The sequence below is a fragment of the Paenibacillus mellifer genome, from assembly GCF_023195895.1.
In the GTDB taxonomy this organism is placed as follows: Bacteria; Bacillota; Bacilli; order Paenibacillales; family Paenibacillaceae; genus Fontibacillus; species Fontibacillus mellifer.
The window spans coordinates 1-82,704 of sequence record NZ_JALPRK010000023.1 but is presented as its reverse complement, the minus strand read 5'-3'; the positions used below and the strand labels follow the sequence as shown (position 1 = coordinate 82,704).

78 protein-coding genes are annotated in these 82,704 nt (G+C 51.7%); 61 read left to right on the top strand and 17 right to left on the bottom strand.

Annotation, left to right across the window (positions count from 1 at the left end):
* Positions 1 to 329: 329 nt before the first annotated feature.
* Complete coding sequence (locus M0651_RS19770) at positions 330 to 500, top strand: hypothetical protein (protein ID WP_248553452.1); 171 nt, start codon at positions 330 to 332, stop codon at positions 498 to 500.
* A 50-nt stretch (positions 501 to 550) separates the two neighbouring features.
* Here the strand turns inward: M0651_RS19770 and M0651_RS19765 are convergent, their stop codons facing one another.
* Positions 551 to 991, bottom strand: a complete 441-nt coding sequence (locus tag M0651_RS19765; protein ID WP_372491021.1) for a spore coat protein — start codon at positions 989 to 991, stop codon at positions 551 to 553.
* A 242-nt stretch (positions 992 to 1,233) separates the two neighbouring features.
* Between M0651_RS19765 and M0651_RS19760 the strand changes: the two genes are divergently transcribed.
* Positions 1,234 to 1,797 (top strand): spore coat protein, encoded by a 564-nt coding sequence (locus M0651_RS19760; protein WP_248553450.1) that lies wholly within the window; start codon positions 1,234 to 1,236, stop codon positions 1,795 to 1,797.
* A gap of 90 nt (positions 1,798 to 1,887) precedes the next feature.
* On the opposite strand, the gene M0651_RS19755 is transcribed toward M0651_RS19760, so the two are convergent.
* Positions 1,888 to 2,709, bottom strand: coding sequence for an arsenite methyltransferase (locus M0651_RS19755; protein ID WP_248553449.1), 822 nt, complete (start codon positions 2,707 to 2,709; stop codon positions 1,888 to 1,890).
* 495 nt (positions 2,710 to 3,204) lie between these two features.
* Between M0651_RS19755 and M0651_RS19750 the strand changes: the two genes are divergently transcribed.
* The 6 genes from M0651_RS19750 to M0651_RS19725 all read left to right on the top strand — a co-directional run bounded on the left by M0651_RS19750 (position 3,205) and on the right by M0651_RS19725 (position 8,734).
* A complete protein-coding gene (locus M0651_RS19750; protein WP_248553448.1) occupies positions 3,205 to 3,543 on the top strand; it encodes an ArsR/SmtB family transcription factor in 339 nt (112 codons plus the stop codon).
* A gap of 22 nt (positions 3,544 to 3,565) precedes the next feature.
* On the top strand, positions 3,566 to 4,630 hold the full coding sequence (gene arsB / locus M0651_RS19745) for an ACR3 family arsenite efflux transporter (protein WP_282578013.1): 1,065 nt from the start codon (positions 3,566 to 3,568) through the stop codon (positions 4,628 to 4,630).
* Between the two features lie 26 nt (positions 4,631 to 4,656).
* Positions 4,657 to 5,082, top strand: coding sequence for an arsenate reductase (thioredoxin) (gene arsC, locus M0651_RS19740; protein WP_248553446.1), 426 nt, complete (start codon positions 4,657 to 4,659; stop codon positions 5,080 to 5,082).
* Positions 5,075 to 5,929, top strand: a complete 855-nt coding sequence (locus M0651_RS19735; protein WP_248553445.1) for an AraC family transcriptional regulator — start codon at positions 5,075 to 5,077, stop codon at positions 5,927 to 5,929. The genes arsC and M0651_RS19735 overlap by 8 nt, the downstream gene beginning before the upstream one ends.
* Positions 5,930 to 6,010: 81 nt before the next feature.
* Entirely contained in the window at positions 6,011 to 7,000 is a 990-nt protein-coding gene (locus M0651_RS19730; RefSeq protein WP_248553444.1) for an aldo/keto reductase, read from the top strand.
* A 177-nt stretch (positions 7,001 to 7,177) separates the two neighbouring features.
* Positions 7,178 to 8,734, top strand: coding sequence for an ABC-F family ATP-binding cassette domain-containing protein (locus M0651_RS19725; protein WP_248553443.1), 1,557 nt, complete (start codon positions 7,178 to 7,180; stop codon positions 8,732 to 8,734).
* Positions 8,735 to 9,270: 536 nt separating this feature from the next.
* Here M0651_RS19725 and M0651_RS19720 read toward each other — a convergent pair.
* Complete coding sequence (locus M0651_RS19720; protein ID WP_248553442.1) at positions 9,271 to 10,176, bottom strand: transposase; 906 nt, start codon at positions 10,174 to 10,176, stop codon at positions 9,271 to 9,273.
* Between the two features lie 306 nt (positions 10,177 to 10,482).
* Between M0651_RS19720 and M0651_RS19715 the strand changes: the two genes are divergently transcribed.
* A complete protein-coding gene (locus M0651_RS19715; RefSeq protein WP_248553456.1) occupies positions 10,483 to 11,202 on the top strand; it encodes a YebC/PmpR family DNA-binding transcriptional regulator in 720 nt (239 codons plus the stop codon).
* Between the two features lie 120 nt (positions 11,203 to 11,322).
* Positions 11,323 to 12,375 carry a UDP-N-acetylmuramate dehydrogenase gene (locus M0651_RS19710; RefSeq protein WP_248553441.1) on the top strand — a complete coding sequence of 351 codons (1,053 nt, stop codon included), beginning with the start codon at positions 11,323 to 11,325 and terminating at the stop codon, positions 12,373 to 12,375.
* A 43-nt stretch (positions 12,376 to 12,418) separates the two neighbouring features.
* On the opposite strand, the gene M0651_RS19705 is transcribed toward M0651_RS19710, so the two are convergent.
* A complete protein-coding gene (locus M0651_RS19705; RefSeq protein WP_248553440.1) occupies positions 12,419 to 13,210 on the bottom strand; it encodes an IclR family transcriptional regulator in 792 nt (263 codons plus the stop codon).
* Between the two features lie 306 nt (positions 13,211 to 13,516).
* On the opposite strand from M0651_RS19705, the gene pxpB reads away from it, so the two are divergent.
* The 16 genes from pxpB to M0651_RS19625 all read left to right on the top strand — a co-directional run bounded on the left by pxpB (position 13,517) and on the right by M0651_RS19625 (position 29,721).
* A complete protein-coding gene (pxpB, locus tag M0651_RS19700) occupies positions 13,517 to 14,275 on the top strand; it encodes a 5-oxoprolinase subunit PxpB (protein ID WP_248553439.1) in 759 nt (252 codons plus the stop codon).
* Complete coding sequence (locus tag M0651_RS19695) at positions 14,272 to 15,285, top strand: 5-oxoprolinase subunit C family protein (protein WP_248553438.1); 1,014 nt, start codon at positions 14,272 to 14,274, stop codon at positions 15,283 to 15,285. The genes pxpB and M0651_RS19695 overlap by 4 nt, the downstream gene beginning before the upstream one ends.
* Positions 15,286 to 15,372: 87 nt before the next feature.
* Positions 15,373 to 16,149 carry an ABC transporter ATP-binding protein gene (locus M0651_RS19690; protein ID WP_248553437.1) on the top strand — a complete coding sequence of 259 codons (777 nt, stop codon included), beginning with the start codon at positions 15,373 to 15,375 and terminating at the stop codon, positions 16,147 to 16,149.
* 15 nt (positions 16,150 to 16,164) lie between these two features.
* Complete coding sequence (locus tag M0651_RS19685; protein WP_248553436.1) at positions 16,165 to 16,971, top strand: ABC transporter permease; 807 nt, start codon at positions 16,165 to 16,167, stop codon at positions 16,969 to 16,971.
* Between the two features lie 52 nt (positions 16,972 to 17,023).
* Positions 17,024 to 18,064, top strand: a complete 1,041-nt coding sequence (locus M0651_RS19680; RefSeq protein WP_248553435.1) for an ABC transporter substrate-binding protein — start codon at positions 17,024 to 17,026, stop codon at positions 18,062 to 18,064.
* 99 nt (positions 18,065 to 18,163) lie between these two features.
* Positions 18,164 to 19,591 (top strand): UbiD family decarboxylase, encoded by a 1,428-nt coding sequence (locus tag M0651_RS19675; RefSeq protein WP_248553434.1) that lies wholly within the window; start codon positions 18,164 to 18,166, stop codon positions 19,589 to 19,591.
* Positions 19,592 to 19,722: 131 nt separating this feature from the next.
* A complete protein-coding gene (locus tag M0651_RS19670) occupies positions 19,723 to 20,505 on the top strand; it encodes a LamB/YcsF family protein (RefSeq protein WP_248553433.1) in 783 nt (260 codons plus the stop codon).
* A gap of 23 nt (positions 20,506 to 20,528) precedes the next feature.
* Complete coding sequence (locus M0651_RS19665; protein WP_248553432.1) at positions 20,529 to 22,229, top strand: FAD-binding protein; 1,701 nt, start codon at positions 20,529 to 20,531, stop codon at positions 22,227 to 22,229.
* Positions 22,230 to 22,317: 88 nt separating this feature from the next.
* Positions 22,318 to 22,629 carry a 2Fe-2S iron-sulfur cluster-binding protein gene (locus tag M0651_RS19660; RefSeq protein ID WP_248553431.1) on the top strand — a complete coding sequence of 104 codons (312 nt, stop codon included), beginning with the start codon at positions 22,318 to 22,320 and terminating at the stop codon, positions 22,627 to 22,629.
* Between the two features lie 34 nt (positions 22,630 to 22,663).
* Positions 22,664 to 23,512 carry an FAD binding domain-containing protein gene (locus tag M0651_RS19655; protein ID WP_248553430.1) on the top strand — a complete coding sequence of 283 codons (849 nt, stop codon included), beginning with the start codon at positions 22,664 to 22,666 and terminating at the stop codon, positions 23,510 to 23,512.
* A gap of 20 nt (positions 23,513 to 23,532) precedes the next feature.
* Positions 23,533 to 24,498 (top strand): substrate-binding domain-containing protein, encoded by a 966-nt coding sequence (locus tag M0651_RS19650; protein WP_248553429.1) that lies wholly within the window; start codon positions 23,533 to 23,535, stop codon positions 24,496 to 24,498.
* 28 nt (positions 24,499 to 24,526) lie between these two features.
* Complete coding sequence (locus tag M0651_RS19645) at positions 24,527 to 25,018, top strand: (2Fe-2S)-binding protein (protein ID WP_248553428.1); 492 nt, start codon at positions 24,527 to 24,529, stop codon at positions 25,016 to 25,018.
* On the top strand, positions 25,015 to 27,330 hold the full coding sequence (locus M0651_RS19640; RefSeq protein WP_248553427.1) for a xanthine dehydrogenase family protein molybdopterin-binding subunit: 2,316 nt from the start codon (positions 25,015 to 25,017) through the stop codon (positions 27,328 to 27,330). The genes M0651_RS19645 and M0651_RS19640 overlap by 4 nt, the downstream gene beginning before the upstream one ends.
* Positions 27,331 to 27,601: 271 nt before the next feature.
* Positions 27,602 to 28,756, top strand: a complete 1,155-nt coding sequence (locus M0651_RS19635; RefSeq protein WP_248553426.1) for an XdhC family protein — start codon at positions 27,602 to 27,604, stop codon at positions 28,754 to 28,756.
* On the top strand, positions 28,749 to 29,375 hold the full coding sequence (locus M0651_RS19630) for a nucleotidyltransferase family protein (RefSeq protein ID WP_248553425.1): 627 nt from the start codon (positions 28,749 to 28,751) through the stop codon (positions 29,373 to 29,375). Before M0651_RS19635 ends, M0651_RS19630 begins: the two co-directional genes overlap by 8 nt.
* Before the next feature lie 55 nt (positions 29,376 to 29,430).
* On the top strand, positions 29,431 to 29,721 hold the full coding sequence (locus tag M0651_RS19625; protein ID WP_248553424.1) for a hypothetical protein: 291 nt from the start codon (positions 29,431 to 29,433) through the stop codon (positions 29,719 to 29,721).
* A gap of 52 nt (positions 29,722 to 29,773) precedes the next feature.
* Here the strand turns inward: M0651_RS19625 and M0651_RS19620 are convergent, their stop codons facing one another.
* Positions 29,774 to 31,255, bottom strand: a complete 1,482-nt coding sequence (locus M0651_RS19620; protein WP_248553423.1) for an MFS transporter — start codon at positions 31,253 to 31,255, stop codon at positions 29,774 to 29,776.
* Between the two features lie 151 nt (positions 31,256 to 31,406).
* On the opposite strand from M0651_RS19620, the gene M0651_RS19615 reads away from it, so the two are divergent.
* A complete protein-coding gene (locus M0651_RS19615; protein WP_248553422.1) occupies positions 31,407 to 31,844 on the top strand; it encodes a MarR family winged helix-turn-helix transcriptional regulator in 438 nt (145 codons plus the stop codon).
* Between the two features lie 21 nt (positions 31,845 to 31,865).
* On the opposite strand, the gene M0651_RS19610 is transcribed toward M0651_RS19615, so the two are convergent.
* Positions 31,866 to 32,426: a GNAT family N-acetyltransferase gene (locus tag M0651_RS19610; RefSeq protein WP_248553421.1), complete on the bottom strand. Its 561-nt coding sequence runs from the start codon at positions 32,424 to 32,426 to the stop codon at positions 31,866 to 31,868.
* 154 nt (positions 32,427 to 32,580) lie between these two features.
* Between M0651_RS19610 and M0651_RS19605 the strand changes: the two genes are divergently transcribed.
* The 15 genes from M0651_RS19605 to M0651_RS19535 all read left to right on the top strand — a co-directional run bounded on the left by M0651_RS19605 (position 32,581) and on the right by M0651_RS19535 (position 46,740).
* Positions 32,581 to 33,006 (top strand): DMT family transporter, encoded by a 426-nt coding sequence (locus M0651_RS19605; protein WP_248553420.1) that lies wholly within the window; start codon positions 32,581 to 32,583, stop codon positions 33,004 to 33,006.
* A 30-nt stretch (positions 33,007 to 33,036) separates the two neighbouring features.
* Positions 33,037 to 33,735, top strand: a complete 699-nt coding sequence (locus tag M0651_RS19600; protein WP_248553419.1) for a Crp/Fnr family transcriptional regulator — start codon at positions 33,037 to 33,039, stop codon at positions 33,733 to 33,735.
* Positions 33,736 to 33,747: 12 nt separating this feature from the next.
* Positions 33,748 to 34,236, top strand: coding sequence for a DMT family transporter (locus M0651_RS19595; RefSeq protein ID WP_248553418.1), 489 nt, complete (start codon positions 33,748 to 33,750; stop codon positions 34,234 to 34,236).
* Positions 34,237 to 34,263: 27 nt separating this feature from the next.
* Positions 34,264 to 34,662, top strand: coding sequence for an NUDIX hydrolase (locus tag M0651_RS19590; protein ID WP_248553455.1), 399 nt, complete (start codon positions 34,264 to 34,266; stop codon positions 34,660 to 34,662).
* A 17-nt stretch (positions 34,663 to 34,679) separates the two neighbouring features.
* On the top strand, positions 34,680 to 35,156 hold the full coding sequence (locus M0651_RS19585; RefSeq protein WP_248553417.1) for a GNAT family N-acetyltransferase: 477 nt from the start codon (positions 34,680 to 34,682) through the stop codon (positions 35,154 to 35,156).
* 189 nt (positions 35,157 to 35,345) lie between these two features.
* The gene (locus tag M0651_RS19580) at positions 35,346 to 39,023 is read left to right on the top strand and encodes a nitrate reductase subunit alpha (protein WP_248553416.1); all 3,678 of its coding nucleotides are present in this window, start codon (positions 35,346 to 35,348) and stop codon (positions 39,021 to 39,023) included.
* The gene (gene narH / locus M0651_RS19575; RefSeq protein ID WP_248553415.1) at positions 39,013 to 40,560 is read left to right on the top strand and encodes a nitrate reductase subunit beta; all 1,548 of its coding nucleotides are present in this window, start codon (positions 39,013 to 39,015) and stop codon (positions 40,558 to 40,560) included. The genes M0651_RS19580 and narH overlap by 11 nt, the downstream gene beginning before the upstream one ends.
* Entirely contained in the window at positions 40,553 to 41,128 is a 576-nt protein-coding gene (gene narJ / locus M0651_RS19570; RefSeq protein WP_248553414.1) for a nitrate reductase molybdenum cofactor assembly chaperone, read from the top strand. Before narH ends, narJ begins: the two co-directional genes overlap by 8 nt.
* Positions 41,115 to 41,813, top strand: coding sequence for a respiratory nitrate reductase subunit gamma (narI, locus tag M0651_RS19565; protein WP_248553413.1), 699 nt, complete (start codon positions 41,115 to 41,117; stop codon positions 41,811 to 41,813). The genes narJ and narI overlap by 14 nt, the downstream gene beginning before the upstream one ends.
* A 28-nt stretch (positions 41,814 to 41,841) precedes the next feature.
* Positions 41,842 to 42,300 carry a GAF domain-containing protein gene (locus tag M0651_RS19560; protein ID WP_248553412.1) on the top strand — a complete coding sequence of 153 codons (459 nt, stop codon included), beginning with the start codon at positions 41,842 to 41,844 and terminating at the stop codon, positions 42,298 to 42,300.
* Positions 42,297 to 43,358, top strand: coding sequence for a sensor histidine kinase (locus M0651_RS19555; RefSeq protein WP_248553411.1), 1,062 nt, complete (start codon positions 42,297 to 42,299; stop codon positions 43,356 to 43,358). Before M0651_RS19560 ends, M0651_RS19555 begins: the two co-directional genes overlap by 4 nt.
* A gap of 55 nt (positions 43,359 to 43,413) precedes the next feature.
* A complete protein-coding gene (locus tag M0651_RS19550) occupies positions 43,414 to 44,061 on the top strand; it encodes a response regulator (RefSeq protein WP_248553410.1) in 648 nt (215 codons plus the stop codon).
* 14 nt (positions 44,062 to 44,075) lie between these two features.
* On the top strand, positions 44,076 to 44,594 hold the full coding sequence (locus M0651_RS19545; protein ID WP_248553409.1) for a hemerythrin domain-containing protein: 519 nt from the start codon (positions 44,076 to 44,078) through the stop codon (positions 44,592 to 44,594).
* Positions 44,595 to 44,786: 192 nt separating this feature from the next.
* Positions 44,787 to 46,289: a nitrate/nitrite transporter gene (locus M0651_RS19540; RefSeq protein WP_248553408.1), complete on the top strand. Its 1,503-nt coding sequence runs from the start codon at positions 44,787 to 44,789 to the stop codon at positions 46,287 to 46,289.
* 37 nt (positions 46,290 to 46,326) lie between these two features.
* Entirely contained in the window at positions 46,327 to 46,740 is a 414-nt protein-coding gene (locus M0651_RS19535; RefSeq protein WP_248553407.1) for a hemerythrin domain-containing protein, read from the top strand.
* 299 nt (positions 46,741 to 47,039) lie between these two features.
* On the opposite strand, the gene comA is transcribed toward M0651_RS19535, so the two are convergent.
* Both comA and M0651_RS19525 read right to left on the bottom strand, forming a co-directional pair.
* Positions 47,040 to 47,903 (bottom strand): phosphosulfolactate synthase, encoded by an 864-nt coding sequence (comA, locus tag M0651_RS19530; RefSeq protein ID WP_248553406.1) that lies wholly within the window; start codon positions 47,901 to 47,903, stop codon positions 47,040 to 47,042.
* A 111-nt stretch (positions 47,904 to 48,014) separates the two neighbouring features.
* Positions 48,015 to 49,325 carry an MFS transporter gene (locus tag M0651_RS19525; RefSeq protein WP_248553405.1) on the bottom strand — a complete coding sequence of 437 codons (1,311 nt, stop codon included), beginning with the start codon at positions 49,323 to 49,325 and terminating at the stop codon, positions 48,015 to 48,017.
* A 151-nt stretch (positions 49,326 to 49,476) separates the two neighbouring features.
* Between M0651_RS19525 and M0651_RS19520 the strand changes: the two genes are divergently transcribed.
* The gene (locus tag M0651_RS19520; protein WP_248553404.1) at positions 49,477 to 50,172 is read left to right on the top strand and encodes a 2-phosphosulfolactate phosphatase; all 696 of its coding nucleotides are present in this window, start codon (positions 49,477 to 49,479) and stop codon (positions 50,170 to 50,172) included.
* Between the two features lie 40 nt (positions 50,173 to 50,212).
* Here the strand turns inward: M0651_RS19520 and M0651_RS19515 are convergent, their stop codons facing one another.
* Positions 50,213 to 50,719 (bottom strand): DUF3231 family protein, encoded by a 507-nt coding sequence (locus M0651_RS19515; RefSeq protein ID WP_248553403.1) that lies wholly within the window; start codon positions 50,717 to 50,719, stop codon positions 50,213 to 50,215.
* Positions 50,720 to 50,864: 145 nt separating this feature from the next.
* Between M0651_RS19515 and M0651_RS19510 the strand changes: the two genes are divergently transcribed.
* The 3 genes from M0651_RS19510 to M0651_RS19500 all read left to right on the top strand — a co-directional run bounded on the left by M0651_RS19510 (position 50,865) and on the right by M0651_RS19500 (position 53,643).
* Entirely contained in the window at positions 50,865 to 51,485 is a 621-nt protein-coding gene (locus M0651_RS19510; protein ID WP_248553402.1) for an RNA polymerase sigma factor, read from the top strand.
* Positions 51,446 to 52,420 (top strand): hypothetical protein, encoded by a 975-nt coding sequence (locus tag M0651_RS19505; protein ID WP_248553401.1) that lies wholly within the window; start codon positions 51,446 to 51,448, stop codon positions 52,418 to 52,420. Before M0651_RS19510 ends, M0651_RS19505 begins: the two co-directional genes overlap by 40 nt.
* A 68-nt stretch (positions 52,421 to 52,488) precedes the next feature.
* Positions 52,489 to 53,643 carry a hypothetical protein gene (locus M0651_RS19500; RefSeq protein WP_248553400.1) on the top strand — a complete coding sequence of 385 codons (1,155 nt, stop codon included), beginning with the start codon at positions 52,489 to 52,491 and terminating at the stop codon, positions 53,641 to 53,643.
* Between the two features lie 106 nt (positions 53,644 to 53,749).
* Here M0651_RS19500 and M0651_RS19495 read toward each other — a convergent pair whose 3' ends face one another.
* Both M0651_RS19495 and M0651_RS19490 read right to left on the bottom strand, forming a co-directional pair.
* Positions 53,750 to 54,652 (bottom strand): aldo/keto reductase, encoded by a 903-nt coding sequence (locus M0651_RS19495; RefSeq protein ID WP_248553399.1) that lies wholly within the window; start codon positions 54,650 to 54,652, stop codon positions 53,750 to 53,752.
* A gap of 123 nt (positions 54,653 to 54,775) precedes the next feature.
* On the bottom strand, positions 54,776 to 55,966 hold the full coding sequence (locus tag M0651_RS19490) for a M14 family metallopeptidase (protein ID WP_248553398.1): 1,191 nt from the start codon (positions 55,964 to 55,966) through the stop codon (positions 54,776 to 54,778).
* A 220-nt stretch (positions 55,967 to 56,186) separates the two neighbouring features.
* Here M0651_RS19490 and bioB point away from each other — a divergent pair, with 220 nt between their 5' ends.
* From bioB to M0651_RS19465, 5 genes are all read left to right on the top strand, one after another.
* Entirely contained in the window at positions 56,187 to 57,173 is a 987-nt protein-coding gene (gene bioB, locus M0651_RS19485) for a biotin synthase BioB (RefSeq protein ID WP_248553454.1), read from the top strand.
* A 74-nt stretch (positions 57,174 to 57,247) separates the two neighbouring features.
* Entirely contained in the window at positions 57,248 to 57,940 is a 693-nt protein-coding gene (locus M0651_RS19480) for a response regulator transcription factor (protein ID WP_248553397.1), read from the top strand.
* The gene (locus M0651_RS19475) at positions 57,937 to 58,944 is read left to right on the top strand and encodes a sensor histidine kinase (RefSeq protein WP_248553396.1); all 1,008 of its coding nucleotides are present in this window, start codon (positions 57,937 to 57,939) and stop codon (positions 58,942 to 58,944) included. The genes M0651_RS19480 and M0651_RS19475 overlap by 4 nt, the downstream gene beginning before the upstream one ends.
* 97 nt (positions 58,945 to 59,041) lie before the next feature.
* A complete protein-coding gene (locus M0651_RS19470) occupies positions 59,042 to 59,797 on the top strand; it encodes an ABC transporter ATP-binding protein (RefSeq protein ID WP_248553395.1) in 756 nt (251 codons plus the stop codon).
* A complete protein-coding gene (locus M0651_RS19465; protein ID WP_248553394.1) occupies positions 59,794 to 61,731 on the top strand; it encodes an FtsX-like permease family protein in 1,938 nt (645 codons plus the stop codon). The genes M0651_RS19470 and M0651_RS19465 overlap by 4 nt, the downstream gene beginning before the upstream one ends.
* Before the next feature lie 77 nt (positions 61,732 to 61,808).
* Here M0651_RS19465 and M0651_RS19460 read toward each other — a convergent pair whose 3' ends face one another.
* On the bottom strand, positions 61,809 to 63,860 hold the full coding sequence (locus M0651_RS19460) for a GxGYxYP domain-containing protein (protein WP_248553393.1): 2,052 nt from the start codon (positions 63,858 to 63,860) through the stop codon (positions 61,809 to 61,811).
* 332 nt (positions 63,861 to 64,192) lie between these two features.
* Between M0651_RS19460 and M0651_RS19455 the strand changes: the two genes are divergently transcribed.
* The 8 genes from M0651_RS19455 to M0651_RS19420 all read left to right on the top strand — a co-directional run bounded on the left by M0651_RS19455 (position 64,193) and on the right by M0651_RS19420 (position 76,426).
* On the top strand, positions 64,193 to 64,357 hold the full coding sequence (locus M0651_RS19455) for a hypothetical protein (protein ID WP_248553392.1): 165 nt from the start codon (positions 64,193 to 64,195) through the stop codon (positions 64,355 to 64,357).
* An 80-nt stretch (positions 64,358 to 64,437) separates the two neighbouring features.
* Positions 64,438 to 65,862, top strand: a complete 1,425-nt coding sequence (locus M0651_RS19450) for a glycoside hydrolase family 1 protein (RefSeq protein ID WP_248553391.1) — start codon at positions 64,438 to 64,440, stop codon at positions 65,860 to 65,862.
* Between the two features lie 102 nt (positions 65,863 to 65,964).
* Complete coding sequence (locus tag M0651_RS19445) at positions 65,965 to 67,011, top strand: LacI family DNA-binding transcriptional regulator (RefSeq protein WP_248553390.1); 1,047 nt, start codon at positions 65,965 to 65,967, stop codon at positions 67,009 to 67,011.
* Between the two features lie 328 nt (positions 67,012 to 67,339).
* The gene (locus M0651_RS19440) at positions 67,340 to 70,141 is read left to right on the top strand and encodes a beta-galactosidase (protein WP_248553389.1); all 2,802 of its coding nucleotides are present in this window, start codon (positions 67,340 to 67,342) and stop codon (positions 70,139 to 70,141) included.
* Between the two features lie 14 nt (positions 70,142 to 70,155).
* Positions 70,156 to 71,127 carry an ABC transporter permease gene (locus M0651_RS19435; RefSeq protein WP_248553388.1) on the top strand — a complete coding sequence of 324 codons (972 nt, stop codon included), beginning with the start codon at positions 70,156 to 70,158 and terminating at the stop codon, positions 71,125 to 71,127.
* A 12-nt stretch (positions 71,128 to 71,139) separates the two neighbouring features.
* On the top strand, positions 71,140 to 72,051 hold the full coding sequence (locus M0651_RS19430) for a carbohydrate ABC transporter permease (protein WP_248553387.1): 912 nt from the start codon (positions 71,140 to 71,142) through the stop codon (positions 72,049 to 72,051).
* Positions 72,052 to 72,090: 39 nt separating this feature from the next.
* Positions 72,091 to 73,698: a DUF3502 domain-containing protein gene (locus tag M0651_RS19425; RefSeq protein ID WP_248553386.1), complete on the top strand. Its 1,608-nt coding sequence runs from the start codon at positions 72,091 to 72,093 to the stop codon at positions 73,696 to 73,698.
* A 136-nt stretch (positions 73,699 to 73,834) separates the two neighbouring features.
* Positions 73,835 to 76,426, top strand: coding sequence for a winged helix-turn-helix domain-containing protein (locus M0651_RS19420; protein ID WP_248553385.1), 2,592 nt, complete (start codon positions 73,835 to 73,837; stop codon positions 76,424 to 76,426).
* 55 nt (positions 76,427 to 76,481) lie between these two features.
* On the opposite strand, the gene M0651_RS19415 is transcribed toward M0651_RS19420, so the two are convergent.
* Positions 76,482 to 77,075 (bottom strand): YjgB family protein, encoded by a 594-nt coding sequence (locus M0651_RS19415; protein ID WP_248553384.1) that lies wholly within the window; start codon positions 77,073 to 77,075, stop codon positions 76,482 to 76,484.
* Between the two features lie 245 nt (positions 77,076 to 77,320).
* Here M0651_RS19415 and M0651_RS19410 point away from each other — a divergent pair, with 245 nt between their 5' ends.
* Entirely contained in the window at positions 77,321 to 78,619 is a 1,299-nt protein-coding gene (locus M0651_RS19410; protein ID WP_372491020.1) for an Nramp family divalent metal transporter, read from the top strand.
* 137 nt (positions 78,620 to 78,756) lie between these two features.
* Here the strand turns inward: M0651_RS19410 and M0651_RS19405 are convergent, their stop codons facing one another.
* From M0651_RS19405 to M0651_RS19390, 4 genes are all read right to left on the bottom strand, one after another.
* On the bottom strand, positions 78,757 to 79,608 hold the full coding sequence (locus M0651_RS19405) for an SDR family oxidoreductase (RefSeq protein ID WP_248553383.1): 852 nt from the start codon (positions 79,606 to 79,608) through the stop codon (positions 78,757 to 78,759).
* Positions 79,605 to 80,243 carry an NAD(P)H-binding protein gene (locus M0651_RS19400; protein WP_248553382.1) on the bottom strand — a complete coding sequence of 213 codons (639 nt, stop codon included), beginning with the start codon at positions 80,241 to 80,243 and terminating at the stop codon, positions 79,605 to 79,607. The genes M0651_RS19405 and M0651_RS19400 overlap by 4 nt, the downstream gene beginning before the upstream one ends.
* Positions 80,244 to 80,250: 7 nt before the next feature.
* Positions 80,251 to 81,147 (bottom strand): alpha/beta hydrolase, encoded by an 897-nt coding sequence (locus M0651_RS19395; RefSeq protein ID WP_248553381.1) that lies wholly within the window; start codon positions 81,145 to 81,147, stop codon positions 80,251 to 80,253.
* A gap of 88 nt (positions 81,148 to 81,235) precedes the next feature.
* The gene (locus M0651_RS19390; protein ID WP_248553380.1) at positions 81,236 to 82,102 is read right to left on the bottom strand and encodes an SDR family NAD(P)-dependent oxidoreductase; all 867 of its coding nucleotides are present in this window, start codon (positions 82,100 to 82,102) and stop codon (positions 81,236 to 81,238) included.
* 115 nt (positions 82,103 to 82,217) lie between these two features.
* On the opposite strand from M0651_RS19390, the gene M0651_RS19385 reads away from it, so the two are divergent.
* Positions 82,218 to 82,667 (top strand): MarR family winged helix-turn-helix transcriptional regulator, encoded by a 450-nt coding sequence (locus M0651_RS19385; RefSeq protein ID WP_248553379.1) that lies wholly within the window; start codon positions 82,218 to 82,220, stop codon positions 82,665 to 82,667.
* Positions 82,668 to 82,704: the final 37 nt, after the last annotated feature.

The window sequence follows — 82,704 nt, the reverse complement described above, 5'->3', positions numbered from 1 at the left end:
AGAGGAAAGAGCACTACCGTTGATTCGGTAGTGCTCTTTTTGTATGCAGCCTAAGGAAAAACCTGCAAAAGTGCGAGTGTTTTTTGGATCGAGGGCATCTCAGGTGTTTAGGCTCCAAAAGCCTGCACTTTTGCAGGAATTACGAATAGGCGACCCGGTAGGTTACATGAACTCCGCGACAAAATTTTGACCGTCCGGCACCCAACGGACGGATTTACCAAACATATCGCAGAACTTGCCTGCAAACGCTATTCCTGAACATATCTCTAGCAGGAAGTAAAATTACGTAACAAATATTATGTTAACTAAATTCGTCTGGAGGTCAAAACATGAGCAATAAAATCGAAGTGATCCGTGCGGATCATCAAAATTTTCTAGATAAGACTGAAGATGAAGTGAAGGAAGTCCCCGCCACTACGAATGTCAACGAGGCAGTGGAGGCCATTACGGCGCATATCAATAAATATGACGAACCCGAGGAGAAGGAACGAAAAAAATAATAGCTATGTAAAGCCAACGAAAGCCCCGCTAATACGGGGCTTTCGCATGATTACATATTTAACGCGTTGTTGGCCATTTTTACATCGTTTGCAAGCAGCTGCTCCAAATTGTAAGACGGATAAAACCCACGCTGATACATAAAGTTGAACACCTTGGCATGCAACGATATCGCCCCGAGCAGCTGTTTCTGGAAGGTATCACGAAGCTGCGGAGTGGCGGTTTCGGTGATAGCGATGGCGTAGTTACGCACAGCCGTCTTCAGAAAACCAAGCAGCGTGGCTGCTTCCACAGCCGTCATGTCCGGCGACGTGTTACGAGCCATGGTCGGAGCCATCGGATAAAATTTCAGCAATTCGCGTAAATTTTGCTCCAGCGTTTTGATCGTTTCGGCGTAAAGCGCTTTGAGGGCAGGCTCTTGAATGGTAGGCAGTTTCTTCTTGAAAACCGTTAAATGCGTAGATTGAAAAGCGACTAGCTCGTGCAACTCCATCGTTTCATGCCAGGCTAAGTGTTCATGGTTCCATGTATTATCCACAATTTCACACTCCATGGTTAGAATTAGTTCATTATATTCGCCCGGATGAAAATGGGTAATTGTCCCTGTAAAAAACCTGGCGACCTTATTTTGTGAGAGTTGGGACCGATCGCCGTCACGGAATCTGCATAGGAAACGGCGGAGGGTGCACGCTAAGGGTGGTTTGATCCATCATATCCAAGGAGGGGCATATTGATATGCATTTGGCCGCACATGAAGCGCAAGATTTAAACGAGCTGACTTTAAGCTGTGTCAATTCCATCACGAACATGGCCTGTTTTATGAATCAGGTTCAAGACCCTGAACTCAAGTCGATCCTGCAGCGACATTTTCCTCTACACATTCAAGACTATAATATGAAGGTCGAGTTTTTGAGTAAAATGGAGGGAGCCACCGGACGGCTTCCAATTCCCGATTTGACGCCGGTGCTGCAATCCTTTACGAGCGCGCCGACGGTCCCCGTTCCGGTGATGCCGAGAACGGAGGTTCAGCAATTTAATGACCGCGAAATCGCGACGGCCTATTTGCTGACATTAAAACGGGCAGGCCGCGAATATGCATGGGCAGCGATGGAAATGAGCCATCCGGAGATCCGCAGCTTCCTGGAGCATGCTTTTTGCATGAGTTCCCACCACGCTTACGATGTGTGGCAATGGATGGCGAAGAAGGGGTATTATCCGCTTGAACCGGCGCCGGCTTCAACAATGGCTACTTTAGGCACGATGTATCAAAAAGTACAGGAACCTGTAGGTGCCTTTTAACCGAAAAACCCAATAAACCTAAAGCGCAGCGGCTCGCCGATCAAGAGGAGACGCTGCGCTTTTTTTTGTGAGTGGTAGCTCGTATTGTCTCTACGCTTTGACCGCTTGAATGACGGCGGATACGAGATAATCCTCCAGCTTGATGCCGGGGATCCATTCTTTGATGAAGGTTTTCGACTCGTCCTTCGGCAGGATACTAATGTTGGTGAAACCGCTCTGGGCCAGCATTTGTTCCAATTCTGGGATGGAGGAAGCGCCGGATATGCACCCGGCATACAGGTCCTCCAGATCATTTTTGATCTCGGGAGGCAATTCCGCAGTCGTAACGACATCCGAGATGGCGAGACGCCCGCCCGGAAGCAACACGCGGTAAGCTTCCCGAAAGACCTGTTCTTTGTCAGGCGAAAGGTTGACGACGCAGTTAGAGATGATCACATCCACGGATTGATCGGCAACCGGCAAGTGTTCAATTTCGCCTAATCGGAAATCCACATTCGCAAACCCACCCTTAAGCGCGTTTTGACGGGCACGGCTAACCATTTCCGGCGTCATGTCAACCCCGATGACCTTCCCCGAATCTCCGACCTGACGCGAGGCTAGAAAGCAATCAAAACCACCGCCGCTTCCCAAATCAACGACAACTTCCCCGGGAGCCAGTTGTGCGATTGCCTGCGGGTTCCCGCAACCAAGACCTAAATTGGCGCCATCGGGCACGGCATTTAATTCTTCACCGGAATAGCCCAAGCCTGCCGAGATTTCCTTGAAATCGGTGGGTGTACTGCAGCAAGCGACGGCGTTCGGTGAGCAGCAGCTTGACTCAGCGGCCTTTGGCTCGGAAGCACTTTGAACCGCGATTTGCCGATAACGCTGGCGAACATTTTGACGGATTTCGTCATGGGTTAATTCGTTCATGTTTTTTCCTCCTTATTATGAAGTAAACTAACAGCACACGGTACAGCAAGAATCGGTTGTTACCGGACGAAGGCGAAACCATCCGCTGATTCGGGTTTGCATACGGTTCTTCGGGGGTTTGGGTACGATCCACATCCAGGCTTCGCGATTAATCCTTTGAAGTTCTGACGCTTGGAGCCTCATCAACATTTCAGCGGTATACGCTTCATTTAACACGGTCATCCCTCATTTCTTAAATTTGATGTTTGCAAATAAAAATCCCTGTGCGACTATCCGGGACAAGAGATGTGAGTGGAACAAACCAAACGAGAATAAAGCCTTGAATAACGACTTCGCTTTGGAGTTCCCAAATCCTCCCTCGCTTAATGTTATACTTTATATAATTGCAAAATGCAAACAATATTTGTGGTTTAAAAAACATATTCGTGATTGATTATATAATTATATTCAACTAAAATAAAAAGGACGACCGGCGCGAAAAAGGGGGACGATGATATGAATACGAATCAGACGATCGATGGGATGGCAGAAACGTTTAAATTGCTTGGCGATAAAACCAGGTTGACGATTTTGGCGTTGCTTAAGGAACGTGAGCTTTGCGTCTGCAATATTGTAGATTTGCTTCAAATGTCGCAGCCCAGCGTCAGCCAACATTTGCGAAAAATGAAGGCAGGGGGATTGGTTACGGAGGTTCGTCGCGGCAAGTGGACCTACTACTCCTTGAAACTAACGGAAATGCCGTATGTTGATGATTTGCTTGAATACCTGCCCTCGCAATCATTGAGGGTAAAACAGTTATTGGAATGCGAATCGGCATCTTCTTGCGACGATTAAATTTCAAATTACAAGGATGGTGATGAACTTGCCGGAAACACGAAGATTATCCTTTCTTGACCGGTACCTGACGGTTTGGATATTTGCCTCGATGGCCATTGGGCTTCTCCTCGGAAAGTTGATACCGAGTTTCTCGGAGTTCCTTTCTCGCATGCAGGTAGGAACCACTTCCATTCCAATCGCAATCGGTCTGATCGTCATGATGTATCCGCCGCTGGCTAAGGTGAAGTACGAAAAATTGGGCCGCGTATTCAAGGACTGGAAGGTGCTGATGCTATCCTTGCTGCAGAACTGGGTGATCGGACCGATTCTGATGTTCCTCCTGGCGATCTTGCTGCTTAGCGACATGCCGGAGTACATGGTGGGTTTGATCATGATCGGCCTGGCACGATGCATCGCGATGGTGCTGGTTTGGAGCGATTTGGCCAAGGGCGATCCGGAATATACCGCTGGATTGGTCGCGTTCAACTCGATTTTTCAGATATTGTTTTATTCAGTGTTTTCTTACGTGTTTATCACGATTCTCCCCGAATGGTTCGGAGTACAAGGAGCCGAAGTGAATGTATCGATGGGTGAGATCGCTCGCAGCGTATTGATTTACCTGGGAATTCCGTTTGCGGCCGGCCTGCTGTCCCGGGTGATCGGGATTCGCTGGAAAGGCAAAGAGAAATATGAACAAGGGTTTGTGCCTAAAATCGGTCCGCTAGCCCTGATCGCCTTATTGTTTACGATTGTATTGATGTTTTCCTTAAAAGCCGACCTGATCATGACCCTGCCGTTGGATGTGGTTCGCATCGCCATTCCGATGATCATCTATTTTGTGATCATGTTCCTGTTGTCGTTTTTTCTGTCCAAAAAAGCAGGCACGACTTACCCGGTAGCCACTTCGTTGTCTTTCACGGCGGCGAGCAACAATTTCGAACTGGCCATCGCCGTGGCCATCGGCGTGTTTGGTCTTGATTCCGGCGTGGCGTTTGCGGCGGTCATCGGGCCGCTCGTGGAGGTGCCTGTTTTGATTGCGCTGGTGAATGTCGCCCTGCGTTTCAAACGGAGACATTTCGACTCTGCATCCGTTAAACCTAACTAACAAACTAAAGGAGATGTTTTAAACCTATGGATAATAAAACGATTTATTTCTTGTGCACCGGCAATTCCTGCCGCAGTCAAATGGCCGAAGGCTGGGCAAAAACCTTTTTGACGGACGGGTGGGAGGTCTATAGCGCCGGGATTGAAGCGCATGGTTTGAATCCGAATGCGGTTAAGGCCATGGCAGAGGTGGGCATCGATATCTCGGGGCAAACCTCGGATCTCATCGACATGGACCGATTGAACCGAGCGGATATGGTCGTTACGCTGTGCGGAGACGCCGCGGACCGCTGTCCGATGACGCCGCCTCAGGTTCGCCGCGAGCACTGGGGATTTGACGATCCGGCAAGAGCGACGGGAACGGATGAAGAGAAGTGGGCGGTGTTCCAGCGCGTCCGCGACCAAATCGGCGAGCGCATCCGGCGTTTTGCGGATGAGGAAGGGAATGAATAGGATATTTCATTATAATCCGGACCGGCCGTTTCGCGAGCCGCCGGACTTGTATTTGTGCTATTGGGGAAAAGAAAGGTGCGCTCCGCTTCATTCTTTTGGCCCAGGCATCCGCGATATTTATAAAATCCACTTTGTTCACTCGGGGCGAGGGCGTGTAAAAGTGGAGGGGGCAACCTTCGAACTGACCGGCGGACAAGCGTTTCTCGCTTATCCCGAACGGGTGATCTTCTATCAGGCGGATCAAGCCGATCCCTGGACGTATTCCTGGATCGGCTTCTGCGGGGATCAGGTGGCGGAGATATTATACCGTACCCGGTTAACCCCGGCGACTCCCGTGTTTCCGATGGATACGCATATGATGCCGCAGTTATACGAGATGCTGAACGAAGCGGAGGAAACGGCCGCGACCCGCGATTTGCGCCTGCAAGCTTTGCTGCACGAATTCATGACGCTGCTGGTGGAACTTGTCCCCGCATCGGGACATACGGTCCCGGCTAAGGCTCAAGCGAAAGATGCGTATATTCATCGCTGTCTTGATTTCCTGCATAGTCATTATAGCGAGGAGATCACCGTCGGCCAATTGGCCGCGATCGTCGGTTTGGACCGGAAATATTTATCGACTTTGTTTAAGCGTGTCATCGGGATGCCGCCGCAGCAATATTTGTTGAATTACCGAATGGAGAAAGCCTGCGCCTTGCTGCGTAAAGGCCATTACTCCATCGCCGAAGTGGCGCGTTCGGTCGGTTACCAGGATGCCCTGTTGTTCTCCAAAATGTTCAAGAAAACGGAAGGCGTCTCCCCTACCGACTATCGCGACCGAGCCCAAAAATCAGACATCATGCCATAGGAATCATCCATGCTGATATAGGTAAGCTGTTCCTAGTACGTTATATTGGACACATACGGACTAAAGGAGGAACAAGCATTTATGTATCAAGCAGCTGACAACAGATACGAAATGATGACATATCACCGTTCGGGACGAAGCGGGTTGAAGCTTCCGGCCATCTCTCTTGGCCTGTGGCATAATTTTGGCGGCATCGATGTGCTTGAAAATGGGCGCGCCATGCTGCGCAGAGCGTTCGATTTAGGCATCACGCATTTCGACCTGGCCAACAACTACGGACCGCCGGCAGGCTCGGCGGAGGAAACGTTCGGCCGGGTGCTGCGCGAGGATCTGCGCCCTTATCGAGACGAGATGATCATTTCCACCAAAGCGGGATATTACATGTGGCCAGGGCCGTATGGGGAATGGGGTTCGAAAAAATATCTGGTCTCAAGCCTGGACCAAAGCTTGAAGCGTATGGGGCTGGAGTATGTGGATATTTTCTATCACCATCGCCCTGACCCGGATACCCCGCTGGAAGAAACGATGGCGGCGCTCGATCTTATCGTTCGGCAAGGGAAAGCGTTATATGTCGGGTTGTCCAACTATCGTCCGGAAGAGACTCGCGAGGCATCCCGGATATTGAAGCAGCTTGGCACGCCGGCGGTCATCCATCAGCCGAACTATTCCATGATGAACCGCTGGATCGAAGAGGGGCTGCAGGATGTATTGGAGAAAGAAGGCATCGGATCGATCGTATTCTCTCCGCTAGAGAAAGGGATTCTGACCGACCGCTACCTGAACGGAATCGCTCCGGATTCCCGGGCTGCCGGCCCTAGCGTGTTCCTTCGCCCGGAAGACTTGAATGAAGAACGGATTGCGAAGGTCAAGCAGCTGAACGAGCTGGCGTCCGCTCGAGGACAGAAGCTTTCGCAAATGGCATTGGCCTGGGTGCTCCGAGGCGGTAGAGTGACTTCAGCGCTGATCGGCGCCAGCAAGGTGAGCCAAATCGAGGATGCGGTTGGCGCATTGGCCAATCGATCGTTCACTCCGGAGGAGTTGCGCAAGATCGACGAGATTTTAGGATTTTAAGATATCCAGGCAGGCACCGCCCGAGAGAGCCTCGGGGCGGCGCCTTTTTTTTCTACTAAATTTCCCCGCCGTATTGAGCTTTGACCTGGTTAACCAGTATAATATGTCGAGTGTACCCTTATTCGTTTATCCGGGTGTTACCAACCATATTTCCTATAGAAAAGGTGTTAAAATTCCATGAGTATTTTAAGCGTAGAACGGCTGAGTCACGGTTTTGGGGACCGGGCCATCTTTAACGACGTGTCCTTTCGTTTGCTGAAAGGCGAACATATCGGACTGGTCGGAGCCAACGGTGAAGGCAAATCAACGTTCATGAACATTATCACGGGCAAGCTGCAGCCAGATGAAGGCAAAATCGAATGGGCCAGACGCACGCGTGTCGGCTACCTCGATCAGCATGCCGTGTTGGAGAAAGGAATGACCATCCGCGACGTGCTGCGCGGGGCCTTTCAATACCTGTTCGACTTAGAACAGGAAATGAACGACATGTACGGCCAAATGGGGGACGTGTCCCCTGAAGAGCTGGAGCAGCTGCTGGAGGACGTGGGTACGATTCAGGATACGCTGACGAATCAGGACTTTTACCTGATCGATGCGAAGATCGATGAAACGGCCCGCGGCTTGGGATTAACCGATATCGGACTTGATAAAGATGTCAATGACCTCAGCGGGGGACAACGGACGAAGGTACTGCTGGCCAAGCTGCTGCTTGAGAAACCCGACATTTTGCTGTTGGACGAACCGACGAACTATTTAGACGAACAGCATATCGAATGGCTGAAGCGGTATTTGCAGGAGTACGAGAACGCGTTTATCCTGATTTCTCACGATATCCCGTTCCTGAACAGTGTCATAAACTTGATTTATCACATGGAAAATCAGGAGCTGAATCGCTACGTCGGCGACTACGATTACTTCCAGCAGGTGTATGAAGCGAAAAAACAGCAGTTGGAATCGGCTTACAAACGCCAGCAGCAGGAAATCGCCGACCTCAAGGATTTCGTCGCACGCAACAAAGCGAGCGTGGCGACGCGCAACATGGCAATGTCACGCCAGAAGAAGCTTGACAAGATGGAAGTCATCGAGCTAGCCAAGGAGAAGCCGAAGCCGCAGTTTAATTTTAAGGATGCACGGACATCCGGCAAATTGATTTTCGAAACGACGGACCTGGTAATCGGTTACGATTCGCCATTGTCGAAACCGCTGAACCTGCGGATGGAACGCGGGCAAAAAATCGCTCTCGTCGGGGCAAACGGCATCGGGAAAACGACACTTTTGCGCAGCATCCTGGGACAAATCCCGGCGATCTCCGGCTCGGTTCATCTCGGCGACCTGCTGGAAATCGGGTATTTCGAGCAGGAAATGAAAGAGGTCAACTATAATACGTGCATCGAGGAAATTTGGAGCGAGTTCCCATCGTTCACGCAATTTGAAGTGCGTGCCGCGCTTGCCAAATGCGGCCTGACGACCAAGCATATCGAGAGTAAAATCGCCGTGCTGAGCGGGGGAGAGAAAGCGAAAGTTCGTCTGTGCAAGCTGATTAACCGGGAAACGAACTTGCTCGTGCTTGACGAACCGACGAACCATTTGGACGTTGATGCCAAGGATGAGCTGAAACGCGCGCTGCAAGCCTATAAAGGCAGCATTCTGTTGATTTCCCACGAACCGGAGTTTTACCGCGACGTCGTTACGGAGACATGGAACTGCGAATCTTGGTCGACGAAGATGCTGTAGGGCTCGTCTAGCAATCTATGGATAAGGTGCTTGCCACCGCTAAACTATTACTAAAAATGTCCTATGTTAATTCATAGGGCATTTTTTGTTTGTGGGCGGCCGATCCAACTTAGCTTTATGGCCTCTTTGCACGATTATCCCGTTTAATCAGGCGTAAGGAGTCAGAGAAATAGAAAGACAGGAAGATAGAATAACAGACAAATAGAAAGACAAAGAAAGAGAAAGACGGAAAGACAGTTTCTGAGAAGAAATTATATGGAAAAGCAATATGTCATAAGCTTTGGACTGCTTGAAGCAAGCAGAATTAATCAGAGCGCAGGGCAAAGCAGAACAGAAAAGAGCAGAACAGGGCAGAACAGGGCAGAACAGGGCAGAACAGGGCAGAACAGGGCAGAACAGGGCAGAACAGGGCAGAACAGGGCAGAACAGAGCAGAGCAGAACAGGGAAAGCTGAGCAGAACAGAGCAAACCCGAGAAGAGGTGAGCAGGGCAAGCAGGTAAGCACAGAGAAGAACCAGGCATAGCAGGCCTGCGTCTCAAGCTGCAGCCGCAAGAGGTGGATTCGGTTGGCGAGCGATTAACTGGCGGTAAGAGATCGTCCGAATTGCCATGCACATGCGCAGCAACGTAGGACTAATCGGTTCTACAGACCCGGACAGGCGAAGACGGCGTCGTACCGTATATTCGTTGAAATACGCTTGCAAATGCTTTGTTCCCAAGGCGATATAGGTGCTCTTCAGTGAATTCCACGCCTCTCTTACCACCTTTCGCAAGGGGAAATAAAGCCGAAAGACCAGGGGGGACGCCTGTACGCTCGATGTATGGACGTCAACATGCTCAGTGATAAATGCGTCGAGGTCGTGACGGCTTGCTCTTGTTCCGTCTCCTCTCTTTAGGGACAAGAGGCGGATCTTCACATGTTCAGGCTCACCTGACTCCGTTACCGTGCATCCGGCTATGACTGTCGCTGCTTTTGGATGAGGAAACTGATTACAACGGATAGGATCTCCGCCGTATTGATCTCTGTTCACCTTCACATCTCCGCTCAAAAGCTCCCGGGCGTCGAATTCTCCAAGGGTATAGCGAATTTTGTGCAGCATTAACCAGGCCGTCTTGTAGGTAACCCGAATCACCTGGCTCAATCTCATCGCCGAAATTCCGTCGGGCAGCAGAAATAATTCTAAGGCGTGAAACCACTTCAACAGAGGCAGATGCGTTCCTTCAAAAATCGTACCAACTAAAGGCGATGTTTGATGCGCGCATCTTCCACACTCGAACAAGGGAATCCGCCGTATGGTCAGGCGGGTACATCGGGTGTAAGCACAGCGCGGGCAAACGAAACCGTTTGGCCATTTCAATGCGATTACCGCTTCCATACAGGTCTGCTCACTGTGATAACGACTATTGAGAAGTTGAAGATCCGTTTCCGCAATAAACTCCATGACGCCTACCACCTTTGAATAAATGCCGTACATACGTTCGTATATTTCTATCATAGCAAACATATGTTCTTAAATCAAGATGAAGATTTTCCAAATCTGAACTGTCATTACATACCTGAATGAACGGGATAATGGTGAAAAGACGCTAGAAGGGCAAGCGGGAAAGGGAGAGGAAAGGAGAAAGGAGAAAGGAGAAAGGAGAAAGGAGAAAGGAGAAAGGAAGTAGCTATGACTCTGTCATTCATTGCCGCCAAATCAGTTGTTGGTTATAATAGTTGGGTAGATTATTTAGAAAGTGGGAAGAGTATGGGCCGCAAATGGAATAATATTAAAGAGAAGAAGGCTTCGAAAGACGCCAACACCAGTCGAATCTACGCGAAATTCGGCGTCGAAATTTATGTTGCCGCCAAGAAAGGCGAGCCGGATCCGGAATCGAACCGCGCCTTGAAAGTCGTTCTGGAACGGGCAAAAACGTACAATGTACCCAAAGCGATCATTGACCGTGCCCTCGACAAGGCGAAGGGCAGTTCGGATGAAGTATATCAAGAGCTGCGTTATGAAGGCTTCGGCCCTAACGGCTCCATGGTGATTGTAGATACATTGACGAATAACGTAAACCGTACCGCACCGGAAGTACGCTCCGCATTCAATAAGAACGGCGGAAACATGGGCGTAAGCGGATCGGTTTCTTATATGTTTGACGCAACCGCGGTCATCGGGATGGAAGATAAAACCATCGATGAAGTGTTTGAAATCCTGATGGAAGCCGATCTTGAAGTTCGTGATATTGTTGAAGAGGACGAGTCCGTGATCGTTTACGCAGAGCCGGATCAATTCCATGCCGTTCAGGAAGCGCTCAAAAACGCTGGAATTACGGAGTTTACGGTTGCCGAGTTGACGATGCTAGCGCAAAACTACGTAACGCTACCAGCGGAAACCGAAGCGCAGTTTGAGAAATTAATCGACGCTTTGGAGGACTTAGAAGACGTGCAGCAGGTGTATCATAACGTGGAATTTGCTGAGTAATTCCTCTGCTGAGGCAATATTGAAACGGGCTGATAAGAAGAACTCTTCTTTCAGCCTTTTTTTGCGCCCAACGACATAATTTACATTAATGCTTAGGAAGTAGCCAGGAAGGGGCTTATTATGACAAGCTGGAATTTGGCCGGACTGCGGACGAAACAAGCCTTGTCCCGTTATTCGACCTATGAAATCGGCGGGGAGGCCCGCTTTGTTGGAACGCCTCGATCACAAGATCAATTGCGAGAATTGCTTGAGCTGGCGTATCGTCGGGGGATCTCGCCGATTTTTTTCGGCGGGGGTTCAAATATGCTGTTTCCCGATCGGCCCGACCCGGATACTTTATTTCTTACGACCCGGGAGATGGTAGATTATAAGCTTGAAGGAGATCGGTTGTACGTTTCGGCGGGGTTGCCGATGTCCATGCTAGCCGTAATCGGATATGGCCTGGGGATCGTTGATTTTGATTTTACCTTTTTGCTACCGGGAACGGTCGGCGGTGGGATTTATATGAATGCCAAGTACTTTGATCGCCATATCAGCGATACATTGATCAATGTTCATTATATCGACTTGCAACAGCCGAGCGGGGTGCAAACCCTAAGCCGAGAGGCTTGCGGATTCGGGTATAAACAGTCCGTGTTCCAAGACAACTCCAGCAATTGGTTGATCGTCGGGGCTGAGTTTAAGCTAAGCTCGACTAACAGGAAAGCCGTGTCGTTGTTAGCAATACCGGAATTGGTTGCTCTACAGGAAGGGAAGCTGCCACCTAACCGGTTACCCGAATTTGCTTCGCATTTCATCGGTTGGATGGAAGCTAAGGAAGGCGAGAGGGCAGAGGACTCCGATTTGATTCCGATGCGAAAGATTGTTCAGGATCGCGTAGGGAAAATGCATTTTGCCTATCCTTCCTGCGGATCGGTGTTCAAAAACGATTATTCCGTTGGCGAACCAATCGGCAAACTGGCGGATCGTCTTCAATTGAGAGGTGTCCAACGGGGAAATGCTCGAATCTCGCCCGTTCACGGCAACGTGATACAAAATCTAGGAGGGGCGAATGCGGCAGATGTGATCGAGTTGATCACCCACGTACAGGACGCCTTTGATCGCCATTATGGTTTTGTTCCCGAACCGGAAGTAGTGATCATCGAAGGGAGAGCGTCATCGCTCCAGCGATGAAAACTGAAAGCCCGTCTACGGCACTGCCGGGGCGGGCCTATTTTTATAAGGGGACGGCAACCGGAATTTGCCGGGTACAACCCAATTTTCGAGAGATCTCGTTGGCTGCTTGCTGCACGTCCTTCACAAGTTCGGCGATGCGCCCCTCCTCGAATTGGACCTCTAGCCCGGCAGCGCTGAGTGCAGCGATGATTTGACCGGTGTGGTCGAAGATCGGTGCGCTGAGTTCGGCGGTGTAGTTCTCCAACTCGGAACGGCTAAAGCTGTAACCTTCCTGACGCGAACGGTCCAGGATTTGGCGCAGCTTCGTTTTGTCGGTAATTGTTCCCGTCGCGATGGGCTGTAGTTCAGTGGCAGCCAAGTACTCCTCGCGCTCAGCCTCTGGCATAAAAGCTAAGATAATGCGTGATGATGCGCCGGCATACAAAGGGGCTTTCCGACCGATTTTGGTAAACAGCCGGACCGGGTGATCCGTATCCAGCTTCTCAATATAAATGCATTCGTCGCCATCGCGTAACACCAGATGGATGGCTTCCTGAATCTCGTCTCGCAGCTGCTGCATGACCGGTAGGGCGACATGACGGATGTCCAAACGTTCTGCAACCAGATTACCGTATTGAAGAAAGAGCAACCCTAATGAGTAAGAGCCTTCCGTATCCTTTTTTAAGAAGCCCATTTCTTCTAAAGATCCGATCATGCGGAGAACCGAGGTTTTGGGAATCCCCGATAATTTGGCCATCTCGCTGATATTCAGTTTCGGGTAGGTCAGAAATAATTGGAGTAGATCCATGGATCGGACTACGGTTTTGTTCTTGTGTTTATGGATGGTTTGCACGTTATGCCTCCTGCATGGCCTCTAGTTCATTCTGTATTAGTATACAACGTATGGAAGAAAGTTGAAAACCGGTAAACGGTTACGGAAATTTATGCTTGATTTTTGTCTAATTCCGACTATAATGATCGTATATATTGGCATTCGAAATTCGGTAATTACGAACCGAAATTCGGAACATCATCATAAATCTATATTTTAGAAACTTTAAATGAAAAAATCTTGATTTTTATGGAATTCTAACTAACAATGATTTTATGAACGTGAATTCGTAATTCGGGTTTAATAGTCCGAAATTCGGATCGGAGGATGAAAATGACTTACTCGCCGTCACTCGCAGATATTCCCATCACCCCACTCGGAGATTCGGCGCTGATTGTCAAGTTCGGTGATTCGATTCAAAAAGACACACACCACAAAGTCAGACAGTTGGCAGAACATCTGGACCGGCAGCCTTTTAACTGGATGGTCGAGGTGGTTCCGACATTTACATCGGTGACAATTTACTACGATACGATGAAGCTGCTTGCAGAAAGCGTGAAACAGGGGGGTGACATTCAAGCCGAGAGCCCGTTCAAGCTGGCTGCGGAAAGCGTGTTTCAGTTGCTTCAAACACTGCGGGACGTTAATGCATCATCAGCCAGAACCGTTGAAATTCCTGTTTGTTACGGTGGGGACTTCGGGCCGGATTTAGAAACGGTGGCCTCCCGAAACGGACTCACGCCGCAAGAAGTGATCGACATCCATGGTTCAGCGGATTATCTGGTTTATATGCTTGGGTTTGCTCCTGGCTTTGCTTACTTAGGAGGGATGTCTGTGCGCATCGCGACCCCGCGGCGGGAAACTCCTCGTATATCAATTCCGGCCGGAACCGTCGGAATAGCCGGGGATCAGACTGGGGTCTACCCGATTGACACCCCGGGGGGCTGGCAATTAATCGGTAAAACTCCAATCGAGTTATTCAAGCCGCAGCAAATGCCGCCTACCTTGTTGCAAGCCGGTGATATTGTCCGCTTCTATCCGATCACCCGTGAACAATTCGAGTCATGGGAGGAGACTGTACGATGAGCCTCTTGATTGAAAAACCCGGCTTGTTGACCACGGTTCAGGATCTCGGCAGGTTTGGCGTTCAAAAGTACGGCGTGATTGTGAGCGGAGCGATGGATGCCTTCGCATTACGGATTGCGAATTTACTGGTCGGTAATGCGGAAGGAGAGGCAGGGCTTGAAATAACGTTGCTGGGCCCGGTGATCCGTTTTGAGCGAACCACCCTGATCTCACTTTGCGGCGGCGATTTATCGCCTGAATTGAACGGGGTTCCTATTCCCTTATGGAGAACGGTACTGGCGCCGAAGGGCAGTGTGCTGGCATTTGGCCCCATGAAATTGGGCTGTCGGGCTTACCTAGCGGTTGGGGGCGGCGTTGATGTTCCAGCTCGCATGAATAGCCGTTCAACCTATTTGCGGGCAGGCATCGGGGGGTATGAGGGACGGGCACTTGCGGTAGGTGACCGGCTGTCGCTGGGCGAAATGACTCCGCAGGGATCCCAAATACTCGGCTTGCTCGCCAGGGAGGCGAGCAAAGAAACCGGTGCCGTCAGCCGTTGGGCCGTATTTCCGGAGATGCTCCCGAAATATGCAGCAAATCCCATCGTGCAGCTGATTCCTGGGGAAGAATACGAGTTGTTTCAAGAACAAAGCCAACACGATTTATGGCAGGAGGAATTTGCGGTTTTACCGCAGTCCGACCGGATGGGTTACCGTTTCAAAGGCCGAGAATTGCAGTTGAATCATTCGAAAGAGATGATTTCTTCGGCCGTGACAATGGGAACTGTACAGGTACCGCCTGACGGGAACCCGATTATTTTGATGGCGGATCGCCAAACAACCGGAGGATATCCTAAAATCGGGCAAGTTGCGAGCGTGGATTTACCGTTACTAGCCCAAGCCAGCTTAGGGGCACGCGTGCGATTTCAGAAGGTCACTCTGCAAGAGGCACAGCGGCAATGGATTGAGCGGGAGACCGCGATCCAAACGCTGCGAGAGGGTCTGGAGCAACTGGAGACATCCTACCGCTAATTCTGATCGATATTTGATGGGGCGACCTGGACCGGCATGCATAAACAGACAGCAGGAATGGAAAATTCAGTATGGAGGAAATCAACTATGGAGAACAAAACCCATCCCAAACTCGAAATTCGGGATTTGCGTGTGGAGTACGAGTCCAAGGGTCAGCACACCGTCGCATTGGAAGATGTTCAGCTCAAGGTGGAAGATGGCGAGTTTGTATCCGTTGTTGGCCCAAGCGGATGCGGCAAGTCGACCTTGCTGAAGGTGGTGTCCGGGCTGCTTAAGCCGGCTGCCGGCGGAGCCTATCTGGATGGCCAAGAAATCCAAGGTGTGCCAAGCCAAGTCGGAATGGTGTTTCAGAACGATGCGTTGCTCCCTTGGAAAAGCGTCATCGACAATGTCCGGCTCCCGTTGGAGATCAAAAGCCTTTCCAAGAACGAGCAATTGACCGAAGCCAACCGACTGCTGAAAATGGTCGGACTCGAAGGCTTCGGCGCATACCATCCGAAGGAGTTGTCAGGCGGGATGCGCAAGCGGGTCGCATTGGCACGAACCTTCGCTTATGACCCAGAGATTTACTTAATGGACGAGCCATTTGGACCGCTGGACGCGCAGACCCGGGTAAAAATCGGTGAACAGTTCTTGCAGCTATGGGAAAATGTCGGAAAAAGCGTGTTATTCATCACCCACGACATCGAAGAGGCGATTGCACTATCTGACCGGGTTATCGTCATGACCTCCCGGCCGGGACGAATCAAAGCGGAATTTAAAGTGAATCTGGAACGGCCGCGTCCCTTCTACGACATCCGTTTCGATCCCAAGTTCAAAGAGCTGCAGAAGGAAATCTGGGCCCAAATGTCAGACGGGGAATAGAGAGGAGGAATCATCATGGCAACTAAAACTATAGATTCATCGGCAAGCTCTCCTTCCCCCAAGGCAGGGCGCGGGAATCGCAGCGCAGCGGTGTGGATCGGCAGATTGGTCGTATTTATCGTCATTATCGGATTATGGGAGCTGCTTTCAGGGACGGCGTTTAATTCCTTTTGGCTGAGCAAGCCGTCATTGATCCTGGCGCGAATTATTGAAATGACCGCAAATGGGGACCTATGGTTTCACATGAGCATTACCCTGCAGGAGTCCATCGTTGGGCTTCTGATCGGGATGATCGGAGGGACGTTGCTCGGGATTCTGCTTGCATTCAGCGGGATTTTTCAAAAATGGGTCTACCCTTACATCATGGCTTTGTACAGCTTGCCGCGGGTATCCCTTGCCCCTTTGTTCATCGTCTGGTTCGGAATCGGAATGACATCGAAGATCCTCATGGTTGTAGCGATGGTTATCTTCGTCGCATTCTACAATGCTTATGAAGGCGTGCGTAACATCGATAAAGACCTGATGGATATGATGAGCACGTTCAAAGCCAAATGGACGCATAAGCTCCGTTGGGTGGTGTTGCCGTCAATAACGGTCTGGATTCTGACAAGCTTGCGGCTGAATATCGGAATGGCCCTGATTGGGTCTGTAATCGCCGAATTGGTGGGCTCCAATCGAGGGCTTGGTTACTACATCACGTATTCGTCCAACATGCTGGACACGACTGGCATTTTTACAGGCTTGTGCCTCATCATGATCATTGCTGTCGTGTTAGAACAGATCATCGTGCAAGTTGAACGGCGACTGCTGAAATACCGGTAGGACTTAAGCTTCAAAAAATATAGAAGGCCAACTATTCAAGGAGGGGAATCTGATGAAAAAAACAAAAATGTTATTCGCTACGCTGCTGGTGCTGACAATCGCTTTGCTCAGCGCTTGCGGTAACAACAACGCTGCCGCACCATCGGAAAATAACGGAGGTGCCGGTAACGCGGCAACGGGAACGAATGGAGGAGAAGGCAACGCAAATCAACCGGAAAACGTGAAGATCCGCGTCGGTTTGGTCGGTGGCGGCATGACGCCAATCATCGCGCAAATCGGGATTAACGACGGCTCCTATGAGAAGGCAGGCATCACCATCGAAAAACAAAGTTTTACCTCTGGCGCCGATATGGTGCAAGCTTTGGTTGGCGGCAGCCTGGATATCGTCTTGGGCTCTTACGAGCATGTGTTGAGACAGCAAAAGAACGGTCTAGGTGTTAAAGCCTACGGCGAAATTTACAATGGCGTCGGCTATTCGCTAGTCGTGAAGAAGGACGCCCCATTCCAGTCACTTGAAGATCTGAAAGGAAAGACGCTTGCTGTAACCAAAGTGGGCAGCTTGTCCGACACGGGTCTTCGAGAAGGGCTGAAGACCGTTAACATTGACGGAGACAAAGACGTGCAAATCATCAACGGCGGCAGCGGAGCTACGATGCTGGCAGCCATCGAAAGCGGCAAGGCCGCAGGCGGCATGGTCTCGGAGCCAACGATTTCTCAAATGGTTGCAACCGGCAACTACCGTGTGTTGTATGATCCGCCGTACGATTTTGCCGGAATTACCGTCATGGCCAAAACGGATTGGGTCGACAAAAATCAAGATGCGATGAAACGGTTCCTTCAGGTCAGCAATGAAGTGAATGAACGCGTGCAGAAGGATCAGGCATCTGCGGTAGAAGCGATGCTGAAGGAGTTTGACCAGATCCCGGCCGACGTCATGGAGACTGCGGTGAAAAATCAACTGGCTAAAGTACCGGCAGGGCTGAAGGTATCTGAGGAAGGCGCGAAAAACGTCTCGAATACCCAAATCGAGGCGGGCGTCATCGAGAAGGAGATTCCGTTCGCCGATACAGTAGACCTCTCGCTGCTTCCTTAAGACATCATTCAAATCGGGTGAATTTGCGCGGATTTCCGGGTGCGATTCGCCCGATTTATTTCACGACCGACGATACTACGGAAAGAAGGCGATCCTCACATGGCCAAAGATTTAAGAACTTATCTCGGACAATTAAACCAATTCGATGCAAATAGTATTAAGCTCGTAGATACGGAGGTAGATCCGCGGTTTGGGATTACCGCCTATGCAGCGGCTCTGGCGGAGAAAGGCGATTACCCCGCCCTGTTGTTTAACAAGGTGAAGGGAGCACAGATGGCGTGCATCTCCAACTTGTTAACCTCCTACGAACGCGTCGCACTCTATTTGGGATGTGAAGTTCAAGACATACCGCGGGTATACGGCGAGAAGCTGCAGCAGCCAATCGAACCGGTGGTTGTGGAGCGCGCCGCAGCCAAAGTCAAAGAGAACGTCATCGAAGAAGTGGATGTCGATCTGGCCAAACTGCCGATTCCGGTACATAACGAGATGGACGGCGGGCCGTATTTGTCGGCTGGTGTGATGATCATCCGCGACCCGGAATCCGGGCTGATTAATGCCGGGATTTATCGTCATCAGATCTTCAACGAACGTGATATGGGCGTTTGGTTCCTTGGAGCACACCATGGCGGCCTGATCTATAAGAAGTACAAAAAGCAAGGCAAACCGGCTCCAATCGCGATTGCACTTGGGCATCATCCCGGCTTCATCATGGGCGCCGTATCCCGGGTTCAAGGCATCGGGGGCGAATATGAAGCGGCCGGCGCGTTGATGGGTGAACCGCTGGAGCTCGTGCAGGCGGACACCTCCGATTTGCTCGTGCCGGCGCATGCCGAGATCATTCTCGAAGGCGAAATTTTGCCGGATAACGACCACAGCGAGGGGCCGTTCGGTGAATGGCCGGGCCATTATCTCGGCGGAGGATCGGTGCCGACCATTCGCATCAAACGCATTACATATCGGAATCACGCCATCTTCCAGGATATTGTCGCCTCCGGACGGGAGCATTTGGTTGTAGGCGGGGTACCGCGGTCGGGCAGTATTTATCAAACGGTGAAGAAGATCGTGCCGGGACTCAAAACGGTTAACGTTCCTTTTTACAGCCGGATGAATTGTTATCTATCCATTCAGAAGGAAAAGGATGCGGATGTGAAAAAAGCGGCGTTTGCGGCGCTTAACACCGAACCGGAGAATTTGCGTCATATCGTCGTCGTAGATGAGGACATCGACGTGTTTAACGGGGAAGAGGTGGCTTGGGCGATCGGCACTCGGTTTGATGCGGAACGCGATTTGCTGATCATTCCACGCTGGAACGGTCCAGGCGGGTTATTGCCGACCAACTGGGAGTACAATGCGGAAGGCAAAAACACGCCGCGCATGTCCAGCGCCGTGATTGTCGATGCTACGAAACCGGCGCCGCCGGTCGTCTTTCCGAAACGGGCGGTTGTCCCTAAGGACAAGGTGGAACTCGCAGATCTGGCCTCGCTGCGCGAGTTGAACTCGGACGAGAAAAATAACTGGCAAATCTAAAGCATGTTAGCCTCAACCGGCCGGGGACGGATCTAAGGATCTTAACATTTCCACGGGCCGCTTGAGGCTGGCTTGTTTCTTTATTTCCGTTATAATTTACGCCATGAACTATTTGTGAGAGGAGATTCAACATGAATAACGTAGTGGATTTGAACTGTGATATGGGGGAGAGCTTTGGCGCTTATCAACTGGGCAGAGACAGCGAGGTTCTGCAATTCGTGACCTCGGCAAACATCGCTTGTGGGTTTCATGCGGGTGACCCTGCGACCATGCGCAAAACCGTCAAGTTGGCCCTGGATCACGGGGTAGCCTTGGGGGCACATCCCGGCTTGCAGGATTTGGTTGGTTTTGGACGCCGCGACATGGACTTGTCTGCACAGGAGGCTTACGACATTGTGGTTTATCAAATCGGTGCGCTTTGGGGGTTCGTACACGCGCAAGGGGCGAAGCTGCAGCACGTGAAAGCGCATGGTTCCCTTTATAATATGGCGGCTCGGAACGCCGGTTTAGCTGAGGCCATTGCCGAAGCGGTCTACAAGGTTGATCCGGAATTGATTTTGTTTGGCCTTGCGGGCAGTGAGTTGATCGAAGCCGGGCAGAAAGCCGGTTTACGTACGGCCAGCGAAGTGTTCTCCGACCGTACCTATCAATCCGACGGTTTGCTTACCTCGCGCCGGCTGCCGGACGCCTTAATCACTGATGAAGAGCAATCGGTGAAGCAGGTGATCCGTATGGTCGCTGAAGGTAAAGTATTGTCGCAACAAAACGTCGATGTGGCCATTCAAGCCGATACGATTTGCATTCATGGTGATGGCGTCCATGCGGTGGAGTTTGCCGGTAAAATCCGCAGTTCATTAACCTCTGCAGGGATTACGGTGCAATCGGCAGGGATCACGTTGGGACAACAAGCATAAGTGCTAAAGGAGGAGACAACAGGATGGGACCATTGCATTTGCAAACCGATGTGCTCGTTGTCGGTTCCGGTGCAGCCGGACTGATGGCGGCGAGAGCAGCGGCTGATGAAGGCGCACGTGTGATTTTGACCGATAAGAGCTTGATTAGCCGGGGCGGGGCCACGATTTTAGCCCAGATGACCGTGGCTGTTGCATTAGGCGAAGCAGAAGAGGATAACCCGGAGGTCCACTTCGAGGACACAATGAAAGGGAGCCGGGGATTGGCGGATCCGAACATCGTCCGCGCCGTCGTGGAACGGGGGCCGGAAGTGATCCTTGAAGCGGAAGGCTATGGCGTGAAATGGGCCCGGACGCCGGACGGTAAACGTTCGCAGGCTTTTGCTCCGGGGCATTCCAAGGCCCGCTGCGTGTATGTGGATATTTTGAATACGGGCGGCGCTACAGCAGCCGGATTAAAGAAAGCGATCTGGAAGGACGAGAAAATCCAGCGCCTCAAAAACGTGATGATCACGAAAGTCGTAGTCGAGGAAGGACGTGCGGTTGGCGCGATCGGCTTCGAGATGGAGGAGTATCGTCCCATCAGTATTGCCGCTTCGTCGGTTATTTTAGCTACGGGCGGATTGACGGAGGTCTATGAGCGGAACAGCGCGTCCGCGAACATGACCGGTGACGGATTTGTGCTGGCGGCCGAGGCGGGAGCCGAGGTGCGTGACATGGAGATGGTGCAGTTCTTTCCGATCGCTCATCTGTTTCCGCCGCTCGTCGGCATCGATCCGATTATGTGGGATCCGTTCCGCTATAAGCTGGGCGGGCGTTTGCTGAACGGGCAGATGGAAGAATTCATGGACAAGTACAACGGGGAAGTCGCCGGCAAGTATACGGCGGCACGCGACCAAACGACGCTGGCGATCTTCCGCGAGGTGGAAGCTGGCCGGGGGACGCCGCATGGCGGGGCATACCTCGACTTCACGATGGTGCCAGAGGACAAGCTGAAGGAAGCGTTTGGCCCGGTCATCGATATTTTGCGAAACCAGGGCGTCGATTTGACCAAAGATATGGTGGAAGTCGCACCAATGGCCCACTTCATGCTCGGCGGAGTTCGTGTAGATGAAGCGATGCACACGCGGGTGCCGGGATTGCTGGCGTCGGGCGAGCTGATCTACGGGATGCATGGCGCGAATCGCCTCTCTGGGAATGCCATCACGGAGGCGCTGGTAACGGGACGCATTGCCGGCGAAACGGCTGCGCGGGAAAAACGCGAGGTGCTGGATGAGGAAGTCGTGCGCCGAGCATTCAACCGGGAGATGGAGCGCTTGACGCAATTTTGGCACCCCGTACCGGTGGATCGGGATACCGCTTCGCTTCAAACGTTTAAGCGTAAGCTGCAACAGATCATGTGGAAAGGCGCCGGCCCGCTGCGTGCCGAAAGTGGCCTGAAGGAAGCTCTGGAGGATCTTCGCGCACTGCGTGAGGAGCTTGACAGCATTTCATTAGCGAAACAGGACAAATTTACTTTGTCTTTGTTCGAGAAGCTGGAAGCCGCCAATATGCTGAAGGTCAGCGAGGCGATTGTGCTTGGCGCACTGGAGAGGAAGGAGACGCGTGGCGCTCATGTGCGGCTGGACCATGACGATACCCTTACTCAGCCGTCCAGCTATAGTTATGTCTTGAATGAGGCGGGGGAATGGGAAATATCCGAAATTCAACTGCCGGTTGGCGTGTAAGTTGAACGAACGCGATCAGACGTGTTAGGAAGTCAAGTAAGTCAGGTAAGTCTGGCAAGTCGGTAACAGATGAAGGGAGACAGTTCACATGGCAGTTGTTACTTTAAACGTAGTCCGCGGCGATGCCGAAAGCGGTGCTTCCCTGGAGAAATTCGAGGTTCCGTTCCGAGACGGCATGAGCGTGCTGGATGCGATATTTTGGATCCGGGAGCATAAGGACCCGTCTTTCTCGGTACGGTATTCCTGCCGTTCCGCAAACGCCTGCAAAGAATGTTCGGCGTTTGTTGACGGGAAACCCGGTTACTTGTGCAGCATTCGCGCTGTCCCGGACAGCGAGGTTAAGATTGAGCCGCTAACCGGACGGCCGTGGATCAAGGATTTGGCGACGGCGCTGGAGTAGAGGCAACTAACTTTCACATGAAGGAGGGGCAATTATGGCCTGGCACCAGCCCCGCAGTTTAGACGAAGCGCTTGAGCAGCTTCGGGAGCGCAGTCCCCGCATCGTGTGCGGGGGAACCGATTTGTTCGTGAACGCGCAGCACAAATCGTACGAGTCGGAGCAGACCGACTGGCTCGACATCCGGCGCGTGCCGGAGCTACATTTGACCCGCCGGACCGAGGCGGGTCTTGAGATCGGCGCCGCGGTGACGGCCGCCGAGATTTGGGGCAGCGACGAGTTTCGCGTCGTGCCCGCACTGCAACAAGCCGCCCGCATCGTCGGCGGCTGGCAGATCCAAAACCGCGCATCGCTTGGCGGCAATGTGGCGAACGCCTCCCCGGCAGCCGATATGGTCGTTCCGCTCGTGGCTTACCGAGCGGAAGTCCGGCTGGCCGGGGCGGACGGCACCCGCAGCGTGCCGATCGCGGACTTCATTTCCGGGCCGAAGGCGACCCAGCTTCGCGAACGCGAGTTAATCGCGTCGCTGTTCATCCCGGCCCGGATGCTCGAGGTGCCGCAGGTGTTTCTGCGGCATGATCAGCGCGCGGCAACCGACATCTCGATCGTCTCCGTCGCCTTGCTGCTGCAAGGCAACGGGAGTGAGATCGAGTGGGGGATCGCCGCGGTTGGCGCTGCCGCGCCCAAGCCCTTCGTGCTGAGCGCAGAGGAAGAGCAGCGCTGGAGTGGCGAACTCACCGCCGCCAAGCTGGATGAGCTCAGCGACTTGTATACCCGTCGCAGCTCACCGATCACCGACGTGCGCGCCAGCGCGGATTACCGCCGCGCATTGGTCGGGACCTATATTAAACGGGCCGCGAACGCTCTGCTCGCAAACGGCCTGTAACGAGGGAAGGAGCATGACGTATGACGGGGACTAAATTGACGGTAGCGATGTCCGAAAGCGACCGCACCTTACGGCTACTCAGCGGCGCCCAAACGCTGCCCGGTTTTGAAATGGACGTGCAGCAGGAGTCGATTGAAGAAATTTTTGTGAAGCAAATTTCGCAGGCCTCCTATGACGTATCCGAGCTTTCACTCGCTTCCTACCTGATCGCGAAAGGCGGCGGAGATACGCGGTTAACGGCGATTCCGGCATTTCTGTCACGGTCGTTCCGGCATAACGCGATTTATGTGCGCTCGGACAGTCCGTACACGCATCCCTCCGAGCTAAAGGGCAAGCGGTTTGGGTTCCCGGAGTTTCAAATGACGGCAGCCGTATGGGTTCGGGGCATGTTTCGGCACGAATGGGGCATTGCCAATGAGGAGATGGAATGGTTTACGTTCCGTCCGGAGCGCGTACCTGTGGACATTCCGGCGACCTTGACGGAAGGCGATATTTTTGAGGCATTAGCCGAAGGTAAGGTGGATGCGATTATGACGGCTCGTCGGCCTCCGGCCAAGCTGTTCCCTGCTTCGGGCGAAGGCGGCGTGTTGCGCCGGTTGTTCCCCGATGTCTGGAACGTGGAGCGGGAGTATTACGGGCGCACGGGGATTTTTCCAATCATGCACTTGGTTTCACTGAAGGCGGAGACGGTCCAGCAATTCCCCAAGCTGCCTAAGCAGATGTACGAGCTCATGCGAGAGATCAAGGACGAAGGGATCGCCGGGTTGCTGGAGACGATTCGCAACGCAACCTCCAATCCTTTCGTTTGGGAATCCGCCGAGCAATCGGCCAAGCTGATGAATGGCGATATGTGGCCTTATGGTGTTGCCGCCAACTGGGCGCAAATCGAGACGTTTGTGACCTATCTGCAGGAAGACGGCCTGCTTGACCGCAGCTTCACACCGAAGCCGCAAGAGGTCTTCCATTCCTCCGTACAAAACACATAAGCTTAGCAAGGAAAGAAGGTGCTGCCAGATGAACGGCGGACTTAACCATAACCCTAGCATGACGTTAACAATCAATGGCGAGGACGTGACCTGGAACGGCGAAGCGACAGCTAGCCTGGCGGACGTAATCCGCGAAGGACAAGGTCTGACGGGGACGAAAATCGGCTGCCGGACCGGCGAATGCGGGGCCTGTACAGTGCTGCTTGACGGCCAGCCGGTGGTCTCCTGTCTGGTGCCGGCCGCTTCCGCCCAAGGACAAACAATCGAAACGATCGAGGGCTTGGCCCGGCATGCTGAATTTCGAGAGCTGGAGCAGGCGATGCAGGAGTACGGCGGCGTGCAATGCGGCTTCTGTACCCCGGGGGTCATGATGACGACTTGGGCCTGGCTGCAAAATCCCGCTTTGTTCGGCGGCGACATTGGAGCGGCGCTGAAGAACAACCTGTGCCGGTGTACCGGGTACCGCGGCATCATCGAAGCGGCGGAGCACGTCCTGGCCTCGAAAGGAGCCGTGCGATGACGACGAACCGCATGCAGCAGCCAAGCAAATCGACGGACGCCAAGGTCATGAATCCGGCCGATCCGAACCCGTCGGGCAAGCAGGTCAATCCGGCGTTAAAGCAAAAGCCGCTGGATCTGAAATCGAAGATGGAAGGGCAAACCCGTTATCTTCACGACATGAATTTTCCCGGTCAGCTGATCGGCGCGATTTACCGCAGTCCTTATGCGCATGCGCGAATCAAGCGGATTAACGTGGAGAAAGCGCGTCAGGTCGAAGGCGTCCATGCCGTCATTACGGGGGACGATGTGCCGAACCACAAGTATGGCCCGACCAAATTCAAAGATTGGAACATTCTTGCGAAGGATCGGGTGCTCTTCATCGGGGATGAAATTGCCGCGGTTGCCGCGGAAACGAGGGAAGCGGCCGAACAGGCGCTGGCGTTGATTGAGGTCGAGTTAGAACCGCTTGAGGGCGTCTTCGATCCGGAGGATGCGATGGCTTCAGGAGCGCCGCAGATCCATGAGGATGTGGAACTGAACCGGCCCATGAAGGTGGACGTTGCGCGCGGCGACTTAGAGGAAGGCAAGAAGAAAGCGACGATCGTCAAAGGTGGACGTTACGTGTCCAACCGGATTTATCAAGGGCATCTGGAGCCGGTCGGAGCGATTGCGTTTTGGTCGGAGGAGGAGGGCATCACCATTTGGGCGCCTTCTCATATTCCGTACCGGGCGCGGGAAGCGTATGCCGCCGGGTTTGGCTTGCCGGAGGATAAGGTGCGGATCATCGTTCCGCCGATTGGGGGGTCTTTTGGCGCGAAATACGTCCTGAAGGTCCATGTCATCGCTGCGGCGCTGGCCATGGTGACAGGACGGCATGTGAAGATCATTTTGGACCGCCATGAAGATATGATTACCGCCCATCCCCGTGTACCGCTGACCTTCGACATTGAGATTGGCGCAGATGCGGAAGGAAACTTCGTATACAAAGACCTGACGGTGTACGCGGATGCGGGAGCTCGGGTCTATTGGAGTCCCAATGTAATCGCAACCGCCTGTACCCGGGCTGACAACATCTATCATTTCCACAACGTGAAGTCGACGGGGTATCTGGTCTACACGAACAACAGTCCAACCACGTGCATGCGCGGGTTCGGCAATGCAGAGATGTTGTTCGCGGTGGAGAGCGTCATTGATGAAATCGCGCTGGAGCTGGGGATGGACCCGGCCGAGCTGCGTCTCAAGAACATCGTCCACTCCGGAGATACGACGCTGCACGGTTATCGTCTGGATACCTGTAATTTGGATGAATGTATCGAAAAGGTCAAGGAGCTGTCCGGCTGGAATCGGCGGAAGGAGCTGCCGCCTTACCGGGGGCTGGGCCTCGCGGTGGCCAATCACGTCTCGGGCTTCCGCGCCATCGACCCGCGCTTTGACGGCTCGACGGCAGTGATTCGCATCAAACCGGGCGGATTCGTCGAGGTGGAAACCGGCGAAATTGAGCTTGGCCAAGGGATGACAATGACTTATGCCCGAATTGCCAGCCGTGTGCTGGGTATTCCGGAAGACGAGATTTTGGTGAAGTCCGGTGATACGGGACGGTATCCGTTTGGCATCGGGACGCTAGCGTCACGCAGTACGGTGATGGGCGGGAACGCGGTGCAAAAAGCGGCGGAATCCTTGCTGCGTGAAATTCAACAGCTGGGGGTTCAGACGCTCGGCGAAGGAGCGGTGTTTGAGGAAGGTGTCGTGAAGCACGACGGCAAGACGTATTCGCTTGGGGATGTCGTCGATTGGTTCCGAGCCCGCCATGCCGGGGAGGAGCTGACCGTCAAGGAAACCTATGTACCGGATACCGAGCTGCCGGACGCTACTTATTTCGGGCACCCATCGCCTAACTACCCGTTTGCCGCTCATGTAGCCGAGGTCGAAGTGGATCCGGACACGGGTCGCACAAAAGTGGTCGGTTATTGGGCGGTACATGACTCGGGAACCATCCTTCACGAGACGATGGCCAAAAGCCAGGTATTGGGTGCTGTAGCTCAAGGGATCGGTTGGGTGACGATGGAGGACCTGATCGTACAGGAAGGCAAGGTGATGAATCCGTCGATGATGGATTATCGGATGCCGGGAGCTAAGGATATGCCCGATGTGCAGGTACATTTCGTACAGGAAGCGGATCCCCATGGTCCGTTTGGCGCCAAATCGCTAGGCGAGGTGGCCCTGGACCCTGTTCCGGGCGCGATCGCCAACGCCATCGCCCATGCGACGGGACGGCGCGGCCAGGTGCTGCCGATGTCGGCGGAGCGGGTCTGGATGTCGCTGCAATCGTAAGGTTAGAGTTTACTGGAGGAAATGTTGTAATAAGTACAACATTTTTAGGCGAGAAACCCGTGCAGAGGGAATAATGCTGCAGAAACTGTAACAAATTTGAGCTTGTTTCTCGAAAATCACGGAATTTGTTGCACTATAGTCAGCATTTGCGCCAGGGGGTTACTTCACCCATCGAAAATGTTGACCTTTATGCAACTTTATTGCCTCTATGAAGAAGGCCGATTCTGAAGCGGAACAACGGAAAAGAACGAAGACAGGAGATGACGAGATCATGGAGGAGCTAAGCCGTGAGCTGAAAGCGTGCCAATCGGAGAGCCGGGCTTGCGTCGTCGCTACCATCATCGATGTGGAAGGCTCGGCCTACCGCCGGGAGGGTGCGCGCTGCCTCATTCATGCCGACGGCGAGGTGACGGGCATCCTAAGCGGCGGATGCATCGAAGAAGACCTGCGCGAACATGCGCAGGAGGTGCTTCGGACGCTCCGTCCGCGCAAGCTGTTCTACGACTTCCGCATCGGAGAAGACGAGGTATGGGGGATCGGCCTTGGGTGCAACGGGGCGATCACGGTGTGGCTTGAGCCGTTTGATCCGGTCCGTTCGCCGGACGCGGCGGACCGGATCCTCGGCGATTTGCGGCAGCGCGTGGAGACGCGTGAGCCGTACGTGGCGGCGACGGTGATCGGTTCCTCCGATCCCGCCGCCGTGCCGCCGGGCGCGCGTCGTACGCTCGACGCCGCGGCGGAGGAAGCCGGCCTGCTGGGCGCGGGCCGGCGGGCCGGGCTGGTGCGACGCACCGAGGGCAGCACGCAGCTGGAGCTGCTGCTGGAACGGGTCGCAGCGCGCCCGGAGCTGGTCATCGTCGGCGTCGGCGACGATGCGCGCTTGCTCTGCAGCCTGGCTCGCCGGCTGCAGTGGCGGGTGACCGTCGCGTACCATGCGACGGACAAGGCGACGCGGGAGCGGTTTCCCGCAGCGGACGAGCTGCGGATCATCCCGCGTTATGCGTTCGAGCAAGTCGACGTGAAGGGTAAATACGTCGTCGTCATGTCGCATAATCTCGATCTGGACCGGGAGGCGGTCCACCGGATGTTAACGCCGGAGACCGCTTATCTCGGCCTGGTCGGTTCTCGTTACCGGTTGGAGAAGATCCTGGAACCGAATCCGATTGGGGACGGTTCGGACGGCAGGATAGCTCCCCAGTTGCTGGAGAAGTTATATTCCCCAGTAGGCCTGGATATCGGCGCGGAAACGCCCGAAGAGATTGCGATGAGCATCCTGGCGGAAATGACTGCCGTCAAAAACGGCCGCAACGGGGGATTTCTACGCGATCGTCAGGTAGCCGGAAGCGGAGCTCGAACCTCAACCGAACCCACATCTCAGCCTTCGTTCCTTGACGAGCCGATCTTCCCGGAGTCATGCCGTGTATGAGCATCCCGCAGAAAGAAGGGACATTTGGGCGCTGATTCTGGCCGGTGGCGCTTCCCGGCGGATGGGGCAACCTAAACTGTTGCTCCCGGCTCCGCAGGGAAGTTTGTTAAAGCAAACGATCCATCAGGCGCTAGCGGCCGGGAATGTCCGGGTGGCCGTCATTGCGCCCGAGAGCGGACCGCTTCGACGCGAGCATACTGAAGGTCTGCCTATTGAGTGGCTGACGACTGCGCTTGCCGAGCGGGGACTGGGCGCAACACTGGCGGCTGGAGTCCGGCAACTGGAAGAACACCACACGCCGGCAGCGGTTATGATCCTGCTGGGAGATCAGCCGGAGATCTCGCCGGAGGCCATCCGGCAGGTGACTGATGCGTTCACCCAAATCGGGGCCGGGATCGTTCAATCGCGTTATGACGATCGTCCGGCACATCCCGTATTATTTACTGCAGAGTTGTTCTCCGAATTAATGGCGTTGGACGGTGACGCTGGCGCCAAGGAACTGCTGCACCTATATCAGGATCACCTTTACAGTGTGAGGATTCCTGGCATGGCGCCTCAGGATATCGACACCCCGGAAGAGTACGAGCGGTACCGGTTAAAGGTTTTTCCCCAAAGTTGACTTTGAGGAAGAGACACGGTATCCTAAGGCCAACCACGCATGAGGGGGACGGGACATGCCGCTGAAATACCGTATCAATTCGGAACGAGTACAGATCCGTGAGACAGCTAACGAAGGAGACGTGGAGTTCGAGCTGACATTTCTTCAGGAGGAACCGCTATTATCTAGCATGCGGGAAGTGCAGAAACGGTTCGAGGACAACGATGTCTATACCGATGTCTTGTTTTACTTGAATCAGGATCAGGAACGTCAATATAAGATCATCGTACGTAATGATTTTTATGAGGATTTCCTGCTTGCGTTATTGAAATATCGAATCCTGGAAGGACTTGAGTGGACCGAATAAAAATAAATCCGTACGGGCGTCATCCTACACCTGTACGGATTTTTCTCATTTATTACGTGGATCGGACCTGCTCGCGTCGCACCGCCCGCCGTGCGGACCAAAACCGCCAGCCTGTCAGGAGCGCGGCGACTAGACAGATGGAAGCGGAAGTCATAAACACGACATGCATCCCGGTTAGAAATAAATCGGGGCGATCCGGCACCAATCCGGTCACCCGGCGTCCCGCGTGGTTGCTCATGACGCTGAACAAGGTTGTGGTCGCGACCGTAATGCCGACAACCATCCCAATATTGCGCACGAGCGAGTTGATGCTGCCGGCGATGCCCAGCTGGGTTTTCGGAATCTTCGACATCACGAGCGAGTTGTTTGGCGATTGAAACAAGCCGCTGCCGAGACCCAGCATGGCGATCCATACGCCGACCAGCCCGATGGGACTGCTGTCATGCAACCGGGCTAACCCGATCTGTGCGATAACCATGACGATCAGCCCGGCAAACGTCAGCAGCTCAGAGCCGATTTTGTCGGATAACGCGCCGCTGAGCGGCGCCACGATGACCATAACGATCGGGAATAACATCATCAGGAAACCGGCGTGTGAAGGCGAGAGATTTAAGATGCTTTGCGTATAAAAAGGCGCAATGATATTAAAACAGAAATTCGCGACAAAAACTAGGAAGCCGGTCAGGATACTTAAGCTGAACAACGGATTGCGGAACAAGGTAAGCTGGAGCATCGGGTTTTCTCTGCGTTTCTCGACCCAGAGAAACACGATAAACACGACGGTAGCGAGCACGAGCGCACTGATGATCCGAACGTCTTGATATCCGATTTGCTGCCCCAGCAGCAGGCCGGAAAATAGAGCCAGGATAAATACCGGAAACAACAGGCTGCCGGCTTTATCGATCTGTACTTTCAATTTGGTGCGGTCCGCCGGGAGCATTCTCCAGCCGATGCCAATCGCAATCAGGCCAACAGGCAGGTTGACCCAGAAAATATATTCCCAGCCTAAAGCAGAGACGATCACTCCACCCAAGCTCGGGCCGGCGATACTGCCCAGGGACACGAAGGTCCCGATAAGACCAAGCGCTTTACCCCGTTCATTGGCCGGGAAGATATCGGTGACGATTCCTTGACTGTTCGCCATTGTCATCGATGCGCCCAGCGCTTGCAGCAGCCGCGAGCCGACGAGCAGCGGTAAGCTGAAGCTGAAGCCGCACAGCAGGGAACCCACGGTAAAGATCACCATTCCCCATTTAAAAACCTTGATTTTACCAACAATATCTCCCAGCTTTCCGAAGAAAAGGATAGCCGCGCAGATCATCATCAAATACGCTGTGACGACCCATTCCGCCTGCGCCACACTCAGCTTCATCTCCTTGGAAATCACGGGCAAGGCAATGTTGACGATGCTGCCGTCGAGGGTTGACATAAAGGTAAATAAATTCAGTACGATCAGGATCAGCCAACGTTTACGCTGGATGTCCGGGTCGTCCTGATACGAAGTCATCCGAACGTCAAAACTTTTAGAAGACATGACACTACACCTCACTTATTCTAGATCCGAACCATTTTGTTGCACGAGCAACTAATTTAAGCATCATCAGTTTACTCTAATTTAGTTGCGAGCGCAACTGATATCAGGTAAAATTTGTGTAAACCAGATCATCGTAAAGAGGTGCAGGGGAATGAACAACCCTTCCGTTGGTAAATTGATTGCTTATCTTCAACGGATCAACCAAAAGGACATGGCCGCGCAGTTGAAGCCGTACGGAATCGGCGGCGGGGGGAATCACAGCTATCTGCTGACGATTTTGACAACCCCCGGGTTAAACCAGGATCAGCTGACCAGCCTGGTCAAGTTCGACAAAGCCACCACCACCCGCTGCGTCAAGCAATTGGAGGAAGCGGGTTTTATTGAGCGACAGGTGGACGAGCATGACCGCAGGTCAATTTTGTTGTATCCCACGGACAAAGGAAGGGCCTTTGAGCCTGTACTGCGGCAAATGTTAGCGGAATTTAACCGCCGGTTGACGGTTGATTTAAGCGAAGCGGAGAAACAACAGCTTGAAGGGTTGCTCATGAAAATTTACGAAAGCAAGCAAAAGGGACTCTTGGAGCATTAGGCCCTCTAGCGTTAGTGTTAGCTATTGTCCGCGAAACGATTGATGATGAAACGAAGTGATATCCCGAAACAGCGTTTTGCCGTCATCCGTTAAGGTAAAGTCATCTTTTAGAGGGAGATATAAAGCCCGGTACGGTTCGGGAACCCAGATATATTGATGGACATAGGGTGTGGCAATAAATCCGCAATGAAGCCAAAACCGAAGGCGTTCCCGGTTCATCTCCGTGTCTTCTGCTTCCGCTTCGATCAGGATGGCTTCGGCTTGAGGGTCTTGGTCGGCAAAGTCACGGATTTGCGAGAAGAAGAGGCGGCCGAGCCCTTGACCTCTAAGATCTTGACGAACTGCCATATAGTCCAGGATAAAACGTTTGACGCCTTGTCCTCCGTTGAATCCGGTGATCGCCATCGCCACCGGTTCGCCTTCTAGAAGCCCCGCATGCAAGCTCGCGATTCTCCGATCCAGCATGCTCCGCAGCACTTTCTCCGGCTTAGCCCCGTGCGGGAATGCCTCACGATAAATCGGTCCCAGCTTGTCCCAGCAAGCCCTATCCCATTCTGTTAAAGTGTTAAATGTCCATTGCATGACGTGTCCTCCGTTAGTGATTCCGTCCATCTCTATCTATTTTAACCGGTTTTTCTTCTTTCAGGACATATGTCCTTTTCAAACGGCAGAAGATATCCTTTAATAAGGTATTGATATAAAGGATCGCAGGATCCATTAAGAGGAGAGAGAGAGAATGAGGGGATTGTTGTTTGCGTTTTTGGCCGGGGCGTTCATCACCCTGCAAGGGGTAGCCAATACACGAATCAGTGCGGACATCGGCACTTGGCCGGCGGCGGCGGTGACCCAGTTTACTGGCTTTGTGGCCGCGTTGTTGATTTGGGTATTCGTCCGCGATGGAGGACTTCGAGATTTGCGACAGGTACGTCCGTTATATATCAGCGGCGGCGCTTTGGCGGCGATTATTATTTTTACCAATGTCACGGCGATTCAACAGGTTGGGGTTACTTTGACGATTTCTGCGGTATTGATCGCTCAACTATGCATGACCTTCTTGATCGACAGTTTAGGTTGGTTTGGCGTGCCGAAGCAAAAAATGCGTTTACCGCAATTTATCGGCATCGGCCTGATGATTGCAGGAGTGGTCATCCTCAAGTTTTAGTAGATGAGTGCGTACAGGAGGGGAACGAATATGAAAGACATCACGGACCCGGCTTTATTAAGGGATTATATGCAAACGTACGGACTCCGGAAGGTGTTCCCTGAGGCGCTTTTGCCTTACCTGACGCTTTACGCTTATGATCAAGGCGAACTGATCTGTACGCAGGGGGAACCCTCGCATTCGTTATACGTACTGGTCCGGGGAAAAATCAAAATCTACAACACGTCTCCGGAAGGCCGCACCCTGGTCATCTCTTTCAAAAACCCTCTGGAGGTCATTGGGGATGTCGAATACATTCGAGATGGAGACATTATCAATACCGTCGAAGCGGTGTCGCCGGTCCAGATGATCGGGGTAGAATACCGCTGGCTGCGAAAACACGGCGAGGAACATTCGCCATTGCTGAATTTTCTGCTGGAGATTATTACGAAGAAGTTCTATATGAAATCCAGTTCTCTGAGCTTTAATCTGCTATATCCGGTTGAGATCCGCCTGGCGAGTTACCTCTTGTCGGTTTCCTTTGACGAAGCGGATACCCTGTTCTTAGGGAAGCTTAGCACGGCCGATTTAGTTGATGCGGCGAATTTGATCGGCACCAGCTATCGGCATTTGAACCGGGTGCTGCAGAAATTCAAGGCTCATGGCTTGATTGAACGGAGTCGGGACGGAATTACGGTGAAAGACCGGGGTGGGCTCCATAACTTGGCCAGCCGGAATATTTACGAATAGGGGGCATTCTAGGTGCTGTTTGGAATATTGTTCGCGTTGACTGCGGGCGCGTTGGTTGGGATGCAAAACGTGTTTAATACCAAAGTGAATGAACAGACGGGAAACTGGACGACCACAACCCTTGTGTTAGGTTTAGGGTTCGCCGCTTCCTTTGGGATCGGCTTGATTGTCGAAGGTAAAGGAATGTTTACATCGCTACCTGGCATGCAAACTTGGTTTTGGTTCAGCGGATTGATTGGTGTTGGGGTTGTTACTTGCATGGTACAGGGGGTAAAATTGCTTGGACCAACCTATGCTGTAGCCATTGTGATGACTTCGGAGTTGGGGTTCGCCTTGTTATTTGATTCCCTGGGATGGTTAGGCTTGCAAAAGGTGCCGTTTACGCTCCATCAGCTGATCGGCGTACTGGTCATTGTTGGCGGGATCTTTGTGTTTAAACTGGGCGGCGGACGCGAGAGCGAGAAAGAAAACTCTGTCCGGAAGAGAGAGGCCTTGAATTAAGAGATTAATATGAGGGGGGCGTAAATGATGGAGGGAAACATCGATAAAATTGCCTGGATCTGCCTGCGTGAAGGGCGCATGTTGAATGTGCGTTCCAAAGGGAAGGAGCTGTTTTATGTTCCGGGCGGCAAGAGAGATCCCGGAGAGTCCGACCTCGAAACGCTGCAGCGGGAAATCCAAGAGGAGTTATCCGCTACCGTCAAGCCGGAGACAATTGCGTATTTTGCAACCTTTGAAGCTCAAGCCGACGGTAAACCGGAGGGTGTACTTATTCGGATGACCTGTTATTATGCCGAGGTTGAGGGAGAACTTCAACCGGACTCCGAGATCGAGGAAATGGCGTGGCTCACCTACGCGGAACGCGAGCGTACGTCGTTGATCAGTCGAATGATCTTCGATCGACTGCATGAAATGAATTTGTTGTGACGGAAGGGATGGCAACGATGATCATCAGACCTTTGCAAGCGGAGGATAACGCGGCGATCGAAGCCGTGATTCGCGATTGCTTGATCGAGTTCGGCGGGAATCGGGAAGGCTTAGCCTGGCAGGACGACAGTCTTCTCGCTCTTTCACAGTATTATGAGCCAGAGGGAAGGGCCTATTGGGTTGTGGAGCAGGACGGCCGGGTGCTTGGGGGGGCAGGGATTGCCTCTTTTGCTAATTCCGCCGAGGTATGCGAGCTGCAGAAAATGTATCTGCGGGCCGAAATCCGCGGGACAGGCATCGCGACCCGACTGCTGGAGACGTGTTTGGATTTCGCCAACCGTCACTACGAGCAATGTTATCTGGAAACGCTGCAGACGATGCAGGCGGCGAACCGGTTTTATCAGAAACATGGCTTCAGACCGCTGCAAGCGCCTCTGGGGGGTTCGGAGCATTTCGCCTGCGATGCCTGGTATATTAGGGAGTTACGACAATAACATCATCGAGTTGTTCCGAAAAAACGCCATTTGGCGTTTTTTTGTCGTTATAGGGCATTCTCCGACAGGCTAAGGGAATTCCCTGATGGGAAGCGGATGCCAAGAGTTTCATAATGGAATCAGAAGCTCGAATACCATTGATTCCCCGTCAAAGGCATTCATTTGGGCGATGAAGGAGTGAACGCTTCCATGAAACGAAGATCAGGACTTAGTTTTTTTAAGAAGCCGGAAATGATTTCGGGAAACTGGACGAAAGTCGAAGAGAAAAGCCGGGAATGGGAAAATATGTATCGCGGCCGCTGGTCGCATGATAAAGTGGTGCGGACGACGCATGGCGTGAACTGTACCGGTTCTTGCAGTTGGAAAGTGTTTGTGAAGAACGGCATTATTACTTGGGAAAACCAACAGATCGATTATCCGTCCTGCGGGCCGGACATGCCTGAGTTCGAACCCCGGGGTTGCCCGCGGGGGGCCTCGTTCTCGTGGTATGAATACAGCCCTTTGCGGGTGAAATACCCTTATATGCGCGGCCGGCTGCTGCGCTTGTGGCGCGATGCGATGACCAAACATCACGGCAATCCCCTGGAAGCCTGGGCCAGTATCGTGGAGAACCCGGAAGCCGCGCAATCGTATAAACAGGCGCGCGGCAAAGGCGGCCATGTGCGCGTCACCTGGGAAGAAGCTACGCAGCTAATCTCCGCGCAATTGCTTTATACCATTAAGAAATACGGGCCGGACCGGATTGCCGGGTTTACCCCGATTCCGGCGATGTCGATGATCAGCTACGCTTCGGGTGCCCGGTTCATCTCCTTGCTAGGCGGCGAGATGCTCAGTTTCTATGATTGGTACGCCGACCTGCCGCCGGCTTCGCCGCAAATTTGGGGCGAACAGACCGACGTGCCGGAGTCGTCCGATTGGTACAACGCCGGATATCTGATCATGTGGGGCTCCAATGTACCGCTGACGCGGACGCCGGATGCTCATTTCATGACCGAGGTTCGCTATAAAGGGACGAAGGTGGTGTCCGTAGCGCCGGACCATGCGGAGAACGTGAAATTTGCCGACAACTGGCTGGCTCCGCATCCGGGGACGGACGCCGCGGTGGCTCAAGCGATGACGCATGTCATCCTGGACGAATTTTATGTACAGCGCCAAGAACCGATGTTCTTGAACTACGCCAAACAATACACGGACATGCCGTTCCTGATTTTGCTGGATCCGCACGAAAGGAGCTATAAAGCCGGCCGGTTCTTGCGGGCAAGCGATTTGGGGCAAGCATCGGAGCATGCCGAATGGAAGCCGGTTATTTATGACGAAGCGGCGGGAGAACTGGTCGTACCGAACGGAACGATGGGCCAACGGTGGGAGAAGGACGTCAAGTGGAACCTGATCCTCGATCGAGAAGACGGAAGCCGGATCGAGCCGGCTTTGTCGGTCGAGCCGCACGGCGGGGAATGGACAGAGATTGTATTCCCTTACTTTGACGCTGACGGCAACGGTACGTTTACCCGGTCAATTCCGACCAAGACAGTTACTCTGGCCGACGGATCAACCCGTTTGGCCGCAACGGTTCACGATTTGATGCTTAGCCAATACGGGGTCAATCGTCCGGGCAGCACACATGCGGCCCAAGGGTATGATGACGTGGAGTCGCATTACACGCCAGCTTGGCAAGAGCGAATCACCGGCGTCAAAGCATCGCTTGTGGTGCAAATCGCTCGCGAGTTTGCACAGAACGCACTGGACACGGGCGGACGTTCGATGATCATCATGGGCGCCGGGATCAACCACTGGTTCAACAGCGATACGATCTACCGCTCGATCCTGAACCTGGTGATGCTAACGGCTTCGCAAGGCGTGAACGGCGGCGGCTGGGCTCACTATGTGGGGCAGGAGAAATGCCGTCCGATCGAAGGCTGGTCGACCATTGCTTTCGCTCGCGACTGGCAAGCACCGGCGCGGCTGCAAAACGCGACTTCGTTCTTCTATTTCGCCACCGACCAATGGAAATACGAAGAGATGAGTGCGGAATCGTTGAAATCGCCTACTGGCGGTGATATTCCGTACCGTCATCCGGCGGATTACAATGTACTGGCAGCTCGACTGGGCTGGTTGCCATCGTATCCGCAGTTCAACAAGAGTAGCCTAGCCTTCGCCGAAGAAGCGGCTGCTCAGGGCAAGACGGACAACGCCGAGATCATCCAGCACGCATACGAGCAAGTGGTCTCCGGTGAAACGAAATTCGCTGTAGAGGACCCCGATGCGCCGGAGAACTTCCCGCGTTCGCTGTTCGTCTGGCGCTCGAACCTGATCTCCAGCTCGGCGAAAGGTCAAGAGTTCTTCATGAAGCATTTGCTGGGGACGCATAACGGATTGTTATCCAACCCGAACGAAGAGGAGAAGCCAGAAGAAATCGTATGGCGCGATGAGGTGGAAGGTAAACTGGATCTGCTTGTAGCGCTCGACTTCCGGATGACGGCGACGCCGATGTATGCCGATATCGTTCTCCCGGCAGCAACTTGGTACGAGAAGGTCGACATTTCCTCGACCGACATGCACCCGTTCGTGCATCCGTTTAACCCGGCGATTGACCCGCTGTGGGAATCGCGTACGGACTGGGATATTTACCGGACGCTCGCCAGCGTCCTGTCCGAAATGGCTAAGGAGCATATGCCTGGTGTATACAAAGACCTGGTCTCCTCTCCGCTTGGACATGATTCCATGGCGGAAATCGCTCAGCCGTATGGGGAAGTGAAGGATTGGAAACGCGGGGAAACGAAGCCGGTCCTCGGCAAAACGATGCCTGGCTTTACCGTGGTCGAGCGCGATTATACGAAAATTTATGACAAGTACATCACGCTTGGACCGAACCTGGAAACCGGCAAGGTTGGCGCACATGGAGTCTCGTTCACCGTCAAGGAAGAGTATGAGGATTTGAAGAAGATCAACGGATCTTATATCGATGACACGATCAAAAACGGCCGTCCGAAGCTGCGCACGGCAAGACAAGCGGCTAATGCAGTACTGCACTTGTCTTCGGCTACGAACGGGAAGGTCTCCCAGCGCGCCTGGGAATCTGCGGAACAGGATACAGGCGTAGAATTGAAGGATATTTCCGCCGATCGCGCAGCCGAACGGATCACGTTCGCCAATATTACCGCACAGCCGCGTGAGGTCATTCCGACGCCGGTATTTAGCGGCTCGAACAAATCGGGTCGCCGGTATTCGCCGTTTACGACCAACATTGAACGGTTAGTGCCGTTCCGGACGTTAACCGGACGGCAGCATTTTTATCTCGATCATCAAATCTTCCTGCAGTTTGGGGAGGCGCTGCCGGTCTACAAGCCGACGTTGCCGCCGATGGTGTTTGGTCCGCGAGACAAGCAGGTTGAGGGTGGCAAGGATGCGCTGGTGTTGCGTTACTTGACGCCGCACGGCAAATGGAACATCCACAGCACGTACCAGGATAATCTGCACATGTTGACCTTGTTCCGGGGCGGTCCAACCGTGTGGATCAGCAACGAGGATGCGGAAGCACACCAGATTAACGATAACGATTGGCTAGAGGTCTATAACCGCAATGGCGTCGTAACGGCCAGAGCGGTGGTCAGCCACCGGATGCCGAGGGGTACGATGTTTATGTACCATGCCCAGGATAAACACATTAACGTACCGGGTTCGGAAATCACGGGAGAGCGAGGCGGCAGCCATAATGCTCCGACGCGAATTCACTTGAAGCCAACGCAGCTCGTCGGAGGTTATGCCCAGCTCAGTTACGGCTTCAACTACTACGGACCGATCGGCAACCAGCGTGATGTCTACGTTGCCGTGCGCAAACTGAAGGAGGTCGACTGGCTTGAAGATTAAAGCGCAAATCGCCATGGTGCTCAACCTGGACAAATGCATCGGCTGCCACACTTGCAGCGTGACCTGTAAGAGCACCTGGACGAACCGGGAAGGCGCCGAATATATGTGGTTCAACAACGTCGAAACGAAACCGGGTATCGGTTACCCGAAACGTTGGGAGGACCAGGAGCATTACAAGGGCGGCTGGACGCTGCGTAACGGCAAGCTGGAGCTGAAGTCCGGCAGCAAGCTGTCGAAGATTGCTCTCGGCAAAATTTTCTATAACCCGGACATGCCGGAAATGAAAGATTATTACGAACCTTGGACTTATGACTATGAGAAGCTGACGAATTCGGGAGAAAAGAAGCACCAGCCCGTCGCTCGGCCGAAATCCGCTGTGACTGGCGATAAGATGGACCTGGAGTGGGGACCGAACTGGGAAGACGATCTGGCCGGCGGCCATATTACCGGACCCAAGGATCCGAATATCGAGAAGATCGAAGAGGAAATCAAATTCAACTTTGAGCAATCGTTTATGATGTACCTGCCTCGTTTGTGCGAGCATTGCCTGAATCCAAGTTGTGTGGCGTCTTGCCCATCGGGCGCGATCTACAAACGCGATGAGGACGGGATTGTCCTTGTCGACCAAGAAGCCTGCCGCGGCTGGCGTTACTGCATGACGGGTTGCCCTTACAAGAAGGTCTACTTCAACTGGAAAACAAATAAAGCGGAAAAATGTACGTTCTGCTTCCCAAGAATCGAAGCGGGACTCCCAACGGTGTGCTCCGAAACCTGCACCGGGCGTATTCGCTACCTTGGCGTGCTGCTGTATGATGCGGATCGCGTACAAGAAGCGGCTTCCACGCCGGATGAGAAGGATTTGTACGAAGCGCAGCTCGGCTTATTCCTTGATCCGCATGATCCGAAAGTGATGGAGCAAGCCCGCAAAGACGGCTTGTCCGAGGAATGGATCGAAGCGGCTCAAAATTCGCCGGTTTATAAACTGGCGATCGAATACAAGCTGGCATTCCCGCTCCATCCGGAATACCGTACATTGCCGATGGTTTGGTATGTACCGCCGCTGAGCCCGATCATGAGCCATTTTGAAGGCAAGGATTCGATTCAGAACCCGGATCTGATCTTCCCTGCGATTGAGGAAATGAGAACGCCGGTGCAATACTTGGCTAATCTGCTGACCGCAGGAGATACGTCAACCGTCAAGATTGCCTTGCAACGGATGGCGATGATGCGTCAATACCAACGTGCGCAATTCTCCAAGAAACCATTTGACGAAAGCCGCTTGGCTCGCGTAGGACTGACCGCTCAGCAGATCGAAGAGATGTACCGCTTGCTGGCTATTGCGAAATACGAGGACCGCTTTGTGATCCCGACTTCGCATAAGGAAGGATACATGGATCCGTACCGGGCCCAAGGCACCGAAGGTTTCGGTATGGATTGCGACGGCTGCGGCCCGGCAACTCCAATTCCGGCTAATAACGGCAAGAGTGGCCGGGATCTGTACGAACAAAACTTCTACGGGGGGATCTGGCGTGATTGATCTGGCGAAACTGGATGAACATCGCGAGTTGTTCGGCTTTTTTGCCGGACAGCTCGTCTACCCCGATAAGGAGACGTTCGCATGGATTCGTGAGAGCGGGGAAGAGGTGCTGCCATCGACGGTGATCGAGCCGGTAACGAACTATCGGGAGCAAATGCTTGCGCTCAGCATGGAAGAGATCGAGGAGCTTTACGTGGATACGTTTGATTTTGAAAAGTCGTCAACGCTGTACATGACTTTTTTTAAATACGAGGATTCCAAAGATCGGGGTCAATTGCTTACTTCACTCAAAGCGGTTTACGAAATGTTCGGCATGGAAATGATCGACCGGGAATTGCCGGATTTCCTGCCGCTGATGCTGGAATTCTTGTCTGCAGCGGAGTGGCTGGGACATCCGCATAGCGAGACAGGGATGTTTACGGTGTTAACGATTCTGGAGGATGGCACGTTTCAGTTGATGAAATCGCTGGAGAAGAAGGGGAACCCTTATTATGAGCTCATCAAGGCCCTCCGGGAAACGTTTAAGTTGTGCTTGTCACAGGAGGTGAAGGTTCATGAGTCTGTTTGAGCAATTTCTTTGGGTCATTTTCCCGTATCTATGCGTGGCTACGTTCGTGGTAGGGCATATTTTCCGCTACCGCTACGACCAGTTTAATTGGACGGCCAAATCCAGCGAATTTATCGAGAAAAAACGGCTGATGTTAGGCAGCATGCTGTTTCACATCGGAATTATCCCGGTCATCATGGGTCATGTGGCGGGATTGGGCATTCCCAAGGAATGGATGACCGCGATCGGCGTTAGTGAACACCTGTATCATATCGGGGCGATGTATGGCGGAGGATTGTTCGGCGTGATTACGTTTGCCGGGATGCTGATCTTAACGATGCGCCGGTTGACCATGAAAAACGTGCGCCGCCTCAGCTCCGCCTCAGACATGATCGTGAACGGATTGCTGCTGTTCATCGTATTTATGGGGATGTTCTCCACGCTGGTCACGAATAATGTGCAGCCGGATTTTGATTATCGGGAGACGATTTCCATCTGGTTCCGCAATCTGCTTATTTTCCGGCCGGAAGCCTCGTATATGGCAGAGGTGCCGATTTCGTTTCAAATCCACATTTTGGCGGGGTTTCTGATCTTTGCCTTGTGGCCGTTTACCCGTCTCGTCCATGTCTGGAGCGTACCCTTGAATTATGCCCGGAGAAGCTATATCCTTTATAGGAAGAATCGCTCGCATACTGCGGGACGTTAAGGATTTTGAAGTTTAGGGAGACGAATACATGAATCCAACCTCCAGTTGCTACCAGGTACTCATCGATCAATTAAGAGAACAGATGGGGTATGACTTCGTGTCGCTGGCTTTTGCCGAGTCGGCCGTTAACGATTTCGTCCTTACCTGGAAGTATGCCTCGGGCAACTTGAACAATCGATATAAACGCATCGTCCTCCAGTCAGGTAAAGGGATTGCCGGTATCGTATTCAAAACCGGCAGTCCCATGCTGGTTGCAAATGTCGCCGACGGGCTTAAACCCCAAGAAATGTACAATTACCCGATTTTAATTTCGGAACGGTTAACCAGCTTGGCGGCGATCCCCTTGTATTTGACGGATCGGGTTGAAGGTGTGCTCTTGACCGGTTATCGTGGTGAGAAGCGGATGTCGCACGAAGAGTTACGCCGGTTATATGAATGGCTCCAAGGCAGGTTTGGCGATTTTGAAATCAAGGAGCTGAACCCATGAATCCTTCATCCTTGAATATACCGATCGAGCTGCTTCAAAAACAATTTGAACACAGCTCCGATGCCATCATTTTCTTTGATGCCGGCCATCGGGTCATGGCGATGAATTCCCGGGCCGAACATCTTCTGGATCGCCGAGTGCTGGAGGAACCAGCCGGACCGGATAGCAATTCGTTTTGCTTCTCTTGCCGGGGCTACACCAGTGAAGAAGAACCGATGTCTTGTCTAAATTGCTATCTATCCAACACGGAGAAGGATTTCAGCTCCTTCCAGCTATATCTTGAGACGAAAACCAAAGGCGTGGTGCCGTTCTCCGCCAGCTTTCAAACCGTAGATACGGCGGAGGGTATCCGGGTGCTTACCCTCCGCGACTTGACGAATCAACTTATGACGCAGCAGTTGCTCAATCAGAACACCATGATGAAGAGCGTCATTAAGGCCCAGGAAGACGAACGCAAGCGAATCTCCCGCGAGCTGCACGACAGCGTAGCTCAAGAGTTGATTAGCTCGTTGGTGGATCTGCGCGTGCTCAAATATTTGAACGTACAAGAAGAAGCGCTGCAAAAAATCCAGCAAACCGAAGCCTCGCTCACCCGATTGCTGGAGCAAATCCGCAACCTGTCAGTGGAGCTGCGGCCGGCTTCTCTGGATGATCTCGGCCTAGACGCAGCCTTTCGTTCTCATTTTAAATGGATTGAGAAAAACTATGGTGTGCTGGTACGATTTGTTGCAGAGCTCGGGGGTCAACGATTTAACAGTGAAGTGGAAACGGTCGTTTATCGGGTATGCCAGGAATCGGTACTTAATGCCTTGAAATATGCCGATATTGACGAGATTAACGTGCGTCTGTTTGCCTCAGCGCATTTGTTGGAGCTCATTGTTTCCGATCAGGGGAACGGATTCGACGTGAATACGAACGATCCGAAGGGAACCGGACTTGGTATCTACGGGATGAAAGAGCGAGCCGAGCTCGTAGGCGGTGAAATCTCCATTACCTCTAAACGGGGGGAAGGCACAACGGTCCATTTGCGAGTTCCGTTCGGAGCGTTCTCCCTGTAAACGGCCATAGCGCCCATAGGTAGGGTTAACTTTCGAGGGCAAGGGGGAAGGTTCTGTGAAGGTGGTAATCGCGGATGATCACGCCGTCGTCCGGAGCGGTTTTACGATGATCATCAATTTTCAAGAGGATATGGAAGTCGTGGCGACGGCTGCGGACGGGATCGAGGCTTACAAAATGGTGGCCAAACACCGGCCCGACATCTTGCTGATGGATCTTAGCATGCCTCCCGGGGAAAGCGGCTTGATCGCGACGGCCAAAATCCACGAGGATTTTCCAGACACCCATATCATCATTCTTACGATGCACGATGACGAGGAGTATTTATTTCATGTGCTTAAGAAAGGCGCGCGCGGGTATGTTCTGAAAAATTCTCCGGACGAACAGCTCGTTTCGGCCATTCGCATGGTGCATCAAGGCGGGGTCTATATCCATCCGAAGCTGGCTTCTTCCCTTGTTCGTGAATTCGTAAGCCATGATCAGCAAGCGGATGAGAGCAATCCCTACCAGCTGTTATCCACCCGTGAAATCGAGATCTTGCCGCTGGTTGCTAAGGGGTATGGAAATAAGGAGATTGCCGAAATGCTGCATATCTCTGTGAAAACCGTTGAGGCTCATAAAGCCAAAATCATGGAGAAGTTAAATTTGAAATCAAGACCCGAGCTGGTGGAATACGCCATCAAAAAAAAGCTGCTGGACTTTTAACGGAGGCTGGTAACATGGAACAAGGAACATTGCTGAACGAATTGCCCGCCATGCGTATTTTGGAGAACGAACATCGGTATTTGGTTAGTTTAATGAACGAATGGCATTCCATCGTTTTGGACTTTCAGGACGATCGCTATTCCTTGGAACAGGGCAAATCACAGTTCGCTCGATTGCGCGAATTGATCCACGATTTTAAATTACCTTTGCGCAAGCATTTTCAAAAAGAAGAGACTTATTTTTTTTCGCGATTAGGGAAACATATAGGATACGATCAAGGTCCGATCGTTTCGATCGAACAGGAACATGAAGAGATCTTCGCTTATCTCGACCACTTTCTCCACTATGTGGGCGGCGAGTTCACCCTGGAGGAGATGAAGGCTCTGTCCCGGGACGCAGGAGAAGCGTTTGAAATTTTGACTGTGCATTTCGTCAAAGAGGAAACCGTGTTGTTCTCGATGACCGGACAGGTCATGAAGCCGGAGGAACAAGAGCAGTTGAATAAGGAGCTATACACCCTGATTGTTGAATAAATTCCCATTCAATGAGCAGCCCATAAACATCAACCGGTGCTTATGGGCTTTTTTGTGTCTAAATCGGTTAAGTAGGGAGTTTCCTGAAGCGAACAGGGGAAAACCCTATTCAGGGCCGCTAAGGGAATCGGCTAAAATACGGGTGGGGAAATCGATGGTCATTCCGAAGTCATTTGAAAAAGGTGATCTAATTTGATTAGAAAAGTTCAATTGCCACTGCAAACGTTAAATCTGATTGTGGGCTTTGCCGTTTGGGTCATTATCTCGTCCCTCGTCTCATTTATGGGGGAGGACATTCAGATCCCGGCCGATAAGGTTGCGATCATTACGGCGATTCCCGTCGTGTTGGGTTCGGTTCTGCGTATCCCGCTAGGGTATTATGCGAACATCTTCGGGGCGCGGATCATCTTCTTGATCAGCTTCATTTTGCTGTTGTTTCCGGTGTTTTACATCAGTGAAGCGAATACTTACATGGATCTGATCATCGGCGGGTTGTTTCTCGGGATTGGCGGGGCGGTGTTCTCCGTCGGCGTCACCTCGCTTCCGAAATATTACCCGAAAGAGCGGCACGGCTTGGTCAACGGCGTGTATGGGCTCGGGAACCTCGGTACCGCGGTTACTTCGTTCTCCGCCCCGGTCGTAGCAACGCAAATCGGCTGGTCGGCCACCGTTAAGCTGTATTTGATCCTTCTGCTGGTCTTTGCGGCGCTGAATCTCTTCTTTGGCGATCGTAAGGAGCCGAAGGTGAAGACCGCTTTGATGGAACAAATCAAAGGCGTGTACAAGAATGAAAAGCTATGGCTGTTCTCGTTGCTGTACTTTATCACGTTTGGATCGTTTGTTGCGTTCACCGTTTATCTGCCGAACTTTCTGGTGACGAATTTTGATCTGACCAAAGTTGATGCAGGGATGCGCACGGCCGGATTTATCGCTCTTGCGACCTTTATGCGTCCGATCGGCGGTTGGTTGGCGGACCGGTTTAATGCTTTGATGTTGCTGATCATCATATTTTCGGGCTTCACGCTGGCGGCGATCGTGCTGGCCTTCTCTCCAACGTTCACACTGTACACGGTTGGTTGTTTGGTGATCGCGATGGTCGCCGGGGCTGGGAACGGGGTCATCTTTAAGCTGGTCCCCCAGTATTTCAATAAGCAGGCTGGGATCGTGAACGGGATTGTCTCGATGATGGGCGGACTAGGCGGATTTTTTCCGCCGCTCTTGCTGTCCTATATCCACTCGGTGACGGGTCAATATTCCATCGGATTCATGCTGTTGTCTCAGGTCGCTCTAGCCAGCTTGATTCTGGTGCTCTGGATGATCTATTCCGACAAGCTGAGCTTATCCTCGGAAGTATTCAACAATACGGCGCAGGGCATTCTGGTGACGGATCCTAAAGGCACCATCGTGGCGGTGAACCCGGCGTTTACCTCAGTGACGGGGTTTGAAGAAAAGGAAGCGGTGGGTCAGAAGCCGAGTATTTTACGTGCAAACCGTCAGTCCCCTGATTATTATGCGCGGATGTGGAAGAGCATTAAAGAAACCGGCATGTGGCAGGGCGAAATCTGGAACAAACGCAAGAACGGCGAGATGTATCTGCAATGGCTGAACATTAGTGCCGTGAAGGATAAATCAGGGGAAGATATCCGCTATGTCGGGACGTTCTCCGAACTTCCGGAAGGAAAAGCAGGGAAGTAAGATATGGATTGGATTAGTATTAGGGGGAGGGGAGATTATGCCAGTTGGTCCATCTTTACGGCAACGACATGCTCATCAAGCCATTCACGCCGGAGGTCTGGCAGGAGCGCTGTCGAAAACGGAGGAAGTTGAAGGTCTGTTCGCAAGTGGGGATTTGGAGATGGCGGATCAGGCAACGGAAGAATTGCTGGAATACTGGGAGTCGCGGATTCTGAGCCACGCGGATGCAGAAGAGGACGGTTTCTATCAGGAAGTCGTTGAGAAGTATTCGGCGTTGCAGGAAACGGTTCTGCAATTGAAACGGGATCATGAGCTGATGAGAATTGTGGTGAAAAACATCCGCCATTTGCGGGAGACTAGTGGTTTCAGTAAGGTGATTCTCCATAAGCTGTATGCCTTGTTAGAGATTAATGAAATTCATAGTCAGGAGGAGGAACGGTTGTTGTTCTAACTCCTTGAGAAATGGAAAGGGATTCGTCGTCCCAGAAGTAAGTGGATCAGATCGCGGAAATGTTGCAATTCGTGCAGGATTTGGGTGGTGAAACGGGTCTGTGGAGGTGAAATGTTGCATTTACTGCAACATTTACACCCACAAACTAACCTGCGATGCGGAAATGTTGCACTTTCTCTACAACATTCCTAACCCAGATTAGACTAAGGAGCGTTGTATTGCCGGAATGTTATAAAACTTGGGCAACTAAGCAAAAATAATCGGCCAGGTGAGACTCTACCTGGCCGATTATTTTTGTGTTAAATCACATAGATACACTCTTCAGCAGGCTTCTGCCGGAGGCCGAATTCGAACGTATCCTGACGGAGTCCCCGCCGCATCGTTTCAAGAGACAGAATATCCTGCGGCTGGATATTGCCTAGATGCACGCCTGCGCCAAATTTGCGAAGCAGCAGGACTTGCTGGTGTTTCAGCGGGGCTTCCCACATCAGCCTGGTTGAATCGGGTACGAATTTGAGGATATTGTCCAATATATCCTGGCGGCATTCGCCATGATCATCGAAAATGCCGACTCCCATCCCTGACTCGCGTGCTTCCACGGTCATCAGCTCAGCTCCGGCTTCGAGATCGGCTTCCTGGGTCTCCGCCAAGTGAGTGGCATCGATAAGGGAACCGGATAATTTCTTGCCAAATTCGGTGACAACCCGAAGCCCTCGGCTTTTCCCTTCTTGGATCAGCTCAGTACGGCGTTTACGGGGCAACTCGATCGTACCGTCGGACACTTCGATGCCGTTGAACCCAAGCCGGCAGATCGTATTGAAGAAGTCAGGGACAACCTCCTGCTGAACCGCCGTCTCAAGCAGCGTCCCGCCAGGCATCACCATGATTCCTTGTTGCTTGGCTAGGTTAATCTTGTACATCAATAGCTCCGTACTGTAGAGCGGAGCGGTTCCAAAACCAAATTTGATGCAGTTTACGTAACCCGCGGCCAGTTCAATGAAATCCATGAAGGCGGTCCGCCCGAGTCCTTTATCGATCACCATCGTTAGACCCGAACCGGTAACCTGCAGCTCGGGCAAGCTTCCTTCCGGTTCGATGGTCTGACGAAGTCCGCTCGGATCAAACAACTCGGCAGGCCAGACGGCACGTAAGGTACTCTTCATACTGGAATCTCCTCGTTTCCTTGTTAACTTATCGTTTCACCGATGACATAGGCATCATATGCGAATTCATCGCAGCAGGTGCCCATGGAATTAACAAATATTGGAGGGAGATCAACTAATTTGACGAGGAGGTTTGATCATGAAAAAGACCAGTCCAAGGGTGACCAGGGATAAGCTGGACACGGTGATAAACACGACTCGGTCGGAAATGTCCATCATCCACCCGAACAGGGGCGGACCAAAGGCAACGCCTAAAAACCGCAGGCTATTATACAGAGACGTAATCATCCCGCGTTCGCTCTTTTGCACCGCGCCGGTAATCATCGTATTCAAGCAAGGCAGAAGCAGGCCGGTCCCAATGCTGCTGACCGTCAGCAAGCCGATAAATACATAAATGTTCTTGAAGAAAAATATCGTCGCCGCCAGCGCCAGTGTCATCATGATCAGCCCGATGTTCATCAGCCAGCGGATCAACAGTCCTTTCTTCTTAATCAGGCTGCCTGTCGTATAGGAAGTAATGACCATGCCGAGCAGGGGGATGGCCAATACAGCGCCTTTGAGGACTCCGTCAATATTGTAGGGAGCTTCCTCCAAGGTATTGGACAAGTAAAACAAAACCCCGAATAAAATAAACAGTCCCAACGATCCGGCAAAGAAGGAGGTGATCAACCAACTCCCTTTTTTACGGAAAATTTGTCCGATTTTATGGATGTAGGACTTTAACGGTTGTTTCTCGCCCAATTTGGGTTCCTTGATCAGAAACATAACGGCAAGCAGCGATAAAGCGCAGAATACGGGAAACGCGAAAAAAGAAGCGTACCAAACGATCAGCACCAGCAACGAACCGATAATGGGGCTAAGCACTTTGCCGACGCCGTTGGATGCTTCAATCAATCCCAGAGCTTTACTTTCTGTCCCGCCTTTATACAAATCACCCACCAGCGCCATAGCGATAGGTGCTGTTCCTGCTGCCGCCATGCCCTGAATGGCCCGTGCTGCGATTATAACGGCATAGGAGTTCCAAATGGCTCCGAAACCGGCTAATACCCCGGCGCCACCATAAACGATTAACGCGGGAATGATGATTTTCTTACGACCAAACCGGTCGGACAGATAACCGATCACCGGGATGAATAGTCCAGCGGCCAAGGAGAAGAGGGAAATAATCAAGCTGCTCTGAAATTTACTGATTTCTAGTTGACGTTGCATTTCCGGAAGGACAGGCACTAGCATTGAATTGCCGAACACCAGCACAATGGGGATCGTCGCGATAGCCATAAACTCCCATATCCGGCCTTTGGATCCGCTTTGCTCCGAGGCTTCCGCCTTCTCCTTGGATCGGCCAGCCGACTCCTCCTCGGGGAACGAAATGTCGCTTTGAAATGTGATTTGCAGCTTTTTCCGCGTTTTGGTGTTATTCATGGGTTTAGCTCCTCAGGATTGAAATCGAAACCTAATGATTACGAATACGTTCATTATTTGTCATTCGGAAATTGGGTATGCATCCATACGCACGGTTTCCCACCCAACAGGCATAAGCTGGTAATGTAATTCGCAGAAGGGTAGGGAAAACATGATCCAAATCGTTCAGGGCAACAACCATAGGTTGGTTGATGCGGAGGTCCATGTGGTGATCGATGTGATCCGGGCCTTTACGGTCGCGCATTACGCTTTTATTCGGGGAGCTGAAAGGATTATATTAGCCGGATCGCTGGAAGAGGCGTTTCGCTTCAAACAGAATCATCCCGAGTCCTTGCTAGCGGGAGAAATCAGTGGCTTGCCTATTCCGGGTTTTGATTTGGATAATTCGCCGGCTCGGATCGCGCAAACAGACCTTGCCGGAAAGACGCTAATTCAAAAAACAACGAATGGCGTGGAAGCCACTTTGAACTCCTTAAATGCCAAGCACATATTTGTAACGGGGTTTTCCAATGCGGCTACGACGGCGGCTTGGATCAAAAACCGACTCATGGGCTCGGGCCCCGAACTGTCACTGCATTTGATCGCTTCACATCCGACGGGGGATGATGATCTAGCCTGCGCGGAATACATCGCAGGGATCTTAAGCGGAGACAGTAGACCAACGGCGGCGCAAACTTTGGAGCGGATACGCGCATCGGCGGCAGCGGCCAAATTTTTCGATCCGGAGCAACCTGCGTTTCTACCCGAAGATATGGAGTTGTGCCTGCGGGAGCGATCTACGGAATTCGTCATGAAGGTGGCTATCCGCGGCGGGATCCCGGTCATTGAACGGGAAGACGTAAATTAAGGGAGAATCGCAGCAAAGGATTCTCCCTTCATTTTTGTTTCTACTCAGGTTTCTTGACTAGCAACGGCGGAGGAATCAGCCAGCCTTTGTCTTTGCTCATGCGCAAAATTCTTAAAGCCAAGGCCGTTTTAGCGGCATGGTATTTCGCAAACAACGCCCCGATATCCTCCCGGATCGACAACCCCATGGCTCCGCTGCAGCCCGCTAATGAAGCGGCGGTATCCATAGCAATCTTCGCCCCGATCTCCGCATCGGCAAAACGGGCGCCCGGCGGGATATCCTCCAACTTCGCTTCAGGCCGTTCCGGCAACATCGGGGAAGGAGTGATCCCATTGTCCGTTAACAACTTGTCCAATTCCTTGATTTCCAGCTTGGCTTGATCCATCAAATCCTTTAGAATCTCTTTCAAATCTTTGTCACCGGCATGATACGTGAATAGCTGGTAGCAGGACAAGATCATCTTGGCCGCCATCGAGCTCTCCCAAATGGTAAAAATTTCACCGTAATGCATCGGCTCGTGCTTCGGATTGCCGTCTAACACACCCATGAAGATATCTCCTTTGCTTCGTCATATTGGCTTGCTCGTGAGTAGTATGTCTCCCGTTCATGGGTTGTATGTTGGAGAATTGTTTGTGTCCATGAGGCACTTTTGCAGAAAGACATATGTTATATAGTGTAGTAAGAGCATGGAGGTGTTCGAAACGGAACGGGAACAAGAACGAGATAGCAATAACATCGAAACGATAATTGTCCGTGTTCAACAAGGAGACAGGGAACGGTTTGCGCTGATCGTGGATCATTTCCAGCAGCAGATCTTCCGCTATTGCTGCCGACTGCTCGGCAATCGTTACGATGCGGAGGATGCGGTTCAGGATATTTTTGTGAAGGCTTACCGCTCCATTCACAGCTACAAGCCTCAGGTCAGTTTCTCCGCGTGGCTGTACCGGATCGCGATGAACCATTGTTATAACTTGCTTCGGAAAGAACGTATGCATCGGCAATGGCTAAGACTGTTCAAGCCGGACCTGACCACAGCAAGTGTAGAGCAGGAGATCCTTGGGCGATTATACAGCTACCCGATCGAACAAGCTTTGCAGCGACTAACGCCGGAGGAAAGGAACATGGTGGTTCTGCGCGTAATAGAGCAGCGTTCTTTTGCTGAAATAAGTGAAATCTTGTTGGTCAGCCCTAATGCGTTACATAAACGAATGAAGCGAATTCAACGTAAGCTGCAAACGGCTTTGATCATGGAACAGGAGAAGGAGGAAATGGGATGTCACGAGACGGAGAACGTCATGAACTCGAAAGCCTGATTCAAGCCGCAAGCCGGATGGACGCGTTTCCAAAAATCGAGGTAACACAGCGGGTAATGGAACAGATTCGGGAGGAGAAGCCGGGCCGAAAGCGGTTAGTCTGGAAGCTTCTGAGTCCAACGGGGGCAGTTGCCGGGCTGCTCACGCTAATGCTGATTTCCGTCACCGCATATGCAACCTCGGAGTTTATTCAAATACGTAATACAGCGGGAGAAGTCAAAGTTCAGTATGCGGCACCGGAACGTCGACCGGAACCTGTGTCGAACAATAACTTCGAGCAGCAAGCGCTGAAAAAGGCCAAGTCCGGGGAGTTGATTGCGTACTATGTTAAAGAGGCTCCGACCAATGCTTCTTCCAACATGGGGAATAAACTCCAATTCGCCTATAAAGAAAAACGGTGGACTTCGTACTCAATGTTTCTGCAAGAAATGAAACGAACTGGCGTACCGCTATTGCCGGAAACCGTAGCCGATTATCCGCTCGAATACGGAACGGTGTGGCCTTATTTGTATCCCATCTCTCAGCAACTGAGTACGTCACCATATTATCAAAAGGTATTGCATGAACTAATCACAGAGGCGGAGGGGGCGAAGGGACAACGGGTGTTTAGCCAAACGGTTCCATGGAATGAGGCGGCTTCCGTCTATGGCGTTTATACTCTGGATACGGCTCATATCGGGCTAAGTGTGAACCTGCTGCATGGGGGAGATATGACGGTCTATCAGGAGCCGGAGAATCGGACGGAACCGTTTCAGGTAGAAGGGCGGACCGTGGTATACAACGATGTAGACCGGAAAGAAGTAAACTACCATTACCTGAGTTGGTATAACGAGAAGCAGGATGCTTACTTTATGTTAACCACTTATGGCGGTCATCGGCTTTCGAAAGAAGAATTGCTCCGCTTGGCAGGTGAATTAATCCGTAGTGGCCTGTAAATGTCGTAACTTTCCCTTGGATTCGTCGTCTATACTAAATAGAATGGGAGAGGGAAAGGGGAACAAAGATGAAGCTTAGGAAAAGCTGGCTTCGGCCGACGGTTTACGGCGTTCTAGCGACAACTTTGGCTTGGACGATGATCAGAAGTACGGCAGTTGCCGCAGAGGCGGAGTTTTATCATGCCTATACGAACCCGAATACAAAAGAAGCCTACTATAATGCCTACTTGACGACAGATGACGGGCAGTCCAAAAGGAAGGTCCTCTCACGGACAGAGGAGGGGACGTGGTTTGCGCTTCCCGAGACGGTCATCGAGTTATGGGGAGGCGAGGGAAGTCCCTATGTGCGTGTATTTACACAGGGATTAGCTCCGACGCCTTTCGGTGAGGTCTACCTGGATACGGCCGGGGATCGGTTGATAGGGAAGACGGGATATCAGAACTCCCCAAGCGGCAAGTTTGGCATTCGAAAGGTGATCTATTTCGAAGGTTATTCCAAGCGGGTGGCTATGTTCGTGAAAAACAACCAGAACGGTGTTATCCGTCAGGTCACCGACAGTGGGGTATGGCCAGTGACCTATTGGCTTCCGGACGGTTCCCTGCTCATGGAGCGGTATAGCGAGACGGCCAAACAGAACGAAATCGTTCGCATGAATCCCGATACGCAGGAAACCCATCGTTTATTTCTGGCTTCTTTACTGGGCTATGACGAACAGCGGGGAGAACTCTTGCTAACTTATAACGAACCTACCCGGAAGACGCATTTATACAATGTACGTACTCGGAAGGTTAGAAGCGTAACCGATCAAGAGGTTCAAGCGTTTTATGATCGAGTACAAGGTTCGGCTGCGACGAAAGCACCTGAAGTACCGGACGATCTGGAAGCCGATCAACTGCCGGTCAAAACGCTGGAATACGTTCAAGAGGGGGAGGCCAATTTGACGCTAAACGGCGCGAAAATCGCTTTGCCGTTCGTCTTCTTTGGGCTCGACCGGGAGTTGTATATTCCAGTTCGCCCCGTCTCCGATCGTTTGAGTTGGGAAGTGAAGCGGAGTTCAGGGAGCAATATGAAATCCTATCGTTATACCGTTTCTACCGGGACCCAGTCCTTTCAAATTGACCGCTCGAACTCGAAGGTCATTGGGGATCGGCTGTATCTGAAAGCCAATGATTTCACCCAACTGGTTTCCGGCTGGGGGATCGAATGGATCCCTGTTAAATAACCTAAATCTGCATAAAAAAGCAGGCCGTTTGGTGAATGGTATCTTGTGGTTAGTTCTTAACCATCAGGGTGCCTTTCACTTGGAATGGCCTGCTTTTCTTTATAGATTAACGGTGCACCGTATATTGATTTGCTTTACTAAAGCTGCGAATCAGTTCAACCTCAGCGGTGCTTAACTCAGGAATGTCAGCCGCGGCAAGATTCTGCAATAGCTGTTCGCGCGAGCTGGCTCCGGGAATGGCCACGGCCACCGCCGGATGGGCAAGCGAATAGCGGATGGCCAGCTGCGTTAAGCACCGTTCCGATGTCTCCAACTCCTGCAGCTTCCGACGAAGGTCGTGCAATTCATCCAGCTCGTAATCAAGAACGCCTTTGGCCGGTTCGCGGTTTGCTGCCAGTACTCCGCTTGCTAACGGTCCCCGGGCGATCACGCTGATCCGGTGCTCTTGAAGCAGTGGAAAAACAGCTTCTTCACCGCGCCGATCCACGATACTGTATTGATTCATGACGCTGCTGATTGAGGAGCGAGAGACGTACTCGCGAATCACGTTCGGACGAATGGAAGAAATTCCGTACTCCCGGATGACGCCTTCTTTCTTTAATTGTTCAAACGCTTCAATCGTGTCGTCGATCGGATCCTCGATCGTCCCGCCATGCAGTTGATACAAATCAATATAGTCTGTACCCAGTCGGCGCAGGCTGTCTTTGGCTGCTGACAGGATGTACGCCTTGGACGGATCCCAGCTCCAGCCATCTTGTCCGAGAATCCGGCGGTTGCCCACCTTGGTCGCTAAGATGACTTGATCTCGGCGCCCCTCGAGGGCTTTGCCAACGATCTCTTCATTAGTTCCGGCATCGTATAGATCGGCAGTATCGAGAAAGTTAACACCCCGGTCCAGCGCCTCATGGATCAAGGCAATCGCATTCGATTCATCCGTTCCCAGCGACATGCAGCCCAGTCCGATTTCACTCACGAACAATTCAGAGGAACCCAAACGGTTCTTTTTCATTTGCAAAACTCCTTTTACTCTACAGTGTTCATTGAACTATACAAGTATCATAGCATGTTCGATCCAACATCAATAATGGCCCTCTGCGAACAGCAGGGGGCCTGATTAATAAAATACTGTATCCTACATATACATACTAGCCAACAAAATCCCCAAACTTTCCTCATAAATCTCGTCAAATTGAGAGAGCGGCAAGGGATTAACGCCGGTACCCAGCTCGATCGTAAAACCGGGACGACGGAATTCATAAATGAACCAATCCTTATATCCGGCATAGCTCTCCACGTTACGGATGGCCTCGTAACCGCTGACCCGGGCGAATTCATTCGCGATGGTTTCGGCATAAGCCGGCTCACGGTTCTCGAAACCCCAATAGATGACTTGGCCTTGGGTATGGAACGCGAGAACATGATCGAAGTCGCTCTGCCGGGTCAGGTTGGCCATGGCGATGGCTTCCGGTTCTGTTAGCGGCGCGGTGCCCGGATAATCCCGAGGCCCGCGTTCCACCGGATTCCTGGCAACCTCACGTTCCCATAGAGCCGGGAATTGGTCGTTTAAGTCTACTCCGTTGATATTGGCTTTCCATCCCTGGAAATCGGTATTTCCATTATTGTAAGACAGCACATTGCTGCGGTAGGGCTCCTGGCTCGGTAATCCCTGGATCACCAGGTCTACACCATCAGAATTTACCATAGGCACCATCGAGAAAGTGACCTCTTCGTAATAAGGCCACATCGCCAGACCGCGAATCGAGCTGCTGTTCGTAAGCGCAAGCAGATATTGATTCAAGAATTTGATCAACACCGGCGTCGTGATCCATTCATTCGCGTGAAAAGCTCCGTTAACATGCACTCGTTTGCTTCCTTTTCCGATACGCAACTCGGGGATAGGCTTATTCATCACCGTATTCCCGATATCTCGGTAGGCGATAAACGGATAGATGTCCATCAAACGGTTCAAATCGTCCCGCAGCGCGGCATAATCGTAGGGTTTGCGAATGTCAACCACGAACCAGGTCACCCGAAGCGGAAGCTGCAACCGCTGGCCAACCGCAAGGCGGTTCGGATTTACCGTCTGGTTGAGCAGCAGGATCACATCCATCGAAACCCCGCGGTCTCTGGACAGCTTCCAGATGGAGTTTCCGGCCTTGACTTGGTATTCACTTGTCAGAAACCCCGGGATGTGAATCGTCTGATCCACGCTAAGGCTCCCCGCTTGAATACCGGGGTTGGAATCCACGATCAACTGCAGCGGCAGTTGAAAGATCTGGCTGTAATACCATAACGTATCTCCCGGTCGCACTTGTATCTGCATAACATATCCCTCCTGTAAAATTTCGCCTTATAACAACCTATGTAGGGGCAAGCGCGCTACATACCAATTTGAATAAACCCTTCACAACATCCAAGCTTTCAGGTAAAATCTAGAAGATCAATTGTCAACCTATAATTATACATTTGGTTAACAATTGACGCCTTTTTGTGAGAAACCAATAGATTATAAAAAGCGGGGATGATGGATGAACGAACGCAAGATGGGTGAACAGAGCTGGGATTGGCTTGCCGACAAAGCTCTGAACGGAGCGGTTTTAACATTGGAAGAGGGACTGTCCGTATTACATGCTGACGACAATCAATTGCTGTCGTTGATGGAGGCGGCCTATCGAGTCAGAAGGTATTTCTATGGCAACAAAGTCAAGCTGAACATGATCATTAACGCCAAAAGCGGATTATGTCCCGAAGACTGCGGCTATTGCTCGCAATCCTTGATCTCGACGGCTTCGATCCCTAAATATCCGTTGCTTAATAAAGAGACGTTGGTTGCTGGGGCTCGCGAAGCGATGCAGCGGAAGGCAGGGACGTATTGCATCGTGGCTTCCGGCAAAGGACCAACCGATAAGGAACTGGAGCAGGTAGCCGAAGCGGTCGCCGAAATCCGCGCAACGATGCCGCTGAAGATTTGCGCCTGTCTTGGCATTCTTCGGGAGGAGCAGGCGCAGAGGCTGAGTAAAGCCGGGGTTCACCGCTATAACCACAATTTGAACACGAGCCGTGAGAACTATCCGTCGATCACGACGACCCACACCTACGACCAACGCGTGGCGACGGTCGAAACCGCCAAAGCACACGGGATGTCTCCCTGCTCCGGCGTGATCATCGGCATGGGTGAATCGGATGAGGAAATCGTGGAGATGGCTTTTGCTCTCCGCGGGCTGGATGCCGATTCGGTTCCGATCAATTTCCTGAACGCCATCCCGGGTACGCCGTTGGAACGGGCGGGACGGGTGCCTGCGCTAAGAGCGCTTAAAGTGTTAGCCTTGTTCCGTTTCATCTGTCCATCGAAAGAAATTCGTGTGGCTGGCGGCCGGGAGGTCAGCCTCCGTACGTTGCAGCCGCTATCCTTATATGCGGCCAATTCCCTCTTCGTTGGGGACTACATGACGACAGAAGGACAAGACGTATCCGTAGATCACCAGATGATCGAGGATTTGGGCTTCGAAATCGAATTAACGGCGATTTAACGGAAGGATAGCGCAACGCCTCGTAATCCATTAAACTGGATTAGGTAAAGAATCCTAAAAACGTGGTGATTCGCTTGTTTCAAATTATGCTAATCGAAGACGATCCGTCCTTGTTTCAAGAAATTCGGGAACGTCTGCAGCAGTGGTCCTACGGGGTTTATGGCGTTAAGGATTTCGGAAATGTGCTGCAGGAGTTTACCGCGGTTCGTCCCGACCTGGTCCTGATCGATATTCAGCTGCCTAAATTTGATGGATTTCATTGGTGCCGACAAATCCGCGCTCATTCCAACGTACCGATCATTTTCTTGTCTTCGCGTGACCATCCGACGGACATGGTAATGTCCATGCAGCTAGGCGCGGATGATTTTGTCCAAAAGCCCTTCCATTTCGAGGTGTTGATTGCCAAAATCCAGGCCACGCTGCGCCGTGTATACAACTACAATACCGAGCGCGTCGAGCTGAGGACGTGGCGCGGTGCGACAATCGAATATGGACGGAATACGATCGCGGCGGAGCGGGGGACCATCGAGTTAACGAAGAATGAAATGCTGATCCTCAAGCTGCTCGTAGAGCAGAAAAACCGGATAGTCAGTCGCGAGGAGCTAATCCGTAGTCTATGGGACAACGAGCATTTCGTCAGCGACAATACCTTGACGGTGAACGTGAATCGGCTACGAAAAAAGCTGGAGGACCTCGAGCTGGACGCCTATATAGAAACAAAGGTTGGTCAAGGATATATGGCGACAGAAGAGGTTCAAGTATTATGATGAGAAAATACGTGCATGAGCGGTTGAGTTGGATCTTCTTAGTGCTTGTCCTGCAGCTGCTACTTCTATTCGTCGCTGCGATCGATCGGACGATTCCGTTCATGCCGATGTTATACATCGTATTCTTGTCCCTGTTGGTGTTTGGAGCTTTTCTATTAATCCGCTACCCTAAAGAAACGCGGTTTTATCAAAACTTGGCCACCTGGGACGACACGTACGATCTAAACACGATTACTGCGCCGGAGAGCCCGCTTCAATCCGTCGTCATGGAACGTCTAAACGAGCAAACGGACAAGTTTCGCAGTGAAACGTCACAGCTTGTCGCCCAGTTAGAAGAGGAGAAGGACGAGCTGATGTCCTGGATTCATGAGGTGAAAACTCCCTTGACCGCGATGCGACTCATGATCGATCGAATGGGTGACGAGCCGCTGAAAGAGCAGCTTCGCTTAGAGTGGCTGCGCATCCATCTGCTTCTGGATCGGCAGTTACATCAGAAGCGGATCCCGTTTATCGAAAACGATTTGTATATCGAGCAAGTGAAGCTGGAGCCGCTGTTGCATCATGAGATTCGGGAGCTGCGGGCATGGTGCTTGCAAAAAGGCATTGGTTTTGACCTCAACTTCTCCGTTCAGGAAGTGCTTACGGATGCGAAATGGTTGGCGTTCATTGTACGCCAGCTTTTGACTAATGCTGTGAAATATAGCGAAGCTGCTGATATCAACGTGGAATCAGGGATTTCTCCGGATGGACAAGCCTGGATGTACGTCCGCGACAGAGGTCGGGGGATTGAAACGAAGGACCTGACGCGCATCTTCGAGAAGGGCTTCACCTCTACGAGGAACCATGAAGATCACGCGGCCACCGGCATGGGGTTATATTTGGCGAAAAAAGCCGCGGATTCGCTGTCGATTCGGATGAGCGTGGAATCATCGCCCGGTGAAGGAACCGTTTTTACGTTGCATTTTCCGAAAAGCAATGCCTACATCCATACCCTGGGCATGTGACAACAATGTCACATGCCCGTTTGCTTTGTTCGGTGAATCGCAGGAAAACTCATCCCACGCAAGTTATGATAAGGGCAGGACAAAGGAGTGATCAATCATGGCGATACTCGAAGCCAACAAAATTCATAAAAGTTATGGCAACAAATTCAATCGTCAAGAAGTGTTGAAGGGAATCGACTTGGGGGTAGAGAAAGGCGAATTCGTCAGTATCATGGGGGCGTCCGGCTCCGGCAAGACAACCTTGCTTAACGTGCTTTCTTCGATCGACAAGGTCAGCCTTGGCAGCATCAGAATCGAAGGCAAAGAGTTTACGGGACTTAAAGAGAAAGAGTTGGCTGAATTCCGCAAAACCCATCTCGGTTTTATTTTTCAGGAGTACAATTTGCTGGATACGTTAACGGTTAAAGAAAACGTACTGTTGCCGCTATCCATCAAAAGTGTATCTCGGAAAGAAGCTGACCTTAAGTTCCAGGAAATCGCTAATGAACTTGGCATCTATGACATCAAGGACAAATACCCGAACGAAATTTCGGGCGGACAAAAACAGCGGACCTCGGCCGCACGGGCGTTTATCCACGATCCGAGCATCATTTTTGCCGATGAACCCACGGGGGCGCTGGATTCGAAATCCGCTTCTGATTTGCTGAACAAGCTCAGCGAGCTGAACCGCAAAATCGCGGCAACCATTATAATGGTAACCCACGACCCGGTGGCGGCGAGCTACACCAGCCGTGTTGTTTTCATTAAGGATGGACAAATCTATTCCCAGCTGAATAAAGGCGACGAACCACGGCAGGCGTTCTTCAACGACATTATCAAGGCTCAGGGCGTATTAGGCGGGGTGCAGGAATGAGCTTGACCCATCTAATATACCGGAATTTGAGGAAAAATCTCAAAAACTATTATCTGTACGTGTTCGCTTTGGTCTTCAGCGTTGCGCTTTACTTTGCATTCGTCACCTTGCAGTACGATCCGGCGTTAGACGAGATGAAAGGCTCTGTGAAAGGAGCTGCCGGTTTAGCCGCAGCTTCGGTGCTGCTCGTGGCTATCGTCGCTATCTTCTTGCTTTACGCTAATACCATCTTCATCAAGCGGCGAAGCAAAGAGATCGGACTCTTTCAATTAATAGGGTTAACGAAAGGGAAGATCTTTAGAATTCTCAGCAGCGAAAATTTGATTTTGTATTTCGGCTCCATGCTGATCGGCATGTTCGTCGGGTTTTCTTGCTCCCGCCTGCTGCTTATGATCTTGTTCCAGATTATCGGCGTGGATGCTAAGGCATCGCTGCGGTTCTCCTCGCAGGCGCTGGTGCAGACCGTCGTTGTCTTTGCGGCGATCTACTTGTTAATCATGTTAATGAACTATTTGTTCATCAAGCGGCAAAGCATTCTGTCGTTGTTCCGAGTGACGTCCACCACGGAAAATGCTTATCGCAAAATGCCATTATCCGAAATTGTCATCGGCGTTCTGGGAATTGGCCTGATCCTCTATGGGTACCGGATTTCGGCGGATCTGTTTGGTGGGAAGTATACCGAAATGAGAGAGTTATTCCTGGCGATGATCCTCATCTTAGGTTCGGTGATAATCGGAACGTACCTGTTTTATAAAGGGTCGGTCAGTTTTATATTTAATCTGGTGCGCAAAGCGAAGGGCGGGTATCTGTCGCTGAATGAGGTTCTATCCTTATCGTCCATCATGTTCCGGATGAAATCGAACGCGCTGCTGTTAACGATCATCACGACCGTGTCGGCTCTGGCGATCGGGTTGTTGTCACTTAGTTATATCTCTTATTATTCGACGGAAAAATCAGCCGAGCAAACCGTGCCGAATCATTTCACGCTGCTAGATCCGGTGGACATTGATGCTTTCGAGCAGGCTTTGAAACAAGCCGGGATCGAGACAAGAGAAACCCAACGCCGGGTCCTTATGACGGAGGGGGATGTTTCGAGAGTATTCAACTCCATCGTGGGAGGGGAGACGAACGGAATCATCAAGCTTACTGTCATCGACGAACAGGATGTCGAAGGGATTGACGTCAGTCCGGATGAAGCATTATTTGCGGGGACGAGTAATGCGGTAGAGCAATTCATGGGCATGAAGTCCAATGAGAAAATTCGATTCATGGGACAGAAGGAATCGATTCCCATCACCGTCATCGATACGAATAAGGAGGCGATCGTCTCGCTTTATTTCTCGGCCGGCATGCCGCCCGTGATCGTCGATCACGCGATATACGAGCGTCTGGAGAAGGATGCCAAACCCGATCTTCAGCGCGAATACTCGGTATATTACGGGATTGATGTGGTGAATCGCCAAGATCTGGAGGAAGCCAACCGAATCTTTCACGAACGGGGATACGAGGAACGTTCGGGTGCCGTGTCCCAATATCAGATCGTCATGGATCAGAAGAGTAATATGGGCTTAATCATGTTTATCGTTGGTTTTCTGGGCTTAACCTTTCTTATTACTTCTGGTTGTATTTTGTATTTCAAGCAAATGGGCGAAGGGGAAGAGGAGAAGCCGAGCTATACGATTTTGCGGAAGCTTGGATTTACGCCAGGCAACCTGCTGCGGGGCATTCAATTCAAGCAAGTGTTCAACTTCGGTATCCCGTTAGCCGTTGGTTTGTCGCATAGTTATTTTGCCGTCCGATCCGGCTGGTTCTTGTTCGGGACGGAGCTATGGACACCGATGATCCTGGTGATGCTGATCTATACGGCACTTTATTCGATCTTTGGGTTGTTGTCGGTCCTGTTCTATAAACGAGTGATCAAGGAATCGTTATAAAGCACTCACCGAAGCAGAAAAAGGCGGAATCATCCCTTTGGGGACGGTCCCGCCTTTTTATTGAGGTTCTCCTTAAGTTAAGGTTTCTTTGGAAGGCCGTAAGCTTCCCGAATCAGTGTAAAATAGCTATCCGCTAACACAACTTCAAATTCCGGTCCCAGCGCTTGCGTGATCGCTACGACGTCCGAGGGTCTCATGCTCCAAGCGTTGACCCCTACGGAAACAAACATCGGCGAGTTCCCGTCCCAAGAAGCTTTCGCATCGTTCAAAATGTTGATTCCATCTCTGGCAGTGGTCGTGCCTTTGAAATAAGAAACGGGTAAATTGCCGTTGACGATTTCTACGTAATTATCGCTACCGCCTCCAAGGAACAGGCCAGGCACTTTCAATTCTTTCACATAGGATTCCGCTTTGGAACCTGTGAGAGGAACGTCTCGGTTGTTTTCACGGTTAATTACAAAAGGATACGACATGCCGGATTTCTTCAAATAGGGGGAGGAATCCATCATGAATTGGGCAAAGCTCTCCTCCGGCCAAACCTGTGGACTGAAATATCCGGCTCCTGAGGGTCCGGCCACCAGCAGATCGTTTTTCGTCGCGGTGGACTGGTAATAGTCTAGGATCGCAGGGGCCGCATCAACAAGAAGCGGGCTGGCCGTCCAGTTCATGGGCACTTCGCCGCGAGCAGGATCATCCCAAAGATTGCGCATATGATTTTGATCGTATTGCAGATTATCGCCCTCGCCAAACGTGAAGGTCACGTAGATCTTGTTGTTCAGCTTCGGGTTTACCGGCTTGATAGGCTTTGCCGGCTTCGCTTTTGTCCCCGCCATTACCGTCATATTATGGAACCAGTCGGAAGGCAAGACGTAAACGCCATAGCGAGAGGTCAGGTCAATCCCGGCGACTTCGCCTTCAACATCATTATCAAACCAACCCAAATACGGTGTTCCTGGTTCCACATCCGCTAAGATCCGTTCGAACAACGCCCTTTGTTCAGGTACTCCGCTGGAGAGCCAAAACACCATGGCCTTGTTGGCCACCGCATAATCGCGGAGGTAACCATACGGCTCCTTTTGCTCCGAAGAGAGCGGTTGAACACTGCTGGCGGAGACGGTAAATTGGTTCCACATTTCGACGGATACGGTTAACTGTTGGGTACCCGCAGGCGGGTTGAACTCGTACACGAAATAGTTGCCATTGTCGGCAAAACGGTGGTCGGCGCCCGGTAAGAACTTGGAGCCTTGGCGGTCATACAGATAAGCTTCCTCTTCCGGCGTTCCGGTTTCGAAACGAAGGATTTCCTCGCCGTCGGCCGTTACGCTGATTTCATGAACCGCAGGCCCCCAGCCGTCTTGCGTGAAGGCATCTTGAAAACGAAGATAGATGGCATCTCCACCTAGGAACTCGGACAAATCAAGGTCATACGTTCTCCGGTTGCTCGCATCCCGGATTTGTTCTGGTTCGGTAAGCACCGTGCGGAACGTATCCCAATTGTCCGGGGGAAGCGGGATGGACGTATTGGGGCTGAGGCCGACCAGCATCCGCTTCGTCGTTTGACTCCATAAATGCTCATACTGCCAAGTGTAGGCATCCATCCGATCTTGGAATTTCCCTTGCAGATCCTCAATTACACGTAAGCGGTAGGGCGTCTTAGCCAGCTCCGCTGCCAATTCGGGACTGGCCACGACGGCGTCTTTCAACCCGGCAAGCGTTGTCGCGACATTGATGGAATCCGGAACGGCCGGATCATAGACGATTACGCCTTTCACTTCTCGGGCGTAAGCCTTGACGATGTCCATTGCGTCATCATGAATCCGATAAGGAACCTGAATATCGTTAATCCAGGGATCTTTCTCGTTTTGCTGCACGTAAATTCTCGGCTCTTTGCGATTGACGATGCCTTGAAGCGTCGTCAGCAGAATTTTGATGTCTCCAGACGCGTCGTACACTTGAGCGACATCCAAACGTTTGGCTTTAGCGAAGGTGGGGAGTTCCTGATTTTTCGGCCAGACAATACCGTCCTTCTTGTTCAGATCCGCCTGAACAGAACTTTCTGCAGAAGCCCCTAAAGGTAATGTAAGCGTACATACTAGAGCTAAACCTAACATGATCCATTTGCGAAACATAAATCGTCACCTCTCTTAATGGGAATAGGTAGCGGAAATTTCGTTATGATCGATGATCCACCTCCTGGCGCGATTGGGTTGGATTGGAAAGGCTTACATGATATATTTAATATATGCTATTGTATATTTCAATACCTTCGACAAAACTTTTCAGGGAATGATTAGAAGTATCAATTATAGCCATACTTTCGACTTCATCTATCACCTCAAATCACACATGAATAAGAGAACTGTTTCATTTTTGGCGTATAGCAAATATGTCATATAAGTATTTGGTTGAATGAAATATCACAATCCAGGAGACGCTATTCAGCGTAAAGGGGGATTCGAGTATGCCAAATCACGACCAAGAACCAATCGAAACGGATGGAGATCCACGCACGATTTATGAAGATACGACCCTGCATACACGATCAGGCTTTATGCCTGAGCAGCCGGATGTGACAGCATACGAACCCGTAAGCGGGGATGCAGAGCAAAATCAAACGCGATCCTGACCGAGAAACAGGCCTTCCTCCTCGTTGAAGGAAGGCCTGTTTTGCTATGTGTCGGCTTTGAAGAGAAAGGACGATAACCGATGGGATTACAGTTTCCGCAGGGATTTTTATGGGGCGGTTCGGTGGCCGCCAATCAGCTAGAAGGCGCCTATCAGGAGGAAGGTAAAGGTCTATCCATCCAGGATGTATTGCCGCATGGCGTGAAGACGCCGCCAACCGATGCGCCAACCAAAGACAATCTGAAGCTGATCGGGATCGATTTCTACCACCGTTACAAGGAAGATATCAAGCTATTCGCCGAAATGGGCTTCAAAACGTTCCGTACCTCGATCGCCTGGTCGCGGATCTTCCCGAAGGGGGACGAAGCCGAGCCAAACGAGAAGGGGCTGCAATTTTACGATCGTCTGTTTGAGGAGTGTCTGAAATATGGGATTGAACCGATGGTGACGCTCTCCCATTATGAAACACCGCTGCATTTAACAAGGGAATATAACGGCTGGGCGAATCGTAAACTGGTCGAATTCTATACCCATTTCGCCAAAACGGTGTTTACGCGTTACAAGGATAAAGTGAAATATTGGCTGACCTTTAACGAGATCAATTCGATCCTGGAGCATCCGTTTATGAGCGGAGGGATCGTGACGCCCAAGGAAAAACTGAGCCTACAGGACCTGTATCAAGCCATCCATCACGAGCTGGTGGCAAGCGCTGCGGCCGTTCAAATCGGGCATGAGATTAACCCGGATTTCAAGATCGGATGCATGGTGCTGAGTTTGCCGACCTACCCGTTGACGCCGCATCCCGATGATGTAATTCAAGCGATGCACACCGATCATCAAAATACATTTTTTCTCGAAGTTCATGCACGTGGCAAGTATCCGGGGTACATGAAACGATTCTTTCAGGAGAACGGGATCCAGCTTGACTTCGAGCCGGGGGATGAAGAAACGCTCGCGCATACGGTCGATTTCATCTCCTTCAGCTATTATATGAGTATTTGCGAGACCGCCAATTCGGAGAATCAGCCAAAAAGCGAGGGGAATTTGTTCGGGGGCGTGTCTAACCCGCATCTTCCTTCCAGCGAATGGGGCTGGCAAATCGATCCCAAGGGGCTTCGTTACATTCTGAACCTATTTCAGGATCGATATCAAAAACCGTTGTTTATTGTCGAAAACGGCTTGGGTGCCGCGGATCAGCTGACCCCGAACGAGAGGGGGGAGTTGACAGTCGAGGATGATTATCGGATCGACTATTTGCGGGCTCATCTTCTACAAGTGGCGGAGGCTATTGCCGATGGGGTCGAAGTTATGGGTTATCTCGTCTGGGGTTGCATCGATCTGGTTAGCAATTCCACTGCTGAAATGAAGAAACGATACGGATTGATCTATGTGGACCGGCATGATGACGGCTCGGGAACGCTTGAGAGATATCGGAAGAATTCGTTCCATTGGTATCGGAAAGTGATTGGCACCAACGGTCAATGTCTGTTGGAAGGGGAGAACTAATCGGCTAATTGCATTTATACTAGATACAGTTCCGTTCTCAAATGCTGGAAAATTTGATATACTTGGGATGTTCTGTGCTACTAATTTCGGGCAGGTGATTTTATGAAACCGATTACAGTATACGACATCGCCAAGGAAGCCAACGTCTCCGTTGCTACGGTCTCCCGAGTACTCAACAATACCGCACCGGTAAAAAAAGAGACCCGGGAGCGCATTAATGAACTCATCAGCAAATATCAGTTTCAACCGAACGCATTGGCGAGAAGTTTGTCAAAGAAAGAGACGGGGATGATCGGCATCATTCTTCCGGATATTACAAACCCCTTCTTTCCCGAAGTGTTGTCCGGATTCGATCTGGAGGCACGCAAGCAAGGGTATACCTATTTCCTTTGCGATACCGTCTCGGCCAGTGTAGACACCGCAGAACAATACCTTCGAGAATCGCAATACTTGAACGCGCTTGCTGAGAAGCAGGTGGACGGAATTGTGATGATGGGGGGGCGCGTTGATTTGGCTAAACCCGAAGATCAGTTGGTTGAGGAGGTTGTCGAGATTGGCAAAAGGTTGCCTGTTCTTCTCGTAAACGGCCGGCTTTCCAAATCGGGACTAAACCGAGTGGCGGTGGATGAGAAGCATGGAGCGGAGCTCGCGGCCCAACATCTCATTGAGCTGGGACACCGCGAAATAGCCATTGTAGGCGGCTACCAGAATATGTCCAACACGATGCAGCGAACGTCCGCCTTTATGAAGAGGATGAAGCAATCGGGCCTTGAGGTTCGCAAAGAGTGGGTGCTTCACGGAGGTTTCTCTGTTGCCAGTGGCACCGCGTTTATGAACCAATTGCTGGAGCTGCCCCATCGGCCAACCGCGATTTTTTGCCTGAATGATCTAGTGGCGATAGGCGTCTTGAAAGCAGCTGTCAAAGCAGGAATACACATCCCTGAAGATCTGTCGATTATCGGATACGATGATATCCCATTTGCGTCCAACAGTATTCCCGAGCTTACAACCATATCCCTGCGAACTCATGAACTTGGGCGAACGGCGGGGGAGGTGTTGCATCAAATGATCACGAAATCGAAGGTGAACAAAACAACCTTGCTGAAGCCTGAGTTGATCGTTCGGGAATCTACTAGAGCTCTTAACTAGAGTTAGGAGCTTCGGCCCGATTGTGGCAAAAAAAGGATTGACAACTTAAATCTTGCTAAGCTAGAATAACTGCGAAAGCCCTTACATTCCACTCGTAGTTCCAGTTCTACTTTTACACACCCTCCTAAATGACAACAAATCTTACTACATTCACCAACGACTCCGATGACAAAGTTAGATTCCAAAACACCTGGTGTACCATCTGAAAAGTTGATTTAACGCTAAAATGAAACCCGTTTCATTCGTTTTGTGTTGACTGAAATGTAACGGGTTTCATGAAATGGGATTCATTAAAATTGAATATTACAGACGCTAGGAGTGGTCCGCTATGAGTACGCGTATCGAATCCGAATCCGTGATAAGTTTATCCGGCCAAGCGGTCAGCATTCATGGTGAAAGTGTGATTTTGCTTTGCGCCTCTCTTTTTTATTTCCGAATTCCTGCCGAATTGTGGGAAGAGCGGTTGGAACAGGTCAAGGAAGCTGGCTATAACTGTATCGACGTCTACTTTCCGTGGAATTTTCACGAACCCCATGAGGGGACATGGGACTTCACCGGAATGCGGGATGCGAAGAAGTTCCTGCGACTGGCAGCGCAAGTGGGATTATGGGTAGTCGCCCGTCCAGGCCCCTATATTTGCTCCGAATGGGACGGTGGTGCATTGCCGTCGTATCTGTATGCCAAAGAGCCGGCCATGCGGTTCAGGGATAATGACCCTGCGTTCTTACAGCATGTGGCCAGGTGGTACGCACAAATCCTACCGATTCTGCATCGCCATGAAGTCACTCACGGCGGTAGTGTCATCTTTGTCCAACTGGACAATGAGCTGGACTTCTATAATTGCTCCGACCCCGCAGGATATATAGCGGCTCTTCGCGACATGGCAGACGCGTATCAATTATCGGTTCCGCTTATCGCTTGTGCCGGTCAGGGCGGCCTGTTACAAGCGTCTGGACTAACAGAAGGCGTTGTACCGACTTGTAATTTCTATCCCGATGACCGGGATCCCCAGTTCGAGAAGAATGTACTGCATTATCGGGATGTGCTTCACAAAATGGGATTTCCACTGCTCGTCACTGAAACGAACCGAAGTCATTATTTGCTCCGCAGACTGCTGTCGACCGGAGCCAAGCTACTGGGACCGTACCTCCAGGTATCGGGTACGAATTTTGGCTTCACCAACGCCATTAACAACTGGGGCAGGCCGCTGGCATTTCTGACCTCGGATTATGACTTCGGAGGTATGATTTCCCCTGAAGGACATCTCCGCGATGAAGTCCAGGAGGCCAAACTACTTGCCAGGTTAATTCGTGCCTATGGCAGCTCTCTTGCCGAGTCCGAACCCGGTCCCGCTGGTTCATGGTCCGTTCAAGGAGAAACGGAAGGGGTGTTTGGTCCTTATGTGCTGCGGTTACAGGGCGGCGGGGAGCTCATTTTTGTGACGAATGGGGAAGACCATGCCAAGCAAATTTGCTTGCAAGGGGACAAAGGAACCCGAGCTCCATCTACCGGCGTCTTGACCTTAGCCGCTTCAAGATCGTTGGCACTGCCTGCCAATATTCCGCTGTCCATCTGGGGAGTACCCGGACGGCTAAACTCCTCCACAGCGGAGCTCTACATGGCGGAACAACAGAAGGACGGGGCCATACTGGCGTTTCACATGGAGGGGAATCACGGGGAAATCGTCCTTGCAATCGAAGCAGCACATGAGCCGGTGGCGGAGGGAATGGGCGTAATCAGCCGCGAGGGACAATTTGAGTTGCTTCTCTCGGGCGCAGAGACGGCGTTTTGCCGATTTGAATTGAAGGATGGACAACGATTCACGGTTATTGTCACAGATCGATTGAAAGCGCTTCATACCGAAACGATCAACCTAGACGGGACGGTGGCTGCTTCCACTCCTCAACCGAAGTCGAAGATCTCCGACTCGTCGCAAGCTTTAGAGTGGCAGTTTGTTTCAGGAGAGGGATGGAAGCCGCCATTCCAAGCCATATCAGTTTTAACGCCTGGGGCGAAGCTTGATTATCTAGAAAGGTTGGGCGTTTATCGTGGATACGCCTGGTATGAGGCCAAAGTCAACCTGACTAATGCGGATCACCTGCTACAAGGATTTCTTGTCCGTCAAACCAGCGATGTTATTTCTTTGTATGCCGACGGGACCTACATCGGAACCTCAACCCCGGGTGGAGCCAGCCTGTTTGTTCCGGTGAATGAACGGGATGTAGAGAAGATACAAGCACGCGTTGAAATTTGGGGGCACAGTAATTTTGATGATCTCCGGCTCCCGGCCCTTCGCCTACCTTCCTTGAAGGGGATGGAAGGTATTGTAGCGATCACGGCCATTCACGACATTACCGCGAACTGGTACGTGAATCCCACAGGTGAACGCTTGTTGCAAGGTGGCGCGACTAATATGGATGAGGCGTTATGGCCGGTGGTTGGCTTTGGAAGCTGGTTATCCGCGGATCATCCGTCACAGCAAGTTTTTCGCACGAAGTTTGTACCCGCGGCTAACCGAACGGCGTGGATCCTGCATTTTCGGAATTTACAAGGTCACGCGCGGCTTTGGGTGAATGGCGTTGATGCCGGTTCCATCCATCCGATGAATGCTTATATCGATCTGAAGCCTTATGTCACCCCGGGCCAAGAGTTGCAGCTGGAGGTGTATCTGCTGCGAACGATGGGGCAGCCTGGCGGCCAAGTGCTGATTTATGAAGGTGTCGAAGCTTCAGAGTTCACGGTTGTCGCGGCAGATGAAGCTGAGCTGAAGGCAGAAGCAGACCATAGAATTGCTTCAGCCGCTCCAGGGCAATTGCCGCTCTGTCTTGACTCTGGAAAGGCAGGCTGGTTGTTCGCCCCAATCCATAACTCCGCGCAGGGCAAAGGTTGGAGGGTTCGTGCGATAGGCTCGGGATTAAAGCTTACCGTGTTTATGGATGAGCGGATCGTCGGCCGGCTGTGGTTGCCCGGAGGGGCGGGAAGGCCAACGATGACTGGCGGCAGCGCGGACTCGTTTTATTTGCCGGGTCCTTGGTTTCATGACAACCAGGCGCAGCTGTCCATTTATCTCGAAGCGGTGGAGGACCAGGCTGCAGGAAGATTGGAGAGCCTTGAGGTTATTTCCGTATAGAAGGGAGGATGCATATGGAGATCACGACGCCTACGAAGGTGCGCAAACGGCCGCAATTACACAGGATTCAGAATGGCCGATTCAGACGGTTTTGGAACAATAAAACGCTGCTGCTCATGTGTTTGCCGGCCATCGTATTCTTTATCATCTTTGCTTATCTGCCGATGCCTGGCCTGTACCTGGCGTTCATCAAATACAACTACACGGATGGCATCTTCAAAAGTCCGTTCGTCGGGTTTGATAACTTTCGATTTCTGGTGATGACGGGAGATTTGTGGCGGCTGACGTTTAATACGGTGGTTTATAATCTGGCTTTTATCCTGCTCGGGAACGTGCTGCAAATCGTCGTCGCTGTGTTTCTGAACGAGATTCGCCTCAAATGGTTTAAGAAGCTGACCCAAACCTTGATGTTCCTGCCGCACTTTATCTCGGCGGTCCTGATTGGCCTGATCGCTTACAATGTGCTGAGCTATGATTACGGCCTGCTTAACAGCATCCTGACCTCGCTGGGATTTGATCCGGTGAAGACGTATTCGAACGCCGGGATTTGGCCGTTTATCATCGTTCTTACGTATTTGTGGCAATCCACGGGTTATGGCTCCATCGTGTATTTCGCCGCCATCATGGGCCTGGATAACGAGATTATCGAAGCTGCGGAAATCGACGGGGCAGGCGCGTTCCAGAGAATCCGTTATATCGTACTCCCTTGGCTGAAGCCCACCTTTATCATCCTGCTCTTGTTTTCGCTTGGCGGCATATTGCGCGGCAATTTCGGTTTGTTCTTCAACCTGGTGGGAGCAAACAACACCGCATTGTACGCGACGACCGATATCATCGAAACCTATGTGTTCCGCGCCCTCATGACCAACTTCAATTTCTCAATCGGCAGCGCCGTCAGTCTATATCAATCGGTCTTCGGGTTTATCGTTGTCATGACGGCCAACTGGCTGGTCAAGAAGGTTTCGCCGGATAACTCACTATTTTAGGAGGTGCAAGGTATGGATGACGCTTATGAAGCCCGAAGCATCCGTACAGATCTAGGCGGCATCATCGTCAAAATCGTAGGTTACCTGTTTATCGGCTTCTTCTCCTTATGCTGCTTGCTGCCCTTCCTGCTTGTCCTTGGCACATCCTTTACGTCGGAATCGGCGATCAAGCGGTTTGGATTCAATTTCTGGCCCCGAGAGTTCAGCACCTTCTCCTACAAAATCGTCTTCGAAAATCCGGACCTCATGATCGGCTCCTATCTTGTGACGATCGGTATCACCGTCTGCGGCACTGCGCTGGGGTTGTTCCTGGTGGCCATGACCGGGTATGCGCTGCAACGGCCCGATTTTGCTTATCGAAACCGGATTTCCTTCTTTATTTACTTTACGACATTGTTCACCGGCGGTCTGGTTCCGTTCTATTTGCTCGTGACGCAATATTTGAGCTTGAAGGACAATTATTTGGCCGTTTTACTACCCGGCTTGTTAAGTCCATTCCTCATTATCATGATGAAAAGCTTCGTTCGTTCCATCCCCCACGCCATCACCGAATCTGCCAAAATCGACGGAGCCGGGGATTTCACGATTTTCATCCGCCTCATCCTGCCGATGACAACGCCGGCACTAGCTACAATTGGCTTGTTTATCGCCCTTGGGTATTGGAACGAATGGTACAACTCAATGTTGTTCTTATCGCCGGATATGAAGTATCGTCCGCTGCAGCTATTCTTATATAACGTCATCACCAGCGCGGACTTCATCCGCAATTCAGCGGCCGCCTCCAACGTGGAGTTGCGGGATGTCCCGCTCGAATCGATGAAGATGGCGACGGCTATCGTCGCGACGGGCCCGGTGATTTTATTCTATCCGTTTGTGCAGCGTTATTTCATCAAGGGGATCACGGTGGGCGCTGTGAAAGGTTGAGGTTTCACAATTTGATATAAAAGAGGGAGGTTGGTACGAATGGTTCGATGGAAACAAGCTTCAATTTGGGTCATGGTGAGCCTGTTGGTACTGCTGCTTGTGTCCTGCGCCGGCGGTCAAAACGGCAATAACGGGGCAAGCGGGGATACGGCGAACAACGGAGGGAATAAGACCAACACTGGTCAGGAGACGGACAGTGGAGTGGATACGTCCAAGTTCGTGAAGATTAGCTATCTCGTGCTGGGGGATAAGCCGAAGAATGGACAATTCGAGAAAGTACTCACGGAAGTTAACAAATTGATGAAGGAAAAAATCAACGCCGAGCTGGAATGGAAATGGATTGAATGGGCGGATTGGCAGACGAAATACAATTTGGCTTTAGCCTCCGGCGAGTCGATTGATCTGATCACCATCGGAACCGATTGGCTGGACACCTGGGGGAATGCGCAACGCGGCGCTTTCATGAATTTGGATGAGCTGCTTCCGAAATATGCGCCGGAAACGTGGAACTCCATCACGAAGGAGGACTGGGACGAAAGTAAATATAACGGCAAAATCGTCTTGATTCCGGAGAACGATTATACGCAGTGGGTCAACCACGGCTTCTTCTATCGGGGGGATTGGGCGAAGGAAGCCGGCATCACGGAACCAATCAAGGATTGGGAGGGAATCGAGAAATATTTGAAGTACATTAAGGACAACAAACCGGATGTCATTCCTTGGGATGCAGCGTCAGGCGCTCAAACCTGGGGCGGATTTGTGCAATCTTATACGGATGAGCTGGAGCTTCCGATTTCCACCGGTTTTATGCCTGTATTTACGGCGAAGTCGTTTGAGGAGAAATTTACCGCAACGAGCCCGGTCTTCGAGGACGTATTCTTGAAATATGCGACCATGATGAAGAGCTGGGCGGATCAAGGCTTCTGGCGTGAAGACGCTCTAAATAACAAGAACAACAACCGCGATGCGTTGAAAGCCGGCTTGTCGGGACTCGACCAGCACCATACGCAGACGTTCTCGGGACTTCGCGTAGAGATGGATAAGGCCCAGCCTGGCTCTGAGCTGCAGATGTTTCCGTTCTCCCGGACGCGAGGCACGAACCTAATGGAGCTGTCGATCACGCATGGCGGCACCTCCCTTGGCGCCCACAGTAAAAATCCGGAACGCGCGCTGATGGCTTACGATCTCATTCGCAATAATGAAGAAATCTATCATCTGATTAACTATGGACTGGAAGGCGTGCAATATGTGATCAAGGACGGAAAACGTGCGCGTCCGGAAGGTTATGAAGAGGCAAGAGACAACTTCTATGCGGATTTCTGGGGCGGCCGGGTCGACAAGTTTGAAATCCCAAGTGAAACGACCTGGGATCAGATCGAAGAGACGTTATACGCCGAATACGATCAGATCAAGAAGCCTTACGTCTATGGACAATTTGTCTTTGATAAAACGCCGGTGGAAGCCGAATTAACGGCCGTTTCGCAGGTCACTGGAGAGCTTGGTCCAGCTATCGTGATGGGGAAAGCCGGGGATCCGGCGCAGGCGGTTGAGGAGTTCCGTAATAAGCTGAAACAAGCCGGTTACGACAAGGTGCTGGCGGAGCTGCAAAAGCAGTTGGACGCCTATAAAACTCAATTGGGCGAATAGTGAATTGATAAGTATAGGAAGACGGACTCGCGGGAGCGCGGGTCTGTTTTTTTGGGGGAAGGCGCGCCTAAGTCGTTCGTGTTCATCGTTCCCGACCGGGCACGAGCATGGTATGATCTTTTATGGAGGGACTGCCATGCACGAAACCAAAGAAAACCATGTATTGCTCTTATCCAAAATGAATATACCTGGGGATATCCAGGTGTCCGTGCCACGTCCTCGACTCATCGAACGATTAAACGAAGCATTGGACTGCAGGGCAACCTATATCGCAGCTCCAGCCGGATATGGGAAAACGAACTTGATCCGGGAATGGGCCAATCAAGTAACCCGACCTTTGGCATGGCTGTCATTGGACGAGAAGGATAATGATTTGATTCGCTTCTGGCATTATGTCACCGCTGCCATTGAGCGATCGACAGGCCGGTTCTCTGAGGCGTTTCAAACCTCTTTTGCAGCGCTTAGACCAGGCCATTATGAGCCGATGATCATCGCATTACTGAATGAGTTCAATCGCTTGTCTCAACCGCTGGCCTTGATCCTGGATGATTGGCATGAGATCCACGATCCGGACATCTTGAGTTCAGTCGGTTTTATGCTGGAATATCTGCCCCAAGGGATACATCTCACTTTCGCCAGCCGGTATGACAACGACTTTATCAAGTCTCGTTGGATTAGCCGAGGATGGGTTTACCGTATTTACGACGTTCAAATGCGATTTGATATCGTGGAAACGGGAGAGTTTTTTCGTCTTTCCGCGCATAAGGAGCTGGATCACGACCAGCTTGAACAGGTTCTTACACAAACCGAAGGTTGGGTGACGGGATTAAAGCTGATTGCCTTGTCTTGGCGTCATGAGAAGGGGCTCGGCACATTAAGGCTGCCGTCTCTTGAGCGCAGCGGGGTAGAGGAATATCTGTTCCAAGAGGTGTTCAATTCCTTGGATGAGTCGATTCGATCATTTCTGTTGGATGTCTCCGTGCTGCAGCGATTGCACCGCTCTCTCTGTCAAGCAGTTGCTGGGGACGGCGGGGCGGAAATGCTTGAGGAAGTGGCCCGGTTAAACTTATTCTTACTCCCGCTTGATGACGGCAGGCAATGGTATCAGTTCCATCGTTTGTTCGGCGATTTCTTGCGTAGGGAGGAGGAGCGCCGACGTCCTGGGAATGCCGCAAAACTTCTTCGTACGGCGGCGGAATGGTGTGAATCACGGGAACTCTTTGAAGAGGCCGTGGATTATTATTTAGCCGGAGCTAATTATGGGGAAGCTATTCGTCTACTAGAGCAGATGGGAAGCGTGCTTATTCGACGGGAGTTCTCAACGATGAAGACATGGCTGTCAGCCATACCCGAAGACCTGTTGTTGCTCCATCCGTACCTTTATTTCTCCTACACGCATTCCTTGTTATGGTCGCAGGATGTCACCCTCGCAGAATTGTATTTGCACCGAGCAGAACAGTACTACGAAGAGACTGGAGACCGCTGGGAGCCGGAGGAGAGAGACCGCTATTTGGGTTATCTGTATTACGTCAGGAATTTCAAAGCAACCCAATACGAAATGGATATGGTGAAGGCGCTGAAGTACATTCAGCTGTCCTTGCAATATAGTCCGCAGGGAACGGATCTGATCTTCGCTTCTCCCTTGATGCCGTTGTCCCCTTCGGTATTCCGGTCTTATAACGGGAAGCGGGGGCTGCATTTACCGCGCGGGTTAGCCGACGGTTTCTTCACAAGCATGATCGAGTTCATGGGACGGATGGGACTACAGGATTCGGTGGTCGTTTGCTATGGGGAACTGATGTATGAACGCAACGAGTTAGAGCAGGCGGAAGTTTATTTGAAGCAAGGTTTAAAGGGACAAAGTCAAGCGCATTATCAACCGGAGAAGGTGTATGTCCCCGCTTCGTTGTTCCTGTCCCGAATCTATCAAGCAAGGCGTGATGAAGAGCAGGCAGAGGGTTGGATCGCGGATGCATTCCGGCGAGCCGTTGACGATGGGGTGGACGAGGCTCTGATCTTGCTGGATACGGAGCGGGCGGCGATGCGCTTGCGCCATGGAGACTTAGGCCTGGCGATGGAATGGCAGGAGCGCTACGGTCTTTCGGCGGAAGACCTGGTTTCGGTACATCAACTGTTTCCTTACACCTTCCTGGTTCGGTTGTTGATCGAGACGGGGCGGTTAGACGAAGCTTGGCGGTTATCCGACAAGCTGCTGCCCATCGCCGTGAAAGGCCACCGCCCGATGGATGCGCTGGATCTCGAAACGTTGCAGGCGATGATTTTACAGTTGGCAGGGAAACCGCAAGAGGCGCTGCTCAAATTGGAGGCGGCGCTAAAGCTGGCGAAACCGGACGATTACGTTCGGGTGTTTACGGATAAAGGACAACGTTTGTCCGAGTTGCTTGCCATTTATGTAGAGCAACGGCAAAAAGGGAATTTACGCGACGATAACGCCACGCCGCTCGAGTATGTACGTAAAGTATTGTCCAGCTTTGAGCGACCGGCGAAGGGAAGTCGATCCTCCTCAAAAGCCTTGGAAACGCTGCTTACACCGCGTGAACTCACGATCTTTCGCTGTATGGAGGAAGGGATGGACAATCCGTCGATTGTAGAGGCGTTGGGCATCGGCATGGGGACGCTTAAAGCTCATATCAACCGCATATACGGCAAGCTGCAGGTCAAGAATCGCGTGGAGGCGATGATCCGCGGGAAAGAAATCGAAGGCTGAACCGGCGTGGACTTATAGAGTCACGCGTCCGGCTCAGCCTCTTTTTTTGGGGGGATTAATTCTCCAGAAGGTTGATGTGATCCAGGTCCGTGCTGCTATTAAATATAAATTCAAGACTATACTCTCCGCGGATATAGGTCAGTTTGGTTTGCTTGGTGTTGCCGTTCTTGATCGTGCTGCTTGCGTCCGGTGCAAACCAGTTTTGCTTCAGCATTTTCATCGTGATGCCGCCGATATTGGTTTGGCGTTCCACGTTGGTACCGAAATAACGCATTTCTTGAATCGTACCCTTAGTGTAGGATAACGCATATCCCGGATTACCCATATTGGCGCTGTATAAATCAAATGCCAAGCTTCCCTTGCCCGCGATAGAAGGATCACCGATCAGCTTGATGACGTCTTTCCGAGTGTTTTTACCGACCGTCAGTCCGGAGACAGCTCCAGGGAACTGTCCTTTTAAGGCGGGTTTATAAAAGCTGTTTAAAGTATCCAAGGCATGAGCGGTGTCTTCCTTCTGGATCTGTGCTGCCGTCGTCTTCGTTGGCTGTGCCGTGACGACACTGCTTGATGTGGCCCAAGTGGCAACGCCAAGGATACCTGCGGCAAGGAGAGCAATAACGGCTTGATGATTGAAGATTTTTCGGTTCATATCCATGCTCCTTCTCTATCCTATGAAATATCGATAGACGTTATGATAAGTACATTCCATATCATAGTGGAAACCGCAAAGGAACAAGTGTCGATTTCGTCAATTAGAATTTTCAATATCGCAAGAAAATGGATTTACATTTTTCAAAATGAAGCATATACTAAGGCTATAAAGTTGCACTAAGGAAACTTTAATGGATATAGACAACTTTGGATATTGGACAGCGCAAGGGAGGGATTGTCATGATGGAACAAAGTGTTGCGCAGCAAACCACTCAAGTTGCAGCAAAAGGAATGGATCACAAATCCTCCGCACATGCCGCATTAGACGGCCGAACGAAAGGACTGAAACGGCTGCTGCCTTTTCTTGGACCTGCGTTTATCGCGGCGGTTGCTTATATCGATCCCGGTAACTTTGCGACGAATATTACAGCGGGATCCAAATACGGATATCTTCTGTTATGGGTGATCTTCGCCTCGAATTTGATGGCTGTGTTGATTCAGTCGTTATCGGCCAAATTGGGGATCGCCACCGGCAGAAATCTGCCTGAGGTTGCTCATGATCGGTTCCCTAAGGGAGTATCGATTTTCCTGTGGATTCAAAGTGAACTAGTCATTATCGCAACGGATTTAGCCGAATTTATCGGGGCGGCTTTAGGGCTTTATCTCCTGTTTGGCATTCCGATGCTGCCAGCAGCCGTGATCACTGCGATAGGTTCCTTTGCGATCCTGGAGCTTCAGCGGAGGGGATATCGCGCTCTGGAGGCGGGAATCGCAGCGATGGTGCTGATCGTCGTGCTGGCCTTTGCCTTTCAGGTGATTGCGGCAAATCCGGATTTTGGCGCGGTTGGCGCGGGTATGGTGACTCCACGATTTGACGGGGTGGATAGCGTCTTACTGGCTGCCGGTATCTTAGGGGCGACTGTAATGCCTCACGCCATTTATCTGCACTCCTCGTTAACGCAAAACCGTATCGTCGGCCGTAATGAGGCGGAGAAGAAGAAAATTTTCAAACTGGAATTCATCGACATCGTGTTGGCCATGTTGATTGCCGGGGCGGTGAATATGGCGATGGTGGTCGTATCCGCAGGTCTGCTCTTTAAGAATGGGCTGGTGGTGGAGGATTTGGACGTCGCTTTTCATCATTTCGGAACGATTGCCGGACCAGTAACTGCCATCTCCTTTGGGCTTGGTTTGCTGATTGCCGGCCTGTCGAGCTCGTCGGTCGGTACGATGGCTGGGGATGTCGTGATGCAAGGCTTCATTAACAAGCGAATTAACCTGTATGTTCGGCGGGCTATTACGACGATTCCACCGCTCGCCATCATCATTTCAGGCGTCAATCCTACGAATGCCTTGGTGATGAGCCAAGTGATTCTGTCGTTTGGGATTGCCTTTGCCCTGATTCCCTTGATCTTGTTCACCTCAAACCGCAAAATAATGGGCGGGCTGGCGAATCACCGGATTACCACTACGCTGGGTTGGATCATCTCCGCTTTGGTGGTCGGCCTGAATTTGTTCTTAATCGTTCAAATGCTGTTTTGACGTCGTGCAGATCCCGACTAGGGATATGAAGTGGACCTCCATTTCCGCTGAAGCGGGGATGGGGTCCTTTTATTTTAAATATGACATGCTGTCGTCAGAATTTAGGCTTTATGATGGAATCGTTAACATGAAAGACATCAGACCGTCTCACCAACCTCACGCTCACTCCAAGCCCAGCATTGATTCGCCAATTGCTTGTTCTGAGCTTGAGGGGAGGTTGAGGTTATCCTTTTGTTTTGAAAATACTTGCCGCTGATCTCGCTAACCTCAGGGCTGTCAGCCAAATAAATCGTTGTTTCGGCTCCTTGCAGGGGACTTAATACAAAAGGCTTCATTAAGGTTTGCGCTGTTTTGGCCCAAAACCCGCCGTTTCGATCCACTCCGATATTGGTGGATACCGTACCGGGATGAAGGCTGTTGACCGTCACCTGCGTGTCTTTCATGCGATCGCTGAGCTCCAGCGTAAAGAGCAGGTTGGCCAGCTTGGATTGTCCATACGCTTCCATAAAGGAAAATGACTTTTCTCGGTACGGATCGCTCAGGTCCAGATTCGCTTTCTTATGCGAAACGGAGGCGACGTTGACGATCCGGCCTTGGTTGGCAAGTTTAAGGGGATCCAGCAGCAGATTGGTTAGCAGAAAAGTTCCCAGATGGTTAATGCCCATCATACGCTCGAACCCGTCGGAGGTCGTCTCTCGTTTAAAGGTCATCACCCCCGCATTGTTAATCAGGACATCCAGAACATCGTAAGTTGCCCGAAATTCCTCGGCAAATAACCGGATTTGTGCCAAAGAACCTAAATCAAGCTTCATGAGTTCGATAGCTGGAGAGTCACTTTCTTTGCGTGCTTCCTCTAATGCTCGTAGGCCGCGTCTTTCGTCGCGGCAGGCCATCACCACATGATAACCTTTCTTGGCTAACTCAACTGTGGTGGCATAACCCATCCCTGAATTTGCTCCGGTAATGATTACGGTCTTCTTAGATTTCATCGATTCAAATCCTCCATTTCCTTCCAATAGTAAAAGTTCACTTTATCTGACGGGCGCTTAGCCGCTTGATGCATGGCTGTGGCGATATCTTGCGCTGAAGTGCCTTTATATTTATCCATTTTCCCGAGGAAAAATGGGTTGATGATTCTCCAGATAAACATCACTGCCAGTTCCATGGGACGAAACTCCGGGCGGTGACCCATGATCATCGATGGACGGAACAGATGGGTATGCTCAAACCCCAAGCGGAGGATATCGCGTTCAATCTCACCCTTGACCCGAACGTAAGCGGATCGCGACTTCGGATCGGCTTGCACGGCCGTGACGATCAAGACGGCTTTGGCTCCATGCTCTTTCGCAAAGGACGCGGCCATGACCGGGTACCCATGTTCGACTTCATAGGAGCCTGAACCTAACGTAATGAAAATCTCATCCGCCTTCAGTTGATCCTTCAAGCCCGGCAGGGTGCCATAGTCGCCGATAATCATGTGTAGCTTTGGGTGGCGAATCGGCAGTGGGGTGCGGACTACAGTGATAACCTGCTCGTATTCGACATCTTGCAGCAACTGTTCCAGAAGATATGAACCAACGAAACCGCTGGCTCCAAACAGAAGCGCTTTTTTTGAATTCTTCATGAGTATATCAATCTCCTCTGGCTTCCTTAATATAAAACTCGACTTGCCGGATCACCTTCGAAGCTTCGGGGATCGGGAAGATCGGCCATGCGTGAAACATGCCGGGATACTCAAACGCTTGGATAGATACCCCATCAGCACGGGCTTGTTGAACCAACTGTCGTGCATCAGGCAATATCAATTCGTCAGTCCCATAAAAAATCGTGATTGGCCCTAGTCCGGTAAGCGATCCGTAAATCGGGCTGACCCAGGGTTGGCGGGGGTCAAGTTCACCGGCGTACAGCTTGCCCGCTTCCAGCAGACCCGTACGAGCCAGTAAGGGATCACGCGCTTCCGAGGCTTGAATTTCCGGGTGGCTGAGTGTCACGTCAAGCCACGGGGAGAACAGAAGGGTATGCCCGGGTTGAGGCAACCCCAAGTTCCGGATATGCTGGGTCAAAGCCAAGGCCATTCCACCACCAGCGGAATCCCCTATAAGCACGATGTCATTAGAATCGGCATCACGGAGAAGATTTTGGTAAACATCGGTTACAAAAGACAACGTGACAGAAGCCGGCGTGGCGGTTGCCAGCGGGTACATCGGAATAACGGTGGTACCGCCAAGCGCTTCGGTCAACTTTCCCGCGAATCGCCAATGAAACGGCGACATCTCATGAACGTACGCTCCGCCATGCAAGTAGAGCAGCCGGCGGTTATTAATGTGGGCCATCGATTTCGGTTTTATCGTAAACACTGGATACTCGCTTACCTCGAATTGATGGACCCGGTATCGAGACTTCGTTTGCTTGGGTGGGTGATAGGTTTCGCGCCGATTTAGACTTCTCCTGAACCCTTCAACCGTCGTCCAATCCTTTCGGAAGAGGTGAAAGATCTGTCTAAACAGAGTGCTTTGTATGCTGCTCATGATAATGTTCTCCTTGGGATGTGAACTATAAAATAAGGTCGCGAGACCCTGCTATGCGCCTCGCGACCGGCACCTTTGGTTGTAGCGATTAGAGTTGCAGACCCGCCAGCTTGGAGAGATCACTGCCTTCAAAGTCAGTGGACCGGCTGACGGCTTCCCATTCGGCGGTTGCCTCGGCTTGCGATTTCAAGCCCATTTCCAAGCCGTATAACGCATCACTGCCAATCACGAGATGAGCGGGGAGCTCCTCCCGGCGGGACAAGTCCACGATGACCTTGGCGATTTTAGCGGGATCGCCGATTTCGTGACCATTGTAGCTCTCCAGCATCTTCAGCATAAAGCCGACGCTGGGCTCGTAATCTGCAATTAAATCGGGCGTTTGGCTCATGGCCAACTCGGAGCATTCCGTCCGCATGCCCCCGGGCTCAACGGAGATCATCTTCACACCAAACGGAGCGACTTCCCCGGCTACCGATTCCGTAAACCCGCTCGCCGCGAACTTGGCCGCATTATAGGCAGCTTGTCCGGGCGATGCCGTCCGGGCAGCGATGGAGGTGATGTTAATGATATGTCCGGAACGCTGTTGGCGCATGACGGGAAGGGCAGCTCGCGTCAGGTTGACTACACCGTAAAAGTTCGTATCCACAATCGATTTGAATCGTTCTTGTGTAACTTGCTCAAAGGGGGCCACATGGCTGAAGCCCGCATTGTTCACAAGCACATCGAGCCTGCCGAACGTTTCGACCGCCAACTGAACGGACGCATCCGCAGCCGTCTGATCGGTTACGTCCAGCTCTAACAGCTTTACGCGATCTCCGTACTTCTCCTGTAAGGTTGTAAGGCTCGCCGTATTTCTGGCCGTGGCCACCAATCGATCCCCATGATCGAGAATCGCTTCCGCTATGGAACGGCCCAAACCTCGACCGCTTCCGGTAACTAACCACACTTTATTCATGATGAAATCCCCCTTCGGAATATAGTTATCAATTGACAACAAAATCATAGCATGACGGATTTTTAGTTGTCAAATGATATGTAATTTGATATCGTGACACGTAGAGGTGATTCAAATGGGACAAACCGATTTTCCCTATCCGTTCGTCGCATTCTTAACCGCGGTTTCCGCCGAAATCGACGAGGTGACGCATATCCTCAAACCGGAGGGACTCACGCCTGTGCAATTTACCATGCTTGGTTTTATAGGAGTGAATCGGAGGGTAACGCCCAGCTTGATCAGTGAACGTATGCCGATGTCGATGCCCAACACCAGCCGGGAGCTCAAAAAGCTGAGGGAGAAGGGATTATGCGAGAGGGTGGAAGATCCGAAGGATCGGCGCAAACAATATGTCCGACTTTCCCGGGAAGGAGAAGGATTGATCAACGATGTCTTTGCCCAAATTGAAGACCGTTTTCATGAACGTGTGAAGCTGCTAACTGATAAGGACCGCCTGGCGATTAGTCAAGCCATGGAACTGCTGCACACGAAAGTATTCACTAAAGGACCCGCTGCGGAACAATAAAGTTAAATTCGGAAGTCAATCATCTGGCTAAATCAAA

Excerpts from the sequence above, each read along its gene's own strand:
- M0651_RS19770 (WP_248553452.1), top strand. The coding sequence starts at position 330 with ATGAGCAATAAAATCGAAGTGATCCGTGCGGATCATCAAAATTTTCTA.
- M0651_RS19765 (WP_372491021.1), bottom strand. The coding sequence starts at position 991 with ATGGAGTTGCACGAGCTAGTCGCTTTTCAATCTACGCATTTAACGGTT.
- M0651_RS19760 (WP_248553450.1), top strand. The coding sequence starts at position 1,234 with ATGCATTTGGCCGCACATGAAGCGCAAGATTTAAACGAGCTGACTTTA.
- M0651_RS19755 (WP_248553449.1), bottom strand. The coding sequence starts at position 2,709 with ATGAACGAATTAACCCATGACGAAATCCGTCAAAATGTTCGCCAGCGT.
- M0651_RS19750 (WP_248553448.1), top strand. The coding sequence starts at position 3,205 with ATGAATACGAATCAGACGATCGATGGGATGGCAGAAACGTTTAAATTG.
- arsB (WP_282578013.1), top strand. The coding sequence starts at position 3,566 with ATGAACTTGCCGGAAACACGAAGATTATCCTTTCTTGACCGGTACCTG.
- arsC (WP_248553446.1), top strand. The coding sequence starts at position 4,657 with ATGGATAATAAAACGATTTATTTCTTGTGCACCGGCAATTCCTGCCGC.
- M0651_RS19735 (WP_248553445.1), top strand. The coding sequence starts at position 5,075 with ATGAATAGGATATTTCATTATAATCCGGACCGGCCGTTTCGCGAGCCG.
- M0651_RS19730 (WP_248553444.1), top strand. The coding sequence starts at position 6,011 with ATGTATCAAGCAGCTGACAACAGATACGAAATGATGACATATCACCGT.
- M0651_RS19725 (WP_248553443.1), top strand. The coding sequence starts at position 7,178 with ATGAGTATTTTAAGCGTAGAACGGCTGAGTCACGGTTTTGGGGACCGG.
- M0651_RS19720 (WP_248553442.1), bottom strand. The coding sequence starts at position 10,176 with ATGGAGTTTATTGCGGAAACGGATCTTCAACTTCTCAATAGTCGTTAT.
- M0651_RS19715 (WP_248553456.1), top strand. The coding sequence starts at position 10,483 with ATGGGCCGCAAATGGAATAATATTAAAGAGAAGAAGGCTTCGAAAGAC.
- M0651_RS19710 (WP_248553441.1), top strand. The coding sequence starts at position 11,323 with ATGACAAGCTGGAATTTGGCCGGACTGCGGACGAAACAAGCCTTGTCC.
- pxpB (WP_248553439.1), top strand. The coding sequence starts at position 13,517 with ATGAAAATGACTTACTCGCCGTCACTCGCAGATATTCCCATCACCCCA.
- M0651_RS19695 (WP_248553438.1), top strand. The coding sequence starts at position 14,272 with ATGAGCCTCTTGATTGAAAAACCCGGCTTGTTGACCACGGTTCAGGAT.
- M0651_RS19690 (WP_248553437.1), top strand. The coding sequence starts at position 15,373 with ATGGAGAACAAAACCCATCCCAAACTCGAAATTCGGGATTTGCGTGTG.
- M0651_RS19685 (WP_248553436.1), top strand. The coding sequence starts at position 16,165 with ATGGCAACTAAAACTATAGATTCATCGGCAAGCTCTCCTTCCCCCAAG.
- M0651_RS19680 (WP_248553435.1), top strand. The coding sequence starts at position 17,024 with ATGAAAAAAACAAAAATGTTATTCGCTACGCTGCTGGTGCTGACAATC.
- M0651_RS19675 (WP_248553434.1), top strand. The coding sequence starts at position 18,164 with ATGGCCAAAGATTTAAGAACTTATCTCGGACAATTAAACCAATTCGAT.
- M0651_RS19670 (WP_248553433.1), top strand. The coding sequence starts at position 19,723 with ATGAATAACGTAGTGGATTTGAACTGTGATATGGGGGAGAGCTTTGGC.
- M0651_RS19665 (WP_248553432.1), top strand. The coding sequence starts at position 20,529 with ATGGGACCATTGCATTTGCAAACCGATGTGCTCGTTGTCGGTTCCGGT.
- M0651_RS19660 (WP_248553431.1), top strand. The coding sequence starts at position 22,318 with ATGGCAGTTGTTACTTTAAACGTAGTCCGCGGCGATGCCGAAAGCGGT.
- M0651_RS19655 (WP_248553430.1), top strand. The coding sequence starts at position 22,664 with ATGGCCTGGCACCAGCCCCGCAGTTTAGACGAAGCGCTTGAGCAGCTT.
- M0651_RS19650 (WP_248553429.1), top strand. The coding sequence starts at position 23,533 with ATGACGGGGACTAAATTGACGGTAGCGATGTCCGAAAGCGACCGCACC.
- M0651_RS19645 (WP_248553428.1), top strand. The coding sequence starts at position 24,527 with ATGAACGGCGGACTTAACCATAACCCTAGCATGACGTTAACAATCAAT.
- M0651_RS19640 (WP_248553427.1), top strand. The coding sequence starts at position 25,015 with ATGACGACGAACCGCATGCAGCAGCCAAGCAAATCGACGGACGCCAAG.
- M0651_RS19635 (WP_248553426.1), top strand. The coding sequence starts at position 27,602 with ATGGAGGAGCTAAGCCGTGAGCTGAAAGCGTGCCAATCGGAGAGCCGG.
- M0651_RS19625 (WP_248553424.1), top strand. The coding sequence starts at position 29,431 with ATGCCGCTGAAATACCGTATCAATTCGGAACGAGTACAGATCCGTGAG.
- M0651_RS19620 (WP_248553423.1), bottom strand. The coding sequence starts at position 31,255 with ATGTCTTCTAAAAGTTTTGACGTTCGGATGACTTCGTATCAGGACGAC.
- M0651_RS19615 (WP_248553422.1), top strand. The coding sequence starts at position 31,407 with ATGAACAACCCTTCCGTTGGTAAATTGATTGCTTATCTTCAACGGATC.
- M0651_RS19610 (WP_248553421.1), bottom strand. The coding sequence starts at position 32,426 with ATGCAATGGACATTTAACACTTTAACAGAATGGGATAGGGCTTGCTGG.
- M0651_RS19605 (WP_248553420.1), top strand. The coding sequence starts at position 32,581 with ATGAGGGGATTGTTGTTTGCGTTTTTGGCCGGGGCGTTCATCACCCTG.
- M0651_RS19600 (WP_248553419.1), top strand. The coding sequence starts at position 33,037 with ATGAAAGACATCACGGACCCGGCTTTATTAAGGGATTATATGCAAACG.
- M0651_RS19590 (WP_248553455.1), top strand. The coding sequence starts at position 34,264 with ATGGAGGGAAACATCGATAAAATTGCCTGGATCTGCCTGCGTGAAGGG.
- M0651_RS19585 (WP_248553417.1), top strand. The coding sequence starts at position 34,680 with ATGATCATCAGACCTTTGCAAGCGGAGGATAACGCGGCGATCGAAGCC.
- M0651_RS19580 (WP_248553416.1), top strand. The coding sequence starts at position 35,346 with ATGAAACGAAGATCAGGACTTAGTTTTTTTAAGAAGCCGGAAATGATT.
- narI (WP_248553413.1), top strand. The coding sequence starts at position 41,115 with ATGAGTCTGTTTGAGCAATTTCTTTGGGTCATTTTCCCGTATCTATGC.
- M0651_RS19560 (WP_248553412.1), top strand. The coding sequence starts at position 41,842 with ATGAATCCAACCTCCAGTTGCTACCAGGTACTCATCGATCAATTAAGA.
- M0651_RS19555 (WP_248553411.1), top strand. The coding sequence starts at position 42,297 with ATGAATCCTTCATCCTTGAATATACCGATCGAGCTGCTTCAAAAACAA.
- M0651_RS19545 (WP_248553409.1), top strand. The coding sequence starts at position 44,076 with ATGGAACAAGGAACATTGCTGAACGAATTGCCCGCCATGCGTATTTTG.
- M0651_RS19535 (WP_248553407.1), top strand. The coding sequence starts at position 46,327 with ATGCCAGTTGGTCCATCTTTACGGCAACGACATGCTCATCAAGCCATT.
- comA (WP_248553406.1), bottom strand. The coding sequence starts at position 47,903 with ATGAAGAGTACCTTACGTGCCGTCTGGCCTGCCGAGTTGTTTGATCCG.
- M0651_RS19525 (WP_248553405.1), bottom strand. The coding sequence starts at position 49,325 with ATGAATAACACCAAAACGCGGAAAAAGCTGCAAATCACATTTCAAAGC.
- M0651_RS19520 (WP_248553404.1), top strand. The coding sequence starts at position 49,477 with ATGATCCAAATCGTTCAGGGCAACAACCATAGGTTGGTTGATGCGGAG.
- M0651_RS19515 (WP_248553403.1), bottom strand. The coding sequence starts at position 50,719 with ATGGGTGTGTTAGACGGCAATCCGAAGCACGAGCCGATGCATTACGGT.
- M0651_RS19505 (WP_248553401.1), top strand. The coding sequence starts at position 51,446 with ATGTCACGAGACGGAGAACGTCATGAACTCGAAAGCCTGATTCAAGCC.
- M0651_RS19500 (WP_248553400.1), top strand. The coding sequence starts at position 52,489 with ATGAAGCTTAGGAAAAGCTGGCTTCGGCCGACGGTTTACGGCGTTCTA.
- M0651_RS19495 (WP_248553399.1), bottom strand. The coding sequence starts at position 54,652 with ATGAAAAAGAACCGTTTGGGTTCCTCTGAATTGTTCGTGAGTGAAATC.
- M0651_RS19490 (WP_248553398.1), bottom strand. The coding sequence starts at position 55,966 with ATGCAGATACAAGTGCGACCGGGAGATACGTTATGGTATTACAGCCAG.
- bioB (WP_248553454.1), top strand. The coding sequence starts at position 56,187 with ATGGGTGAACAGAGCTGGGATTGGCTTGCCGACAAAGCTCTGAACGGA.
- M0651_RS19475 (WP_248553396.1), top strand. The coding sequence starts at position 57,937 with ATGATGAGAAAATACGTGCATGAGCGGTTGAGTTGGATCTTCTTAGTG.
- M0651_RS19470 (WP_248553395.1), top strand. The coding sequence starts at position 59,042 with ATGGCGATACTCGAAGCCAACAAAATTCATAAAAGTTATGGCAACAAA.
- M0651_RS19465 (WP_248553394.1), top strand. The coding sequence starts at position 59,794 with ATGAGCTTGACCCATCTAATATACCGGAATTTGAGGAAAAATCTCAAA.
- M0651_RS19460 (WP_248553393.1), bottom strand. The coding sequence starts at position 63,860 with ATGTTTCGCAAATGGATCATGTTAGGTTTAGCTCTAGTATGTACGCTT.
- M0651_RS19455 (WP_248553392.1), top strand. The coding sequence starts at position 64,193 with ATGCCAAATCACGACCAAGAACCAATCGAAACGGATGGAGATCCACGC.
- M0651_RS19450 (WP_248553391.1), top strand. The coding sequence starts at position 64,438 with ATGGGATTACAGTTTCCGCAGGGATTTTTATGGGGCGGTTCGGTGGCC.
- M0651_RS19445 (WP_248553390.1), top strand. The coding sequence starts at position 65,965 with ATGAAACCGATTACAGTATACGACATCGCCAAGGAAGCCAACGTCTCC.
- M0651_RS19440 (WP_248553389.1), top strand. The coding sequence starts at position 67,340 with ATGAGTACGCGTATCGAATCCGAATCCGTGATAAGTTTATCCGGCCAA.
- M0651_RS19435 (WP_248553388.1), top strand. The coding sequence starts at position 70,156 with ATGGAGATCACGACGCCTACGAAGGTGCGCAAACGGCCGCAATTACAC.
- M0651_RS19430 (WP_248553387.1), top strand. The coding sequence starts at position 71,140 with ATGGATGACGCTTATGAAGCCCGAAGCATCCGTACAGATCTAGGCGGC.
- M0651_RS19425 (WP_248553386.1), top strand. The coding sequence starts at position 72,091 with ATGGTTCGATGGAAACAAGCTTCAATTTGGGTCATGGTGAGCCTGTTG.
- M0651_RS19420 (WP_248553385.1), top strand. The coding sequence starts at position 73,835 with ATGCACGAAACCAAAGAAAACCATGTATTGCTCTTATCCAAAATGAAT.
- M0651_RS19415 (WP_248553384.1), bottom strand. The coding sequence starts at position 77,075 with ATGAACCGAAAAATCTTCAATCATCAAGCCGTTATTGCTCTCCTTGCC.
- M0651_RS19410 (WP_372491020.1), top strand. The coding sequence starts at position 77,321 with ATGGAACAAAGTGTTGCGCAGCAAACCACTCAAGTTGCAGCAAAAGGA.
- M0651_RS19405 (WP_248553383.1), bottom strand. The coding sequence starts at position 79,608 with ATGAAATCTAAGAAGACCGTAATCATTACCGGAGCAAATTCAGGGATG.
- M0651_RS19400 (WP_248553382.1), bottom strand. The coding sequence starts at position 80,243 with ATGAAGAATTCAAAAAAAGCGCTTCTGTTTGGAGCCAGCGGTTTCGTT.
- M0651_RS19395 (WP_248553381.1), bottom strand. The coding sequence starts at position 81,147 with ATGAGCAGCATACAAAGCACTCTGTTTAGACAGATCTTTCACCTCTTC.
- M0651_RS19390 (WP_248553380.1), bottom strand. The coding sequence starts at position 82,102 with ATGAATAAAGTGTGGTTAGTTACCGGAAGCGGTCGAGGTTTGGGCCGT.
- M0651_RS19385 (WP_248553379.1), top strand. The coding sequence starts at position 82,218 with ATGGGACAAACCGATTTTCCCTATCCGTTCGTCGCATTCTTAACCGCG.